At 73.0% G+C, this 113,051-nt stretch carries 102 protein-coding genes, 2 tRNA genes, 1 pseudogene and 1 riboswitch (1 of these 106 cut by a window edge); of the genes and pseudogenes, 40 read left to right on the top strand and 65 right to left on the bottom strand.

All coding sequences use genetic code 11. The annotated features are described in order from the left end of the window. The 7 genes from fxsT to ACIGW4_RS18110 form a co-directional block, all read right to left on the bottom strand. Positions 1-1,076: the start of an FxSxx-COOH system tetratricopeptide repeat protein gene (fxsT, locus tag ACIGW4_RS18140; RefSeq protein ID WP_123455377.1), read on the bottom strand. It extends 1,948 nt beyond the left edge of the window; 1,076 of the gene's 3,024 nt are visible here — the first part of the coding sequence; the start codon lies at positions 1,074-1,076; its stop codon lies off the left edge, out of view. A gap of 59 nt (positions 1,077-1,135) precedes the next feature. Beyond that, positions 1,136-2,431 carry an HEXXH motif domain-containing protein gene (locus ACIGW4_RS18135; protein ID WP_398707414.1) on the bottom strand — a complete coding sequence of 432 codons (1,296 nt, stop codon included), beginning with the start codon at positions 2,429-2,431 and terminating at the stop codon, positions 1,136-1,138. Between the two features lie 237 nt (positions 2,432-2,668). After that, complete coding sequence (locus ACIGW4_RS18130; RefSeq protein WP_123455375.1) at positions 2,669-2,869, bottom strand: hypothetical protein; 201 nt, start codon at positions 2,867-2,869, stop codon at positions 2,669-2,671. Positions 2,870-2,959: 90 nt separating this feature from the next. Further along, positions 2,960-6,166, bottom strand: a complete 3,207-nt coding sequence (locus ACIGW4_RS18125) for an SAV_2336 N-terminal domain-related protein (protein ID WP_399581450.1) — start codon at positions 6,164-6,166, stop codon at positions 2,960-2,962. Between the two features lie 7 nt (positions 6,167-6,173). Beyond that, positions 6,174-7,190, bottom strand: coding sequence for an AAA family ATPase (locus ACIGW4_RS18120; protein ID WP_399581640.1), 1,017 nt, complete (start codon positions 7,188-7,190; stop codon positions 6,174-6,176). 304 nt (positions 7,191-7,494) lie between these two features. Further along, positions 7,495-9,513 (bottom strand): trypsin-like peptidase domain-containing protein, encoded by a 2,019-nt coding sequence (locus ACIGW4_RS18115; RefSeq protein WP_399581447.1) that lies wholly within the window; start codon positions 9,511-9,513, stop codon positions 7,495-7,497. Continuing rightward, a complete protein-coding gene (locus ACIGW4_RS18110; RefSeq protein WP_399581444.1) occupies positions 9,510-9,950 on the bottom strand; it encodes a CU044_2847 family protein in 441 nt (146 codons plus the stop codon). The genes ACIGW4_RS18115 and ACIGW4_RS18110 overlap by 4 nt, the downstream gene beginning before the upstream one ends. 99 nt (positions 9,951-10,049) lie before the next feature. On the opposite strand from ACIGW4_RS18110, the gene ACIGW4_RS18105 reads away from it, so the two are divergent. Further along, positions 10,050-10,235: a DUF6104 family protein gene (locus ACIGW4_RS18105; RefSeq protein ID WP_018102711.1), complete on the top strand. Its 186-nt coding sequence runs from the start codon at positions 10,050-10,052 to the stop codon at positions 10,233-10,235. 273 nt (positions 10,236-10,508) lie between these two features. On the opposite strand, the gene ACIGW4_RS18100 is transcribed toward ACIGW4_RS18105, so the two are convergent. After that, entirely contained in the window at positions 10,509-11,324 is an 816-nt protein-coding gene (locus ACIGW4_RS18100; RefSeq protein ID WP_399581439.1) for a hypothetical protein, read from the bottom strand. 160 nt (positions 11,325-11,484) lie between these two features. Here ACIGW4_RS18100 and ACIGW4_RS18095 point away from each other — a divergent pair. Together ACIGW4_RS18095 and ACIGW4_RS18090 are read left to right on the top strand one after the other, a co-directional pair. Then, positions 11,485-12,359 (top strand): annotated as a pseudogene (locus ACIGW4_RS18095) (DUF4097 family beta strand repeat-containing protein). 1 nt (position 12,360) lies between these two features. Then, on the top strand, positions 12,361-13,260 hold the full coding sequence (locus ACIGW4_RS18090; RefSeq protein WP_398707404.1) for a helix-turn-helix transcriptional regulator: 900 nt from the start codon (positions 12,361-12,363) through the stop codon (positions 13,258-13,260). Between the two features lie 163 nt (positions 13,261-13,423). Here the strand turns inward: ACIGW4_RS18090 and ACIGW4_RS18085 are convergent, their stop codons facing one another. From ACIGW4_RS18085 to ACIGW4_RS18075, 3 genes are all read right to left on the bottom strand, one after another. Then, on the bottom strand, positions 13,424-14,809 hold the full coding sequence (locus ACIGW4_RS18085; RefSeq protein ID WP_399581435.1) for a cellulase family glycosylhydrolase: 1,386 nt from the start codon (positions 14,807-14,809) through the stop codon (positions 13,424-13,426). Positions 14,810-14,899: 90 nt separating this feature from the next. Beyond that, entirely contained in the window at positions 14,900-15,865 is a 966-nt protein-coding gene (locus tag ACIGW4_RS18080; RefSeq protein ID WP_399581432.1) for a zinc-binding dehydrogenase, read from the bottom strand. Between the two features lie 194 nt (positions 15,866-16,059). Next, positions 16,060-17,268 carry an NADP-dependent malic enzyme gene (locus ACIGW4_RS18075; RefSeq protein ID WP_359588214.1) on the bottom strand — a complete coding sequence of 403 codons (1,209 nt, stop codon included), beginning with the start codon at positions 17,266-17,268 and terminating at the stop codon, positions 16,060-16,062. 536 nt (positions 17,269-17,804) lie between these two features. Between ACIGW4_RS18075 and ACIGW4_RS18070 the strand changes: the two genes are divergently transcribed. From ACIGW4_RS18070 to ACIGW4_RS18060, 3 genes are read left to right on the top strand one after another with little or no spacing between them, the layout of a single operon-like run. After that, entirely contained in the window at positions 17,805-18,770 is a 966-nt protein-coding gene (locus tag ACIGW4_RS18070; RefSeq protein WP_123455367.1) for an ABC transporter substrate-binding protein, read from the top strand. Between the two features lie 31 nt (positions 18,771-18,801). Then, positions 18,802-19,752: an amino acid ABC transporter permease gene (locus ACIGW4_RS18065; protein ID WP_123455366.1), complete on the top strand. Its 951-nt coding sequence runs from the start codon at positions 18,802-18,804 to the stop codon at positions 19,750-19,752. Then, on the top strand, positions 19,749-20,516 hold the full coding sequence (locus ACIGW4_RS18060; protein WP_123455365.1) for an amino acid ABC transporter ATP-binding protein: 768 nt from the start codon (positions 19,749-19,751) through the stop codon (positions 20,514-20,516). Before ACIGW4_RS18065 ends, ACIGW4_RS18060 begins: the two co-directional genes overlap by 4 nt. Before the next feature lie 103 nt (positions 20,517-20,619). On the opposite strand, the gene ACIGW4_RS18055 is transcribed toward ACIGW4_RS18060, so the two are convergent. Further along, complete coding sequence (locus ACIGW4_RS18055; RefSeq protein WP_123455364.1) at positions 20,620-21,369, bottom strand: trans-aconitate 2-methyltransferase; 750 nt, start codon at positions 21,367-21,369, stop codon at positions 20,620-20,622. Between the two features lie 94 nt (positions 21,370-21,463). Between ACIGW4_RS18055 and ACIGW4_RS18050 the strand changes: the two genes are divergently transcribed. Beyond that, positions 21,464-22,084: a CGNR zinc finger domain-containing protein gene (locus tag ACIGW4_RS18050; protein ID WP_123455363.1), complete on the top strand. Its 621-nt coding sequence runs from the start codon at positions 21,464-21,466 to the stop codon at positions 22,082-22,084. On the opposite strand, the gene sodX is transcribed toward ACIGW4_RS18050, so the two are convergent. Beyond that, positions 21,997-22,422 (bottom strand): nickel-type superoxide dismutase maturation protease, encoded by a 426-nt coding sequence (gene sodX / locus ACIGW4_RS18045; protein ID WP_123455362.1) that lies wholly within the window; start codon positions 22,420-22,422, stop codon positions 21,997-21,999. The two genes, ACIGW4_RS18050 and sodX, sit on opposite strands and share 88 nt — an antisense overlap. 161 nt (positions 22,423-22,583) lie before the next feature. On the opposite strand from sodX, the gene sodN reads away from it, so the two are divergent. Then, entirely contained in the window at positions 22,584-22,979 is a 396-nt protein-coding gene (sodN, locus tag ACIGW4_RS18040) for a superoxide dismutase, Ni (protein WP_030688769.1), read from the top strand. An 87-nt stretch (positions 22,980-23,066) separates the two neighbouring features. Here sodN and ACIGW4_RS18035 read toward each other — a convergent pair whose 3' ends face one another. Further along, positions 23,067-23,537 carry a GNAT family N-acetyltransferase gene (locus ACIGW4_RS18035; RefSeq protein ID WP_399581427.1) on the bottom strand — a complete coding sequence of 157 codons (471 nt, stop codon included), beginning with the start codon at positions 23,535-23,537 and terminating at the stop codon, positions 23,067-23,069. Next, complete coding sequence (locus ACIGW4_RS18030; protein ID WP_185094629.1) at positions 23,534-24,502, bottom strand: LysR family transcriptional regulator; 969 nt, start codon at positions 24,500-24,502, stop codon at positions 23,534-23,536. Before ACIGW4_RS18030 ends, ACIGW4_RS18035 begins: the two co-directional genes overlap by 4 nt. Before the next feature lie 186 nt (positions 24,503-24,688). Between ACIGW4_RS18030 and snpA the strand changes: the two genes are divergently transcribed. After that, a complete protein-coding gene (snpA, locus tag ACIGW4_RS18025) occupies positions 24,689-25,351 on the top strand; it encodes a snapalysin (RefSeq protein ID WP_123455360.1) in 663 nt (220 codons plus the stop codon). Positions 25,352-25,409: 58 nt separating this feature from the next. Here the strand turns inward: snpA and ACIGW4_RS18020 are convergent, their stop codons facing one another. From ACIGW4_RS18020 to ACIGW4_RS18010, 3 genes are read right to left on the bottom strand one after another with little or no spacing between them, the layout of a single operon-like run. Continuing rightward, positions 25,410-25,829, bottom strand: a complete 420-nt coding sequence (locus ACIGW4_RS18020; RefSeq protein WP_123455359.1) for a DUF6304 family protein — start codon at positions 25,827-25,829, stop codon at positions 25,410-25,412. A gap of 42 nt (positions 25,830-25,871) precedes the next feature. Then, a complete protein-coding gene (locus ACIGW4_RS18015; RefSeq protein ID WP_123455358.1) occupies positions 25,872-26,111 on the bottom strand; it encodes a hypothetical protein in 240 nt (79 codons plus the stop codon). A gap of 54 nt (positions 26,112-26,165) precedes the next feature. Continuing rightward, positions 26,166-26,747: a dihydrofolate reductase family protein gene (locus ACIGW4_RS18010; RefSeq protein ID WP_123455357.1), complete on the bottom strand. Its 582-nt coding sequence runs from the start codon at positions 26,745-26,747 to the stop codon at positions 26,166-26,168. A gap of 105 nt (positions 26,748-26,852) precedes the next feature. On the opposite strand from ACIGW4_RS18010, the gene ACIGW4_RS18005 reads away from it, so the two are divergent. Further along, positions 26,853-27,428, top strand: a complete 576-nt coding sequence (locus ACIGW4_RS18005) for a TetR/AcrR family transcriptional regulator (protein WP_123455356.1) — start codon at positions 26,853-26,855, stop codon at positions 27,426-27,428. Between the two features lie 15 nt (positions 27,429-27,443). On the opposite strand, the gene ACIGW4_RS18000 is transcribed toward ACIGW4_RS18005, so the two are convergent. Further along, positions 27,444-28,487, bottom strand: a complete 1,044-nt coding sequence (locus ACIGW4_RS18000) for a family 2 encapsulin nanocompartment cargo protein polyprenyl transferase (protein ID WP_185094784.1) — start codon at positions 28,485-28,487, stop codon at positions 27,444-27,446. A 119-nt stretch (positions 28,488-28,606) separates the two neighbouring features. Further along, positions 28,607-30,022 (bottom strand): family 2B encapsulin nanocompartment shell protein, encoded by a 1,416-nt coding sequence (locus ACIGW4_RS17995; protein ID WP_123455354.1) that lies wholly within the window; start codon positions 30,020-30,022, stop codon positions 28,607-28,609. A 253-nt stretch (positions 30,023-30,275) separates the two neighbouring features. Here ACIGW4_RS17995 and ACIGW4_RS17990 point away from each other — a divergent pair, with 253 nt between their 5' ends. Both ACIGW4_RS17990 and ACIGW4_RS17985 read left to right on the top strand, forming a co-directional pair. After that, positions 30,276-30,866, top strand: coding sequence for an N-acetylmuramoyl-L-alanine amidase (locus ACIGW4_RS17990; RefSeq protein ID WP_123455353.1), 591 nt, complete (start codon positions 30,276-30,278; stop codon positions 30,864-30,866). A 52-nt stretch (positions 30,867-30,918) separates the two neighbouring features. After that, positions 30,919-31,815 carry a 1-aminocyclopropane-1-carboxylate deaminase/D-cysteine desulfhydrase gene (locus tag ACIGW4_RS17985; protein ID WP_398707389.1) on the top strand — a complete coding sequence of 299 codons (897 nt, stop codon included), beginning with the start codon at positions 30,919-30,921 and terminating at the stop codon, positions 31,813-31,815. Positions 31,816-31,883: 68 nt separating this feature from the next. Here the strand turns inward: ACIGW4_RS17985 and ACIGW4_RS17980 are convergent, their stop codons facing one another. Continuing rightward, on the bottom strand, positions 31,884-33,479 hold the full coding sequence (locus ACIGW4_RS17980; RefSeq protein WP_359588206.1) for a Na+/H+ antiporter: 1,596 nt from the start codon (positions 33,477-33,479) through the stop codon (positions 31,884-31,886). Between the two features lie 40 nt (positions 33,480-33,519). Here ACIGW4_RS17980 and ACIGW4_RS17975 point away from each other — a divergent pair, with 40 nt between their 5' ends. From ACIGW4_RS17975 to ACIGW4_RS17965, 3 genes are all read left to right on the top strand, one after another. Beyond that, positions 33,520-33,780: a UBP-type zinc finger domain-containing protein gene (locus tag ACIGW4_RS17975; RefSeq protein ID WP_123457482.1), complete on the top strand. Its 261-nt coding sequence runs from the start codon at positions 33,520-33,522 to the stop codon at positions 33,778-33,780. Between the two features lie 260 nt (positions 33,781-34,040). Further along, positions 34,041-34,454 carry an anti-sigma regulatory factor gene (locus ACIGW4_RS17970; RefSeq protein WP_123457481.1) on the top strand — a complete coding sequence of 138 codons (414 nt, stop codon included), beginning with the start codon at positions 34,041-34,043 and terminating at the stop codon, positions 34,452-34,454. Further along, a complete protein-coding gene (locus tag ACIGW4_RS17965) occupies positions 34,451-35,488 on the top strand; it encodes an RNA polymerase sigma factor SigF (protein ID WP_398707387.1) in 1,038 nt (345 codons plus the stop codon). The genes ACIGW4_RS17970 and ACIGW4_RS17965 overlap by 4 nt, the downstream gene beginning before the upstream one ends. A 6-nt stretch (positions 35,489-35,494) precedes the next feature. Here ACIGW4_RS17965 and ACIGW4_RS17960 read toward each other — a convergent pair whose 3' ends face one another. Beyond that, positions 35,495-35,917, bottom strand: a complete 423-nt coding sequence (locus tag ACIGW4_RS17960; protein ID WP_123455349.1) for a hypothetical protein — start codon at positions 35,915-35,917, stop codon at positions 35,495-35,497. A gap of 201 nt (positions 35,918-36,118) precedes the next feature. Between ACIGW4_RS17960 and ACIGW4_RS17955 the strand changes: the two genes are divergently transcribed. Then, the gene (locus ACIGW4_RS17955; protein ID WP_123455348.1) at positions 36,119-37,087 is read left to right on the top strand and encodes a diacylglycerol kinase family protein; all 969 of its coding nucleotides are present in this window, start codon (positions 36,119-36,121) and stop codon (positions 37,085-37,087) included. Between the two features lie 318 nt (positions 37,088-37,405). Next, on the top strand, positions 37,406-37,663 hold the full coding sequence (locus ACIGW4_RS17950) for a WhiB family transcriptional regulator (protein ID WP_003953983.1): 258 nt from the start codon (positions 37,406-37,408) through the stop codon (positions 37,661-37,663). Positions 37,664-37,812: 149 nt separating this feature from the next. On the opposite strand, the gene ACIGW4_RS17945 is transcribed toward ACIGW4_RS17950, so the two are convergent. Next, positions 37,813-39,279 carry a PAS domain-containing sensor histidine kinase gene (locus tag ACIGW4_RS17945; protein WP_123455347.1) on the bottom strand — a complete coding sequence of 489 codons (1,467 nt, stop codon included), beginning with the start codon at positions 39,277-39,279 and terminating at the stop codon, positions 37,813-37,815. Positions 39,280-39,825: 546 nt separating this feature from the next. Between ACIGW4_RS17945 and nagB the strand changes: the two genes are divergently transcribed. After that, on the top strand, positions 39,826-40,611 hold the full coding sequence (gene nagB, locus ACIGW4_RS17940; RefSeq protein WP_123455346.1) for a glucosamine-6-phosphate deaminase: 786 nt from the start codon (positions 39,826-39,828) through the stop codon (positions 40,609-40,611). Between the two features lie 66 nt (positions 40,612-40,677). Here nagB and ACIGW4_RS17935 read toward each other — a convergent pair whose 3' ends face one another. From ACIGW4_RS17935 to ACIGW4_RS17920, 4 genes are all read right to left on the bottom strand, one after another. After that, a complete protein-coding gene (locus tag ACIGW4_RS17935) occupies positions 40,678-42,201 on the bottom strand; it encodes a glycoside hydrolase family 3 protein (protein WP_399581418.1) in 1,524 nt (507 codons plus the stop codon). Positions 42,202-42,210: 9 nt separating this feature from the next. Beyond that, positions 42,211-43,047 (bottom strand): carbohydrate ABC transporter permease, encoded by an 837-nt coding sequence (locus ACIGW4_RS17930; RefSeq protein ID WP_123457480.1) that lies wholly within the window; start codon positions 43,045-43,047, stop codon positions 42,211-42,213. 29 nt (positions 43,048-43,076) lie between these two features. Beyond that, complete coding sequence (locus ACIGW4_RS17925) at positions 43,077-44,096, bottom strand: sugar ABC transporter permease (protein ID WP_359588204.1); 1,020 nt, start codon at positions 44,094-44,096, stop codon at positions 43,077-43,079. A 307-nt stretch (positions 44,097-44,403) separates the two neighbouring features. Then, complete coding sequence (locus tag ACIGW4_RS17920; protein WP_123455343.1) at positions 44,404-45,696, bottom strand: extracellular solute-binding protein; 1,293 nt, start codon at positions 45,694-45,696, stop codon at positions 44,404-44,406. A 285-nt stretch (positions 45,697-45,981) separates the two neighbouring features. On the opposite strand from ACIGW4_RS17920, the gene ACIGW4_RS17915 reads away from it, so the two are divergent. From ACIGW4_RS17915 to ACIGW4_RS17890, 6 genes are all read left to right on the top strand, one after another. After that, positions 45,982-46,746, top strand: coding sequence for a GntR family transcriptional regulator (locus ACIGW4_RS17915; protein ID WP_123455342.1), 765 nt, complete (start codon positions 45,982-45,984; stop codon positions 46,744-46,746). Positions 46,747-46,853: 107 nt separating this feature from the next. Then, entirely contained in the window at positions 46,854-47,108 is a 255-nt protein-coding gene (locus ACIGW4_RS17910; RefSeq protein WP_123455341.1) for a DUF3311 domain-containing protein, read from the top strand. Then, complete coding sequence (mctP, locus tag ACIGW4_RS17905) at positions 47,105-48,733, top strand: monocarboxylate uptake permease MctP (RefSeq protein WP_399581414.1); 1,629 nt, start codon at positions 47,105-47,107, stop codon at positions 48,731-48,733. Before ACIGW4_RS17910 ends, mctP begins: the two co-directional genes overlap by 4 nt. A 77-nt stretch (positions 48,734-48,810) precedes the next feature. Next, complete coding sequence (locus ACIGW4_RS17900) at positions 48,811-49,311, top strand: GNAT family N-acetyltransferase (protein ID WP_399581411.1); 501 nt, start codon at positions 48,811-48,813, stop codon at positions 49,309-49,311. A gap of 80 nt (positions 49,312-49,391) precedes the next feature. After that, a riboswitch (cobalamin riboswitch) is annotated at positions 49,392-49,468 on the top strand. A gap of 151 nt (positions 49,469-49,619) precedes the next feature. Continuing rightward, positions 49,620-51,983: a ribonucleoside-diphosphate reductase subunit alpha gene (locus ACIGW4_RS17895; protein WP_123455338.1), complete on the top strand. Its 2,364-nt coding sequence runs from the start codon at positions 49,620-49,622 to the stop codon at positions 51,981-51,983. Further along, the gene (locus tag ACIGW4_RS17890) at positions 51,983-52,996 is read left to right on the top strand and encodes a ribonucleotide-diphosphate reductase subunit beta (RefSeq protein ID WP_123455337.1); all 1,014 of its coding nucleotides are present in this window, start codon (positions 51,983-51,985) and stop codon (positions 52,994-52,996) included. Before ACIGW4_RS17895 ends, ACIGW4_RS17890 begins: the two co-directional genes overlap by 1 nt. Before the next feature lie 63 nt (positions 52,997-53,059). On the opposite strand, the gene def is transcribed toward ACIGW4_RS17890, so the two are convergent. From def to ACIGW4_RS17850, 8 genes are all read right to left on the bottom strand, one after another. Next, on the bottom strand, positions 53,060-53,692 hold the full coding sequence (gene def, locus ACIGW4_RS17885; protein WP_123455336.1) for a peptide deformylase: 633 nt from the start codon (positions 53,690-53,692) through the stop codon (positions 53,060-53,062). A 67-nt stretch (positions 53,693-53,759) separates the two neighbouring features. Then, the gene (locus ACIGW4_RS17880) at positions 53,760-54,740 is read right to left on the bottom strand and encodes a tetratricopeptide repeat protein (RefSeq protein ID WP_399581407.1); all 981 of its coding nucleotides are present in this window, start codon (positions 54,738-54,740) and stop codon (positions 53,760-53,762) included. Between the two features lie 79 nt (positions 54,741-54,819). Continuing rightward, positions 54,820-56,133: an HD domain-containing protein gene (locus ACIGW4_RS17875; RefSeq protein ID WP_359591715.1), complete on the bottom strand. Its 1,314-nt coding sequence runs from the start codon at positions 56,131-56,133 to the stop codon at positions 54,820-54,822. Next, positions 56,130-57,530 carry an HD-GYP domain-containing protein gene (locus ACIGW4_RS17870; protein ID WP_123457479.1) on the bottom strand — a complete coding sequence of 467 codons (1,401 nt, stop codon included), beginning with the start codon at positions 57,528-57,530 and terminating at the stop codon, positions 56,130-56,132. Before ACIGW4_RS17870 ends, ACIGW4_RS17875 begins: the two co-directional genes overlap by 4 nt. Positions 57,531-57,678: 148 nt before the next feature. After that, the gene (rsrA, locus tag ACIGW4_RS17865) at positions 57,679-57,996 is read right to left on the bottom strand and encodes a mycothiol system anti-sigma-R factor (RefSeq protein ID WP_123455334.1); all 318 of its coding nucleotides are present in this window, start codon (positions 57,994-57,996) and stop codon (positions 57,679-57,681) included. Continuing rightward, positions 57,993-58,649, bottom strand: coding sequence for a sigma-70 family RNA polymerase sigma factor (locus tag ACIGW4_RS17860; RefSeq protein ID WP_030207302.1), 657 nt, complete (start codon positions 58,647-58,649; stop codon positions 57,993-57,995). The genes rsrA and ACIGW4_RS17860 overlap by 4 nt, the downstream gene beginning before the upstream one ends. A gap of 242 nt (positions 58,650-58,891) precedes the next feature. Next, positions 58,892-59,524: an alpha/beta family hydrolase gene (locus ACIGW4_RS17855; RefSeq protein ID WP_123455333.1), complete on the bottom strand. Its 633-nt coding sequence runs from the start codon at positions 59,522-59,524 to the stop codon at positions 58,892-58,894. A 31-nt stretch (positions 59,525-59,555) separates the two neighbouring features. Next, positions 59,556-60,371: an SOS response-associated peptidase gene (locus ACIGW4_RS17850; protein ID WP_123455332.1), complete on the bottom strand. Its 816-nt coding sequence runs from the start codon at positions 60,369-60,371 to the stop codon at positions 59,556-59,558. A gap of 50 nt (positions 60,372-60,421) precedes the next feature. Between ACIGW4_RS17850 and ACIGW4_RS17845 the strand changes: the two genes are divergently transcribed. The 4 genes from ACIGW4_RS17845 (at position 60,422) to ACIGW4_RS17830 (ending at position 63,912) form a co-directional block, all read left to right on the top strand. Beyond that, the gene (locus ACIGW4_RS17845) at positions 60,422-61,108 is read left to right on the top strand and encodes a M50 family metallopeptidase (protein ID WP_123455331.1); all 687 of its coding nucleotides are present in this window, start codon (positions 60,422-60,424) and stop codon (positions 61,106-61,108) included. Positions 61,109-61,128: 20 nt separating this feature from the next. After that, entirely contained in the window at positions 61,129-62,463 is a 1,335-nt protein-coding gene (gene aroA / locus ACIGW4_RS17840) for a 3-phosphoshikimate 1-carboxyvinyltransferase (protein WP_359591713.1), read from the top strand. Between the two features lie 3 nt (positions 62,464-62,466). After that, positions 62,467-63,480: a ribosome small subunit-dependent GTPase A gene (rsgA, locus tag ACIGW4_RS17835; protein ID WP_123455329.1), complete on the top strand. Its 1,014-nt coding sequence runs from the start codon at positions 62,467-62,469 to the stop codon at positions 63,478-63,480. Positions 63,481-63,588: 108 nt separating this feature from the next. Next, positions 63,589-63,912, top strand: a complete 324-nt coding sequence (locus tag ACIGW4_RS17830) for a multidrug efflux SMR transporter (RefSeq protein WP_123455328.1) — start codon at positions 63,589-63,591, stop codon at positions 63,910-63,912. On the opposite strand, the gene ACIGW4_RS17825 is transcribed toward ACIGW4_RS17830, so the two are convergent. After that, positions 63,804-64,439 (bottom strand): TetR/AcrR family transcriptional regulator, encoded by a 636-nt coding sequence (locus tag ACIGW4_RS17825; protein ID WP_123455327.1) that lies wholly within the window; start codon positions 64,437-64,439, stop codon positions 63,804-63,806. The genes ACIGW4_RS17830 and ACIGW4_RS17825 overlap by 109 nt on opposite strands. A 116-nt stretch (positions 64,440-64,555) precedes the next feature. On the opposite strand from ACIGW4_RS17825, the gene hisN reads away from it, so the two are divergent. Together hisN and ACIGW4_RS17815 are read left to right on the top strand one after the other, a co-directional pair. Then, a complete protein-coding gene (gene hisN, locus ACIGW4_RS17820) occupies positions 64,556-65,365 on the top strand; it encodes a histidinol-phosphatase (protein ID WP_123455326.1) in 810 nt (269 codons plus the stop codon). Between the two features lie 161 nt (positions 65,366-65,526). After that, entirely contained in the window at positions 65,527-65,919 is a 393-nt protein-coding gene (locus tag ACIGW4_RS17815; RefSeq protein ID WP_123455325.1) for a cyclic nucleotide-binding/CBS domain-containing protein, read from the top strand. Positions 65,920-65,984: 65 nt separating this feature from the next. Here the strand turns inward: ACIGW4_RS17815 and ACIGW4_RS17810 are convergent, their stop codons facing one another. Continuing rightward, the gene (locus ACIGW4_RS17810) at positions 65,985-66,113 is read right to left on the bottom strand and encodes a hypothetical protein (RefSeq protein ID WP_399581647.1); all 129 of its coding nucleotides are present in this window, start codon (positions 66,111-66,113) and stop codon (positions 65,985-65,987) included. A gap of 97 nt (positions 66,114-66,210) precedes the next feature. Between ACIGW4_RS17810 and ACIGW4_RS17805 the strand changes: the two genes are divergently transcribed. Beyond that, positions 66,211-66,630 carry a Fur family transcriptional regulator gene (locus ACIGW4_RS17805; RefSeq protein WP_123455323.1) on the top strand — a complete coding sequence of 140 codons (420 nt, stop codon included), beginning with the start codon at positions 66,211-66,213 and terminating at the stop codon, positions 66,628-66,630. Positions 66,631-66,753: 123 nt separating this feature from the next. On the opposite strand, the gene ACIGW4_RS17800 is transcribed toward ACIGW4_RS17805, so the two are convergent. From ACIGW4_RS17800 to ACIGW4_RS17785, 4 genes are all read right to left on the bottom strand, one after another. Then, positions 66,754-66,827: transfer RNA gene (locus tag ACIGW4_RS17800), tRNA-Met, on the bottom strand. Between the two features lie 54 nt (positions 66,828-66,881). Beyond that, positions 66,882-68,849 carry a tetratricopeptide repeat protein gene (locus ACIGW4_RS17795; RefSeq protein ID WP_359591711.1) on the bottom strand — a complete coding sequence of 656 codons (1,968 nt, stop codon included), beginning with the start codon at positions 68,847-68,849 and terminating at the stop codon, positions 66,882-66,884. A 204-nt stretch (positions 68,850-69,053) separates the two neighbouring features. Further along, positions 69,054-69,127: transfer RNA gene (locus ACIGW4_RS17790), tRNA-Met, on the bottom strand. Between the two features lie 45 nt (positions 69,128-69,172). Continuing rightward, entirely contained in the window at positions 69,173-72,076 is a 2,904-nt protein-coding gene (locus tag ACIGW4_RS17785) for a UPF0182 family protein (protein WP_359591710.1), read from the bottom strand. Positions 72,077-72,249: 173 nt separating this feature from the next. Between ACIGW4_RS17785 and ACIGW4_RS17780 the strand changes: the two genes are divergently transcribed. Next, complete coding sequence (locus ACIGW4_RS17780; RefSeq protein ID WP_123455320.1) at positions 72,250-72,801, top strand: PPA1309 family protein; 552 nt, start codon at positions 72,250-72,252, stop codon at positions 72,799-72,801. Between the two features lie 67 nt (positions 72,802-72,868). On the opposite strand, the gene ACIGW4_RS17775 is transcribed toward ACIGW4_RS17780, so the two are convergent. The 4 genes from ACIGW4_RS17775 to ACIGW4_RS17760 all read right to left on the bottom strand — a co-directional run bounded on the left by ACIGW4_RS17775 (position 72,869) and on the right by ACIGW4_RS17760 (position 76,060). After that, positions 72,869-73,957, bottom strand: coding sequence for a PDZ domain-containing protein (locus tag ACIGW4_RS17775; RefSeq protein WP_123455319.1), 1,089 nt, complete (start codon positions 73,955-73,957; stop codon positions 72,869-72,871). A gap of 66 nt (positions 73,958-74,023) precedes the next feature. Further along, the gene (locus tag ACIGW4_RS17770) at positions 74,024-74,158 is read right to left on the bottom strand and encodes a hypothetical protein (RefSeq protein ID WP_260174488.1); all 135 of its coding nucleotides are present in this window, start codon (positions 74,156-74,158) and stop codon (positions 74,024-74,026) included. Between the two features lie 224 nt (positions 74,159-74,382). Beyond that, entirely contained in the window at positions 74,383-74,844 is a 462-nt protein-coding gene (locus tag ACIGW4_RS17765; protein ID WP_123455317.1) for a molybdenum cofactor biosynthesis protein MoaE, read from the bottom strand. A gap of 106 nt (positions 74,845-74,950) precedes the next feature. After that, positions 74,951-76,060, bottom strand: coding sequence for an SDR family oxidoreductase (locus ACIGW4_RS17760; RefSeq protein WP_123455316.1), 1,110 nt, complete (start codon positions 76,058-76,060; stop codon positions 74,951-74,953). Between the two features lie 213 nt (positions 76,061-76,273). Here ACIGW4_RS17760 and ACIGW4_RS17755 point away from each other — a divergent pair, with 213 nt between their 5' ends. Further along, complete coding sequence (locus ACIGW4_RS17755; RefSeq protein WP_123455315.1) at positions 76,274-77,695, top strand: zinc-dependent metalloprotease; 1,422 nt, start codon at positions 76,274-76,276, stop codon at positions 77,693-77,695. Continuing rightward, positions 77,692-78,216 (top strand): NUDIX hydrolase, encoded by a 525-nt coding sequence (locus ACIGW4_RS17750; protein ID WP_399581396.1) that lies wholly within the window; start codon positions 77,692-77,694, stop codon positions 78,214-78,216. The genes ACIGW4_RS17755 and ACIGW4_RS17750 overlap by 4 nt, the downstream gene beginning before the upstream one ends. A gap of 51 nt (positions 78,217-78,267) precedes the next feature. On the opposite strand, the gene ACIGW4_RS17745 is transcribed toward ACIGW4_RS17750, so the two are convergent. From ACIGW4_RS17745 to ACIGW4_RS17730, 4 genes are all read right to left on the bottom strand, one after another. Next, on the bottom strand, positions 78,268-79,023 hold the full coding sequence (locus tag ACIGW4_RS17745) for an AIM24 family protein (protein ID WP_123455313.1): 756 nt from the start codon (positions 79,021-79,023) through the stop codon (positions 78,268-78,270). A 19-nt stretch (positions 79,024-79,042) separates the two neighbouring features. Beyond that, positions 79,043-79,723, bottom strand: a complete 681-nt coding sequence (locus ACIGW4_RS17740) for an AIM24 family protein (protein WP_041131144.1) — start codon at positions 79,721-79,723, stop codon at positions 79,043-79,045. Between the two features lie 11 nt (positions 79,724-79,734). Further along, positions 79,735-81,402 carry a TerD family protein gene (locus tag ACIGW4_RS17735; RefSeq protein ID WP_398707371.1) on the bottom strand — a complete coding sequence of 556 codons (1,668 nt, stop codon included), beginning with the start codon at positions 81,400-81,402 and terminating at the stop codon, positions 79,735-79,737. A 133-nt stretch (positions 81,403-81,535) separates the two neighbouring features. After that, positions 81,536-82,111, bottom strand: coding sequence for a M48 family metallopeptidase (locus tag ACIGW4_RS17730; protein WP_123455311.1), 576 nt, complete (start codon positions 82,109-82,111; stop codon positions 81,536-81,538). Between the two features lie 244 nt (positions 82,112-82,355). Here ACIGW4_RS17730 and ACIGW4_RS17725 point away from each other — a divergent pair, with 244 nt between their 5' ends. Together ACIGW4_RS17725 and ACIGW4_RS17720 are read left to right on the top strand one after the other, a co-directional pair. Then, positions 82,356-83,606 carry a TOMM precursor leader peptide-binding protein gene (locus ACIGW4_RS17725; RefSeq protein ID WP_399581392.1) on the top strand — a complete coding sequence of 417 codons (1,251 nt, stop codon included), beginning with the start codon at positions 82,356-82,358 and terminating at the stop codon, positions 83,604-83,606. A 41-nt stretch (positions 83,607-83,647) separates the two neighbouring features. After that, positions 83,648-84,994 (top strand): ABC1 kinase family protein, encoded by a 1,347-nt coding sequence (locus tag ACIGW4_RS17720; RefSeq protein ID WP_399581390.1) that lies wholly within the window; start codon positions 83,648-83,650, stop codon positions 84,992-84,994. Positions 84,995-85,015: 21 nt separating this feature from the next. Here ACIGW4_RS17720 and ACIGW4_RS17715 read toward each other — a convergent pair whose 3' ends face one another. From ACIGW4_RS17715 to ACIGW4_RS17695, 5 genes are all read right to left on the bottom strand, one after another. Continuing rightward, the gene (locus ACIGW4_RS17715; RefSeq protein WP_123455308.1) at positions 85,016-85,198 is read right to left on the bottom strand and encodes a hypothetical protein; all 183 of its coding nucleotides are present in this window, start codon (positions 85,196-85,198) and stop codon (positions 85,016-85,018) included. 99 nt (positions 85,199-85,297) lie between these two features. Then, on the bottom strand, positions 85,298-85,621 hold the full coding sequence (locus ACIGW4_RS17710) for a hypothetical protein (RefSeq protein ID WP_123455307.1): 324 nt from the start codon (positions 85,619-85,621) through the stop codon (positions 85,298-85,300). Further along, complete coding sequence (locus tag ACIGW4_RS17705; RefSeq protein ID WP_123455306.1) at positions 85,618-85,986, bottom strand: WhiB family transcriptional regulator; 369 nt, start codon at positions 85,984-85,986, stop codon at positions 85,618-85,620. Before ACIGW4_RS17705 ends, ACIGW4_RS17710 begins: the two co-directional genes overlap by 4 nt. Before the next feature lie 173 nt (positions 85,987-86,159). Continuing rightward, positions 86,160-86,516 (bottom strand): hypothetical protein, encoded by a 357-nt coding sequence (locus ACIGW4_RS17700; RefSeq protein ID WP_123455305.1) that lies wholly within the window; start codon positions 86,514-86,516, stop codon positions 86,160-86,162. 172 nt (positions 86,517-86,688) lie between these two features. Next, complete coding sequence (locus tag ACIGW4_RS17695) at positions 86,689-88,869, bottom strand: ATP-dependent DNA helicase UvrD2 (RefSeq protein ID WP_399581388.1); 2,181 nt, start codon at positions 88,867-88,869, stop codon at positions 86,689-86,691. A gap of 146 nt (positions 88,870-89,015) precedes the next feature. On the opposite strand from ACIGW4_RS17695, the gene ACIGW4_RS17690 reads away from it, so the two are divergent. After that, complete coding sequence (locus tag ACIGW4_RS17690; protein WP_030688646.1) at positions 89,016-89,258, top strand: mycoredoxin; 243 nt, start codon at positions 89,016-89,018, stop codon at positions 89,256-89,258. Positions 89,259-89,648: 390 nt separating this feature from the next. After that, entirely contained in the window at positions 89,649-90,755 is a 1,107-nt protein-coding gene (locus tag ACIGW4_RS17685) for an acyltransferase family protein (RefSeq protein WP_399581386.1), read from the top strand. Positions 90,756-90,865: 110 nt separating this feature from the next. On the opposite strand, the gene nudC is transcribed toward ACIGW4_RS17685, so the two are convergent. The 6 genes from nudC to ACIGW4_RS17655 all read right to left on the bottom strand — a co-directional run bounded on the left by nudC (position 90,866) and on the right by ACIGW4_RS17655 (position 101,828). Further along, positions 90,866-91,834: an NAD(+) diphosphatase gene (gene nudC, locus ACIGW4_RS17680; RefSeq protein WP_398707361.1), complete on the bottom strand. Its 969-nt coding sequence runs from the start codon at positions 91,832-91,834 to the stop codon at positions 90,866-90,868. 34 nt (positions 91,835-91,868) lie between these two features. After that, positions 91,869-93,287 (bottom strand): dipeptidase, encoded by a 1,419-nt coding sequence (locus tag ACIGW4_RS17675; RefSeq protein WP_398707359.1) that lies wholly within the window; start codon positions 93,285-93,287, stop codon positions 91,869-91,871. Between the two features lie 9 nt (positions 93,288-93,296). Continuing rightward, positions 93,297-96,761, bottom strand: a complete 3,465-nt coding sequence (locus ACIGW4_RS17670) for a UvrD-helicase domain-containing protein (RefSeq protein ID WP_399581381.1) — start codon at positions 96,759-96,761, stop codon at positions 93,297-93,299. 133 nt (positions 96,762-96,894) lie between these two features. Continuing rightward, positions 96,895-97,707 (bottom strand): hypothetical protein, encoded by an 813-nt coding sequence (locus ACIGW4_RS17665; protein WP_399581379.1) that lies wholly within the window; start codon positions 97,705-97,707, stop codon positions 96,895-96,897. Between the two features lie 120 nt (positions 97,708-97,827). After that, positions 97,828-101,286 carry an ATP-dependent helicase gene (locus tag ACIGW4_RS17660; protein WP_398707354.1) on the bottom strand — a complete coding sequence of 1,153 codons (3,459 nt, stop codon included), beginning with the start codon at positions 101,284-101,286 and terminating at the stop codon, positions 97,828-97,830. Between the two features lie 176 nt (positions 101,287-101,462). Beyond that, on the bottom strand, positions 101,463-101,828 hold the full coding sequence (locus ACIGW4_RS17655; RefSeq protein WP_123455298.1) for an MGMT family protein: 366 nt from the start codon (positions 101,826-101,828) through the stop codon (positions 101,463-101,465). 171 nt (positions 101,829-101,999) lie between these two features. Between ACIGW4_RS17655 and ACIGW4_RS17650 the strand changes: the two genes are divergently transcribed. Together ACIGW4_RS17650 and ACIGW4_RS17645 are read left to right on the top strand one after the other, a co-directional pair. Continuing rightward, entirely contained in the window at positions 102,000-104,645 is a 2,646-nt protein-coding gene (locus ACIGW4_RS17650) for a lysylphosphatidylglycerol synthase transmembrane domain-containing protein (RefSeq protein ID WP_123455297.1), read from the top strand. Positions 104,646-104,737: 92 nt separating this feature from the next. Continuing rightward, the gene (locus ACIGW4_RS17645) at positions 104,738-106,318 is read left to right on the top strand and encodes an alpha/beta hydrolase (RefSeq protein ID WP_123455296.1); all 1,581 of its coding nucleotides are present in this window, start codon (positions 104,738-104,740) and stop codon (positions 106,316-106,318) included. Positions 106,319-106,399: 81 nt separating this feature from the next. On the opposite strand, the gene moeZ is transcribed toward ACIGW4_RS17645, so the two are convergent. From moeZ to ACIGW4_RS17620, 5 genes are all read right to left on the bottom strand, one after another. After that, a complete protein-coding gene (moeZ, locus tag ACIGW4_RS17640) occupies positions 106,400-107,578 on the bottom strand; it encodes an adenylyltransferase/sulfurtransferase MoeZ (protein WP_123455295.1) in 1,179 nt (392 codons plus the stop codon). Between the two features lie 63 nt (positions 107,579-107,641). Continuing rightward, positions 107,642-108,388, bottom strand: coding sequence for a spherulation-specific family 4 protein (locus ACIGW4_RS17635; protein ID WP_123455294.1), 747 nt, complete (start codon positions 108,386-108,388; stop codon positions 107,642-107,644). Next, positions 108,376-109,347: an NAD(P)-dependent oxidoreductase gene (locus tag ACIGW4_RS17630; RefSeq protein WP_093874194.1), complete on the bottom strand. Its 972-nt coding sequence runs from the start codon at positions 109,345-109,347 to the stop codon at positions 108,376-108,378. Before ACIGW4_RS17630 ends, ACIGW4_RS17635 begins: the two co-directional genes overlap by 13 nt. A gap of 189 nt (positions 109,348-109,536) precedes the next feature. Further along, positions 109,537-110,625, bottom strand: a complete 1,089-nt coding sequence (locus tag ACIGW4_RS17625) for a hypothetical protein (RefSeq protein WP_399581632.1) — start codon at positions 110,623-110,625, stop codon at positions 109,537-109,539. A gap of 583 nt (positions 110,626-111,208) precedes the next feature. Then, complete coding sequence (locus ACIGW4_RS17620; RefSeq protein ID WP_399581372.1) at positions 111,209-112,870, bottom strand: glycosyltransferase; 1,662 nt, start codon at positions 112,868-112,870, stop codon at positions 111,209-111,211. Positions 112,871-113,051 lie beyond the last annotated feature (181 nt).

Genomic DNA, 113,051 nt, shown 5'->3' with positions numbered 1-113,051 from the left:
AACTCGGCGGCGACCTCGTCGGCCTCGGGCGCGGTGATGTGCGGGGCGCGGCGCATCAGGTAGGCGGTGGACTCGGCGCGGTCGAAGCCGGGGACCTCGACGATCTCGGTGTGGTCGCCCCAGCCGCGGTTGCGGGAGGTGACGAGGACGTGTCCGGGGCCCTGGGGCAGGATCACGTCGGCGCCGTCGGTGTCGTCCCAGCCGTCGAAGACGACGAGCCAGCGGGAGTGCGGGTCGCCGCGGCGCAGGGCCTCGCGGACGGCGCGGATGCGTTCGCCGGGCTCGTTGCCGGTGCTGAGGCCGAGCTGGACGGCGAGTTCGCCGAAGCGGTCGCGCTGGACGTTGCGGTCGTCGGAGCTGACCCACCAGACGATGTCGTAGTCGGAGCTGAAGCGGTGGGCGTACTCGGCGGCGAGCTGGGTCTTGCCGATGCCGGACATGCCGAGCAGGGTGCACGCGGCGTTGCCGCGCTCGGCGTCCATGAGCCGTTCCTGGAGGTCGGTGAGGAGGTCGTCGCGGCCGGTGAAGCGCGGGTTGCGGCGCGGGACCTCGCCCCAGATCTCGGGCGGGGTGTCCGGGAAGCGGACGAGGGCCCCGGCGGGGAGCCGGCGGCCGGTGGCGCGGCGCGGGTCGATGCCGAGCCGGCTGAACAGCCGGGCCTCGGCCTCCTCCTCGCCGACGCCCCACAGGCTGACGGGTTCGAGGACGGCGGTGGCCGGGAGCAGGGTCCGGTTGGTGAGGTTGACCGCGGCGAACCGGTCGGCGTGGGCGGCGACGAAGCCGCGCAGGACGTCGTTCCACTCGCCGGCGGCGCGCGGGCCGAGCTGGAAGAACCAGTCGTCCAGCACGAGCAGCACCTGTCCGCGGGCGAGCAGCAGGTCGCCGAGCGAGTCCTCCAGCGGCACCTCGCGCGGCGGGTCCCAGCGCTGCAGGGTGGCGCGCACGCCGTGGGCGTCGAGCCGCTGGTTGATCCAGTTCGCCCATGGGCGGTGGTAGCCGGGGAAGACCACGAGGACGTGCTGCGGCGCATTCCTGGCTCCGTGGTCCGCCGCACCGCCCGACCGCTGTTCCGCCATCTGTCGTGTCTCCCGTCCCGCTCCCGCGCAACGCAGTGTCATGTGCCGTGGGCACAGTGTTACCCAGCGGCGAGGGGAGCCGCGCCCAGGCTCGCATGATGCAGCCGCATTTGATGCGTGAACTCCCTTCCCTCAGAAGTCAGTTCATCGGATTCAAGCAGGATCTCCAGCGCTTCACCCACCTGATCGTGGATGTCGTCGAACTGCTGCCCGGCACCGGACCGCCAGGTCCTCGGCACCCCGTCGGCGGTGACCGCGCGCCGCCACAGGTCGGCCAGGGCCAGATGGGCGTAGGCGCCGTGCAGGACGCCCGCGATGGGCCGCGGGTCCGGCCGCCAGCCGACCCGGTGCACGGCGTCCCGCCCGGGGCCGTACAGCGGCACGAGTTCGTGGAGCGTGGCCAGCTTGCTGTGGTGGAGCTCGTGCACGAGCGTCTCGGCCATGCCCTCGCCCCCGGCGGGCAGCGAGGTCAGGATGGCTCCGGGGGCGGCGCTGAGGGTGGCGCCGAGGTGCCGCGGCCCGCGCGGGACGAGCGGAACGACCGCGCGGACCCCGCGGGCGACCTCGGCCGCCCGGCCGGGGTCGGTGCGCAGCAGCAGGTCCTGGGCGGCCCGCCAGCGGGCGGACCAGGCGGTGTGGTCGGTGTCGGCGTGATCGGCCGCGGTCACCGCCGTGGCACCGCCCGGCACCCGGTACGGGTCGAGGTCGTCCAGGCGCGCGGCGCCGCCCGGCAGCGGGCGCACCGCGCTCCAGCCGGGGCCGTGGCCGGCGAGGAGGCGGCGGTGCCGGTCGACGAGCGTGAGACCGGCGGCCAGGGCCCGGCGGGCGCCGTCCGGGTGGAACCGCACGGTCCGGTCGCCGGCGCTGATCCGCACCCGTGCCGCGGCCACCCGCAGCCGGCCCACGCCGGGCAGCGGCAGCAGACCGTCCGGCGTCTCCACGGTCAGGTCGAGCGGGCCGCCGCACCGCAGGGCGGCGGTGGCCGCGAGGCCGTCCAGGTGGCCGAGCATCCGGTCGAAGCCCGGTCCCGCGGGCTCGGCGAGCGCCCCGGCGAGCCACGCCCCGGTCATCGGATAGTCCAGGACGTCCCGGACCACGGCGGGATGGCGCCGCTCGACCCGTTCGAGCAGCTCCCAGGAGCGCTCGAACCTGCCGAGCGCGCCCTGTCCGACGGATTCGCGGTGGCGGCCGACCCGGATCAGGAGGGCCTTGAGGAGCAGCAGTCGTCGGGTGTGCAGGGCGGACCGGAGCACGGTGAGTCCGGCCGGAGCGGGGCTGACCCGGGCCAACTGGGCGAAGGCGGGCGCGGGCAGGGGGACGCCGTTCACTCCCGCCGCCCCGGGGTGCCGGCTCACTCCCGCCTCCCGGGGCTGTCGGTCCGATTCCGCCTTCGAGGGCCGTCGGTTCGGTCCCGCCTCCCGGGGTTGTCAGTCCGCTCCGGCCTCCCCGGGGCATCGATTCGGTCCCGTCCCCCCGGGCCGTCGGCCCGGTCCCGCCTCCCCGGGGCATCGGTTCGGTCCCGCCTCCCAGGGCTGCCTGCGGGTGGCCCGTATCTGACCGAAAAGCGCCGGTCGGTGCGGCCGCTCCGGAGGTCAGTCGTGGACCGTGTCCCCCTCGTACCAGGAAGCCCCCAGCTCCTGCGGCTGTTCGAGCACCCGCTCGACGGCGGCCACCAGCTCGGGATCGTCCGTGAAGCGCAGGGTCCGCAGGTCCACGCCGTCGAGATCGGGCAGGTGTCGGGGCCGCTCGCCGGCCCGGTCGACGCCTGAGACCCGCTTCGTGTGCTGCAACACCCTCTGCTCCTCCTCACCAGCCCTTGTCCCCCACGGTCGTAGCGGCGCAGCGGTTCTTCCCGACCCCCCAGAGGCGGAAACCCGTTCGACTCAACTGCGCCCATGCGCGCCCCCGTTATCAAGCCGTTCCGCGTCCTCTTCGCGCCACGGCCACCAGGGCGGCGCGATCCGGCGCCGTTCCTCGCGGGAGAAGCGGTCCGGCCGCGGGCGGGGGTCGGCGCGGACCTCGGCGAGCAGGGCCCGGGTCCGCTCCACGTCCGCCCAGTCCACCGCCACCAGCATGCCGTCGAGGCGCCGCCACTGCTCGGCGGCCTCCTCCAGGACCGTCGCGGCCTGGCCGACGCGGTCCATCAGGTACAGCACCGCGCCCTGGGCGTGGAGCGCCCGGGCCAGGGTGACCGTGCCGGGGGCGTCGCCGCGAGGGGCACGGGTGTCTTCGGCGGCACGGGCGTCCTCGGCGGCACGGGCATCGGCGGCGGCGCGGGCGTCCTCGGCGGCCCGCCGGAAGGCGGTGAGGGCGCCGACCAGCTGCCCGTCCCTCGCCGCCTCGCTCAGCTGCAGCTGCACCCAGCCCAGTTGCAGCCCGATCTCGGCCCGGACCGCCGGGCCGCGGGCGGTGCGGAGGGCCTCGTCGAGGAGGTGGCGGCTCTCGTACAGGTCCGGCAGGAACCCGGCGCGGTCGAAGCGCAGGGCGAGCACGCTGCCGATGAGGATCCGGGCCCGCTCGCGGGCGGCGGCGCCCGCGGGGAGACAGGTGAGGGCCTCGCGCAGCACGGACTCCGCGCGGTCGACCGGCCGGGTCCCGGTGCCGGCGGCGGCGCGGCGCAGCAGGGACTCGCCCCAGGTGAGCAGGAGCCGGCCGCGCTGTTCGCCCTCGGCGGGGGTGAGCAGGGTGGCCCGCTCGTAGGCCGCGTCGGCGGCCGGTCCGTCGCCGGCGGTCTCGTGCAGCCGGGCGAGCGCCACGGCGTGCCGCAGCCGCAGCGCCCGGCCGTCGCCGAGGAGGGCTTCGGCGCGGTCGAGGACGGGGCCGACGCGTTCGGGGCCCGCCTCGGCGAGGTGCAGGGCGTCGGCGAGGTCGAGCAGGGCCGCGGCGCTCTCCCCGAAGGCGAGGGCCGCGGTGAGCTCCTCGGCCGCCGCGGCTCCGTCGCCGCGCGCCAGGAGCAGCCGTCCCCGGCGCAGGCGCAGGGTGGGCCGGACGGCCGGGGGCCACCGGTCCGCGTCCTCGGCGAGCGCGGCGAGGGCGGCGTCGAGCTGCCGGCGGTCCCCGGTCTCCTGCCACAGGGCGTGCTGGACGACAGCCCGTTCGAGGCGGGCCTCGGCCCAGTGGTCGTCTCCGGGCCGGGCCAGCTCCGCGGCGTGGGCGAGGGTGTCGGCGGCCAGGGCGAGGAGCTCGCCGCGTCGTCCCGCCCGCCGGACGGCCCCCGTGCCCGCCTCCGCGTACAGGGCGCGGCCGAGGACGACCCGGGCCTCGACGGGCGCGGCAGGGAGCGCCTCCTCGGCGCGCTCGCGGGCGGCGGAGAGGAGGGCGGGGTCGGACTGGGCACGTCCCTGTTCGAGGAGGCGGCGGGCTTCGGTGAGGGGGTCGGGGGTGACGAGGTCGGGGTGGTAGAAGCGGAGCACGCGCGCGGGGATGCGGGCGAACAGTTCCGCCTCGGCGCCCTCGCTCCCGGTGGGTTCGTCGGTCTCGTCGGACGCCGGGACGGGGCCGGAACCGCCCTCGGCGCCGGTGGCGGGGCCGTGGCCGGCGAGCCGGGCGGCGGCGAGCGCCGGGAAGTTCCGCGTTCCTTGGCCGAAGTTGCGCTCCACGTAGGCGGAGCAGTGTTTGAGGACGAGGGCGGCGGCGCCGGGGTCGAGCGAGGAGAGCAGGAGCTGCTGGACGCCGGGCGGATAGCTGAAGCAGGGGTACGGGGTGGGGCCGGGCAGTCGTCGCAGGAGCCCGCTGAGCAGGACCTCGGCCAGCTCCATCGGCCCGGTGTCGGGCAGCATCGCGCGCTGGACGAGCTGCATGACGGGGAGGGTGAGCGGGGCCGCCGCGAGATGGACGGCGAGCCGGAGCGCTCCCGGGGAGGCGCCCGCCCGGAAGGCGCGCAGGAGTTCCTCGTCGCCGCGCGGCACGCCCGGTGTCCGGGGCGCGGGCGGTCGCGTCGGCCCGGGGGTGAGCCAGGCGGCCCAGCCCCGGACGGTGTCGCCGCCGTGGCCGGTGTGGAGCCGGGCCCAGGAGGCGAAGGCCTCGGGGGTGGGGGTGAGCACGGGAACGGCCTGTCTGGCCGGGTCGGGAAGCGCCCAGGGTTCGTCGTCGGAGCGGAAGACGGCGGGGCCCCCTGGGCTCGTGGAGCGCTGGAAGGCGCCCGGTTCGGCGGGGAGCGCGGTGCGCGGCCAGAGGCGCGGCGGCAGCGGCTGGACGAGGGCGAGCGGGGAGTGGCGGGGCCACTGGCGCAGGAAGCGCTGGGCGGCGCCGCGCTGCCAGAGGGGTCCGACGCAGTCGCTGACGACGAGGGTGAAGCGGCGTCCGGTGGGGTCGTGGAGCTGGTCGACGGGGCGGAGCCGGGGGCGGCCGTCGGCGCCGGAGGTGGTGGTGACGAGCGGGGGGCCTTCGCCGGTGTCGTACAGGCGGTGCACCTGGACGTCGCGGAAGGCGCCGGACTGCTGGCAGGCCTGGCGGAGCTCCTCGACCATGCGGTCCCAGACAACCATGGCGGGGCCGGTGTCCATGAGGAGCTGGATGTCGGGGCGGCGGCCGGCGGCGGGGCGCAGGACGGGCGTCAGGATGCCCGCGGCAGCGCTGCGTTCGGCGGTGGCCTCCTCGTCGAGGGTGCCCTCGCCGGGGCGGGGCGGGGCGGGCGCGTACTCCCGCAGCGGGCGCAGGGCCTTCTGCAGGCCGAGGAGTCCGGGCAGGGCGTTGGCGCCGGGGGCTCGTACGGGCAGGGCGGCGCTCCGTCGTGTCCCCCCGCCCGCGCCGCCGCGCGCTCCGTCCGCCGGGGCGGCTCCGGAGCGCATGTGGAGGGCGACGGACTCGCGGCTTCCGCCGGTCCGGGGCGGGCGCGCGGACGTACCCGTGGGCGTCTCCTCCGGATTGGCCGGATCTCGCCCCTCGTCGGCGGGCCGGGCGGTCTCCGTGCTCCCGTCGTCCGCGCGGGACGGCTCCGGACCGGGGGCCTCCGGATCGGGATCCTCCGGTTCCGGTAGCCACTGGGACAGCCAGAGCGCGTCCGCGACCGCCTCGGCGGACGGGTCCGCCCCGCCCGCCCGCAGTCTGCGGGTCAGCTCTTCCAGAGGCATCCGGTGCGTCCGGTGCATCCGGTCATCACCTCGGCTGATCGAGTGGCTGCATAAGCATGTCCGCGATGCGTTCCCTGGTCACCCGCTCGGCGCGGGAGGCGTGCTGGGTGAGGTAGAGCGCGTTGAGCAGCTGGTCGGTGGCGATGACCTCGCCCGGCTCGCGGTTCAGGAACCGCTGGACGAGGCCCTGTTCGCCGTCGCCGGAGACCGCGTCGGCCCCGAGGTGGGCCTCGATCATCGCGCCGAGCTGCTCCTCGCCGGGCGGTTCGAGCTCCAGGCGGATGCAGCGGCGCAACAGGGCGGCGGGGAAGTCCCGTTCGCCGTTGGAGGTGAGCACGATGAAGGGGAAGGTGGTGCAGCGGACCCGGCCGCCGTACACCGGCACCTTGCGGCCGTCGTCGCTGAGCACCTCGACGACGGGCTCCCGGTCGGCGAGCCGCTCCAGCTCGGGGATGGCGAACTCGCCCTCCTCCAGCGCGTTCAGGAGGTCGTTGGGCAGGTCGAGGTCGCTCTTGTCGAGCTCGTCGATGAGCAGTACGCGGGGCTGCTCAGAGGGGAGCAGCGCGGTGCCGAGCGGTCCGAGCCGGATGTACGAGCCGATGCCGGCCGGGGCCGCGGCCGAGGAGCCGGGCGCCTCCGTCCGGGCGCGCTCCAGCTGGACGTCCTGGAGGCGGCCGATGGCGTCGTACCGGTAGAGGCCGTCCTGGAGGGTGGAGCGGCTGACGATGGGCCAGCGCAGCACGCGGCCGAGGCGCAGCTCGTGGGCGACGGCGTGCGCGAGGGTGGACTTGCCGGTGCCGGGGTTGCCGGTGACGAGGAGCGGGCGCCGCAGGTACAGGGCGGCGTTGACCGCGTCGGTCTCGGCGGGCCGGGGGTGGTGGTTCTGGACGAGCCGGCGCTTGACGCCGAGCCGCCGGTCGGAGCCGGCGAGGGTGTCGTCGGCGCCGCCCGTCGAGAAGTCACGCCAGGGCGGCGGGGCGGGCAGGCGCCGTATCTCGTCGTGCGGATGCCCGGCCCCACGGTAGATCCGCCAATCGTTCACCATGAACTCCTTCTGGCTGTGGTGTGCCGGCCGAGCCCCCCGAACGTACTGCCCGGAACCCGCCCCTGCCGACCCCCAAACCGGTCGTCCGGAACGGACCCCGGAACCACCGGATCCGCGGGGCGGCCGGGGCGGGGACGCGCTCCGCGGGACGTGCGGGGCGGACCGGGGCGGGGGCGCACTCCGCGGGACTCGCGGGACGACCCGGGGCGGGGGGCAGGAGCCGATCTCGCGCGGCGCCCGGGGGCGGGGGCGGGGGCCGGGCTCGCGGGGCGCCCCGGGCCGGGGGCGCGCTCCGCCCGGCTCACGGGTCCTCGCCGAGCAGCGGCGGGGCCTCCAGGCGGCCGGCGGCCGGCGGGCGGTCGGGCGGGTCGTACAGGACGGCGATGGACTCGGCCCAGGCGAGGTCGGCCCGCTCCGGCACCAGGGCGCGCAGGGAGCGGACGGGCTCGCCGAGCCCTTGGGCCGTACGCGCGTCCGCGAGCATCCAGTCCGCCTCCACGTGGAAGGCCGCGCAGTCGGTGTGGTCGTGGGCGCCGGTCCGCCAGAGGGCCAGCGGGTGGCCGGCGGCCAGGGCCGCGTTCATCGCCATGAGCCCGTCGCCGCTGCCCACGGGGCCGCAGTAGACCGGCACGGTGCCCCCCTGGGCCTCGCGGAGCCGCTCGTACGTCTTCGCCCAGCTCTCCTTCCGTATGCGCGGGGTGTGGGCGTCCGGGCCCGCGCCGGGCACCTCGGCGCGCAGCGGGACCGCGCGCAACGGCCCTCGCTCGCCGGCCGCCCAGCGCTCCCGCCACTCGGGCGACGGCGGTCTGCCGTGGCGCCGGGCGTCCCTGATGACCACGACGCGGCGCTGTCCGAGGGTGGCGGTCCCCCACTCCTCGTCGGGGTCCTGCGGGGGTTCGAGCCGCCAGGTGTCGAGCGGCTCGTCGAAGAGCTCGCGCGGCAGCACCGCCTCCACGGAGGCCAGGTACGGCCCGTTGTCGCCGAGCCGGAGGGCCTCGGCGAGCGGCCCGCGCAGGGTGCTCCTGAGCTCGGCCCGCTCGACGCCGCGGTCGTCGCCGTGGAGCGGGGTGACCATGTGGCCGTCGCGGAGCAGCTTCACCCGCCAGGGGTAGCGCCGGTCCCAGCGGGGGGTGTCGATCTCCAGGAGCACGTCCGCGCGTGCGCGGCGCTCGCGGACGTCGGCGACGCTGGAGCCGATCAGGTCGTCGATCTCCCGGCGGAGGAACGGGCCCGCGTCGGCGGCCAGATAGACGAGCCAGTCCCGGAAGGCGGTCGCGTCGCCCAGTCCGCCGGGGCGCCCGGAGACGCGCCGGAGGACATGGGCCGCGTACAGGAGCACGGCGTCGAGGCCGGGGTCGCCCGGCTCGCTGCGGCCGGGCGCGCGCAGCCCGTACAGCAGGGCCGCGCCCTCGCTCCACGTGCGCGGGTCGTCCTCGAACGCGTCCGGGGCCGTGGTGTTCCTGATCCAGGCCTTGACCCGGTCGACCACGTCCATGATCTCGCCGGGGTTGATCGGCGGCGGCAGGGCGGCGAGCTGTCCCCGCAGCCGGGTGCGCAGGCTCGGGCTCAACGGCTGCGGGCCGCCGAGCGTCTTCTGCGCGCGCGTCCAGTCGGACCCGTCCTCCAGCGACTTCAGGTAGTGGTCGAGGTGATGACGGTCGTGGTCGCGCAGGGCCTCGGCCCAGAGCCGGCCCCCGGGCGCGTCGTGCAGGCGGCGCAGGGCGGTGAGGGGGACGAGGGCTCCGTGGTCGGACCAGCGTCCCTTGTTGAAGCCGATCACGGCGCCCTGGAGGTCGTCGACGACGGGGCCGCCGGAGCAGCCCTCGACGGGCAGCACCCCCTCCGTCACGAGGGCCCGGGCGTCGACGCCGCTGAGCCGGCCGTGGACCTGGCGGATGCCCAGCTCCCCGGTCTCCCGTGACCAGCCGTGCAGGCCGACCTCGGTGGTCCGGGCGGGAGGCTGCTCGGAGAGCAGGACGCAGGAGGCCTTGTCGGTGCCGGGCACGCGCACGAGCGCGACGTCGGGGAAGCCCCAGGGCTCGGGGCGCGTGTCGGGGTCCTCGGGCCGGGGCAGGGCGAGCACCACCGTGCCGATGGACCGGCGCGTCCTCCTGCCGTCCTGCCAGGTGATGCCGACGGCCGGCTCTTTCCTCCACACCTCGCCACCCCCCTCGGCCACGACATGGGCGCACGTCAGCACCCAGCCGGGGGCGATGAAGAAGCCGGTGCCCCAGAACTGGTCGCCGTGCGGGTCATACCCGCTGTCGGGAGCGCCGATGCGTACGAGTGCGGGGCGCACGAGAGCGTCGAAGGCGCTCATGCGGTGCCATCGGCCGCCGGGCGCCGCTGCGGGACGATGCCCGGCCGTCGTTCCGCGGGCTCCGCCTCGGCGGAGCCGGGCGCGGACTCCGTCGCGCGCCCGGTCGTCGGGCCCGGTTCGGTCCAGGTGAGGGAGACGTTCACGGAGGCCTTGCCCGCGCCGTCCGCGAGGACGCCGATCACCTTGCCGGACTGCGCCGACAGTTCGATGCCGAAGCTGACGGCGACCTCCACCGGCCCCTGGGGGTCGAGGCCGGCGCGCAGGGACCCGACGACCCCGCGCACCACGTCCGTGAGCCCGCCGGCCATCGAGACGACCCGGTCCCTGACCCCGGTGTCCTGGAAACCGCCGCCCCGGCCGAGTTGCTCCACGTCGCCGACCCGTGCCCACACGGGCGTGCCGTCGTCCAGTCGAATCCGAGCGATCCCGTGTGCCACAGCGGCCCCCGCTCCCCGAAGCGATGTTGGATCCAGCAGGCTAATCGGTGGGGCTGACGGGCGACAGGGGATGTGAGGGGTACGGCCTATCCTGATCGCATGTACTTCACCGACCGTGGCATCGAGGAACTGGAGAAGCGGCGCGGCGAGGAGGAGGTCACCTTCGAGTGGCTCGCCGAGCAGCTGCGGACGTTCGTCGACCTCAACCCCGACTTCGAGGTGCCGGTCGAGCGCCTCGCGACCTGGCTGGCCCGTCTGGACGACGACGAGGACGAGGACGAGTAGGAGACGCACCCGGCTGCGGGACCGACGACCCGGTCACCGCTCCCGCAGCCGGCCGTGAGTTCACCGCCCCGCAGCCGGTCGTGGGCTCACCGCTCCTGTGGCCGGACGCAGGCCCACCGCTTCCGCACCCGGTCGTGAGCTCACCGCCCTTGTGGCCGGACGCAGGCTCACCGCTCCAGCGACCGGTCGTGAGTTCACCGTCCCGCGGCGGGTCGTGGGCTCGCCGCCCCGCAGCCGATCGTGGGCTCACCGCTCCCGCAGCCGGTCATGGGCTCACCGCTCCCGCAGCCGGTCGTAGGCGAGCCCGAGCGCGCCGTGCGCGACGAGCAGCGCGCCGGCCGTCGCCCAGCCGCCGCTGCGCCGGCCGGCCCCCCAGAGCAGCAGCGGCACCCCCGCGACGAGCTGTGCCCCGCCCAGGACGCGCGCCTTGGGGCCGCGCAGGTACGGGCCGACGGGACCGCTCTCCGCCACCTCCAGCTCCGCCCTCACGGCGTCGCGCCAACCGTGCCCTTCGAGCTGCTCGGCGCCCTGGTCGAGGGCGGCGGAGCGGAGCCGGTCGGCGCCGTCGCCGGGGACGAGTCCGGCGGGCAGGGCGAGTCCGGCGCGGGCGAGGACGGCGACGACTCCGACGAGACGGGTGTGGGCGTCGGCGTCCGGGTCGGGCTCGGTGAGCGGTTCGAGTGCCTGCACGTCCAGGACGGGGTCGAGGGCGAGCCGGGCGGCGAAGGTGCGCATGGCCTCGTCCTCGCCGACGGGGGTGCCGTCCGCGAGCCAGGTGTAGCCGACCGTGCGGCGGAAGCCGGCGGCGAGCGTGAGGCCGGCGCGATCGCGGTCCCACCAGAGCGCGACGACGGGCCGGCCGCCGGCCGGGACGGCGAGGGCGGTGGCCCAGCCGGTGACGACCTGCTCGACGGACTCCCCGCCGTGCAGCCAGGGCTTCCCCTCCGGTACGAGCACGGTCCACTCGGCGCCCGCGGGGGCGAGGAGCAGCCGTTCCCGGAGGAGCCGGGCCGGCGGCCGGACCTCCGACGGCTCGCCGCGGCAGAGCAGCAGGGCTCCGGCGGAATGTGGTCCGGATGTCGCGTTCATGGCCCCACGCTAGGGCAATTCGTCCGCATATGACGGTCATCATCCCTCCCCTGTCAGGGGCGAATGAGGGATGAGTCAGGGTTGACTCCGCGAGGCCGCGATATATCGTGTTTTCCGAGAGACGCGATATGTTGCGTTGCCGATACGGGAGGTCAGCACCATGACAGAGTGGTCCGTCACCGAGCCGACGAAGCTGGCTCCGGTCGACCCCGTGACGCTGCTGCAGGTCCGCATCGTCAATGGCACGGTGAACGTGGTGGGGACGGACGAGAGTTCCGCCCGCGTGGAGATCTCCGAGATCGAGGGCCCGCCCCTGATCGTGACGCAGGACGGCTCCACGCTGACCGTGACCTACGAGGACCTGCAGTGGAAGAGCATCCTCAAGTGGTTCGAGCGCAAGGAGTACCGGCGCCGGGCCGTCGTCTCCGTCGCCGTCCCCGCGGGTGTCGACGTCGAGGTGGGCGCGGTCGGCGCCGAGACGGTCGTCACGGGGATCAGAGGGCGTACGGAGGTGCGCGGCGTCACGGGCGACACCACCCTCCTCGGACTCTCGGGCCCGGTCCGGGCCGAGACCGTATCGGGGAGCCTGGAGGCCCAGTCGGTCACCGGCGCGCTGCGCGTCAACTCCGTGACCGGTGACGTGACGGTGATCGAGGGCTCGGGCTCGTCCGTGAAGGCCGACACCGTCAGCGGCGACATGGTCATCGACCTCGACCCGGCCCGGCTCGACGGACCGCCCGCCGACATCCGGCTCACCAGCGTCTCCGGCGAGGTGGCCATCCGGCTCCCGCACCCGGCCGACGCCCGGGTCGAGGCGAGCACCACGAGCGGCGCCGTGTCGAACGCCTTCGAGGACCTGCGGGTGGGGGCCAGTGGGGCGCCAAGTCCATCACCGGCACCCTCGGTTCGGGCCGGGGGACGCTCAAGGCGACCACCGTCTCCGGCTCCATCGCCCTGCTCCGCCGCCCCGAGCCCGAGGAGGACGGCGACACCGCCCCCTCGTCCACCCCCTCCGCGACCGGAAAGGTGCTCTGACATGCCGCCCGTCTTCGCCCACGGACGCCTCCGCCTCTACCTCCTCAAGCTGCTCGACGAGGCCCCGCGCCACGGGTACGAGGTGATCCGGCTCCTGGAGGAGCGCTTCCAGGGGCTGTACGCCCCCTCGGCGGGCACGGTCTATCCGCGCCTCGCCAAGCTGGAGGCCGAGGGCCTCGTGACCCATGCCAGCGAGGGGGGCCGCAAGGTCTACTCGATCACCGACGCCGGCCGCGCCGAGCTGGCCGGGCGCGGGGCCGAACTGGACGACCTCGAGCGGGAGATCCGCGAGTCGGTCGCGGAGCTGGCGGCGGAGATCCGCGACGACGTGCGGGGCGCGGCCGGGCGGGTGCGCAGCGAGATGCGTGTCGCCGCCGGGCAGAACCGCACGGTGGATCCCCCCTCGTTCGCCGAGGCCAAGGAGGAGATGCGCCGGTTCAAGCAGGAGTGGAAGCGGCAGGCCCGCGAGGCCCGCGAGGAGGCCCGGTCGGCGCGGCGCCAGGCGAAGGAGTTCCAGCGGATCGCCCAGCAGGTGCAGGAGGAGGTCCAGGACCGGTTCTCGCGGGGCGACTGGCCCAAGGGGGTCTGGGAGGGGATCTCGGGCATCACGGCCCAGCTCGGCGACCTGGTGACGGGCACGACCCACCCGAAGGCCGCGTCGCCGGAGCCGTCGTTCACGAAGGCCCCGGCCGACGAGGCACCGGAGTGGGCGCGGGACACGGCGGGTTCGGGCGACCCGGCCCGCGACCTCGACCGTCTCCTCGACCGCTTCCGCGACGAGATCCGCGACGCGGCCCGCGACCACGGTGTGAACGAGTCCCAACTCACCGAGACCCGAGCCCACTTGTCCGAGGCGGCGATCCGCATCACGACCCTGCTCCACCCGGAGAGAAAGGCCTGAGGCCCGACCGGGGCGCCCCGAGGGGCACGCACCGGGCTCGAAACCCCTTCGCCCCGGTCCCGGCCTCGGCCGCAGCCCCTCAGCCCCGGCCGGGGCCCGACCCCACCCCCGGACCCGGCCCCGGCCCCGGCGTCGGCCTCTCGGCCCCTCGGTCTCTCCTCCCTCAGCCCCGGGTGACCGTGACCGTCACCCGGGCGCCGGGGGCCGCGAGGATCGAGGCCCTGCCGCGGTCCTCGCGGAGCACCAGTGCGGCGCCGTGGGCGGTGATCCGCCAGTCGCCGGGCGGGAGGGAGAGCTCGGTGACGCGGGAGCCGCGCCGGCCGGCCGCGTCGTAGGACAGGCGGTAGACCCCGGACCCGGAGTCGTACGCGGCGGAGCGGACCGTGCCCGCGACCGCCTCCGCGTACGGCTCGGCGGTCAGCTCCTTGTTCGTGCGGAAGGCTCCGGTGCCGTCCACCGCGCAGTAGCCGCCGCCGTAGCACCACACGTAACCCGCCCAGCCGGAGGTGTAGCGCCCGAGGGAGGCCATGGCCTCGCGGTAGAAGCGGTTCATGTTCGGCAGGGAGTTGTTGAGCGGTCCCCACTCCCCCACCACCACGGGGACCTTGTACTCCTTGGGGTACAGGGTGACGGCCTGCTCGTAGCTCTCGATCCAGCCGGCGGCGGGGTCGTAGTCGGCGCCGGCCTCCATGCCGGTGTTGTAGAAGTGCGGGGCGTAGACGACCTTCGGGTCGTCGATCCTGCCCAGTCCGGTGGGCACGCCCTCGCCGACGATCGGGGTCGGCTCGACGAAGACCCAGGCGTCCCGGTCGGCCGAACGGACCGCGTCCGCGAGGCGGTTGTACATCGGGGTGAGCTGGTCCCGTTCGATGCGCCGGGCCGCCGTCGGCAGGTCCTCGCCCTCCCGCAGCTCGCCCATCGGCTCGTTGATGAGGTCGTAGCCGAGCACGGCCGGGTGGTCCTCGAAGCGGTCGGCGAGCACCCGCCACATGCGGGCCTGGGCGCGCCTCAGGTCCTCGTCCTCGTACAGGTGGGTGAAGGCCCGCTGGACGGCGGGCTCGAAGTACTCGGAGAACCAGTCGTCCGGGTGCGGGGTGAAGGGCAGCCCGTCGGTCCTGGTCGCCCAGGCCGGCACGCCCCGGTGGCCGAAGGCGGGGCCGAAGACGTCCTGGTGGGCGTCGATGAGGACCTTGACGTCGTACTTCCGGGCCCAGTCCAGGATGCGTTCGATCTTCCGCAGATAGGTCTGACTGTACCGGCCCGGGCGGGGTTCGAGGTCGTCCCAGAAGACGAGCAGGCGGGCGAAGCCGAAGCCCTTGGCCCGCAGGTCGCGGAAGTGCTTCTCGGTGATCGCGGAGAGGGCGGCGTCGCCTCGGTTGGCCTTGTCCTCGACGTTCCAGCCGCGCAGGGTGAGCGTGCGGCCGTGCTCGTCGGTGAGGGCCGGTATCGCGTCCCCTGCGGTCTCCGCCGGCTCCGCGCGGGCGGCCGTCGGGGCGAGCAGGGCGGCGACGACGAGGGTCGCCGCGAGGGTGGTTCGCGTTCTCAGCAAGGAAGACCTCCGGCACGAGGAAGTGAGAGATGTTCACGTTTCGCGTGCCGGAGATCCCATCAGCAGTACTGACGAGTCATCAAGAGGTCGTCACGAGGTCTTCAGGACGATCTTTCCGAAGAGCTCGCCGGAGGCCATCTTCTCGAAGCCCTCCCGCGCCCGGTCGAGCGGCAGCACCTCGTCGATCACCGGCCGGACGCCCGTGGCCGCGCAGAAGGCCAGGAGGTCCTCCAGCTCGTCCTTGGAGCCCATCGTCGATCCGACGACCTTCAGCTCCAGGAAGAAGATCCGGGTCAGCTCGGCGTGCGAGGGGCGGTCGCCGCTCGTGGCGCCCGAGATGACGAGCGTGCCGCCGGGCCGCAGCGACTTGACCGAGTGCGACCAGGTGGCGGCGCCGACGGTCTCGATGACGGCGTCCACGCGCTGCGGGAGCCGCGCACCGGGCTCGTACGCCTCGACGGCGCCGAGTTCGACGGCCCGCTTCCGCTTGGCCTCGTCGCGACTGGTGGCGAAGACCCGCAGGCCGGCCGCCTTGCCGAGGGCGATCGCGGCGGTGGCGACGCCGCCGCCCGCGCCCTGCACGAGCACGGAGTCGCCGGGGCGCACGCCGGCGTTGGTGAAGAGCATGCGGTAGGCGGTCAGCCAGGCGGTGGGGAGGCAGGCGGCCTCCTCGAAGGACAGCTCCTTCGGCTTGCGCAGGACGTTCCAGCTGGGGACGGTGACCCGCTCGGCGAAGGTGCCCTGGTAGCGCTCGGTGAGGATGGACCGGGGCTCGTCGGGACCGACGCCGTGGCCCGTCTGGCCGATGACGGAGTGCAGGACGACCTCGTTGCCGTCCTCGTCGATTCCGGCGGCGTCGCAGCCGAGGATCATCGGCAGCTTCTCCTCGGGCAGTCCGACCCCGCGCAGCGACCACAGGTCGTGGTGGTTGAGCGAGGCGGCCTTGACGGTGACGGTCGTCCACCCGGGCCGTACCTCGGGTTCGGGGCGTTCGCCCAATTCGAGGCCGTTCAGGGGCTGGTCGCGGTCGATTCGGGCAGCGTAGGCAGCGAACATGGCCTCGACCCTAGGCCGCCGCCGGTGGGCGGCGGAACCACGCACCCGTGTGACCCGTGTCGCCTGGACAGTGCGCGCCGGCACCCCACCTTCCGTACGCCCCGCACGCCGAAGGGCCCCGTTCCGGCGGTCGGAACGGGGCCCTTCGGGATGCCCGGGGCGCGCCGGCGACGGGCGCGCGGCGGGTGGGCGCGTCAGCGGCGGGCGACGCCCTCGGCGCGGGCGGCGGCGGCGACCGCGGCCGCGACGGCCGGGGCGACCCGCTCGTCGAACGGCGACGGGATCACGCAGTCGGCGGCGAGCTGGTCGCCGACCACGTCCGCGATGGCGTTGGCCGCGGCGATCTTCATGCCCTCGGTGATCCGGGAGGCCCGGACCTGGAGCGCGCCGGCGAAGATGCCGGGGAACGCGAGGACGTTGTTGATCTGGTTCGGGTAGTCCGAACGGCCGGTCGCCACGACGGCCGCGTACTTGTGCGCGACGTCGGGGTGGACCTCGGGGTTCGGGTTGGCCATGGCGAACACGAAGGCGTTCGGCGCCATGGCGGCGACGGCCGCCTCGGGGACCGTACCGCCGGAGACGCCGATGAAGACGTCCGCGCCGGCCAGGGCGCTCTCCAGGGAGCCGGTGAGGCCCGCCTTGTTCGTCAGCTCGGCGATCTCGCGCTTGACGTCCGTGAGGTCCTCGCGGTCGCGGCTGACGATGCCCTTGCGGTCGGCGACGCAGACGTCGCCGAGGCCGGCCTCCAGGAGGAACTTCGCGATGGCCACACCGGCCGCACCGGCACCGGAGATGACACCACGCAGGTCGCCGAGGGTCCGGCCGGTCAGCTTCGCCGCGTTGCGCAGGGCGGCGAGGGTGACGATGGCGGTGCCGTGCTGGTCGTCGTGGAAGACCGGGATGTCGAGGCGCTCCTGGAGCTTGCGCTCGATCTCGAAGCACCGCGGGGCCGAGATGTCCTCCAGGTTCACGCCGCCGAAGGACGGGGCGAGCCGGACGACGGTCTCGACGATCTCGTCGGTGTCGGTGGTGGCCAGGGCGATCGGGACCGCGTCCACGCCGCCGAACTGCTTGAAGAGGATGGCCTTCCCCTCCATGACCGGGAGGGAGGCCTCCGGGCCGATGTCGCCGAGGCCGAGCACGGCCGTGCCGTCGGTCACGACGGCGACGACCTGGGACTTCCAGGTGTAGTCGTTGACCAGCTCGGGCTGCTCGGCGATCGCGGTGCACACCTTGGCGACGCCGGGCGTGTACGCGAGGGACAGGTCGTCCTTGTTCCGGACGGGGACGGTGGCCTGCACGGCCATCTTGCCGCCCCGGTGGAGGGCGAAGACGGGGTCGAAGGGCTCCTCGGGAGCATCCGTACCACTGTCGTTGCGAGGATTGACGATTTCCGCTGCCATTGGGTTGACCCCTTGAGTCTGCTTCATTTGAGGGTTGGCCGCTCCTGGTGTGGAGCGGTGGGCGGGTCCCGCGGCCGCCGTGTCTGGCAGCCGCGCGGGCGCGCCGCACAACGCGCCCTGAGCCCCGGATGAGGGGTGTAAGGATCCTTCTTACCGGACAGACGGCACCGCAGACGAGTTCATATCCGTTCGGTGACGCGACTCATACCGAGTGCGTCCGGACGCGGATGGAGGATGACACGTCACCCGATGTCCCGATAGATGATCTCCGCACCCGATTGGCGGTCTTCCGCTCGTCCGAATGGCGAGATGAACCGCAGATTTTCCGGTGAAGGGGAAGGGATCCCGCAGAAGATCCGGCCCTGATGTACCGGCCTGTCGGGATTTCGGGGTCACCTGTTACCCGATTTTGACATCCGAGGCCGTCGGTTTGTGGCAGTCCGAATGGCAAGATGCCGTAATCACACGAGGTCGCGACACTCGAAGGTGTGTACGCGACCACCTGGCAGCACTTCACACGCCGGAGGAACCCGACCATGACCGCACGCTCCACGCGCTGTACGACCGCCAAGACCCGCACGTCCCGTCTTGCCGCGGTCGCCGCCATCGCGGTCGCCGGCTCGATGCTGCTGACCGCCTGCGGCGACCAGACCGAGAGCGGCTCGACCAAGGAGGGCGGCTCCTCCTCCGCCGCCGCGAGCAAGGCCCCGCTCTTCTCGAAGCTGCCCGCCGACATCCAGAAGGCGGGTGTCATCAAGGTCGGCACGGACGCCTCGTACGCCCCGATGGAGTTCACCGACGGCGGCAAGATCGTCGGTGTCGACCCGGACCTCGGCGCGGCCCTCAGCAAGCAGCTCGGCGTCAAGCTCGAGTTCGTCTCGGGCACCTTCGACGGCCTGATCACCTCGATCTACACCGGCCGCCAGCAGCTGATCATGTCCTCGATGACGGACAACAAGAAGCGCCAGGAGGGCCTGGACGACAACGGGAAGAAGATCGGCAAGGGCATCGACTTCGTCGACTACTTCAGCTCCGGCGTCTCCCTGCTGGTCAAGAAGGGCAACCCGCAGAACGTCAACTCCCTCGACGACCTCTGCGGCAAGACCGTCGCCGTCCAGCGCGGCACGATCTACGAGGACACCTTCAAGGCGCAGGCCACCAAGTGCGGCGACAAGAAGCTGACCATCCAGGCCTTCGACACCGACGCCGAGGCCCAGACCCGCGTGAAGGCGGGCGGCGCGGTCGCCGACCTGAACGACTACCCGGTCGCCTCGTACATCGCGAAGACCTCGGGCGGCGGCAACGACTTCGAGGTCACCGGCAACCAGAGCGACGTCGGCCTCTTCGGCATCGGCGTCTCCAAGGACAACACCCAGCTGCGCGACGCCGTCAAGGAAGCGCTCGACGCGATCATCAAGGACGGCTCCTACGCCGAGGTCCTGAAGAAGTGGGACGTCGAGGGCAGCGCGGTCAAGTCGGCCACGATCAACGCCGGCAAGTGACCTCTCCTCGTACCACTGAAGGGCAGTCGTCATGACTGACAAGATCAGCAAGGACCCGGCCGCCGCTCCGGCCGGGCCCACCCCCTCGGGCGTCCCCTACGAGGCGATCAAGGCCATCCCCGTGCGGCACTACGGCCGCTGGGTCAGTGCCGTCGTGGTCGTCGTCCTCCTCGGGTGGCTCGTCTACGCCTTCTCCCAGGGCGACGTCGTCTGGGCCACGGTGTGGGACAAGGTGTTCGACCCCTCCGTCATCGACGGCATGTGGAACACCATCATCATCAGCATCGCGTCCATGGCGCTGGGCCTCGTCCTCGGCATCGTCTTCGCCGTGATGCGGCTCTCCAAGAACCCGGTGACCGGCGCGGTCGCCTGGCTCTACATCTGGTTCTTCCGCGGCACCCCGGTCTACGTCCAGCTGCTCGTCTGGTTCAACCTGTCGCTGATCTTCCACTACATCAACCTCGGGCCGATCTACAAGAACGAGACCGTGGACGTCATGACGCCGTTCATGGTCGCCCTGCTGGGCCTCGGCCTGAACGAGGGCGCCTACATGGCGGAGATCGTCCGCGCCGGCATCCAGTCGGTCGACGAGGGCCAGACCGAGGCGGCGCACGCGCTGGGCATGTCCTCGACGAAGACCATGGGCCGCATCGTGCTCCCGCAGGCCATGCGCGTGATCGTGCCGCCGACGGGCAACGAGTTCATCAACATGCTGAAGACCTCGTCCCTGGTCTCGGCCGTGCAGTACACCGAACTGCTCCGCGCCTCGTCGAACATCGGCAACACGGCCGGCGCCGTGATGGAGATGCTGTTCGTCGCCTCCATCTGGTACCTCGCGCTGACCAGCGTGTTCAGCGTCGGCCAGTACTACCTGGAGCGTCGTTTCGCCCGCGGTTCGACGCGCAACCTGCCGCCCACCCCGTGGCAGCGGGTCAAGGCGAACCTCACCACGTTCAAGCGTTCCCCGGAGGCGACCCGATGACCGGCCAGCCCATGGTCAAGGCCGAAGGCGTCCACAAGTCCTACGGCGCGGCCCACATCCTCCGAGGCATCGACCTCGAAGTGCAGAACGGCGAGGTCTTCTGCCTCGTCGGCCCCTCCGGCTCCGGAAAGTCGACCTTCCTGCGCTGCATCAACCACCTGGAGCGCATCGACGGCGGCCGGCTGTCCGTCGACGGCGAGCTGGTCGGCTACAAGCAGAAGGGCGACAAGCTCTACGAGCTGAAGGACAGCGAGGTCGCGGTCCAGCGCCGTGACATCGGCATGGTCTTCCAGCGCTTCAACCTCTTCCCGCACATGACGGCCCTGGCCAACGTCATGGAGGCGCCCGTCCAGGTGAAGGGCGAGTCCAAGGCGGTGGCGCGCGAGCGTGCCGAGCGCCTGCTCGACCGGGTCGGCCTGCGGGACAAGATGGGGAACTACCCGTCCCAGCTCTCCGGCGGCCAGCAGCAGCGCGTGGCCATCGCCCGCGCGCTGGCGATGGAACCGAAGCTGATGCTCTTCGACGAGCCGACCTCGGCGCTCGACCCGGAGCTCGTGGGCGACGTCCTCGACGTCATGCGGGACCTGGCCGAGTCGGGCATGACGATGATCGTCGTCACGCACGAGATGGGCTTCGCCCGGGAGGTCGGCGACTCGCTGGTCTTCATGGACGGCGGCGTGGTGGTCGAGGCGGGCAACCCGCGGGACGTCCTGACGAACCCGCAGCAGGACCGGACGAAGGCGTTCCTTTCGAAGGTGCTGTAAGACGCACGGTGCCGTAAGAGCACGGCACCGCAAGGCGCACGGAAAGGGGCGGTACGGGCAGAAGCCCGTACCGCCCCTTTCGCGCACCGCGGCTACTTCACGGCTACTTCACGGCGAGGACGAGGCTGTCGCAGGGCGAGGCCCAGACCGTCCGGGCCTCGCCGAAGCCGGCGGCGCGGAGGGTGTCGGCGTGCCAGGCGGCGGAGGGGGCGTCGCCGTCGGCGTGCTCGCCGTAGATCTCGAAGCGGCGGGCGGTGGGCTCGGCGAGGACCGGGTCCTTGGCGGCGACGGCCCACCAGTCGGCCCAGTCGAGGACTCCGTCGGCCTTCTCCCGGTCCATGCGGGCGTGCCGCAGGGCGCGCTCGGCGGCGTTGATGCGGGGCGTGGCCTCGTCGATCATGTGGTCGGCGTTCATGAAGACCCCGCCGTCGCGGACGAGGCCGGCGAGCTGCCCGTAGAGGGCCGTCAGGGGCTCGCTGTGGAGCCAGTGGAGGGCGGTGGCGGTGAGGACGGCGTCGTACGAGCCGTACGGCAGGCTCGCGGCCCAGGAGGGGTCCTTGAGGTCGGCGGTGACGAAGGTGACGCGCTCGTCGCCGGCGAAGGAGCCTTCGGCGATGGCGAGGAGGGCCGGGTCGAGGTCGACGCCGACGCTGGTCGCGTCGGGGAACCTCCGGAGCAGCCGGCTCGTGATACTTCCCGTACCGCAGGCGAGGTCGAGGACGCGGGGCTTCGGCCCCACCAGCGCCTCGACCATGTCGAGCATCACGCGGAACCGCTCCTCCCGGTCCGGCATGTACCACTCCTGCTGACGGTCCCAGCTCTGCTGCCAGGCTGCCCAGTCGGTTCCGGTCATGGTGGTTCCTCCCCGCCTTCGTAATACCCTCGAAGGGGAAACAGGCGTTACCCCTTTCGACCGAGACACTAGCCCGCCGAAGTAAGGACTACAAGTGGAACTGGCCCATTACTCGGATTTCGCCGTACGCCTGGTCAACACCGAGGAGCCGGCCCGCAACAAGGACGCGCTGACCTCCGTCGAGGTGCTCCGGGAGCTCTTCGGCCCCGCCACCCAGATGGCCCGGCGGGTCACGGAGGCGGACCTGCCGCGCTTCCGCACGGTGCGGGCACGCCTGCGGGCGGTCTTCGCGGCGGCGGACGAGGGCGACCACACGGGGGCGGTCGACCTCCTCAACTCCCTCCTCCTGGAGTTCCCGGTCAGCCCGCAGATCTCCGGCCACGACACCCTCGACGAGGAGGGCCGGCCCCGGTGGCACATGCACCTCGCCGACCACTCCTCGAACGCGACCACGGGCTACGCCGCGATCTCCGCGATGGGCCTCGCCTTCCACCTGACGGAGTTCGGCGCGGACCGGCTCGGCCTCTGCCAGGCGCCGCCCTGCCGCAACGCCTACCTGGACACCTCCACCAACCGCTCCCGCCGCTACTGCTCGGACCGCTGCGCGACCCGCGCCAACGTGGCCGCCTACCGGGCCCGCAAACGCCTGGAGGCCGAGCGCACGGGCCTCACGGAGGACACCAGCCAGGAGAGCATCACGCCCGGCGAACGCTGACGCCCCGGCGTCACCGGCCGGTACCGCGCCCACACCCGCCCGAGAACCAGTTCGGGCGGTACGGCTCCGAAGACCCGGCTGTCCCCCTCGGCGTCCGGGTTGTCCCCGAGCACCCACCAGCCGCCGTCACGTCGCTCGATCAGCCGCTTCACGATGAGCAGATCCTGCTGGAGCGGATGCCGCAGCACGGCCACACACCCGGCCCGCAGCCGCGCCCCGTACCGTACGAGCAGCTGATCGCCGTGCAGCAGCGTGGGCACCATCGACACCCCCGTCACCTCGGCGATCCCGAAGGGCGCACCGGCCTCGGCCACCCTCTCCCGCCCCGATTCCCTCATCCGGCACCTCCCGGCCACGTCTGCCCAGCCTCGTCCACTCGTACACGAGTCCCATGGTGACCCTGGACTTTTGACCTAAGCCCCAGGGGGCGCCCGCGAAAACGCCCTTCTCACCGAGTAATGTCCCACCTGAGAAGACGATCACGAGGAAGGACGGCTCAATGCTCTCCCGCCTGTTTGCCCCCAAGGTGAAGGTCAGCGCCCACTGCGACCTCCCGTGCGGCGTGTACGACCCGGCCCAGGCCCGCATCGAGGCCGAGTCCGTCAAGGCTGTCCAGGAGAAGTACCTGGCCAACGACGACCCGCACTTCCGCGCGCGCGCCACGGTCATCAAGGAGCAGCGCGCCGAGCTCGCCAAGCACCACGTCTCGGTGCTCTGGAGCGACTACTTCAAGGCCCCGCACTTCGAGAAGTACCCCGAGCTCAACCAGCTGGTCAACGACACCCTGAAGGCCCTCTCGGCCGCCAAGGCGTCGACGGACCCGAAGACGGGCGAGAAGGCGCTGGAGCTCATCGCCGAGATCGACCGCATCTTCTGGGAGACGAAGAAGGCCTGACCTTCTGATTCCCACCCGGAGGGGTACGGCCGCCCGGCGGCCGTGCCCCTCCGCGCGTTTCCACGGTCCGGGCGCCTCCGGGTGCTCCTACGCCCCCGTCGGCAGGGAGTAGCGGCGCTTCTCCCTGGAGGTCGCTCCCAGGCGGTCGTAGAAGCGGATCGCGTCCTCGTTCCAGGCGGGGGTCTGCCACTGGACCTCCGGGAGGCCCAGGGTGCGGGCCTCGGTGCGGATCGCCGCCATCAGGAGGGGACCGAGGCCGTGGCCCCGGGAGGTTTCGGTGAGGTAGAGGCAGTCCATGTGGAGGTACTCCGTGCCGTCCCAGGTGGAGAGCTCCGGGGCGCAGGTGGCGTAGCCCGCGAGGGTGCCGTCGGGGAGGGCGGCGACGAAGCAGCGGAGGCGGGGCGGTTCGGGGCCGAAGAGGAGGGCGGCGAGGCGGTCCGCGAGGCCGGGGGCCGGGGGCGCGGCCTTCTCGTACGCCGCGTGCTCGGTGATCAGCTCGACGACCCGGGGCAGGTCCTCGGGGTGTGCGTGTCGTACCACGGCCTCGCGTTCGCTCATACGGCCATCATGCACGGTCCCACCGACAGCGTGGCCGTCGTTCCCTGGCGGTGGAGCCACTCGCGGTACGGGGCCGCCCGCAGGGCCACCTCCCGGTAGGCCGCGGCGAGTTCGGCGTACAGGACGTCCAGGGGCGCGTCCGGGCGCGCGTACAGCAGGAGCCGGACGCCCAGCGGGTCGCCGCGCAGGGGGCGGATGGCCATGTCCTCGCGCGGGACCGAGGTGGGCTGGCAGGGGGCGACGGCCTCGCCGAGGACGATGAGCGAGGCGGCCGTGTGGTAGTCGCCGTGCAGCAGGGGCGGGTCGATGCCGGCGGCGTCGAGGACCCGTCGGAGGCCGTCCCATTCGCCGTCGACGGTCGGGTCGACCATCCAGTGGTCGGCGGCGAGGTCGGCGAGGTCCACGACGGTCCCGGCGGCGGCCGGGTGGTCGGGGGCCATGGAGACGAACTGCGGTTCGCGGGCGACCAGGACCCGGCCCGTGAGGCCTTCGGGGACCCGCAGCGGGCAGCCCTCCACCTCGTGCACGAAGGCCACGTCGAGTTGCCCGGTGGCGACCGTGCGCAGCAGCGCGTTGGCGGAGACGTCCACCCGGAGGCCGACGTCCGTGCCGGGCAGCCGTTGCCGGAGCCGGCGCAGCCAGCCCGGGAGCGCCCGGCTGGCGGTGGAGCCGACGCGGAGTCCGGGCCCGTCGGCGCGGGCGGCGGCGGCCCGGGTCTCGGTGACGAGCGCGGCCATGTCGGCGACCAGGGGGCGGGCCCTGCTGAGCAGGGAGCGGCCGAGGGGGGTGGGGCGGCAGCCGGTGCGGCCGCGGGAGAAGAGTTCGGCGCCGAGGGAGTTCTCGATGCGGCGCAGCTGGGTGGTCAACGAGGGCTGGCTCATGCCCAGTTGCCGGGCGGCCTTGTGCAGGCTGCCCGTGTCCGCGATGGCGCAGAGCGCGCGCAGATGTCTCACCTCCAGCTCCATGCCCCCGAGGGTAGGGCGGGCTCCCCGCGTCACACCAGACGCCGGGGAAGCATCAATCTCCTTTGATTCAGAGGGAGTTGATGCTGCTCACCCCTGTGATGCGGTGAGGCTATCGGCGGTTGGCATCATCCCCGGACGGGTCGGCTCCCCCGAGACTCTCCCCGACACCAACAGGAGGAGCCCCCCATGCGTCACCCCAAGGTCCTCACTTCCGTGCTGACCGCCGCCCTCGGTCTCGGTCTCGCCGCTTCCTTCGGTACGGCCCCGGCGGCAGCGGTCGGCACGGGCACCACCAGCGCCTTCGGCGCCTCCGGCAACGCCGCCGTGGCGTACGCCGGTTCGGCCGAGGAGGCCAAGGCCAACAAGGCCTTCTTCGACGCCGTCATGAGGTCGGTGGCGAAGAAGCGGGCCGCCACGCCCGGCGCGACCGCCGTCACCGTCGTCTACAGCGCCGCCAACGCGCCGAGCTTCCGCACCCAGATCGCCCGATCCGCCCAGATATGGAACAGCTCGGTGGTGAACGTCCGGCTCGTCGAGGGCAGCAACCCGGACTTCGCCTACTACGAGGGCAACGACTCCCGTGGCTCGTACGCCAGCACCGACGGCCACGGCAGCGGCTACATCTTCCTCGACTACCGGCAGAACCAGCAGTACAACTCGACCCGGGTCACGGCCCACGAGACCGGGCACGTCCTCGGGCTGCCGGACCACTACAGCGGCCCGTGCAGCGAGTTGATGTCGGGCGGCGGTCCCGGCACGTCCTGCCAGAACGCCCAGCCGAACGCGCAGGAGCGCTCCCGCGTCGACCAGCTGTGGCGTTACGGTCTCGCCTCCGCCTTCAAGGGCTGACCGGGAGTCGAGCCGGGTACGACGGTGGCGCCCCCTCCCCGGGGCGCCATCCGTGCGTTCAGGCCGTCTGGAGGAGCCTGCGGCCGAAGTCCGCGCCGGGCGGCAGCTGGCTCCGCACCCGCTCCAGGGCCTCCTCGAAGTCGCCCCCCGCGACGCACGCCTCGAAGGCGGCGCCGCCGTAGTGCAGCGTCAGGCTGAGGTCGGCGCGCTCGCCGAGCGTCAGCAGGCAGGCCAGGGTGGCCTGCTGGGCGGCGCCGTCCACGACGACGGGAAGCGGCAGGTCCCATTCCAGGACGCAGCCGGTGAGGGCCCGCCCGCCCTCGTCGGCGGCGCCGAGCGCGGCGAAGCTCTCGCCCGTGTACTCGATGCCCCTGATCCGGGTGGCGACGCGCCGCCCGTCGGCCGTGATGACGATCGCTTCCGCGCCGCTGCGGTCCCGGTACCAGCCGGTCCAGACTTCTGTCGACTCCGATGACATGCGCGGACTGTAGCCGCATGACGGGCTTCGCCGCGCGTCCGGTCACCCGGGGGCCGGACTTCTCCCGATCTCGCCGTTCTTGCCGGTCACGTGCGTGGTAGCGGCTTCCGCCCCCTCGTAGAGCGGGCAGTCGGGATTGCGGCAGGGCTGCACCTCCCACTCCGGCACCCAGGCCCCGAGGACCTTGTGCCGGGTGGCCAGCACGGCGAGCGGTCCGCCGCAGGCCGGACAGTGGCGCTCCGCCAGGGGGTCCCGCGTGGTGCGGGGCGTCTCCTCACCCATGCATCCAGGGTAGGTCGCCCCGCGCGACGCCGCCCGCCGCCGGGGAGGGGGCCGCTACCGCTTCCTGGTGTACGTACGGACGAGCACGCCGTTCCCGAAGGCGCGGACGTCGCCGAGTTCGAAGTCCCGGGGCTCGAAGCCGGCGCCGAACATCGGCATGCCGGTGCCGTAGACCTGCGGGTACGTCTTGATGACCAGCTCGTCGATCTCCTCGATGAGCTCGCCGGCGATGGTGGAGCCGCCGCAGAGGTAGATGCCCAGCGGGCCGTCCTCGGCCTTGAGCTCGCGGACCCGGCCCACCAGGTCGTCGGCGATCAGCTCGACGTTCGGGTGGGGCGACTCGGCGAGCGAGCGGGTGGCGACGAACTCGCGCAGGTGGTTGTACGGGCTGGTGATGCCGATGTCGAGGGCGAGCTGGTAGGAGCGCCTGCCCTGGACGAGGGTGTCGAAGTGCCTGTTCTCGGCGTCGATCCCGAACATCTCGCGCCCATGCGTCGGGACGGTCTCGGGGTACTCGGCGTTCATGGCCGCCATGTACTCGCCGTTCGTGAACTTGAACATCGAGGTGGCGTCGCCCTCGGGGTCGCCGATGAAGCCGTCGATGGTGCAGGCGATGTAGTACGTGAGCTTGCGCAAACCGGTCCTCTTCGTGTCGGGAGTGCGGCTGCGTCCGCAACCACGACAGTTATAGTGCTTCACCTGTAGTGGTTGCGCAAGACATTTCTTCGAGGGAGTCCGAACATGGCGAGAAACCCGGAGCGCCGCACGAACCTGCTCGACGCCGCGATCGAGGTCCTGGCGGACGAAGGCGCCCGCGGGCTGACCTTCCGGGCGGTCGACGCCCGGGCGGGGGTCCCCACGGGCACCTCGTCCAACTACTTCAGCGACCGGGACCAGCTGCTCTCCCAGGTCGGCGACCGGATCTTCGTCCGGCTCACCCCGGACCCGGAGGCCGCGGCGGCCGCCATGCGGCCGGCTCCCAGCCGGGAGCTCGTGCTCGACCTGATGCGCTGGATCGCCCGCAGGCTCGCGGCCGAGCGCACCTGCTACCTCGGGCTCTTCGAGCTCCGCCTCGAAGCCGTCCGCCGCCCCGAGCTGAGGACCCAGCTCACCAAGGTGCTCCGTTCCGACCTGGACGCGAACGTCCAGGGGCACCTCGCCGCCGGGATGCCCGGGGACGCGGACACGGTCCGCCTGCTGTACTTCGCCCTCACCGGGCTGCTCCTCGACCACTTCACGGTCCCGGGGATCCTCGGCGACCGGGACCTGGACGACATGATCGAGACCGTGGTCACCCGGATCGTCCCCGAGGCGTGAGCCGTCGCGGCCGGGTCAGCGCGTGCGCCGCGTGACGAACTCCGCGAGGGCGAGCAGGTCCTCCGCCGCCGCCAGGTCCGGCACCGCCTGGGCCAGGTGCTCGACGGCGCGGCCCATGCGCTCGGCCGCCTGGGCCTGCGCCCAGTCCCGGCCGCCGGCCCGCTCGACGGCGTCCGCCGCCGCCCGTACCGCCGCCGCGTCGAGGGTGGGCCGGGAGTACAGCTCGGCCAGCTCCTCCCCCGCGGGGGTGCCGGAGGTGAGCGCCGCCACCACCGGGAGCGACTTCTTGTGGGCGACGAGGTCGGCACCGGCCGGCTTGCCCGTGCGCTCCGGGTCGCCCCAGATGCCGATGAGGTCGTCGATCAGCTGGAAGGCGAGACCGGCCTCCCGGCCGAAGGCGTCCATCGCCGCGACCTCCTCCTCCCCCGCGCCCGCGTAGAGCGCGCCGAGGGCGCAGGAACAGCCGAGCAGGGCACCGGTCTTGGCGGTGGCCATGGCCAGGCACTCGTCGAGGGAGACCTCGCGCGGGTCGCGCCGCTCGAAGGCGCAGTCGGCCTGCTGGCCGGCGCAGAGCTCGATGATGCAGGCGGCGAGGCGCGCGGAGGCCGCGGCGGACGCCGGGTGCGGATCCTCGGCGAGCAGGCGCAGGGCCAGTGCGCTCATCGCGTCGCCGGCCATGAGGGCGTCGGGGATGCCGAAGACGGTCCAGGCGGTGGGCCGGTGCCGGCGGGTCGGGTCCTCGTCGACGATGTCGTCGTGGAGCAGGGTGAAGTTGTGCGCGAGCTCCACCGCCGCCGCGGCCTTCACGGCCCGGGTCTCGTCGGCGCCGAGGGCACGGGCCGCCGCGAGGACCAGGGCGGGCCTGATCGCCTTGCCCGGCTGTCCCGCGTCCGGGGTGCCGTCGGCGCGCTCCCAGCCGAAGTGGTACATCGCCACCCGCCGCATGGAGTCCGGCAGGGAGTCGACGGTCGAGCGCAGTTGGGGGTTGACGGCGGTGCGCGTCCGGTCGAGGAGCGCCACGGCCCCCTGACCGTCGGCGACGGCGTCCGTGCTGGTCATGGTCACGGTCTTTTCCTTCGCATCCTTCGCGGCGGTCCCGCACGGCGGTTCTTCGCCGTGCGGGGCCGGGTGCTCCCGGGGGCGGGCGGGTCCGCTCCCCGCCCCCGGGTGCCGCCGGCTCAGCGCCAGCGGCTGACCTCGACGTTCTCCAGGACGCCGAGGGCGTCCGGGACGAGGATCGCCGCCGAGTAGTAGGCCGTGACCAGGTAGGAGATGATCGCCTGCTCGTCGATGCCCATGAAGCGGACGGAGAGGCTGGGCTCGATCTCGTCGGGGAGGCCGGTCTGGTGCAGACCGATGACGCCCTGCTCGGCCTCGCCGGTACGCATGCAGATGATCGAGGTGGTCCGGGCGTCCGAGACCGGGATCTTGTTGCACGGGTAGATCGGCACACCGCGCCAGGTCGGGATGCGGTTGCCCGCGATCTCGATGGTCTCGGGCACGAGTCCGCGCTTGTTGAGCTCGCGGCCGAAGGCGGCGATGGCGCGGGGGTGGGCGAGGAACATCTTGGAGCCCCGGCGGCGGGAGAGCAGCTCGTCCATGTCGTCCGGGCTGGGGACGCCGTCGTGCGGCTGGAGCCGCTGACCGTAGTCGCAGTTGGAGAGGAGGCCGAACTCCTTGTTGTTGACGAGCTCGTGCTCCTGGCGCTCGCGGAGCGCCTCGACCGTGAGCCGCAACTGCTGCTCGGTCTGGTTCATCGGCTGGTTGTAGAGGTCGGCGACGCGGCTGTGGACCTTCAGCACGGTCTGGGCGACGCTCAGCTCGTACTCACGGGGCGAGGCGTCGTAGTCGACGTAGGTGTGCGGGACGACCGCCTCGCCGACGTGGCCGGCGGAGAGGTCGATGGCCGCCTCGCCGTACGTGTTGGTGCGCTGCTCGGGCATCGACGCCACGCCCGCGAGGTGGGCGGCGAGCGAGCCGGCGCGCTCCGCGAGGTTCCGTACGTCGGCACGGGTGAGCTCCAGGACCGTGCAGGCGGTGGCGGCCCGGGCGGTCCAGTCCCAGGTGGCGTCCTCCCGGACCAGGGCGTCCTCGCCGAGGTAGGCGCCGTCGGCGAGGACGCCGAGCACGGCCTCGTCGCCGTAGGGCCCCTCGCCGATCTGCTCGATGCGGCCGTGCGCGAGGAGGTACACCCGGTCGGTGGGCGCGCCCGCGACGGCGATGGTCTCGCCCGCCGCGTACTCCCGCTGGGTGCAGCGGGCCGCGAGCTCGGTCAGCGCGGTCTCGTCCTCGTAGCCGCGCAGGGCGGGGAGTTCGCCGAGTTCGGCGGGGATCACCGCGACGCGCTCTCCGGTCTGGACGAAGGTCACGCGGCCGTCGCCCACGGAGTAGCTGAGCCTCCGGTTCACCCGGTACGTGCCACCCTGCACCTGGACCCACGGCAGCGTCCGCAGCAGCCACCGGGAGGTGATCTCCTGCATCTGCGGGGCCGACTTGGTGGTCGTGGCGAGGTTCCGCGCGGCGGCGGTCCCGAGACTCTGCTGCGGGGCCTGCTGCTCCGCGCGGACCTCGCCGTCAACCGAACCAACGGACATGGAACTCCCTCTCGTATGACTGAGTTGCGAGAGAAGCCTTTCAGCACGGAGCGTGTCGCCGCCATTACACATTCGGGTGGGACTGTTCGACGATCTTCGGGGCATGTCACGTGATTTCCATCCGAACAGCGCAGCCCCACCCGTCTCCTGACGTTCTGTCCGGATCGGCTCGCACACGGTCCGAACGGATGGCGGCGGAGTGGCGGACTCCGGTACTCCGGAAGTTCACCCCGTCCTCCGGAAGGAGTCGGTCATGGCCTCACCCATGTCCGCGAACCGGTTCCTCGGCGCGCTGCGCGACGAGGGCCTCGCGGTCGTCCAGGTCGGCGACTGGTCCACCCACAACCGCAACCACAAGGGCCCCTGGGGCCCGGTGCACGGCGTGATGATCCACCACACCGTGACCCGCGGCACCGCCCGCACCGTCCAGATCTGCCGGGACGGTTACGAGTCCCTCCCGGGGCCCCTCTGCCACGGCGTGATCGCCAAGGACGGCACGGTCCACCTCGTCGGCTACGGGCGCGCCAACCACGCGGGGCTCGGCGACGACGAGGTCCTCCGGGCGGTCATCGCCGAGCGGCGGCTGCCGCCGGACGACGAGGCCACCACGGACGGCAACCGGCACTTCTACGGCTTCGAGTGCGAGAACCTCGGCGACGGCGAGGACCCGTGGCCGAAGGTCCAGCTGGAGGCCATCGCGAAGGCAGCGGCCGCCGTCTGCCGGGTGCACGGCTGGACGCACCGCTCGGTCATCGGGCACCGGGAGTGGCAGCCGGGCAAGGTGGACCCGCGCGGGTTCACCATGGCGTCGATGCGCGAGCGGATCGCCGACCAGCTGCGCTGACCCGGAGCCGACCTGCCGCGCCGGCCCCCGAGGGGGCGGCGAGAATGGCCGGGTGAACGTGCTCGACCTGTCCCGTCTGCGGCCCCGCCTCCCGTCGCCCCTGGAGGCGGTGGAGGACGAGCGCTTCGCCCGGCGCGGCCTCACGCTGCTGCTGAAGCGCGAGGACCTCATCCACCCCGACCTGCCGGGCAACAAGTGGCGCAAGCTCGCGCTCAACCTGCGCGAGGCGGCCGGCCGGCCCGTGCTGACCTTCGGCGGCGCGTACTCCAACCACCTGCGGGCGACGGCCGCCGCCGGCCGGCTGCTCGGCTTCCCCACGGTCGGGGTGGTGCGGGGCGACGAGCTGGCCGGGCGGCCGCTCAACCCCTCGCTCGCGCGGTGCGCGGCGGACGGGATGCGCCTGGAGTTCGTGGACCGGGCCACGTACCGGGCGAAGAACGACCCGGCCGTGCTCGCGGCGCTCCTGGAGCGGGCGGCCCCCGCGGGCGCGTACGTGGTGCCGGAGGGCGGCAGCAACGCGCCGGCCGTCCACGGGTGCGTGGAGCTGGGCCGCGAGCTCGCCGGGGCGGCGGACACGGTCGCGGTCGCCTGCGGCACGGGCGGCACCCTGGCGGGGCTCGCGGCCGGACTCTCCCCGGGGCAGCGGGCGCTGGGCGTCCCGGTGCTCAGGGGCGGCTTCCTCGGCGGGGAGGTCCGCGCCCTCCAGGAGGCGGCCTTCGGGGGGCCGCGCGGGGAATGGAGCCTGGACGAGCGCTTCCACGGCGGGGGCTACGCGCGCGTGCCCCCCGCCCTGGAGGCGTTCGCACAGGACTTCGAGGAACGGCATGGACTCGCCATCGAGCGGCTGTATGTCGCCAAAATGCTGTACGGCCTGACGGTCCTCGCGGAGGAGGACGCCTTCCCGCCGGGCACCCGGCTCGCGGCGGTGATCACGGGCGGGCCGGACTAGGGGGTGTCCGACCGTTCCCGTCGGATCGGGCCGGGCTCGCGGGGCCCGATCCGACGGGCAGGCCCTCGTCAGTCGTCGATCTCCCGGTAGGCCGCCGCCTCCTCCAGGTCCAGGCGGCGGAGCAGGGTGCGCATCATCTCGTCGTCGATCCGGCGGGCGTCGCGCAGCTGGACGAAGACCTCGCGCTCGGCGTCGATCACCTCGCGCGAGAGGCGGCGGTAGGTGTCGTCCGCGGTCTCCCCCGTGATCTCGTTGACCGCGCCGAGCCGTTCCCACACGGCGTTGCGGCGCCGCTCCAGGACCGTGCGCAGCCGGTCGGCGAGGGGTTTCGGCAGGGCGTTGCGCTCGTCGGCGAGGAGGGCGTCCAGGCGCTCCTCGGCAGCCCGCGAGGCCTCGCTCTGGGCCTGCGCCTCGGCCAGGGTCTCGGCGTACCGGTCGCGTCCGGGGAGCTTCAGGAGCCGGATCAGGGGCGGCAGGGTGAGGCCCTGCACCACGAGGGTGCCGATCACGGTGGTGAAGGTGAGGAAGAGGACGAGGTTGCGGGCCGGGAACTCCTCGCCGTCGGTGGCGACGGGGATGGAGAAGGCGATGGCCAGGGAGACCACGCCGCGCATGCCGGCCCAGCCGACGACGAGCGGCGCCCGCCAGTCCACCTCGGGCTCCCGCTCCCGGATGCGCGGGGACGCCCAGCGGGGCAGGAAGGTCGCCGGGTAGACCCAGAGGAACCGGACGACGACCACGGCGACGAAGACCCCGGCCGCGTACCAGGCCGCCTCGCCCATGCCGTACCGGCCGAGTCCCCGGACGACGTACGGCAGCTGGAGGCCGATCAGGGCGAAGACGGAGGACTCCAGGACGAAGGCGACCATCTTCCAGACGGCCTCCTCCTGGAGCCGGGTCGCGAAGTCGACCTTCCAGTTCTTGTGGCCGAGGAAGAGGCCGACCACGACGACCGCGAGCACGCCGGAGGCGCCGACCTCCTCGGCCGCGGCGTACGCGATGAACGGGATGAGCAGGGAGAGGGTGTTCTGGAGGAGGGCCTCGCGCAGATGCGTGCGGAGCCAGTGGATCGGGACCATCAGGACCAGGCCGACGCCGATGCCGCCGATCGCGGCGAGCGCGAACTCCCCCAGGCCGCCGGCCCAGCTGACGCCCTCGCCGACGGCGGCCGCGAGGGCGACCTTGTACGCGGTGATCGCGGTGGCGTCGTTCACGAGGGACTCGCCCTGGAGGATCGTGGTGATCCGGTTCGGCAGACCGAGCCTGCGGGCGATGGCGGTGGCGGCGACCGCGTCCGGCGGGGCGATCACGGCGCCGAGCACCAGGGCGGCGGTGAGCGGCAGGTCGGGCACGAGGACGTAGGCGAGCCAGCCCACGGCCACGGTGGCGAAGAGGACGTAGCCGACGGAGAGCAGGGCGACGGGCCGGATGTTGGCCCGCAGGTCGAGGTACGAGGATTCGACGGCGGCCGTGTAGAGGAGCGGGGGCAGGATCAGCGGGAGCACGATGTGCGGGTCGAGGGTGTAGTCGGGGACCCCCGGGAGGTACGAGGCGGCGAGGCCGACCGCGACGAGCAGCAGCGGGGCGGGCACCGGGGTCCTGCGGGCGAACCCGGCCACGGCGGCGCTCGCCGCCACCAGTGCCACCAGCTGTAGTGCGTCCATGTCCGACCCCGTTCCCCTGCCGCAACGTAACCTGGCCATCATGAGCGAGTGCCCTCACCTGGCCGAAATGCCGCGCCCCGAGCCGGCGCCGCTGGCCGAGACGTGTCCCGAGTGCCTGGCGGACGGCACGCATCCGGTCCAGTTGCGGCTCTGTCTGAGCTGCGGGCACGTGGGCTGCTGCGACTCCTCGGCGGGGCGGCACGCGACGGGGCACTTCTCCTCCACCGGGCATCCGGTGATGCGGACCTTCGAGCCGGGCGAGTCCTGGCGGTGGTGCTTCGTCGACGGTTCGATCGTCTGACGGCCGGGGCGCCGCCCCGCGGCCGGTGCGGTCACGGACGGTTCGACGGCCCGGACGCTGGGTACGTCACCCCTCCGCGGGTTCTCCGCGGCTGCCGGCGCGGGGGGCGGGGAGACCGCCGGTCTCCAGGGCTCACGGCGACACGGCAGGATGGATCGCGATAGCGTCACGGCGGACCGCGCAGGCTCCCTGCGTACCCGCCCGGTCCGGGGGCCTCTCCCCCGGGCCCCGAATGAGCTTGTGCCACCTTGGAGGTGAGGGTGTCCCAGATCGCAGGCGAGCCCGGGACCCAGGACTTCGTGGAAGTCCGGCTGCCCGCTGCGGGTGCCTATCTGTCCGTGCTGCGTACGGCCACGGCCGGTCTCGCGGCGCGCTTGGACTTCACCCTCGACGAGATCGAGGACTTGCGGATCGCGGTCGACGAGGCCTGCGCCATCCTGCTCCAGCAGGCCGTGCCGGGGTCCGTCCTCAGCTGTGTCTTCCGGTTGATCGACGACTCGCTCGACGTGACGGTCTCCGCCCCGACGACGGACGGCAGGGCGCCCGAGCGGGACACCTTCGCGTGGACCGTGCTGTCGGCGCTGGCCGGGAAGGTGGAGTCGTCGGTGGCCGAGGACCGTACGGTCTCGATCAGCCTGTACAAACAGCGCGGCGCGGGGCCAGGCCCGGCGTGAGGAGCGGGGACGCGACGGCCGGCATCCCTGAGCAGCAGGCGCGGCCGAACAGGGTCGCTACGGAGCAGGCGGACCAGATGAGCGAGCACGAGCAGCACCCCGAGGTTCCCGAGACACCGGAAGCCTCCGAGGCTCCCGCGCGTCCCGGGGCGCCGACCCCCGACGGGGCCGGGGCGGGCGGGGCGGTCGAGGCGGCTTCGGCGGCGGCTTCGACGGCGGAGAAGACCGGGGACGGCGACGAGGACGACGAGGGGCCGGACGCCCACGCCGTCCCGGACCCGCACGACCGGAGCGGCGCCCGCGCCCTCTTCGTCCGGCTGCGCGAGCTGCCCGAGGGCTCCCCGGAGAAGGCGGAGCTGCGCAACCGGCTGGTACGCATGCACCTGCCGCTGGTGGAGCACCTGGCCCGGCGCTTCCGCAACCGCGGCGAGCCGCTGGACGACCTGACGCAGGTGGCGACGATCGGTCTGATCAAGTCGGTCGACCGGTTCGACCCGGAGCGCGGGGTGGAGTTCTCCACGTACGCGACGCCGACGGTGGTCGGCGAGATCAAGCGCCACTTCCGTGACAAGGGGTGGGCGGTCCGGGTGCCGCGCCGGCTCCAGGAGCTGCGGCTCTCGCTGACCACGGCGACGGCGGAGCTCTCGCAGCAGCACGGCCGCTCGCCGACGGTGCACGAGCTGGCGGAGCGGCTCGGGATCTCCGAGGAGGAGGTCCTGGAGGGGCTGGAGTCGGCCAACGCCTACTCGACGCTCTCCCTGGACGTCCCGGACACGGACGACGAGTCGCCGGCGGTGGCGGACACGCTGGGCGCGGAGGACGAGGCCCTGGAGGGGGTCGAGTACCGGGAGTCGCTCAAGCCGCTCCTGGAGGACCTGCCGCCCCGGGAGAAGCGGATCCTGCTGCTTCGTTTCTTCGGGAACATGACCCAGTCGCAGATCGCGCAGGAGGTGGGCATCTCGCAGATGCACGTCTCCCGGCTGCTCGCCCGGACGCTCGCCCAGCTGCGGGAGAAGCTCCTCGTCGAGGAGTGATCCCCGTCAGGCCTCCTGGCCGGGGCGCCGGATGCCGAGCGCCTCGGTCGTGGCCGGGTTGAGGAGGAGGACGAGGCCGGTCACGGCGAGGACGGCGACGACGATCCCGTAGGGGATCACGCCGTCGGTCCGGAGCATCTGCCAGGCGACCGGCAGGGCGAGGATCTGGGTGATCACGGCCGGTCCGCGGCTCCAGGAGCGCATTCGCCACAGGCCGCGGGCGGCGGCGAGCGGGATCAGGCCGAGTGCGATCACGGTCACACCGCCGGTCACCCCGCTGGTGAGGTCCCCGCCGCCGGAGCCCCCGTCGAGGAGGGCCCGCACCAGCATGTAGACGCCTCCGGCGAGGAGCCCGAGGGCCTCGACGAGGGCCACGCCCGCGGCGGCGGCCAGGCGGGTGGGGCGGGGGGTCTGCTCCGTACTGCTCATGAAGGGCAGCGTAACGGGGGCGGCCGGAGAACCGGGTCCGGGACCCCGGCCGGGGAGGCGGCGGACCGGCCGGGAGCCGGCCGGGAGCCGGCCGGGATTCCCGGCGGAGGCGCCCGGCGGACCGGCCGGGGTCTCCGGCGGAGGTGTCCGGGGATCGGGCTGGAGTGGGCCCGATACCGCCGGGTAGGTACGCTGGCGCTCATGCGCGCACTTCTCGTGGTCAACCCGGCAGCCACCACCACCAGTGCCCGCACCCGCGACGTGCTGATCCACGCGCTGGCCAGCGAGATGAAGCTGGAGGCGGTCACCACCGAGTACCGGGGGCACGCGCGCGACCTGGGCCGGCGGGCCGCGGAGGCCGGGAACATCGACCTGGTCGTGGCCCTCGGCGGGGACGGCACCGTGAACGAGGTCGTCAACGGTCTGCTGCACGAGGGGCCCGATCCGGAGCGGCTGCCGGGCCTCGCGGTCGTCCCCGGCGGCTCGACCAACGTCTTCGCCCGCGCCCTGGGACTGCCGAACGACGCGGTCGAGGCGACCGGCGCCCTGCTCGACGCGCTGCGTGAGCGGCGGACACGGACGGTGAGCCTCGGGCTGGCGTCCGGGGCGCCGGGCACCGAGGACGAGGCGGTGCCGGAGCGCTGGTTCACGTTCTGTGCCGGACTCGGTTTCGACGCGAGCGTCATCGGCCGGGTCGAACAGCAGCGCGAGCGCGGGAAGAGGTCGACGCACGCCCTCTATCTGCGGCAGGTGGTGCGCCAGTTCCTCGGGGAACCGAACCGCCGGCACGGCACGATCACCCTGGAGCGCCCCGGCGCGGAGCCGGTCGAGGACCTGGTCCTCTCCATAATCTGCAACACCTCCCCCTGGACCTACCTGGGCAATCGCCCGGTGTACGCGTCCCCGGAGGCGTCCTTCGAGACCGCGCTGGACGTGCTCGGACTGCGCCGGCTCTCCACCCCGGCGGTGGCCCGTTACGGCGCCCAGCTGCTCACTTCGACCCCGGAGCGGGGTCCGCGCGGCAAGCATGCCGTGTCTCTGCACGACCTGACCGACTTCACCTTGCATTCGAAGGTTCCCCTCCCTCTGCAGATGGACGGAGACCACCTCGGACTGCGTACGAGCGTGAAGTTCACAGGCGTACGCCGTGCACTGCGTGTGATTGTGTGAGTGGAAGGGCCCAAAGTCCTTTCACTCGAACGTTTAGGCGCGCATCCACCCCTTAGAAGTACGGCTGTGACCTAGCCGACACCGAGGAATCAAAAAAAACTTTCCGGAAGGGGTTGTATCCGCCCCTGGGGTTTGGGAGTCTCTTCTTGGCGATCGGGACGGCCCGCAACACCGGCCTCCACTGAGAGCCAGAACCCCTCCTCAGCACAAGGACCACACCAGTTCACCTGGCAGTCGGCCCTTCCCTTGCGGAGGGATTCGTGAAAGCGTTCACATTCACAAGCAACTCGCACGTAACACCTGAGAGAGGTAGCAGCCATGGACTGGCGTCACAACGCCGTTTGTCGTGAGGAAGACCCCGAGCTGTTCTTCCCCATCGGCAACACCGGTCCTGCGCTGCTGCAGATCGAGGAAGCCAAGGCCGTCTGCCGCCGCTGCCCCGTCATGGAGCAGTGCCTGCAGTGGGCGCTCGAGTCCGGCCAGGACTCCGGCGTCTGGGGTGGCCTCAGCGAGGACGAGCGCCGCGCGATGAAGCGCCGTGCCGCTCGCAACCGGGCGCGTAACGCCAGCGCCTGAGCCACCTGCACAGCCTGAGGCACGCGGCGCGTACACCGCGTACGCAATCACCGCCCCCGAGCCGCAGCGCGCAGAGCAACCCACAGCATTCGAGCCCCGGACCGATTCCCTTCGGTCCGGGGCTCGCTGCTGTGCACCCGCCCGTACGGCTACTTCTGCGATCGCACGGGGATGTCGAGGACCACCTTCGTGCCGCGCTCGGCGCCCGGCAGCATGTCGAAGGAGCCTCCCAACTCCCCTTCCACCAGGGTCCGTACGATCTGCAGGCCGAGGTTGCCGGCCCGCTGCGGGTCGAAGCCCTCGGGCAGGCCGCAGCCGTCGTCCTGGACCGTGATCAGGAGCCGGGCGTCCGCCCGGGCCTCGCCCCGGACCGCGCTGACCTCGACCGTGCCCTGCTCCCCCTGCGCGAAGGCGTGTTCGAGCGCGTTCTGCAGGATCTCGGTGAGGACCATGGAGAGCGGGGTGGCGACCTCGGCGTCGAGGATGCCGAAGCGGCCGTTGCGCCGGCAGGTGACCTTGCCCGGGGAGATCTCGGCGACCATCGCGATGACCCGGTCGGCGATCTCGTCGAACTGCACCCGCTCGTCCAGGTTCTGGGACAGCGTCTCATGGACGATGGCGATCGAACCGACGCGCCGCACGGCCTCGTTGAGGGCCTCGCGGCCCCGGACGGAGTCCATCCGGCGGGCCTGGAGGCGGAGCAGGGCGGCCACCGTCTGGAGGTTGTTCTTCACCCGGTGGTGGATCTCCCGGATGGTGGCGTCCTTGGTGATCAACTCGCGCTCCCGGCGACGCAGTTCGGTGACGTCCCGGAGCAGGACGAGCGAACCGATCCTGGTGCCCTTGGGCTTGAGCGGGATCGCCCGCAGCTGGATCACGCCGCCGTTGCCCTCGACCTCGAACTCCCGGGGCGCGTAGCCGGAGGCCAGCTTGACCAGGGCTTCGTCCACCGGGCCCCGGGAGGGGGCGAGTTCGGCGGTGATCTGGCCGAGGTCCTGACCGACCAGGTCGGCGGCGAGGCCGAGACGGTGGTACGCGGAGAGGGCGTTCGGCGAGGCGTACTGGACGACGCCCTCGGCGTCGAGGCGGACGAGCCCGTCCCCGGCGCGCGGCGAGGAGTCCATGTCGACCTGCTCGCCGGCGAAGGGGAACGTTCCGGCGGCGATCATCTGGGCGAGGTCGGAGGCCGACTGGAGGTAGGTGAGCTCCAGCCGGGAGGGGGTGCGGACGGTCAGCAGGTTGGTGTTGCGGGCGATGACGCCGAGGACCCGGCCCTCGCGGCGCACGGGGATGGACTCGACCCGCACCGGGACCTCCTCGCGCCACTCCGGGTCGCCCTCGCGGACGATCCGGCCCTCGTCGAGGGCGGCGTCGAGCAGCGGGCGGCGGCCGCGCGGGACCAGGTGGCCGACCATGTCGTCCTGGTAGGAGGTCGGGCCGGTGTTGGGCCGCATCTGGGCGACGGAGACGTACCGTGTGCCGTCGAGGGTCGGGACCCAGAGGACGAGGTCGGCGAAGGAGAGGTCGGAGAGCAGCTGCCACTCCGACACCAGCAGATGGAGCCACTCGAGGTCGGAGTCGCTCAGGGCGGTGTGCTGGCGGACGAGGTCGTTCATGGAGGGCACGATGCGAGCGTACCTGCGGAATTACAGGGGCCGTGAACCTGGATCTCCGGGGCCCGGTGTTGGAGGATGGGCCGGGAAGGACCGTGTTCCCGTGGATGGACAGACAAGAATGGTCTAGTCCACAATGAAAAATACAGAGCCTCCATCCTCCCCGCACAGGAGGATGGAACGAGGTACCCGGCGCTCTCTGCCCTGACTGCGCCGAGACCTCCCACACGGCCGAGGGACCGCACACCCCCGGTCGGGCAACTCCGGGCTGCGGTGCCGGGCGGGCTGAGGGTCCCGCCGGGCGCCGCGGCCCGCGGGTTTTCCGGGACCCTTTCCGCACCCGCTCCCGGGGCCTCCTCCGCACCCCTCCCGGGGGCTTCTCCGCGCCCCCTCCGGTCCCTCCGAGTGGCTGGTGCGACAGGTGCGGCCGACGATGGAGACGGTGCCGTCCGCAGGGCGGAACGACGTGAGGAGACGGCCCTCCCCCTGCTAAATTTGGGCTTAGATTGGTCTACACCACCGGCCCCTCACCAGATCGGCAGGCACAGCGTGGAAGTTGTCATCGTCAAGGACGCCAAGGCCGGCGGCGAGCTCATCGCGGACGGCATCGCCGACCTCCTGCGCCGCAAGCCCGACGCGCTGCTCGGCGTGGCCACGGGCTCGACTCCGATCCCGATCTACGACGCCCTCGTCGACCGGGTCTCCGCCGGCACCGTGGACGCCTCCCGGGCGCGGATCGCCCAGCTGGACGAGTACGTCGGCCTGCCCGCGGGGCACCCGGAGTCGTACCGCTCCACCGTGCTCCGCCAGGTCGTCGAGCCGCTCGGGCTCTCCCCGGAGGCCTTCATGGGTCCCGACGGCTCCGCCGAGGACGTCCTGGCGGCCTGCGAGGCCTACGACCGGGCGCTGGCCGAGGCCGGCGGCGTGGATCTGCAGATCCTCGGCATCGGCACCGACGGGCACATCGGCTTCAACGAGCCGTGCTCCTCGCTCGCCTCCCGCACCCGCATCAAGACGCTCACCGAGCAGACCCGCGTGGACAACGCCCGCTTCTTCGACGACGACATCGAGCAGGTGCCGCACCACGTCATCACCCAGGGCATCGGCACCATCCTGGAGGCCCGTCACCTGGTGCTGCTCGCCACCGGCGAGGGCAAGGCCGAGGCCGTGGCGCAGTCCGTCGAGGGCCCCGTGTCGGCGTTCGTGCCGGCCTCCGCGCTGCAGCTGCACCCGCACGCCACGGTCGTCGTGGACGAGGCCGCCGCCTCCAAGCTGAAGCTCGCCGACTACTTCCGCCACACCTTCGCGAACAAGCCCGCCTGGCAGGGCATCTGAGGCGTGCGTACGAAAGGGGCCCGGCACCTGATCCAGGTGCCGGGCCCCTTTCGTACGTCCGCTCCGTCAGGCGCCGGTCCCGACGACGGCCTCCGCGGCGGCGCGGCCGCAGACCCGGGCGGCGCCGTGGGTGGCGATGTGCAGGGCCCCGCGGGGCTCCGCCTCGTCGAGGCCCATCTCGACCACGACGGTGTCGGGGCGGGCCGCGAGGAGGCCGTCCAGGGCCCGGGTCATCCACGGGTGCCGGTGAGCGTCCCGTACGACCGCGACGATCCGCCGCTCCCCCGCGGCGGCCAGGACGGCGTCCACGGACGACTCGCCGTACGAGCCGCTCTCCGTGCCGGGCAGCAGGCGCTCCAGCTCGGCCGCGACGCCCCAGGGCGTCTCGTCGCCGACCGCGAAGTTGGCGACCGGGGTGAAGGAGGCCACGTAGGGAGCACCGGTCATCGGCGTGTACGGCCGCTCCCCCCGGGTGACCTTCAGGGCCCGGCGGGCGGCGACGAGTCCGATGTCGGTGCCGGGCGCGGTCCCCTCCTGTGATGCCACGCCCGGCACCGCCACAGCCCCCCTGGCCCGGTGCGCCTGGGTCCAGGCCGCCAGGGCGCGCACGCGCGCCGCGGCGTCGGCCAGCCGCTCCTCGGGCAGTTCACCGGTCCGTACCGCGTCGACGAGGGCGTCCCGCAGCCGCAGCACGGTGTCCTCGTCGCACAGCCCGCCGCCGACGCAGATGGCGTCGGCGCCCGCGGCGATGGCGAGGACGGATCCGCGCTCGATGCCGTACGTCGCCGAGACGGCCCGCATCTCCATGCCGTCGGTGACGATCAGCCCCTCGAAGCCCAGTTCCTGGCGCAGCAGACCGGTGAGGATCTGCGGGCTCAGGGTGGCCGGGCGGTGGGGGTCGAGCGCGGAGAGCAGGATATGCGCGCTCATGACCGCTTTGGTACCCGCGGCGACGGCCGCGCGGAAAGGTACCAGCTCACGGGCGTGCAGTGTGGCGAGGTCCACATCGATCCGGGGCAGCGCGTCGTGCGAATCGACGCTGGTGTCGCCGTGTCCGGGGAAGTGCTTCGTGCAGGCCGCGACCCCGACGCCCTGGAGGCCGTCGACGTACGCCACGGTGTGCCGGGCGACCAGGTCCGGGTCCGCTCCGAAGGAGCGGACGCCGATGACCGGGTTCTCGGCGTTGGAGTTGACGTCCGCCGAGGGCGCCCAGTTCAGGTCGACGCCGCACTCGACGAGCCGGCGGCCCAGCTCGCGGGCGACGGCCCGGGTGAGCTCGACGTCGTCGACGCTGCCGAGCGCGTAGTTGCCGGGGAAGGACGAGCCCTGCTTGACCTCCAGGCGGGTGACGTCCCCGCCCTCCTCGTCGATGGCGACGAGGACGTCGTCCCGCTCGGCGCGCAGCCGCGCGGTGAGGGCGGCGAGCTGCCCGGGGTCGGCGATGTTCCGGCCGAAGAGACCGACCGAGGAGAGGCCCTCGCCGATGCGGCGGAGCAGCCAGTCGGGGGCGGTGGTGCCGGCGAAGCCGGGCTGGAGGACCGTGAGCGCGTCACGGGTCAGGGTGTCCGAGCCGTGTACCAGTGTGGTCATGGGGAGCCGTTATCCCTTCACCGCGCCGGCGGTCATCCCGCCGACGGCCTTGCGCTGGAGGAAGAGGAAGACGATGAGCACGGGGAGGGCGAAGAGCGTGGAGGCGGCCATGGTGGCGCCCCAGTCGCTGCCGAAGGCGGTCTGGAACTGGGTCAGCCAGAGCGTCAGGGTCTGCGACTCCTTCTCCTTGTTCAGCATGAGGATCATGGCGAACTCGTTCCAGGCGGTGATGAAGCCGAAGAGCGAGGTCGACATCAGACCGGGCGCGAGCAGCGGGAAGATCACCTTGCGGAAGGCCTGGCCGCGGGTGCAGCCGTCGATCTGCGCGGCCTCCTCCAGTTCGACCGGGACGGCGGCGATGAAGCCGCGCAGGGTCCAGATCGTGAAGGGGAGGACCATCACGAAGTAGATGAGCGTGAGCATCGGGATGCTGTTCAGCAGGTCGTTCTCGCGGGAGATCATGTACATCGCGATGACCATGACCTCCCAGGGCGCCATCTGGGCCATCATCACGACGAGGACGATGCCCTTGCGTCCCCTGAACCTGAGGCGGGCGATCGCGAAGCTCGCGGCCAGGGCGACGACCAGGGCGAGCAGGACGGCGCCGAGGGTGACCGTGAGGCTGTTGGTGACGTACGTCCAGAACAGGTCGACGCCGGTCGCGGTCCCGTAGTTCTGGAACGTCGGCGTGAAGACGAAGACCGGGTCCTTGGTCATGATCTCGTGCTGCGGCTTCAGCGAGGACGAGAACATCCAGTAGACCGGGAAGACGAACACGGCCGCGAGCACGAGGGCGCCGAGGTTCTTGGCGACCGCGGCGACGGTGAGCGGCTTCCTGGTGCGCAGCTTCTGCGGAGTCGGGGTGACGGCGGCGCTCACAGCTCCTCCTCCTTCAGGATCAGGCGGAAGTAGAAGGACAGGACCGCGATGAGCATCACGATCGTCAGGACGGAGATGGCGGCGGCGACGCCGTAGTGGAACTGGCCGACGCCCTCGATGTAGGCGAAGACCGGGAGCGTCTCCGAACCGCGGTCGGGGCCGCCCAGGTTCATGGCGTAGACCTGCGCGAACGCCTTGAAGATCCAGATGATCTCCAGGAACGTGGTGATCATGAAGAAGGACCGGAGGTTCGGGAAGACCACGGCCCAGAAGGTGCGCCAGCCGCTCGCGCCGTCCATCTTCGCGGCCTCGTACAGCTCGGAGCCGATGGTGGTCAGGCCGGCGTACATGTTGAGGGCGACGAACGGGACGGAGCCCCAGACGAGCAGGATCAGGACGATGACCAGGGTGGAGAAGCCGGTCTCGAACCAGTTGTGCTGGTCGTAGCCGGCGAAGCCCAGCGTGCGCATCAGCCAGTTCACGACGCCGAACTGCTCGTCGAAGAGCCAGCGGAAGACCGTGACGGAGGCGACGATCGGCATGGCCCAGGCGAACATCAGGGCCAGCGAGAGGACCAGCCGCATCTTCTTGCCGAGGCGGTTGAGGAGCAGGCCGATGCCCGTGCCGATCGCCATGATGAGGGCGACGTTGACGGCGGTGAAGACGACGCTGCGGACGACGACGGTCCAGAAGTCCCCGTCGCCGAGGAGCTCGGTGTAGTTGTCGAAGCCGGTCCAGACCGTCTCGCGGGTGATGAACTCCTTCCGGTTGAGCTGCTGGAAGGAGAGGATCACATTGCGGATCAGCGGGTAGAGCAGCAGCACCGCCATGGACAGCAGGGCCGGCGCGACGAGCAGGTAGGGCAGCACCCCGCTGGGCAGGGAGCGTCTGCCGCGTGGAGGCTGAAGGACTTCCTTCGGGCCCGAAGAGGGTGGCGGAGTCTGCGACTTCCCTGCCGCCCTCCCGGGCGCGTCCTGGGGACCGGCGGTCGCCGTCCCCTGGGAGTCCACGGTCATGGTCTCATTCCTCGCGGTTCTGGGGCTCCCGCGCCCACCGGGGCACGGCCCGGGGGAGCGGGCCGCTGATCACTGCATCGCTGCGACGCGCCGGCGGTGGGGGGGGGGGGGGGGGGGGGCGGCCCCCGCCGGCGCGGGGGCGGGGGGGGGGGTGGGGGGGGGGGGGGGGGGCCGCGGGGGGGGGGGGGGGGCGGGGCCCCCCGCGCCCCCCCCCCCCCCGCGGGCGCCCCCCCCCCCCCCCCCCCCCCCCCCCCCCCCCCCGCGGGGGCGCCCGCCCCCCCCCCCCCCCCACCACCGGGGCTGTGGATTACTGCTGGTTGATGCGCTCGTCGATGACCTTGTCGGCCTCTTCGCCGGCCTTCTTGGCGTCCTCGCCCTTCAGGACCTTGGTCATGTAGTCCTTGATCGGGTTCGGGGCGGTCTCGACGTTGGCCCAGCCCGGGGTGACCGGGGTGACCTTGCCGGAGACGGAGGAGGCGGCCATGGCCTCGGCGAAGGAGCCCGCGGCGGGCTTGAACTGCGCGGAGTCGGTGTTGGGAAGCAGCGCGCCCTCGGTGGCGGCGGCGTACTTCGTCATGAACTCCTTGCCGGCGGCGAGGGCCAGCCACTCCTTCGCGAGGTCCTTGTTCTTGGAGCGCTCGGCGACGGCGAGGTTGGAGCCGCCGAGGAAGACGGAGCCCGGCTTGTCGGCGGTCTTGCCCGGGATCGGGAAGTAGCCGAAGTCGGCGGTCTTGCCGGCCTTCTTCATGGCGTCGATCGCGCCGCCGGCCTCCCAGCCGAGGCCGATCCAGGACGCCACGCCGCCCTTGGGGACGATGTCGGTGGACTGCTGCGGGGTCGCCTCGTCCTTGTCCTTCGGAGCGGTCGAGTAGGACGCCAGCTCCTTGTAGAAGTTCATGGCGCTGACGGCCTCGGGGGAGGACAGGTTGCCCTTCCACTTGTCGCCGTCCTTGACCGCCAGGTCGCTGCCCTCGTCCCAGATGAGGCCGGCGAGGACGTACCAGGACTGGCCCGGCAGGTAGATGGCCTGCGACTTGGGGTCGGACGCCTTGAGCTTCTTCAGGCCGTCGATCCACTCGGCGCGGGTCTTCGGCGGGGTGACGCCGGCCTTCTTGAAGGCGGCCTTGTCGTAGACGACGACGCGGTTGGCGGCGTACCAGGGGGCGGAGTAGAGCTTGCCGTCCAGCTCGTTGGAGGCGACCATGCCCTTGTTCCAGGCGTCGTAGCCGAGCTTGGCCTTGTCGCCGGAGAGGTCGGCGAGGCCGCCGGTGACGGCGTAGCCGGCGGTCTGCGTGTTGCCGAGCTCCAGGACGTCCGGCGGGGTGTCCTCGGAGAGGGCGGTGGTGACCTTCTCCTGGATGCCGTTCCAGATCTGCTTCTCGACCTTGACCTTGACGCCCGGGTGCTTGGCCTCGAAGGCCTTGTTCACCTCGGCCATCCAGGCGTCCGGCGCGGACCCGTCCATGACCCAGACGGTCAGGGTCTTGTCGCCCCCGGCGGCCTTGCCGCCGTCCTTGCCTGTGTCGCTGTCCGAACCACACGCCGCGATGGAGACCATCATGCCCGCGACGCCGATCGCCGCGATGAGCTTGCGCTTCACGCCACCCTCCTCAGGGATGCCTGCAACCCCTGCCCACCGCGCGAAGACATACGTCAGGTAGTGCTCGTGGGGCTGGGACCTGGTCTTTAATGGTTTAGACCAGTACCGGGAGCTTGGCCTAGACCTTTAGGGGTGTCAAGGGTGTATAAGAAGGGCAGTCGCGTCCGTTATCGGACCGACACCTGAGGGAGGGCGACGACCCGTGACCGGTCCGTGCCACCATGTGAGCCGCGACAGACGGAGGAGCCGGTGACGGCAGCAGCACAGGACTCGGGAAGGCAGGCCATGGCCACGGACGCGGGCAGTACGGAGACAGAGAGCGGGACGCCGACCCGCACCGCGCGCGTGCCCAAGTACTACCGGCTGAAGCGACACCTGCTCGACATGACGGAGACCCTGCCGCCCGGCACGCCGGTCCCGCCGGAGCGGACGCTCGCCGCCGAGTTCGACACCTCGCGCACCACCGTGCGCCAGGCGCTCCAGGAGCTGGTCGTCGAGGGCCGTCTGGAGCGCATCCAGGGCAAGGGCACCTTCGTGGCCAAGCCCAAGGTCTCGCAGGCCCTGCAACTCACCTCCTACACGGAGGACATGCGGGCCCAGGGCCTGGAGCCCACCTCGCAGCTCCTCGACATCGGGTACGTCACGGCCGACGACACCCTCGCCGGACTGCTCGACATCTCGGCCGGCGGCCGGGTGCTCCGCATCGAGCGCCTGCGCCTCGCGAGCGGCGAGCCGATGGCGATCGAGACCACCCACCTGTCGGCGAAGCGCTTCCCCGCGCTGCGCCGCTCGCTGGTGAAGTACACCTCGCTCTACACGGCGCTCGCCGAGGTCTACGACGTGCACCTCGCCGAGGCCGAGGAGACCATCGAGACCTCCCTCGCCACCCCGCGCGAGGCCGGGCTGCTCGGCACCGACGTGGGCCTCCCGATGCTGATGCTCTCCCGTCACTCGCTGGACGCCCAGGGCGAACCGGTGGAATGGGTGCGCTCCGTCTACCGCGGCGACCGGTACAAGTTCGTGGCGCGCCTCCAGCGCCCCAACGGCTGATGCCCCGACACAGCTGATCCGTTATACGGACAGGGGTTCCTAACGACGAGACCGTCCCCTAGATTTCCTCGGCATTACGAGGTGATCAGTGAGGGGACGGTTTCGCCATGTCAGAAGCGACACAAGGGAAACAACCGGTCATCACGCCGCTGAGGGTGGTGATCGCGCTCTGCCTGTTCGCCCCGTTCGTGGCGATGCTGTGGGTGAGCTCCTACGCGAAGGTGGATCCGGCCCTCGCCGGCATCCCCTTCTTCTACTGGTACCAGATGCTCTGGGTCGTGATCTCCACGGCGCTCACCATGATCGCGTACAAGCTGTGGCAGCTGGACCAGCGCGCCCGCAAGGGAGGTGACGCGCGATGAAGGACGTGTCCGGCGTGAACGGCGTGGCGCTCGGCGTCTTCGTCTTCTTCTTCCTGGCCGTCACGGTCATGGGCTTCCTGGCCGCGCGCTGGCGCAAGGCCGAGAACGAGCACAGCCTCGACGAATGGGGCCTGGGCGGCCGGTCGTTCGGTACCTGGGTCACCTGGTTCCTGCTCGGCGGCGACCTCTACACGGCGTACACCTTCGTCGCCGTCCCCGCGGCCATCTACGCGGCGGGCGCGGCCGGCTTCTTCGCCGTCCCGTACACGATCCTGGTGTACCCGCTGATCTTCACCTTCCTGCCGCGCCTGTGGTCGGTCTCGCACAAGCACGGATACGTCACCACCTCCGACTTCGTGCGCGGCCGTTTCGGTTCCAAGGGCCTGTCGCTCGCGGTGGCGGTCACCGGCATCCTCGCCACCATGCCGTACATCGCGCTCCAGCTCGTCGGCATCCAGGCCGTCCTGGACGTGATGGGCGTCGGCGGCGGCGAGACCACGCACTGGTTCGTCAAGGACCTGCCGCTGCTCATCGCCTTCGGCGTCCTCGCGGCGTACACGTACTCCTCCGGCCTGCGCGCCCCGGCGCTCATCGCCTTCGTCAAGGACACGCTGATCTACATCGTCATCGCGGTGGCGATCATCTACATCCCGATCAAGCTCGGCGGCTTCGACGAGATCTTCGCCAAGGCGGGCGAGGCGTTCGCGCAGACCAACCCGGCGACCGGCAAGCCGCGCGGCGCGCTCGCCCCCGGCGAGGCGGGCCAGTGGACGTACGCGACGCTCGCGCTCGGCTCGGCCCTCGCGCTCTTCATGTACCCGCACTCCATCACGGCGACGCTGTCGTCCCGGAGCCGGAACGTCATCCGCCGCAACACCACGATCCTGCCGCTGTACTCGCTGATGCTGGGCCTGCTCGCGCTGCTCGGCTTCATGGCGATCGCCGCCGGCATCAAGGTCAAGAACGGCCAGCTCGCCATCCCGCAGCTCTTCGAGACCATGTTCCCGGACTGGTTCGCGGGCGTCGCGTTCGCCGCGATCGGCATCGGCGCGCTCGTCCCGGCCGCGATCATGTCGATCGCCGCGGCCAACCTCTTCACCCGCAACATCTACAAGGACTTCATCAAGAAGGACGCCACTCCGGCCCAGGAGACCAAGGTCTCCAAGCTGGTCTCCCTCCTGGTGAAGGTCGGCGCGCTCGTCTTCGTCCTCACCATGGACAAGACCGTCGCCATCAACTTCCAGCTGCTCGGCGGCATCTGGATCCTGCAGACCTTCCCGGCGCTCGTCGGCGGCCTGTTCACCCGCTGGTTCCACCGCTGGGCGCTGCTCGCCGGCTGGGCCGTCGGCATGGTCTACGGCACGGCCGCCGCCTACGGCGTCGCCAGCCCGACCCAGAAGCACTTCGGCGGCTCGGCCGCCGAGATCCCCGGCATCGGCGAGATCGGCTACATCGGCCTCACCGCCTTCGTGCTCAACGTCCTCGTCACGGTCGTCCTGACCTTCGTCCTCAAGGCCGTCAAGGCCCCCGAGGGCATCGACGAGACCTCCCCCGAGGACTACACGGCCGACGCCGGCGACCCGGGCGTCAAGGACCTCCCGACGGTCGGCGCCGGAGCGCACTGACCCGCGGACGCGTGACGGAGGGGGCCCGGGAGATCCCGGGCCCCCTTCGCGTGCCCCGGGGGGAGAGACTGGGGCCCATGGACTTCACGATCAGGGCGGTACGGCCCGAGGAGTACGAGGAGCTCGGTGACCTCACCGGGCTGACCTATCTGAACGACGGACTGCTGCTGTACGGCGAGGACGACTCCTACCTGGACGTGCTGAGGGACACCGCCCGGCGGGCCCGCGAGAGCGAGGTGCTCGTCGCCGCCGACGCGGACGACACCGTCATCGGCGGGGTGACCCTCGCGGAGGGCGGCACCGCCTGGGCGGACATCGCCGTCCCCGGCGAGGCCGAGTTCCGGATGCTCGTCGTCGCGCCGGCGGCCCGCGGCAGGGGAGTCGGAGAAGCCCTCGTACGCGCCTGCGTGGACCGGGCGCGGGTCCTGACCGGGTGCGCGCGGCTCGTGCTCTCCACGGACGCCTCGATGGTCTCGGCGCACCGGATCTACGAGCGGATGGGCTTCGCCCGCACCCCCGGACGGGACTGGGAACCGGTCCCGGGCCATCAGCTGCGGACGTACGCCCTGGAGTTGTAGCCCCGGGGGCCGACACAACATGTGGGGGGTGCCACGAGGGGCGCCCCCCACATGTATGCTCATCCTCGCTGTCGACGCAGGGGAATCCGGCGCGAATCCGGAACTGTCCCGCAACGGTGTGCTTCGTGCGGTTTCGTACGCGGTGAGTCCGAAGACCTTCCGGCAGCGCGCCCGGTCCGTCCGTTCCGGGTGTCACAGACGTCCGGGCCTCGCGGAGTGGGCCGGTGGACGCGGCGCCGCCGTGCGTACGGCCCGCCCGTTCCCCGCCCCCCGCCCTGGCCCCGAGCCGAGCGAGGGAGAGCCCCCACGTGACCATCGCGCCCGCCGATCCGGCCGCAGCGATCGAGAACGACGGACCCGGGACCGTACTCCTGCGGACCCTGACCGATCTCACCGCCGACCTCCCGGACACGGACCCCGGCAAGGTCGCCGCCGCCGCCCTCCGCGGCCGCAGCGCCACGTCGGACGAGGCGGAGCTGCGCGAGCTGGCCACCGAGGCGGCCGCCGGCCTGATCGCCGATGACCCGGCGTACTCCCGGCTCGCCGCCCGGCTCCTCACCCTCACCATCACCGACGAGGCGGCCGGCCAGGGCGCCGTCTCCTTCTCGGCCTCCGTCGCCGTCGGCCACCGCGAGGGCCTCATCGCCGACCGCACCGCCGAGTTCGTCGCCCGGCACGCCGAGCGGCTCGACGCGACGATCGACGCGGCCGGCGACGACCGCTTCGGCTACTTCGGTCTGCGCACCCTCTACTCGCGCTACCTGCTGCGCCACCCGATCACCCGCAAGGTGATCGAGACCCCGCAGCACTTCATGCTGCGCGTCGCCTGCGGCCTGGCCGAGGACGACAGCGTCCGCGCCCTCGACGAGGTGGCCGCGCTGTACGGCCTGATGAGCCGTCTGGACTACCTGCCGTCCTCCCCCACGCTCTTCAACTCCGGCACCCGCCACCCGCAGATGTCCTCCTGCTACCTGCTGGACTCCCCGCAGGACGAGCTGGACTCCATCTACGACCGCTACCACCAGGTCGCGCGCCTCTCGAAGCACGCGGGCGGCATCGGCCTGTCGTACTCCCGCATCCGCGCCCGCGGTTCGCTGATCCGCGGCACCAACGGGCACTCCAACGGCATCGTGCCGTTCCTGAAGACGCTCGACGCCTCCGTCGCCGCCGTGAACCAGGGCGGCCGCCGCAAGGGCGCCGCCGCGGTCTACCTGGAGACCTGGCACGCGGACATCGAGGAGTTCCTGGAGCTCCGCGACAACACGGGCGAGGACCAGCGCCGCACGCACAACCTGAACCTGGCGCACTGGATCCCGGACGAGTTCATGCGCCGGGTCAACGCCGACGCCGAGTGGTCGCTGTTCTCCCCGGCGGACGTGCCCGAGCTCGTCGACCTGTACGGCGAGGAGTTCGACGCCGCCTACCGCAAGGCCGAGGAGGCGGGCCTGGCCCGCAAGACGATGCCGGCCCGCGACCTGTACGGCCGGATGATGCGGACCCTGGCCCAGACCGGCAACGGCTGGATGACCTTCAAGGACGCCTCGAACCGCACCGCGAACCAGACCGCCCTGCCCGGCCGCGTGGTGCACTCCTCGAACCTGTGCACCGAGATCATCGAGGTCACCAACGACGACGAGACCGCGGTGTGCAACCTCGGCTCGGTCAACCTGGGTGCGTTCGTCACCGGCGGCGACATCGACTGGGAGCGGCTGGACGAGACCGTCCGCACGGCCGTCACCTTCCTCGACCGGGTCGTCGACATCAACTTCTACCCGACCGAGCAGGCGGGCCGCTCCAACGGCAAGTGGCGCCCGGTCGGCCTCGGCGCCATGGGTCTCCAGGACGTCTTCTTCCAGCTGAAGCTGCCGTTCGACTCCCCCGAGGCGCGGGCCCTGTCCACCCGGATCGCCGAGCGGATCATGCTCGCCGCGTACGAGGCGTCCGCCGACCTCGCCGAGCGCAGCGGCCCGCTCCCCGCCTGGGCCGAGACCCGCACCGCCCAGGGCGTGCTGCACCCGGACCACTACGACGTGGAGCTCAACTGGCCGGAGCGCTGGGCCGCGCTGCGCGAGCGGATCGCCACCGTCGGCATGCGCAACAGCCTGCTCCTCGCCATCGCGCCGACGGCGACCATCGCCTCGATCGCGGGCGTCTACGAGTGCATCGAGCCGCAGGTCTCCAACCTGTTCAAGCGCGAGACGCTGTCCGGCGAGTTCCTCCAGGTCAACTCGTACCTCGTCGACGAGCTGAAGAAGCTCGGCGTGTGGGACGCGCAGACCCGCGAGGCGCTGCGCGACTCCAACGGCTCGGTGGCCGGCTTCACCTGGGTCCCCGCCGAGGTCCGCGAGCTGTACCGCACGGCCTGGGAGATCCCGCAGCGCGGCCTGATCGACATGGCCGCCGCCCGCACCCCGTTCCTGGACCAGTCGCAGTCGCTGAACCTGTTCATGGAGACGCCGACGATCGGCAAGCTGTCGTCGATGTACGCGTACGCCTGGAAGCAGGGTCTGAAGACGACGTACTACCTGCGCTCCCGCCCGGCCACCCGGATCGCCCGCGCGGCCCAGGCCGCGACGACCGCCGCTCCGATCCCCGTCCAGCAGGCGGCCCCCGACGCGGACGCGATCGCCTGCTCCCTTGAGAACCCCGAGTCCTGCGAGGCCTGCCAGTAATGAGTACCGAGAAGAAGAACCTGCTGGACCCGGGCTTCGAACTGACCCTGCGTCCGATGCGCTACCCGGACTTCTACGAGCGCTACCGGGACGCCATCAAGAACACCTGGACCGTGGAGGAGGTCGACCTCCACTCGGACGTCGCCGACCTCGCCAAGCTCACCCCCGGTGAGCAGCACATGATCGGCCGGCTGGTCGCGTTCTTCGCGACGGGCGACTCGATCGTGGCGAACAACCTGGTCCTGACGCTCTACAAGCACATCAACTCCCCCGAGGCCCGGCTCTACCTGAGCCGTCAGCTGTTCGAGGAGGCCGTGCACGTCCAGTTCTACCTGACGCTGCTCGACACCTACCTGCCCGACCCGGACGACCGCGCCGCCGCGTTCGCCGCCGTCGAGAACATCCCCTCCATCCGCGAGAAGGCGCAGTTCTGCTTCAAGTGGATGGACTCGGTCGAGAAGATCGAGAAGCTGGAGACGGCCGCCGACCGCCGCCGCTTCCTGCTGAACCTGATCTGCTTCGCGGCCTGCATCGAGGGCCTGTTCTTCTACGGCGCCTTCGCGTACGTCTACTGGTTCCGGTCCCGCGGTCTGCTGCACGGTCTGGCGACGGGCACCAACTGGGTGTTCCGCGACGAGACGATGCACATGAACTTCGCCTTCGAGGTCGTGGACACCGTCCGCAAGGAGGAGCCGGAGCTCTTCGACGACGCGCTCCAGCAGCAGGTCACGGACATGCTGAAGGAGGCCGTGGAGGCGGAGCTGCAGTTCGGCCGCGACCTGTGCGGCGACGGCCTGCCGGGCATGAACACCGAGTCGATGCGCGAGTACCTCCAGTGCGTCGCCGACCAGCGCCTCCAGCGCCTCGGCTTCCCGCCGGTGTACGGCTCGGAGAACCCGTTCGCGTTCATGGAGCTCCAGGGCGTCCAGGAGCTGACCAACTTCTTCGAGCGCCGCCCGTCCGCCTACCAGGTGGCGGTCGAGGGCTCGGTGGACCTCGACGAGGACTTCTAGACGGTACGGCGAAGGGCCCCGCACTCCGAGGAGTGCGGGGCCCTTCGCCGTGCGTACGAGGGGTCAGTCGTTCGGGACGACCGGGTAGCGCGGGGTGCCCTCGGCCATCTGGCGCAGGGCGTCCTTGCGGTCGCGCTTCGACAGCTTGTCGATGTACAGGAAGCCGTACAGGTGGTCCGTCTCGTGCTGGAGGCAGCGGGCGAAGTAGCCGGTGCCGCGCACCTTGATCGGGTTGCCCTGGGAGTCCTGGCCGTGCACCACGGCGTAGTCCGGGCGGGCCAGCTCGGCGTAGGCGGTCGGCACCGAGAGGCAGCCCTCGTTGGACTCGTCGAGGACGCGCTGGTCGGCCGGCAGCTCCTGGAGGACCGGGTTGACCACGTGGCCGACGTGCCGGACGCCCTCGTCGTCCATGCAGTCGTAGACGAAGACCTTCAGGTCCACGCCGATCTGGTTCGCGGCCAGGCCGACGCCCTCGGCGGTGCGCTGGCTGGCGAACATGTCGTCGATCAGCTGCGCGAGTTCCTCGTCGAACTCGGTGACGTCCTTGCACTCCCGGTGGAGCACGGGGTTGCCGACGACCGTGATGGGCCGGGACGTGCCGCGCTCGCGGTGGGCACGCTCGCGCTCCTCGCAGTCCTCCGTGTCCACGACGAAGCCGTCGTTGATCGTCTGCTCGTCCGTCTCCTGCTGCGCCATGTCCGGCCGCGCCCTTCTGAAAACCCGATTCCGTCGGAGGACAGCCTACGGGGCCGCGCTCCGACGCTCAGCAGACCTCTTCGAGATCACGCCACTCGCGGCTGTCCGGACTGTCCGCGACCCAGCCGTCGAGGAGCCCCCGCACCAGGCCCGCCGGGGCCGCGATGCCGCACTCGCGCTCGGGCACCCACAGCTCGCCGGGCGAGCGGTGGCCGAGCGGGCCCGGGTGGCCCGGCTCGCTGTGGTCGTGCGGGTCGGAGTGCTCGCCCTCGCCCTCGGCGCTCGGCATGGTCGACTCCGAGCAGGCACGGCAGAGCAGCCGCACGGAGGACGACCAGTCCTCGGCGGCGAAACCGGCTTCGGCGGCGAGCTGTTCCAGGGCGTCCCGGTCGGACTCGGTGGCCGCCTCCAGGAGCACCACCCAGGTGGGGACGGGCGAGGGCGCCCACAGCTCGATCTCGTCGAAGACGGGGTAGGAGGGGCCGGCGGTGGTGGTCCGCTCGCCGTTCGGCACGCCGTCGTGGAGGACGACCTCGCCCCAGCGGCGCCCGGAGGAGGGCAGCGGGATGGAGAGGACCTCGATGCGGGCCGGGTCGAGCCGGCGGCCCCACACGACCTCCGCCTCGCCCTCGGGCGAGAGCCGGACGGCGGCGCTGCCCAGCTCCATGCCGGCGGGCTCGCCGGTGCCCGCGGCGGCGCCGGGCACCTTCAGTCCGTAGGCCTGCCAGGCCCGGCGGGCCAGCGGCCAGTCCTGGAGCGCGGTGGCGGCGATGCCGACGTTCCACCAGTCGGGGGCGCCGCTCTCCTTGTCGAGCAGTGCGACCGCGCGCAGCCCGGCGGCCCGGGCCTGCTCCCAGTCGTGCCGGAACTTGTGCAGCAGCGCCAGATTGAACCAGGACTCCGAGAGCCAGGGCTCCAGATCCGCCGCGCGCGTGAGCAGTGCGCCCGCGTCCTCGTACCGGCCGTCGCCGATCAGCGTGAACGCGCGGTCGGTGGCCTGCCGCCACGAGGCGGAGGGCCGATGCCGTACCTTCCCGAAGATCTTCACGATTCCCGCCTGCCGGTCGCTTCACCCTCTTGTTCGCATCCAACCATGCCCGGTCGGACGCGCGCTCATTACCCATGGGTTACCCAGGGACCGCGGAGGTCACCCCAGCGGCTCCGCCCCGTGCCAGGACCCTGGCCAGGCATTCGACGACATCCGGGTGATAGTCGCGGGCGGTGCCGAGCCTGAGCCGCTCCAGGGCCCCGAGCGCGGCGGCCGCGCCCTCGCCCGTCCCGGGGCCCGTGAGGTCGTCGTAGGCGTTCACGGCGCGGACGATCCGGGCGGGGAGCGGCTGCTCGCGGTACGGGTCGGCCTGCCGCTCCACGACGACGGCGACGGCCTCGGGGACCCCGGTCCTGCGGACGACCTCGCCGCCCAGGAGGGCGATCCGGCGCTGCTCCTCGGCCGGGAGGAGGGCGGTGGCGCCGCCCGCGACGGGGTCGACGAGGGAGAGCTGGCCGATGTCGTGCATGAGCGCCGCGTGCTCCAGGACGGCCAGCTCGGCCCCGGAGAGGCCGAGCTCGCGTCCGACGGCCGCACTGAGGGCGGCGACCCGGCGGGCGTGCCCGGGCGGGGTGCAGCCGGCGATCTCGGTGGCGCGGGCGAGGGAGGCGATGGTCTGCCGGTTGACGGTCCGCACGGCCGCGTACCGCCGGAAGGAGACCTGGGTGAGCAGGAGCGGGACGGCGAGCACGGGCAGCGCCCAGAGTCCGGCGGCGGCGACGGCGAGTGCCATGACGGTGCCGGTGGCGCAGACGGCGGAGCCGATGCCGAGGAAGGCGCGGAGTTCGTCGCGCAGGAGGGGGCCGTACGGGAATCCGGTGCGGGCGCGGAGCAGGAGGGCGGCGAGCACGGCGTCGCACAGGGCGGTCAGGACGAGCAGGAGGACCAGGAAGAGGGCGTACGCGGGACCCTGGCCGAGGTGTTCGGTGACGGCGCCCGCGTTGTAGAGGGGCTGGAAGCAGAGGGCGGCGAAGCCGACGGTGAGGACGCGGCGGGCGAGGTGGTCGAGTCCGGGGCCCCGGCCGCGGGCGATGTGCGGGACGATTCCGGCGAGGCCCGCGGCGACGACGACGGCGACGGTCTGCGGGACGCCGTGGGTGGTGGGGGCGCCGGCGCTGGTCCCGAGCAGGGCGTACGCGAGGGCTCCGGCGGCGGCGAGGGGCGCGGGTTCGCTCGCCGGTGGTTCTTCGGCGGCGCCCGGCGCGCCCGTGCCGGGCGCGGCGCCCCAGCGGGCGAGCTCGCCGAGGGCGACGAGGGTGCCGAAGGCGAGGGCGTTGCCGGGTTCGTCGAGGCCGTGCCAGAGGGTGCTGCCGAAGGCGGCGAGGCCGAGGAGGAGCGCGGCGCCGCGCACGGCGCCGACGGTGACGGCCCCGGGGCGCGGGCGGGGCCTCACGCGCGCTCCCTGGGTCTGTCGGCCGGCTCCGGGGTCGCTTCGCGCGGTGGCGGCACGTTTCCCCCGGGGGGTGTTCCGGGCGGGTTCGGCCGGGCCTCGTCGGCGGTGACGGCGGGCTGCCAGCCGTGCCGGTCGAGGGCCTGGGCGAGGGCGGCGACCATCCGGGGGTCGAACTGGGTGCCGGCGCAGCGCTCCAGTTCGGCGAGGGCGGTGGGCACCGGGCGGGCCCGGCTGTAGGAGCGGGTGGAGGTCATGGCGTCGAAGGCGTCGGCGACGGCCACGACCCGGGCGAACTCGGGGATCTGTTCCCCGTGGAGCCCGTACGGATAGCCGCTGCCGTCCATGCGTTCGTGGTGGTGGAGGATCGCGGCCCGCGCCTCGCCGAGGAAGCCGATGCCGCGGACCATCTCGTGGCCGTACTCGGGGTGCAGTTCGATGACCCGGCGTTCCTCGGGGGTGAGGGGCCCGTCCTTGGTGAGCACCCGGGTGGGCACGCCGAGCTTGCCCACGTCGTGCAGGATGCCGGCGAAGCGGACGACGTCGAGGCGGTCCTCGGCCATGCCGAGCTCACGGGCGATCAGGACGGAGGCCTGGCCGACGCGTTCGCTGTGGCCGCGGGTGTACCGGTCCTTGATGTCGACGGCCTGGACGAGGGCGCGGACGGTGGCCTGGTGGGCGGCGCGCTCGCGGTGGTACTGGGCGAAGACCCAGGAGGAGATGTACATGGGGAGGAGCACGAAGAGCGCCGCGACGGGGCCGTAGGTGCTGCGCCAGAGGACGGCCATCATCAGTCCGGCGAGGCCGTGGACGGTGTGCGGGACGAGGGAGCGGCCGAGGAGGCCGCGCCAGGCGGCGCGGGGCGGGATTCCGCCGGCGGTGGCCCGGATGCCGCCGTCGAGGGCGGTGAGGGCCAGGCAGAAGACGAGGGCGGCGGCGCCGGCGGGGAGCAGGGCGTACGGCAGGTCGGGGGCGTCCGGGCCCCGGCCGAGGGCGGTGGCGGCGCCGAGGGCGTCGGCGGTCAGGGCGGCGGCTCCGACGGCGAGGGCCGCGGCGGCGGCCCGCCAGGCGCGGCGGGGGGCGGCGGGGGGTTCCTCGACGCGGGCGAGGAGGCTGCCGGGGAGGGCGGTGAGCGCGGCGGCGGCGGGCGGCAGGAGCAGGGCGGCGGCGAGGAGGACGGGGAAGAAGGAGCCGGTGCCCACGGGGAGGGAGCGGCCGAGCGCGCGGTCGATGAGCCGGCAGCGGGCGGGCAGCTCGCAGAGCGCGTACAGGGCGGCGAGGAGTGCGACCGTGCCCCAGGGGACGGCCGCGCCGGGGCGCAGGGCGGGCAGGACGCACGCTCCCGCGCCGAGCAGGGCGCAGCCGATGTACGCGCGGGCCGCTCGTGGAATGACCTTCACGCCCATCACGCCCGTCACGCTAGCGAGTCGGGCGGACGGCGACGGCGCGCTCGGAGTGATTCGCACCATCGGGTGATACAAGCTGATATATGCGCGAGGCCGCCGCGAGCGGTGCGCGACGGCCTCGGTTCCCGGTACGGGAGGGGTGCTACTCCTGCGGGGCCGGCGTCGTCGGGGCGCTCGCCGTGATGTCCTGCTCGGGCACCAGGTGTCCGGAGCGGATCAGGTCGATCCGGCCCATGACCTTGGCGCGCAGGTCGGTGGGGACGTCGTCACTCCCGCAGCAGCGCTTGACGAGCTTCTTCACCGCCTGCTCCAGGCCGTACTTCTCCAGGCACGGGGAGCACTCCTCGAAGTGCACCTCGAACTTGGTGCAGTCGCTGTCGGGCATCTCATGGTCGAGGAACTCGTAGAGATGATCCAGGACCTCTGAGCAATCCGTCTCGTGCGGCTCTCCGCAGCTCATGAGCCCGAGCCTTTCAGATCGTTCGACGACTCTCCGGCGCCCGCGGGTACCAGCCCGCGGTCGCGGGCGTAGTCCTCGAGCATGCCGCGCAGCTGGCGGCGGCCCCGGTGCAGTCGGGACATCACCGTACCGATGGGTGTCCCCATGATGTCCGCGATCTCCTTGTACGCAAAGCCCTCGACATCGGCGAGATAGACGGCGATGCGGAACTCCTCGGGAATCGCCTGGAGCGCTTCCTTCACGTCGGAGTCCGGGAGGTGGTCGAGTGCCTGGGACTCGGCGGAGCGCAGACCGGTCGACATGTGCGACTCGGCGCGGGCGAGCTGCCAGTCCTCGATCTCCTCGGCGGCGCTGCGCTGGGGCTCGCGCTGCTTCTTGCGGTACGAGTTGATGAAGGTGTTCGTGAGGATGCGGTACAGCCACGCCTTGAGGTTCGTGCCCTCGCGGAACTGGTGGAACGATCCGTACGCCTTGGCGTAGGTCTCCTGCACCAGGTCCTCCGCGTCCGCGGGGTTGCGCGTCATGCGCAGCGCGGCCGAGTACATCTGGTCGAGGTAGCCGAGGGCGTCCCGTTCGAAGCGCGCGTTGCGCTCCTCGGTCGTCTCCTCGGGGCCGTCGTCGGTCCCTGTGTCGGTCCCAGTGACCGGACCCACCTCCTCCAGCGCGGCGGCGAGCCCGAGGGCGGACCCGCTCGTTTCGGAGGATAGACGAGGAACCGCTCCGCCCGCCGCCCGAATCGGGGCGGTCCTGGGCGCGGGCAGCACTGTCCAGTCGAGGTCAGCGGCCTGCGCACGCTCTGGGCAGATGGTCGAACCCATGCGACGGACTCCCTCTTCCTTGCTCTCACACCGACGCCCTCCACAACAGCGGTCCCCCGCTCGGCATTCCCGGGGCGTCAACGGAGGGTGGAGATCCACTTCCGGACCCCGTCCACGAGCCGCGCCATGGCCTCGTCCTGGGTCAGCGGGGCGCGCTTGGGGATCGCGAAGCCGTGGTCCCCGTGGGGGATCTCCACGAGCCCGTACGGGCCTTCCGGGTACTCCTCGGGCCGCCCGAAGGGGTCGTTGCCGCCCTGGACGACGAGGGTGGGGAGGCCGGTGGAGAGGAGCTCCTCGGCGCGGGACCGCTCGGGCCTCCCCGGCGGGTGGAGGGGGAAGCTCAGGGCGAGGACGGCCGACGCGCCGAGCTCGCGCCCGGTCCGGCAGGCGACCCGGGCGCCGGCGCTGCGGCCGCCCGCGATCACGGGGAGGCCGGGCTTCGCGAGGGACGGCCAGAGGCCGCGCCAGCCGGTGTCGAGGGTCTTCGGCGCGGGCGCGACCTTCTTCCCGGCGACCCGCCAGGGCTGCTCGACGAGGGCGACGGTCACGCCGTGCGCGGGCAGCGCCCCGGCCAGGGCCTGGAGGTCGCGGGCCTCGACGCCGCCGCCGGCGCCGTGCCCGAGGGCGAGGACGGTCCGGGGCTCCGTCCCGGCGTACCACGTGATGCGTGCCTCACCGGCGTCGGTGGGGACGGTCTCGTACTGTGTCACGTCCCCATCCTGCCGTGCGGCCCGGTCCGCGTCAGAACAGCGTGCCGACCTCCGGCCCGGCCAACTCCTCCAGGAGTTCGGGGCCGTTGTTGCGGACGTTGCTGACGGCGGTCGCGACCGGGTAGGCCCGCATCAGGCCCTCCGGCGGCGGGGCGAGGAGTCCGCGCAGCTGCTCGGGGTCGGTGCGCGCCGGGTCGAGCCAGGCGTCCCAGCGGTCCTCCGTCAGCATCAGCGGCATCCGGGGGTGGATGTCGTGGAGCGAGCGCGGGCCCTCGGCGGGGGCGACGCCCAGCGGTCCGGTCTCGGCCTCGGTGGTGATCACCGAGCAGGTCACCCACCAGGCGGCGGGGTCCCCGTCGGGCAGGGTGCGGTCCCGCCAGAACTCGTAGAGCCCGGCCATCGCGAAGACGGAGCCGTCCGCCGGGGTCACGAAGTACGGCTGCTTCCGGGGCCGCTTCTTCTTGCCCTCGACCTCCAGCTCGCGCTCGGCGGTCCCGGTCACCCATTCGTAGTAGCCGTCGGCGGGCAGGATGCACCGGCGGGACTGGAAGGCGCGCTTGAAGGAGGGCTTCTCGTCCACGGTCTCCGCGCGCGCGTTGATCATGCGGGCGGCGCCCTCCGGCGACTTCGCCCAGGCCGGCACGAGGCCCCACTTCAGCGCGCGCAGCTGGCGAACCGGACGCGGGGATCCGGCGTCCTTCACAGGACGCTCCAGAACGGCCCAGACCTCTTTGGTGGGCGCCACGTTCCAGTCGGGGGCCAGGGTCTCCTCCGGCTCCCACTTCTCGACCTCGAAGATCTCGACGAGATCCTCGGGCCGCCGACTCGATGCAAACCGTCCGCACATACGTGCCACACTGCCACGATCCCGACCGCGAGCGAGGAGCAGTCCGCCAAATGACCGAGATCCTCGGCACCCAGCCCGCTCCCGACACGTGGATCGTCTACCTCACCGCCGCCTGCGCGCTGGGCCTGGTCGCCTTCCGCCGTCTCTGGCTCCCGGCCCGGAACGCGATCACCATCGCCCACGAGGGCGGTCACGGACTCGTCGCCCTCGCCACCGGCCGCCGGCTGCAGTCGATCCGGCTGCACTCGGACACCAGCGGGCTGACCGTCTCCCGGGGCCGCCCGACCGGCCTCGGCGTCGTCCTCACCCTCGCCGCCGGCTATCCGGCGGCGCCGCTGCTCGGGCTCGGGGGCGCCGCCCTGCTCGGCACCCGCCACGTCACCCTGCTGCTCTGGATCGCGACCGCCCTGCTGCTCGCGATGCTGGTGATGGTCCGCAACGCGTACGGGGTCCTCACCGTCGTCCTGACGGGTGCCGCCTTCCTCCTCGTCTCCTGGCTGACCGGGCCGAACGTGCAGTCGGCCTTCGCGTACGCGGCGGTCTGGTTCCTGCTGCTCGGCGGGGTCCGGCCGGCCTTCGAGCTCCAGGCGAAGCGGCGCCACGGCGGCGCCCCCGACTCGGACGCGGACCAGCTGTCGCGGCTCACCCAGGTGCCCGCGGGCGTGTGGCTGTTCTTCTTCCACGCCGTCGCGATCTCCGCCCTGATCGGCGGCGGGCGCTGGCTCCTGGGCATCTGACTCCCCCGTACAGTGAGTCCATGACCGCAGCAGCTTCCGCGACGCACTCCGACCCGCCCACCGACCTCTGGCCCGCCCCGTACGCCCGCGGCGCCGTCGACGCGACCGTCACCGTGCCCGGATCGAAGTCGGTCACCAACCGCGCCCTGGTCCTCGCCGCGCTCGCCGCCGAGCCGGGCTGGCTGCGCCGCCCGCTGCGCTCCCGCGACACCCTCCTGATGGCCGAGGCGCTCCGTACCCTCGGCGTGAGGATCGAGGAGGGGGTGGGCCCCGACGGTTCCGGCGAGGCCTGGCGGATCATCCCCTCCCCGCTGCGCGGCCCCGCCACGGTCGACGTCGGCAACGCGGGCACGGTCATGCGCTTCCTGCCCCCGGTCGCGGCCCTCGCCGACGGCCCGGTGCGCTTCGACGGCGACCCCCGCTCCCACGAGCGCCCGCTGCACGGCGTGATCGACGCGCTGCGCGCGCTCGGCGCCCGGATCGACGACGACGGCCGGGGCGCGCTCCCGATGACCGTGCACGGCGCCGGCGGCCTGGACGGCGGCACCGTCGAGATCGACGCCTCCTCGTCCTCCCAGTTCGTCAGCGCCCTGCTGCTCTCCGCGCCCCGCTTCAACCAGGGCGTCGAGGTGCGGCACGTCGGCAGCCGGCTCCCCTCGCTCCCCCACATCCGGATGACGGTCGACATGCTGCGCGCGGTCGGCGCCCAGGTCGACGAGCCGGAGCACGGCGGCGCCCCGAACGTGTGGCGGGTGACGCCCACCGGGCTGCGCGGCCGGGACCTCGTCGTCGAGCCCGACCTGTCGAACGCGCAGCCGTTCCTGGCGGCGGCCCTGGTGACCGGCGGCCGGGTGACGATCCCCGACTGGCCGGCGCGGACCACCCAGCCGGGGGACGAGCTGCGTCGGATCTTCACCGAGATGGGTGGCTCCTGCGAGCTCACCGACGCGGGCCTGACCTTCACCGGCACGGGCCGGATCCACGGCATCGACGTGGACCTCGGCGAGGTCGGCGAGCTGACCCCCGGGATCGCGGCGGTCGCGGCGCTCGCCGACTCCCCGTCGACCCTGCGCGGGGTGGCCCATCTGCGGCTGCACGAGACGGACCGGCTCGCGGCGCTCACCAAGGAGATCAACGAGCTCGGCGGCGACGTGACGGAGACCGAGGACGGCCTCCACATCCGGCCGCGCCCGCTGCACGGCGGCGTCTTCCACACGTACCACGACCACCGCATGGCGACGGCGGGCGCGATCATCGGCCTCGCGGTCGAGGGCGTGGAGATCGAGGACGTGGCGACGACGGCCAAGACCTTGCCGGACTTCCCGACGATGTGGACCGAAATGCTCGGGGTCTGAACCATGCGGCGCTACGGCAAGCACACCGACGAGGACGACATCCGCCAGCGGCCCAACCGCAAGGGCACCCGTCCCCGCACCAGCATCCGCCCGAAGCACGAGGACGCCGTCGAGGGCATGGTCCTCACCGTCGACCGGGGCCGGCTCACCTGTCTGGTGGACGACCGGACCGTGACGGCGATGAAGGCGCGCGAGCTGGGCCGCAAGGCCGCCGTCGTCGGCGACCGCGTCTCCCTGGTCGGCGACCTCTCCGGCGAGAAGGACACGCTGGCCCGGATCGTGCGGATCGGCGAGCGCAGCTCGGTGCTCCGGCGCACGGCCGACGACGACGACCCGTACGAGCGGGTGGTCGTCGCCAACGCCGACCAGCTGGCGATCGTCACCGCGCTCGCCGACCCGGAGCCGCGCCCCCGGCTGATCGACCGCTGTCTGGTGGCGGCGTACGACGGGGGGCTCTCCCCGCTGCTCGTCCTGACCAAGTCGGACCTGGCGCCGCCGGACGCGCTCCTGGAGATGTACGGCGCGCTGGGCGTCCCCCATGTGGTGACCACCCGCGACGAGTTCGTCGACGGGGTCGCCGCGGAGCGGGTCCGCGAGCACCTCAAGGGCCGGACCACCGCGTTCGTCGGCCACTCCGGCGTCGGCAAGACGACCCTGGTGAACGCCCTGGTGCCGGAGGACCGCCGCCGGGTCACGGGACACGTCAACGCGGTCACGGGCCGCGGCCGGCACACCACCACCTCGGCCCTCGCGCTGCCGCTCGACGACAAGGAGGGCGGCTGGGTCATCGACACCCCGGGCGTGCGCTCCTTCGGTCTGCACCACGTCGACCCGGCCCGGGTCATCCACGCCTTCCCCGACCTGGAGCCGGGCACGGAGAACTGCCCGCGCGCGTGCAGCCACGACGAGCCGGACTGCGGGCTCGACGCGTACGTGGCGGAGGGGCACGCCGATCCGGCGCGGCTGGTCTCGCTGCGGCGGCTGCTCGCGACCCGGGAGCGCCGCGAGGGCGACTGAGCCGTCGGTGTTCACGGCCGTCGGTGTTTACGCCCCGTCGCTGTCGGTAAGTGCATAATCGCACCAAGTGCGACGAAGCGGTCACCGACGGCGTGGGAGGCACTGACGATGGCGTGGCTGCTGGTGGTGATCGCGGGGCTCCTGGAGACGGGCTTCGCGGTCTGTCTGAAGCTCTCGCACGGCTTCACCCGACTGTGGCCGACGATCGCCTTCGCCTCCTTCGCCCTGGGCAGCTTCGGCCTCCTCACGCTGGCGCTGCGGAAGCTCGACGTCGGCCCGGCGTACGCGGTGTGGACGGGGATCGGCGCCGCCGGGACGGCGATCTACGGGATGGTCTTCCTCGGCGACGTGGTCTCCACGCTCAAGATCGTCTCGATCACCCTGGTCATCGCGGGGGTCATCGGGCTCCAGCTCTCCGGGTCCGCGCACTGAGGGGTCGTCGGCAGGGCCGGCGCGACGACGTGGCTGAGGGCGATCCGTACGGCGAGTTCGCAGCCGGCCGCCCACCGCTCCCCCGCGCAGGCGGCGGTCTCCGCCACCAGTTCGGCGGGCGCGGGCGGTCCGGCGTCGGCGCGCCGCTGGGCGGGGACGGGGGCGGGCCGGGCGCCGGGGCGGGCCGGCCGGGGCTGGGGCAGCCGTTCGTTCCAGGCGCCGGTGAGCAGGGCCCGGAGCACCGGGCGGACGGCGGCGCGGGCGACGATCCACTCGGCGACGGCGACGAGGTTCCGCTCGGGCGGGGCGGGGGCGGCGAGCAGGTGCCGGACGCCCTGGAGGTAGGAGTCGGCCTCCCTGCGGACGAGGGCGCGGGCGAGCCCCTCCTTGCTGCCGAACTCGTTGTAGAGGGTCTGCCGGGAGACCCGGGCGGCGGTGGCGAGGTCGGCCATGCGCACGGCGGACCAGGGGCGGTGCGCGAGCGCGGCGAGCGCGGCGTCGAGCAGGGCCTCGCGGGCGTTCGCCATCCTCACCTCCGGAGGGAACGGTTCTCCGCTCAGCGTCGGCAGGCGCCCACTCCCTGTCAAGGGGCCGCGGTGGACGGTTCGCCGCGTGTCCGCACGTCGGGGATAGAGTGCCGACCATGGCCGATTACCACGATGATCTGCGTCTCGCCCACGTCCTCGCGGATGCCGCCGACGCGGCCACCATGGACCGTTTCCAGGCGCTCGACCTCCGGGTCGAGACGAAGCCGGACATGACTCCGGTGAGCGAGGCCGACAAGGCGGCGGAGGAGCTGATCCGGGGACAGCTCCAGCGCGCCAGGCCGCGCGACGCGATCCTCGGCGAGGAGTACGGCGTGGAGGGCTCGGGCCCGCGCCGCTGGGTGATCGACCCGATCGACGGCACCAAGAACTACGTGCGCGGGGTGCCGGTCTGGGCGACCCTGATCGCGCTGATGGAGGCCGGGGAGACCGGCTTCCAGCCGGTGGTGGGCGTGGTCTCCGCCCCGGCGCTCGGCCGGCGCTGGTGGGCGGCGAAGGGGCTCGGCGCGTACACGGGCCGCAGCCTGTCCTCGGCGACCCGGCTGGGCGTCTCGAAGGTCGCCTCCCTGTCGGACGCCTCCTTCGCGTACTCCTCGCTGAGCGGCTGGGAGGAGCAGGGCCGCCTCGACGGCTTCCTCGACCTCACGCGCGCGTGCTGGCGGACCCGGGCGTACGGCGACTTCTGGCCGTACATGATGGTCGCGGAGGGTTCCGTGGACATCTGCGCGGAGCCGGAGCTGTCGCTGTGGGACATGGCCGCGGTCGCGATCGTGGTCCAGGAGGCCGGCGGCACGTACACGGGCCTGGACGGCCGGCACGGACCGCACAGCGGGAACGCGGCGGCGTCGAACGGCCTGCTCCACGGCGAGCTGCTGAGCTATCTGAACCAGGAGAGCACCCGGGGCTGACGGCCCGCCGCCCCGAAGGGCGAGCGCTCCCGACACTCCCCGGGGACGCCTCGCGCGCCCCCTTTACGACCCACCCCGCCGGTGCGACTCTGAGAGTCCCCCCGCTTGTGAACTTGTGAATTCTTTCTCGTGGGGGTCTCACCAAGGAGGTGGCTCCGTCCATGCTCGTCCGTGACGCCATGAGCACCGTGGTCCTCACCATCGGCCCCGCCCACACCCTCCGACAGGCGGCCCGGCTGATGTCGGCGCGCCACGTCGGCGCGGCGATCGTCCTCGACACCGACGCCGGCGGGCTCGGCATCCTCACCGAGCGCGACATCCTCAACTCCCTCGCCCGGGACCAGGACCCCGACCGGGAGACCGCCGGCTCCCACACCACCCGTGACGTGGTCTTCGCCGCACCCACCTGGACGCTGGCGGAGGCGGCCGAGGCCATGACGCGCGGCGGCTTCCGCCACCTCGTCGTCCTCGACGACCGGGGCCCCGTCGGCATCGTCTCCGTGCGCGACATCATCCGCTGCTGGATCCCGGTGCACAGCGTCGCCACCGGCTGAGCATGCGGGGGCGGGCCGGACCCCGTGAGGAGATCCGGCCCGCCCCCTCCCGGCGGCAGGCGTCCTCAGCCGCGCAGGGCCCGGACCGCGACCTCCAGCCGCTTGCCGAAGTCACCGTCCGCCTCGCGGAAGTCGTCGATCGCCCCCGAGCCCTGCCCCTCGACCAGAGCCCCCTCGACCGGAGTCTCAGTCAATCTTGGCTCTGATCCCACAATGGACAATGTCCAAGTCGAGTAGGCATCCAAAGTCACACCCGTTCGGGATCTTGCTCCCGGCTGTTAGGCTGGCCCCATGAGTGACCTGTTGGAACGACTGCGCGGACGCGGCTGGCGGATGACCGCGCAGCGCCGCGTCGTGGCCGAAGTCCTCGACGGGGATCACGTGCATCTGACCGCCGACGAGGTCCACGCCCGCGCGGTGTCGAAGCTGCCCGAGATCTCGCGCGCGACCGTGTACAACACGCTGGGCGAGATGGTCACCCTCGGCGAGGTCATCGAGGTCGCGACCGACGGCCGCGCCAAGCGGTACGACCCCAACGCCCACCGGCCCCACCAGCACCTGGTCTGCGGCCGCTGCGGCGCGATCCGCGACGTGCACCCGGCCGGCGACCCGCTGGCGGACCTCCCGGACGCCGAACGCTTCGGCTTCACCATCTCGAACGTCGAGGTCACCTACCGGGGCATCTGCCCGAGCTGTGCCACGACGGCCTGACGACGCGCCCAGGAAGCCCCCGCCCCGGCGGGGGCTTCTTCGTGTCCTCCTCCGGACCCGAGCCCCCGGACACGACGAAGGCCCGGATCCAGTGACTGGATCCGGGCCTTCGTCGCTACTGAGTAGCGGGGACAGGATTTGAACCTGCGACCTCTGGGTTATGAGCCCAGCGAGCTACCGAGCTGCTCCACCCCGCGTCGGTGAACCCAACCTTACGGGACCCCCGTCACCAGCGCAAATCCGTTAACGCCTCACGCGGTGAGCTCCTGGTGCAGCGCCTCGCTCAGCCTGGCCGCCCGCTCGGCGACCTCCGCCGGGCCCAGCTCCACCGCGCGGTCGCACCAGCGACGCCCCTCGGCGAGCTCGCCCCGGCGCGCCGCGAGCAGCGCGAGCCGGAGCGCGGCGCGGCCGTGCCCGGCCCGGGCCGCCCGGGTCCACCAGAGCGCGGCCTCCCGCTCGCTGCCCTCGCGGGCGAGGAGCAGCCCGAGGTTGAAGGCGCCGTTGCGGCTGCCCGCCTCGGCGGCCTCGCGGTACCAGCGGTCGGCCTCGGCCAGGTCGCCGCGCCCGGCGGCGAGCATCCCGACCCGCACCTGGGCGCGCCGGTGGCCCTGCTGGGCGGCCCGCTCGTACCACTCCTCGCACTCGGACTTCTCCTCGCGGGACGCGCCGAGCACGGCGGGGCCGGGCTCGGGGCGACGCGCGTCGAGCACCGAGGCGAGCCGGAAGGCTGCCTCGGCGCTGCCGCCGCCGGCCGCGCACCGCAGGTGCCGCTCGGCGGTCTGCTCGTCGCCGTCCCGCAGGGCGGCGATGCCGACCTGGAGGGCGGCCTCGGTGTGCCCGGCGGCGGCGGCCCGCTCGTACCAGACCAGCGCCGTGCGGTCGTCGCCCCGGCCGGCGTGGAGGATGCCCAGGTTGAAGGCGGCGTCCACGCTGCCGGCCTCGGCGGCCTTGGAGAACCAGGGCTCGGCGCCGTTGGCGTCGCCGGCCTGGAGGAGCAGGACGGCGAGCGCGTTGGCGGCCTCGCGGTGACCCGCGTAGGCGGCGCGCCGGTACCACTGCTCGGCCTGCGGGATGCGGTCCTGGGCGGCGCAGAGCAGCCCGAGGTTGTAGGCGCCGTTGACGTCGCCGGCGTCCATGGCGGCCCGGTACCAGCGCTCGGCGGTCTGCTGCTCGCCCCGGGCGGCGTGCAGGGCGCCCAGCGCGTTGGCGGCGTTGCCGTCGCCGTCCTGGGCGGCGCGCAGCCACCACACGGCGGCGCTCTCCTCGTCGCCCGCGTCGCGGAGCAGGAAGCCGAGGGCGCAGGCGGCCTTCGCCTCGCCCTCCTTGGCGGAGCTGAGGTACCAGCGGCCGGCCTCCTTGAGCTCTCCGCGGTGCTCCAGGATGGCGCCCAGGTGGAGCGCGGCCCGCCGGTGGCCGCGTGCGGCGGCCTGCCGGAACCACTGCTCGGCCTCGGCGGCCTCTCCCGCGCCCTCGCCGGTCGGCTGCCCGGGGACGGCGGTCACGGTGCCGGTCGCGGCCGCGCCGGAGGGCACGACCGCCCTGGCCCCCGGGGCGCGGAGCCGGGTGCCGGTCTCGTGCGGCCCGCGGGTGGTCTCGGTGGCCCGGCGCTCCAGGGCGAGGGCGAGGCGGTAGGCGGCCTCGCGGTGGCCCTGCTCGGCGGCGGCGCGCAGCCAGCGCTCGGCGCCGACGTCGCTGCGGTGCTCCAGGAGGTCGGCGAGGGCGTACGCGCCGAGGGCGTGGCCCTGCTCGGCGGCCTGGCGGAGCCAGTACTCGGCGGCCGGCTCGTCGCCGCGCTCGCGGTGGTGGCGGCCGAGGGCGTGGGCGGCGGGGGCCGAGCCGGCGACGGCGGCGACCCGCCACCAGCCGGCCGCCTCGTCGGGGTATCCGCGCTGGTGGAGCAGGACACCCAGGTTGTTGGCGGCGGCCCGGTCCCCCTCCGCGGTGGCCCTCCGCAGGTACGGCTCGGCGCCGTCGAGGTCGCCGCGGCGCAGCAGCAGTGCGCCGAGGGCGCTCATCGAGGCGAGGTCACCGCGCTCGGCGGCCCGCCGGTGCCTGGCCTCGGTCTCGGTCTCGTTCTCGGCGTCGGTCTCGGTGGTGGTGTCGACGGCCGCATCGACGGCCCCCACTGCCTCGATGATCTCGTCTGCGGCGTTTCTGGCGTGCCGCTGCACAAACCGCCCTGTCTCCAACAGAGTTGCCCTGTCCCCCATAAATACCATCGTCGCACCACCCGCAACCCGAGCACACCTGGTATACCGCAGCCAGTGAGGTCACTCAGCGTTTTGTCGACATGCCCACAGAGAGACAAGTCAAACACGACTTACGCCAACTCGCCCCTTCCCTACCGCTCTTCGGCACCCCCCGGCACGTCGACACACGACAAGGGCCCGGATCCTTATGGATCCGGGCCCTTGCCCTCTGAGTAGCGGGGACAGGATTTGAACCTGCGACCTCTGGGTTATGAGCCCAGCGAGCTACCGAGCTGCTCCACCCCGCGTCGGTGAAACCACAGTATCACGACGCGGGAACGGAAAACCTCAGGTCAGCCGCCTGACCCGGGCGTCTTGAGCTTCGCTCCGGCCTCCGCGGCCCGCTGGAGCGCCTTCTGGAGGTCCTCCTGGGCCTTGCCGTACGCGTTCCAGTCGCTCTTCTGCAGAGCGGCCTGGCCCTCGTCGTACGCCTTCTGGGCGTCGGCGATGGCCTGCTTCAGGGCGGCGTCGTTCGAAGCCGGCGGCTGGGTCGTGCCGGGCGGCTGCGTGGTGCCCGGCGGGGTCGGCGGCTGGCTGGGCGCCTCCACCCCGAAGACCGCGTTGAGCGCCTCGGTCAGGGTGTCCTCGAACACCGTGGTGTCCTTGGTCGTGTCACCGTCCGGCTGGTCCGCGTCCACGTACGACACCGCGACCTTCTTCAGGAGCGGGTAGAGCGCGTTGCGTCCCTGGGCGTAGACCGGCTCCACGTACAGGAACCCGCCGTCGAGCGGCACGGTCAGCAGGTTGCCGTACTGGATGTCCGAGTCGGCGCCCTTCATGTCCCGGACGAAGGTGGCCACGGAGGGCAGGCCGTTGAGCTTGCTCTGCACCTGGGCCGGGCCCGGCACGTCCGAGGTGACCCGCAGCAGTCTCAGCCGGCCGTACTCCTTGCTGGTGGCGTCGGCGTCGACCGCCATGAAGGCGCCCAGGTTGGGTCGCCCGTTCGGCGTGAACGTCGTCGTCAGCGAGAAGCGCTGCGCCGTGTCCCCGGGCATCTTCATGCTCAGGTAGTACGGCGGGACCGCGTTGCCGTCCTTGTTGGTCGGGTCGTCCGGCACCTGCCAGGCGTCCGAACCGCTGTAGAACTGCGCGGGGTCGGTGACGTGGTAGCGGGTCAGCAGCTCGCGCTGCACCTTGAACATGTCCTGCGGGTAGCGCAGGTGCGCGAGCAGGTCGCCCTTGATCTCGGACTTCGGCTTCACGGTGTCCGGGAAGGCCTTCATCCAGGTCTTCAGGACCGGGTCCTGGGTGTCCCACTCGTAGAGCTTCACCGTGCCGTCGTAGGCGTCGACGGTGGCCTTGACCGAGTTGCGGATGTAGTTGACCTGGTTCTGCTGGGCGACGACCGTGCGCTGCTGGTTGCCGACGGTCAGGGAGTCGGCCGTGGTGTCGCCGAGCGTGGTGCGCGAGGCGTAGGGATAGCCGTTGGTCGTGGTGTAGGCGTCGACGATCCACTGGATCCGGCCGTCGACGACCGCCGGGTAGGCGTCGCCGTCGATGGTCAGCCAGGGCGCGACGGCCTCGACGCGCTCCTTGGGCGTGCGGTTGTAGAGGATCCGCGAGCCCTCGCCGATGGCTCCCGAGTAGAGGATCTGCGGCTCGCTGAAGGCCACCGCGTACGCGGCGCGGTTGAAGGTGCTGGAGAGGCTGACGCCGCTCTTCTCCTTGTAGCTGGTGGTCTTCTCGCCGTTCTCCTCGTAGTCCAGCTCCTTCTGGGGGCCGCCCACGATCGAGTACTGGTCGGTCTTCTCGCCGTAGTAGATCCGCTGCTGGTACGTGGGCAGCGAGCCGGTCGTCGGCAGTCCGGACTCGGTGAAGACCGGGGAGCCGTTGGCGTCCGTCTGCGTGCCCGAGGCCAGGATCGCGCCGTAGCCGTGGGTGTAGGTGAAGTGGTCGTTGATCCAGTTCCGCTTCGGGATGCCCCGGATGTTCAGCTCGCGCAGGCCGACGACGGTGTCCTTGCCGGCGTAGCGGTCCACGTCCAGGGTGGTCGGGAACTGGTAGTACTTCCGCTTCTGCTCCAGCTGCTGGAACGTGGGCGACACGATGTTCGGGTCGAGCAGGCGGTAGCTGGCCGCCGTGTCGGCGTCCGTCCGCAGCTTGTCCTTGGCCTTGACCGTCGACTTCCCCGAGTAGTTCTCGGCCTTCGTGCCGTCGATCGCGTACGCCTTGCGGGTGGCGTCGATGTTCTTCTGGATGTACGGCGCCTCCTTGGCCTGCTCGTTCGGCTGGACCTGGAACTTCTGCACGATGGCCGGGTACAGGCCGCCGATCAGGATCGCGGAGAGGACCATCAGACCGAAGCCGATCACCGGCAGCTGCCAGGTGCGGCGCCAGAGCGTCGCGAAGAACAGCAGCGCGCAGATGACGGCGATGCAGAACAGGATGGTCTTCGCCGGCAGGTACGCGTTGGCGTCGACGTACCGCAGGCCCGTCCAGTTGCCCGTCGCCTTGAAGTCGCTCGACTTCACCGCCAGGCCGTACCGGTCGAGCCAGTACGCCACGGCCTTGAGCGCGACGAAGAGGCCGAGCAGCACCGAGAGGTGGCCGGTGGCGGCGGCGGTGGCGCGCGCGCCCGGACTGGTGATCCGCAGCCCGCCGTACAGGTAGTGCGTGAGCGCGGCGGCGACCAGCGACAGGACGGCGGCGGCGAAGCCGAACCCGAGGAGGAAGCGGTACCAGGGCAGGTCGAAGGCGTAGAACGACACGTCGAGCCCGAACTGCGGGTCCTTCTGGCCGAACTTCACGCCGTTGACCCACATGAGCCAGGTGCGCCACTGGCCGGACGCGGAGGCGCCGGCGATCAGGGCCACCAGGGCGGTGACCGCGAGCAGCACCCACTTCTTGAAGGGGGCCAGACCCATCCGGTACCGGTCGAGGCTCTGCTGCTCCAGCGACATCGCACTGAGCGGCGGCCGCAGCCGGTACGCCAGCCAGACGTTGAAGCCGACGGCGATGCCCATCAGCAGGCCGAAGACCAGGAAGAGACCGATCTTGGTCCACAGGGTGGTGGTGAACACGGACGAGTACTCGACCGAGCGGTACCAGAGCCAGTCCGTCCAGAACCCGGCGAACATCACGAACGCCATGGCCAGAACGGCCAGCACCCCGAGTGTCATGAGCAGGGTGCGGGCCCGCCGGGACGGCCGGCCGACTCTCATCCTCGGCCCGGACGGACCTTGGCCACGGTCCGGCATCTGGAAAGCCAACGTGCGCCCCTCGATGTTGATGCGTCTGTTTGATGCGTCTGTTTGATGCGTCTGTTGATGCGTCTGAAAGCAGGCCCCGCGATCGTAGAGCCCACTGATGCAACTTACTGAGGCTTTACCTAGTTCCCGCCTTCCGGGGAAGAGGAGGCAGGATATTGGTCATGTCCAACCTTTCCCCCTCCGGCCCGGCCATGGCCGCGAGCCCCCTCACCCGCGCGGTGCTCGAGATCGACGAGTACGCGTCGGGCCTCGGCTGGGACCAGCCCGCCCGCCTGTTCGCCCTGGTCGACACCGCACGGCTGCGCGCCCAGGAGCCCAAGCTCGCCTCCCAGCTCGGCCTGGGCGACGACGCCACCTCCTACACCCCCATCGAGCAGGACAAGCTGCCGCGCGGCAAGGCCCTCGACGAGTTCCTCGGCACCATCGCCTGGCCCGACGCCGTGGCCGGCTGCGCCCTGACCGTGGAGCGGCTCATGCTGCCCCCGTCGGCCGAGGCCCAGGTCCCGCAGGGCCTGAGCGAGAAGCAGCTCGCCAAGTGGGTCGCCGGGCACCCGGACCGCCAGGAGGTCCGGATGACCGTGGCCGTGCTGCGGGACGGCGCCCGCGAGGCGGCGATCCGGCTGCGCGAGAAGGACACCCCGACCGAGGTGCTGACCGGCCCCGACCTGGTGCCGGGCCTCGCCGAGGCGCTGGCGGCGACCTTCGAGGGCTGAGAGCCCGTACGCACGGAAGGGGCGCCGGTCGACAGGACCCGGCGCCCCTTCGGCGTACTGCGTGCCGTCAGCTCTTCGAGCAGCTCGGCAGCGACTTCGTGTCGCCCTTGCGGAGCTTCTCCAGCGACTTCGTGGCGTCGTCGATGGTGTCGACCTTGATCAGAGTGAGCCCGTCGGGCGTGTCGGCGGCGGCCGCCTCGCAGTTGTCCGCCGGGGTGAGGAAGTACTCGGCGCCCGCGTTCCGCGCGCCGACCAGCTTCATCTCGATGCCGCCGATCGGGCCGACCTCGCCCTTGTCGTCGATGGTGCCGGTGCCGGCGATGAACCGGCCCTCGGTGAGGCTCTCCGGGGTGAGCTTGTCGACGATGCCGAGGGCGAACATCAGACCGGCGCTGGGGCCGCCGACGTCGGCCAGGTTGATGTCGATCGTGAACGGGAAGACGTGGTCGGTGCCGGCCTGGATGCCGACGACGGCCCGGTCGCCCTCCTCGGACGTGGTGGTCGTGATGACCACCTTCCGGGTGACGGTGGGCTCCTTGTGGGCCTTCTCGGCGGCGGCCGCCTCCTTGGCGGGGACGATCGTGAACTCGACGTCCTGGCCGGGCTTCCGCTTCGTCACCTGCTTGGCGACGTCACCCTGCTCCTTGACCGGCACGCCGTCGACGGCCCTGATGACGTCCCCGGCGTGCAGCTTGCCCTCGGCCGGGGCGCCCTTGACGACGGTCGCGACGACGACCCGGGAGACCACCGGGATGCCCAGCTCCTTGAGGGCCGCCACCTTGGCGCTCTCCTGGGACTGGGTGAACTCCTCGGCGTTCTCCTGGCTCGACTCCTCCTCGGTCTTGCCGTCCGGGTAGAGGGTGTCGTGCGGCACCACCACGTTGTCGTGGGCCAGCCATCCGTAGACGGCCTCGACGGCGTTCATCTTGTAGTCCGCGCTGGTGACGCGGACCGTCGTCATGTTGAGGTGACCGTCGGTCGGGTAGGTCTTGCGTCCGGAGATCTGCAGTACCGGTTCGCCCCTGGCCTCGCCGAGGGTGTTGACCGTGGGGCCCGGGCTCATCTCCGCGTACGGCACCGGGATCAGGACGCCCGCGATGAGCAGACAGATCAGGACCAGGGTGGAGGCGAGCATCGTCGCGGTGCGGCGTGGCATGGAACGACAGTACGGGACTCGCCTGTGGGTGCACCCGTGGGGCGGTCCGTACGGGGCGGCCCCGCGTCAGCTGGACGGCGACGTGGTGACGGCGGAGGCCGTCGTGGCCGGTTCGCGCTCCGGACGGGCGGGATCGGCGGTCACGGCGTGGGACCGCTCCATGGCGTCCCGGAAACGGGCGTAGCCGGCGAGTTCCGCCACGTCGCCTATCGTCTTGTTCCTCGAAGCCCAGCTTCCCCATATCGCCGCGCCGACGACTGCGAAAAGCGGAATCAGCAACCAGGCCAGCGCTGCCATCCCGACCTCCCATCCCCAGTGAGTTGATCAGCAGACTGTCTCATCTGTGGGATCAACGCTCGCCCTCGGGGGCCGGTTACGCAAATCGGGCGTTCGACTACGCCCTGTCGGCGCGCCGCCTTGCCGGGTCAGCAGGCCCCCACCCACTCCTCGGTGCCGTCCGAGAACTTCTGGTGCTTCCAGATGGGGACTTCGTGCTTGAGGTCGTCGATGAGCTTCCGACAGGCCTCGAAGGCCTCGCCGCGGTGGGGGCAGGAGACGGCCACGACGACCGCGAGGTCGCCGACGCGCAGGTCGCCGACGCGGTGGACGGCGGCCAGGGCGCGGACCGGATAGTTCGCGACGACCTTCTCGGCGACGCGGCGCAGCTCCGCCTCGGCGGTCGGGTGACAGGAGTACCCCAGCGCGTCGACGTCCGCGCCGCCGTCGTGGTTGCGCACGGTGCCGACGAAGAGGGTGGTGCCGCCGGCGGCGTCGTCTCCGACGGCCCGGAAGACCTCGTCGACCGAGAGCGGGGTGTCACGGATCGCGAGCAGCTTGATCGGGTCGTCCGCGGCCTGCTCGCCGGGGTGGTCGTGCGTCTGCGCCATGAGGCCATGGTGCCGCACGGCTCCGACATCCCGTAAGGGACCTTTCGACCTGTGGACGGGGCCCTCCGTAGGAGGGTCCTACAAGTCCGTCCCCACGAGCCCGTCGCTACAGCCCGCGGCGCTTCCGCATCTGGCGCACCAGCGCCGCCGTGCCGAGCAGCGCCACCGTCGCTCCGGCCGCTCCGGCCGCCGTCGCGTCCTTGCGGCCCAGGCGGCGGCCGGCGACCGTGTGACGGCCCTCGACCTCCTCCAGGAGCGCGGCGAGGACCTCCTCGTTCGTCCATCTGGGGCGCCAGCCGGCGTCGTGCAGGCGTCCGACGCTCACCACCCAGGGGTGCATGGTGTAGGCGAGGTCGCCCGCCGGCGACGGGGTGAGGCCGATCCGGTGGAGGCGGGCCGCCGTGCCCAGGGCGACCGCGGAGGGCAGCTCCATGCGCCGGATGCCGGAGAGCTCCTCGACCTCCTCCTGTTCGAGCCAGCCCTCGCAGCCGACCGCGAACTCCCCGTCGACCTTCTCCAGGGCCGCGTACTCCAGGGCGCTCACCAGGTCCTCGACGTGGCAGAACTGCCAGGTCGGCCGGGAGCCGGCGACGACGAGCAGACGGGGCGACTCGAAGTAGCGGGTCAGCGCCGTGTCCGTACCGCCCACGAGGACGGCCGGACGGACGACGGTGACGTTCAGGCCGGGGTGCGCGCGGGGGGCGCGGCGGCCGAGGCGCTCGATCTCCAGCATGTCGCCGACGCCGGTGGCCTCCGCCGTCGCCCTGAGCTCGGCGTCCTCGGAGAGCGGGATGTCGTTGTCGGGCAGGGCGCCGTAGACCATGGCGGAGGTGCAGAGCACCACCCGGTGGACACCGGCCGCAGCGGCGGCGGTGAGCACGGTCTGCGTGCCGCGCACGTTGTAGGCCGTCCGGGCGGCGGGGTCGGTCTCCAGGTCGAGGTCGACGGCGAGGTGCACGACGACGTCCGCGCCGCGCAGCTTCTCGGCGATGGCCGGATCGCGCACGTCGAGGATGTGCCACTGCGCCTCCTCGACCTCGCCGCGGCGCTCGTCGATGGCGACGACCCGCTTGATCTCCTCGGAGGCGGCGAGGCGCCTGGTGAGCAGGTCGCCGACACCGGAAGCGGCGCCGGTGACCGCGACGACGGGGCCGCGCACGGCGGACCGGGTTGAGGGGTTTCGCGCTCCGCGAACCTGTGGATCTGGGGAACTCACCGGGCGTCTCCAGCGGTTGTCTTCAGTACGCACGCGCATGACGCGTACGGACCAGGTGGCGTCCATCCTGCCGCAGGGCACGGCCCGGCGGAGCACCGAGCCCATTTCCGGCCCGGATGTCTACGCTGGTGGTGTGCGGGGCCTGTCGGATCAGGCCCTGGTCGGGAGTCGCCGTCGGCAGGAGGCCGGCGGCCCTACGAGCCGAGGAAACCTGTGAGTGACACCCCATTCGGATTCGGCCTTCCGCCGGAGGAGCCGGAGAACGGCGACGAGGGCAAGAAGAAGGACCCCGCCGGAGGTGGCCAGGGGTCCGGCGGCAACCCGTTCGGCGCGAACCCCTTCGGCTTCGGCGGGCTGCCGGGCATGGGCGGCCCCGGCGGCGCGGACAATCCGTTCGCCGCGATGTTCGGCTCCATGAACCCCAACGACCTGGGCGCGGCCTTCCAGCAGCTCGGGCAGATGCTGAGCCACTCGGGCGGTCCCGTGAACTGGGACATGGCCAAGCAGATCGCGCGCCAGGTGGTGGCCCAGGGCACCGCCGACGGCACCAAGGACGCGAGCGTGGGCCCGGCCGAGAAGTCGGCGGTCGAGGAGGCCGTGCGCCTGGCCGACCTCTGGCTGGACCAGGTCACCTCGCTGCCCTCCGGCGCGGGCACGGCCGTGGCGTGGAGCCGTGCCGAGTGGGTCGAGGCGACGCTGCCGGCGTGGCAGCAGCTCGTGGACCCGGTCGCCGAGCGGGTCGGCTCGGCGATGGGCGACGTCCTGCCGGAGGAGATGCAGGCCATGGCCGGCCCGCTGATCGGCATGATGCGCTCCATGGGCGGCGCCATGTTCGGCCAGCAGATCGGGCAGGCCGTGGGCGCGCTCGCCGGTGAGGTCGTCGGCTCGACGGACGTCGGTCTGCCGCTGGGCCCGGCCGGGCGCGCTGCGCTGTTGCCGCTGAACATCGAGGCCTTCGGCAAGGACCTGGGCGTGCCCTCGGACGAGGTGCGGCTCTACCTGGCCCTGCGCGAGGCCGCGCACCAGCGTCTCTTCGCGCACGTGCCGTGGCTGCGGGCGCACCTCTTCGGCGCGGTCGAGGGGTACGCGCGCGGGATCAAGGTCGACACCTCGAAGCTGGAGGAGGCCGTCGGGCAGCTCGACCCGACGCACCCGGAGCAGCTGCAGGAGGCGCTCCAGCAGGGCATGTTCCAGCCGGAGGACACCCCGGAGCAGAAGGCGGCCCTGGCCCGGCTGGAGACGGCGCTCGCGCTGGTCGAGGGCTGGGTGGACGCGGTGGTCCACGAGGCCGCCAAGTCCCGGCTGACCTCGGCGGACGCGCTGCGCGAGACGCTGCGCCGGCGCCGGGCCTCGGGCGGTCCCGCCGAGCAGACCTTCGCGACCCTGATCGGTCTGGAGCTGCGTCCGCGGCGGCTGCGGGACGCGGCGCGCCTGTGGGCCTCGCTCACGGACGCGCGCGGGGTCGACGGCCGGGACGGGCTGTGGGAGCACCCGGACATGCTGCCGACGGCGACGGACCTGGACGACCCCGACGGCTTCGTGCACCGCGAGCACCTGGACTTCTCCGAGCTGGACAAGATGCTCGGCGAGGCGGCCCGGGGCGAGGCGCCGGAAGACGGGGACGGCAAGGAGTGACCCTGCACGACGACGCGGTCCTCGTGCTGAAGGGCTACGAGGACCAGCCGGAGCTGCGCGATGTCTACCTGGACCATCTCGCCCGGCACGAGGACGGCATGTACAAGCCCTGCGAGGCGGGGCACCTGACCTCCAGCGCGCTGGTGATCGACCCTTCGCGGGGGCGGGTCCTGCTGACCCTGCACAAGAAGCTGGGCATGTGGCTCCAGATGGGCGGCCACTGCGAGCCGGGCGACCCGACGGTGGAGGCGGCGGCGCTGCGCGAGGCGGCCGAGGAGTCCGGCATCGCGGGTCTGACCCTGCTGCCGGGCGGTCCGGTGCGGCTCGACCGGCATCCGATCCCGGCGCCCTGCCACTGGCACCTGGACGTGCAGTACGCGGCGCTCGCCCCGGCGGACGCGGTGGCGGAGATCAGCGACGAGTCGCTGGACCTGCGCTGGTTCGCGCACGACGAGGTGGCCTCGGTGGCCGACGCGTCGGTGGTGGAGCTGCTGAAGGGCACGCTGGCGCGGCTGGCGTGAGCATGACCGAGGGGCGGTCTCCGGTGGAGACCGCCCCTCGGCCGTGCGTGCTCAGTTCCAGACGTTGTTCTGGTTCTGGGCGTGGGAGCCGTGCTGGCCGGCGCCGAACTGGGCGGCGATGCCCTGTCCGATGGCGGCGTTCTGCGGGGGCATGACCTCGCTCGGCTGGACGAGCGCGAAGCCCTGGCCGAGGAAGCTGAGCTCCCAGCCCTCGCCCGTGTTCCCACGGCGGCGCATCACGCTGGAGTTGGTGGTCTGCGCCTGCATCTGGACGCGCAGCCCGGTGGACCAGGCGACGATCGCGTCCGCGTCGACGCTGACGTACTTCTCGGGCGTGACCTGCATCATCAGCGGCTGCCCGGAGGTCATGAGGGCGACCTTGCCGCGGCCGGAGATGTTGAGCTGGTACTTGCCGGAGCCGGAGACGCCGTACTGGCTGTCGACGGCGATGACCTCGGTGTGGAGGGTCGAGTCGAGCGCCAGGACGTAGGCGCTGTCGACGGTCAGGCCGTCCTGCTCGACCTCCACGATGTGGACGTGCTGGGCGAGGTTGGCGAAGTAGACCGTGCCCTGGCCGGAGCAGCGCATCAGGTCGAGGCCCTCGCCGGTGCGGGCCTGGGCCCGGCGCTGGCCGGGGGTCTTGTACTCGCCGTCGAAGTCGACGAGTCCCTGGTACGCGACCATGGCGCCCTTGCGGGCGAGGACGTCGTCCTGCCCGGTGAGGCTGACCCGCAGGAGCTGCGGGTTCTGGATGACGTACCGCTCCTGGCTCTGCTGTTCGCCGTGGTTGAAAAGCGGGCTCTGCATGGTGTGTTCTCGCTCCCCCTCAGCCCCGGACCCGCAGGCGGTCGGTGCTGTCCTCGCTCGGCTGTACGACGACGATGCCCTGGCCCGAGAAGGCCATCTGGTATGCCTCGCCGCTGCCCCGCCCGATGAGGGAGGACGCCTTGAAGCTGCGCTTGCCCTTGACCTTGAGCGCGGGCGACCAGGCGACGAGCGCGTCGGGGTCGACGTACGTCTCGTCCTCGCCGCGGCCGCAGTCGACGACGATCGGCGTGCCGCGCGAGGTGAGCGCGACCCAGCCGGTGCCGGCGATCTCCACGTTGAAGAGGCCCTGGCCGGCGAACTTGGCGAGGCCCTTGACCCGCTCGACACCCCACTGGAGGTGGGCGTCGAAGGCGAGCACGTTGGTGCCGTTGACCGAGATCGAGTCGTTCTGGAGGTTGATGACGACGACGTCGGCGCCGTAGTCGGCGAGGTAGAGCAGTCCGTCGCCGGAGCACTTCATGATCGGCGCGCCCTCGCCGGTGGCCCACTGCTGGGCGACCTGGCGGACGGCGGGCGGGTTGGGCTCGTAGCTGATGAAGCCCTCGTAGGCGACCATCGAGCCGGTCCGGGCGTACAGGTCCTGGCCGGAGGCCATGGCCACCTTGAGCATGGTGCGGCCGTGGTTCTCCATCCGGGCCGCGACGGGGGTCGGGGCGTAGCCCGCGAGTTGCTGGTTCATGACGGGCTCCCTCAGACCTCGTAGGGCTGGACGACGATGAAGTTGCCGGGGGCTCCCCGGAACTGGAGGTTCACGGTCTCCCCGCTGTGGCCCGGGTAGGCGTTGCGGCGGAGCCGCACCTGGCTGGAGAGGATGACCTGGGACGCGGACGACCAGGCGACGACGGCGTTGCAGTCGGCGAAGGTGGTCGGCGTGACGGGCAGGACGACGGGGACGCCGTGCGTCTTCACGACGACGGTGCCGGTGCCCTGGAACTGCATGGTGAACAGGGCGCCGCCGGGGATGCCGTGGCCCTCGATGCGGCGGACCTCGTACTGCAGGGACTCGTCGAACGCGAGGACGTTCTCGGCGGAGACGCAGATGCCGTCGCCCTGGAGCTCGATCGGGTGCAGGTGGGCGCCGTTCTCGGCGAGGAAGACCTGGCCGCGGCCGGTGCAGCGCATGAGCTGCATCTCCTGGCCGGTGGCGTTGCCGACGATCCGGCCGGCGAAGCCGGCGCCCTTGTAGCCGAAGTCGACCTTGCCCTGGTACATGACCATGGAGCCCTGCCGGGCGAGGACGGGCACGCCGCCCATGGCGAGGTCGACCCGCATGAGCTGCTGGTTCTGCGGGGTCCAGCGGGCGCCGGTGGCGGTCTCCTTGTACGGCGCGAGCGCGGCGGCGAGCCCCGCTCCGGTCGCCGGCGCGCCCTGCGGGACGCCGGGCTGCTGCCCGTACGCCGGCGGCTGCTGCCCGTACGGGGCGGGCGCGGGCTGTCCGTAGGGGGCCTGCGGGGGCTGGCCCTGACCGGGGTACTGGCCGCTGGGGTACTGGCCGGGCGCCTGGCCCGGGACCTGCCCGGGGTAGGGGCCGGGGGGCTGTCCCGGGACCTGGCCGTACTGCGGCTGCTGCGGGGGCTGCCCGTACGGGGCGGGGGCCGGGGCGGGCGGCGGCACGGGGGCCGGGGCCAGGGGCGCGACCATCGTCGGCTGCGTGTGGACCGGCGGCGCGGGCGGGACGGGCGCGGGCGGGGCCGGCGGCGCGCCGAACGCGGGGGCCGGGGCGGGCGCGGGCGCGGCGGGGGCGCCGAAGGCCGGGGGCGCGGCGGCCTGCGGCGGCGGGGCGAAGCCGGGGGCCGCGGCCTGCTGCTGCGGGGCGGCGGCCGGCTCGTCCTCGGCGACCTCGCCGCCGAAGTTCCGCAGGAGCGCCTCCAGGCCTCCGTCGAAGCCCTGGCCGACGGCGGCGAACCGCCACACGTCCTTGAGGTAGAAGTCGCCGAGCATCACCGCGCGCTCGGTGGAGAACTCCGCGCCCGTGAACGCGTAGCGCGCGACCTCCTCGCCGCCCGCCACGATCCGCAGGTGGCCGGGGCCGATCTGGGACATCTGGCCGGCGCCGTCGATCGTCGCGGTGAACGACAGCTTGTGGATGTGCGCGGGGATGCGGTCGAGGGTGACGCGGAAGGACTCGGTGTCGCCGGACTGCGCGCCGAGCAGCTGGATGGACTCCTCGGGCGACTTCGGCTGGTTGAAGAAGACGAAGTAGCGGTCGTCGGAGAGCCGTTCGTCCGCGTCGAGTCCGAAGCAGCTGATGTCGAAAGTCAGCCCGGGGGCCGCGATCTGCACACCGACGTACAGATCGGTCCCCGCGGTCAGATCACTGATCTTGGCCTTGTGGCCGCGTTGGAATTCCCTGGCCATGCGTAACGACCGTCCCCCATCCCGAATGGCGAATGCTCGCGCCAGGCTAACCGCTGGGCACGACATTGAGACAGGCCAGGCCCTCTTCGGTACGAAATCGGGAATACCCGCGCACGCGCGCGTGGCGGCGCCGTCACTCCTCGCGAGCGTCCTGAAGGTGCGGCAGCCGCCCGGCGGCGACCACGCCCTCCAGATAGCCGCGCGCCCGCTCGGTGCGGGGGTACGCCTCCAGGAGCCGCCAGAACCGCGGCCCGTGCCCGGGGACGAGGAGGTGCGCCAGCTCGTGCAGGAGGACGTAGTCGACGACGTACTCGGGCATGCCCTGGAGCCGGTGGGAGAGGCGGATGCTGCCCTCGGAGGGGGTGCAGGAGCCCCAGCGGGTGTTCTGGTTGGTCACCCAGCGGACGGAGCCGGGGCGGGCCCGGCCGTCGAAGTACTGCTCCGAGAGGCGCAGCGCCCGCTCCGTGAGTTCGCGGTCGCCGAGGACGCTCCGGCTCTCCCGGGCGGCGAGCTTGTCCAGCATGACGCCCACCCAGCGGCGCTCCTCCGCCTCCGACATGCGGGCCGGGATGAGCACGACGGTCCGGTCGCCCTCGCGGTAGGCCGAGACGGTCCTCCTCCGCCGCGGGCTCCTGCGGATCTCGACCGCGCTCGTCACCGCCCCGCGGGGCGGTTCGCTGGTCACGCTGTGCTGGGGGTCGGCGGGCACGGCCCCGACGTTACCCGCTGCCGGCGGGGGAAGTCCCTCCTTCGGGAGTGGTTCGGGAACGATCCGACCCGCCGCACACCATTTGAATGACTAATCCCCCTGACCTGTGGACAACTTTCGGCGCCCGTCCCGGCGGCGGGGCATTCTCGCTTCGGGACGACGGAATGCCGCCAACGATCATGAATGCGGTCACGGGCGGGGACGGACATAGAGGACGGACATGGGGACGAACGGGGGCGGGGAAATGCATCCGATGGTGAAACCGGCGCTGCGGCGGGCTTGGCGGAGTCTGCAGTGCGTGCAGTTCGGCGTCGCCCCGGCGCACGCGGTGGTGCTCGACCCGGTCGACCAGGTGACGGGAGCGGTGCTCGGGCTGCTCGACGGCACCCGCGGGACCGCGCTGCTGCGGGCCGAGGCGCGGGCGCTCGGTCTGCCGGACGGCCGCCTGGAGGCGCTCCTGGGCCGGTTGGAGTCGGCCGGGCTCCTCACGGACGCCGCGACCGGGCGGCCCGGGAAGGCGGGCCCGGCCGCCGGCGCGGTGGACGTGGCCCTCGATCCGCTCCGCGCCGACCTGGCCTCCCTCTCCGTGGTGCACCCCGGGCCGGAGCGGGCGGCGGGGACCCTGGCGGCCCGGCGGGCCCTGCGCGTCCAGGTGCGGGGCGCGGGCCGGGTGGGGACGACGGTGGCGTCCCTGCTCGCCGCCGCGGGCGTCGGCTCGGTCGAGGTCCTCGACTCGGGACGGGTGGAGCCCTGGGAGACGGCCCCGGGCGGGCTCCCCGCCGAGTCCGTCGGCGAGCGCCGTGCGACGGCGGCCCGCCGGCTGGTCACCCGCTGGACACGGGACCCGGGGCGCGGGACACGGCCCCCGGGGCGCGGGGCGAGAGCGGGAGGGACCGGGCCGGACGGGCGGGGCGGACCGGTCGGGGCCGGCAGGGCCGGGGGGTCGCGGGACCGGGGCGGGCGTGGCGGGGCGGGTGAAGCCGTGGGGGAGCCCGGGCTGTCACTCGTCGTGGTGACGCCGAGGGACGGGCTCGGCGCGTACGTCCCCGATCCGCTCCCCGCCGAGCCGTGGATCTCCACCGGCACCCCTCATCTGTACGCGGGCGTTCTGGAGGCGACGGGGACGGTCGGACCGCTGGTGCTGCCCGGCGGCACGGCCTGCGCGCGGTGCCTCCAGGAGGAGCTGACGGACCGGGACCCGGTGACGCCCCGGCTGCTCGCCCAGTGGCGCTCCGGCGCCCCGCATCCGCTGCCCGCCTGCGACCTGGGTCTGGCCACGGCGGTCGCCGGGCTGGCCGCCGCGCACGCGCTGGCCTTCCTGGACGGGGACCTCCCGGCGAGCACCGGCACCCGCTGGGAGGCGTCGCTGCCGCTGCTGGAGTGGCGGGCGGAGCGGCTGAGGCCGCACCCGGCCTGCCCCTGCGGGGCGGCGCGCGGAGCAGAAGGGGAACGCGCCTCGGCGGCCGGGGAGGCACACGACACAATGGCGGGGTAACGGCCCTGCGCGGCACGGCAGTCTGGGTTTTGGAGGGGCGCATGTCTGATCTTCCCCGGAAGGCGGTCACCCGGACCGCCAAGTTGGCCGCGTTGCCTCTGGGCTTCGCGGGCCGGGCCACCTGGGGCCTGGGCAAGCGGATCGGCGGCAGATCCGCGGAGCTGGTCGCCCGCGAGCTCCAGCAGCGCACGGCCGAGCAGCTGTTCAAGGTCCTGGGCGAGCTGAAGGGCGGGGCCATGAAGTTCGGGCAGGCCCTGTCCGTCTTCGAGTCGGCCCTCCCCGAGGAGGTCGCCGGGCCGTACCGGGCGGCGCTGACGAAGCTTCAGGACGCGGCGCCGCCGATGCCGACGCGCACGGTGCACACGGTCCTGGAGGAGCGACTGGGGGCCGAGTGGCGGGAGTTGTTCCTCGAGTTCGAGGACAAGCCTGCGGCGGCGGCCTCGATCGGGCAGGTGCACCGGGCCGTGTGGCACGACGGCCGCGAGGTCGCGGTGAAGGTGCAGTACCCGGGCGCCGGGGAGGCGCTGCTCTCGGACCTGACGCAGTTGAGCCGCTTCGCCCGGCTGCTCGGCCCGCTGATCCCGGGCATGGACATCAAGCCGCTGATCGCCGAGATGCGGGACCGGGTCTCGGAGGAGCTGGACTACGCCCTGGAGGCGGAGGCGCAGCGGATCCACGCGGAGGAGTTCGCGGACGATCCCGATGTGGTGGTGCCCACGGTGGTGCACCAGTCGGAGCAGATCCTCGTGACCGAGTGGATGGACGGGGTGCCGCTCGCCGAGGTGATCGCGGACGGCACGGAGGAGCAGCGGGACCGGGCGGGTCAGCTCCTCGCCCGTTTCCTCTTCTCCGGCCCCGCGCGCACGGGCCTGTTGCACGCCGATCCCCACCCGGGGAACTTCCGGCTGTTGCCCGGAGGCGAGGACGAGGGGCCGGAGGGCTGGCGGCTCGGCGTCCTCGACTTCGGCACGGTGGACCGGCTGCCGGGCGGGCTTCCGGAGACGATCGGCACCTGTCTGCGGATGACGGTGGCGGGCGAGGCCGAGACCGTCTACGAGCTGCTGTGCGCGGAGGGCTTCGTCAAGGAGTCCGTCGCGCTCGACCCGGACGCGGTCCTGGAGTACCTGCTGCCGATCATCGAGCCGGCCGAGGTGGAGGCCTTCGCCTTCACCCGTGGCTGGATGCGCACCCAGGCGGCCCGGATCGCCGACCCCCGCTCCCCCGCACACCAGTTGGGCAAGCAGTTGAACCTGCCGCCCTCGTACCTGCTGATACACCGTGTGACGTTGAGCACCATCGGGGTGCTCTGCCAGCTGAACGCGACGGTGCGGCTGCGGGACGAGCTCGTCGAGTGGCTGCCGGGCTTCGAGGACCCGGCTCCCGCGTAGCGGGCGCCGGGGCGGGGCGGCTCACCACCAGGAGGAGTCGAGGCGGCCCTCGATGGAGCGGATGTTGGCGCGGGCGCACTCCTCGCAGAAGTACTGTCGCCGGCCGTTCTCGACGGAGCAGGTCCAGGTCAGCGGCAGGGTCTCGGTGGTCTTGCCGCAGCGCGCGCAGACGAAGGGTGCCTCGGGGGTACGGGCGTCGTTCACCCTCGTGACGATAACCCGGCGAAGACGCCGCGGTCCGGACAACGCACCGCGGGGGCCGGTCCGTTCGGACCGGCCCCCGCGAGGGCATCACGGAGATGCTCAGTTCATGACGGCCATGGCGAGCGCGCGGCGGGCGCGCAGCGAGACGCGCTCGGCGCGCCGCTGCATGCGCCGGGCGGCGACCAGGCGCACGGCCTGGCGTTCCGCGTCGGCCTCACGCTGTCGCTCATGCATATGGGCACGGGCCAGGGCTTCTGGGGCGAGTTGCATTTCACGGGTCCTGTTCTGACGCGCGGTGTGCGCGGCGGCGGGGGAGAAGACTGGGGTCGCGGAGCCCAGGGGCTCGCTGGTGGAAGAGGTCATCGGGGCCTGCTTCTGGGGATCGTGCGTGAGGGGACGGTCGATGGTTCCGGTGGCGCTCATGCCGCGACCGGGTTCTTGCGCGGGCGGCCGCGGGGCCGCTTGCGGGCGACGACCACGCCCTGGACGAAGAGCTCGCCACCCCAGACGCCCCAGGGCTCGCGGCGCTCCTTGGCGCCGGCGAGGCAGGCGGCCACCAGCGGGCAGGTCCGGCAGAGGGACTTCGCGTACTCGACGTCGGCCGGGGACTCCGCGAAGAAGACCTCGGGGTCGTAGGCGCGACAGGGTACGGGGACGCCGAGGTTCTCGATGGCGTCGTCGAGCGCGGTGAGCGCGGTGAGGGGGGTCAAAGCGGGGTCCTCCGTGGAGCCGGGCAGGGGGATCGATTCGGAATGCGGTACGGACGGGGCGTGCGCTTCGAGTTGCACGGTGGTCTTTCCTCGTCTGGTCGTTCCGGCCTGTTGGCCGGGGTTTCGGCTGGTACCGGGCGGTGTCTTTCCCGAGGCCCCTTCACGCCGTCGTCCCCGTTCGAGGACAAACAGAAGGGCCGCGGATCCCGGATGGGGTTCCGCGGCCCTGAAGGCGCCGGTCTGATCATGGATCAGACTGGATCACTCCAGGGTTCGAGCCCACGGAAGGCCCACATCATGTGGTGGTGCGTCGTCGTCTGCTGCTGGGTTCCGGCACCGGTCGCCGCAAAGCCATAGGCCGTGGCCTTGCCTGCTACTCCTGCTTCCAGTGCCTTGGTCGGTCGCTCATTGCGCGGAGCCACGGCGGCCGCACCGAGACCGGAAAGACCGGTGACGGGCAGGCCGGCGACGGGCAGACCGGTGCCAATGAGGGCCGAGGCGGAGAGGCCGAGCGAGCAGGCGGAGACGACCGAGCGATCGGTCATTTTGGCCGCGCCGATGAAGCCGGCGGTGCTGACGGTGCTGGTCTGGATGGTGTAGCTGATCACTGGAATCGCCTCCTCTCGGCGTCTCGGAGGGCTCGGGTGCGAGCCGGACCCTCATGTTTATTTGGACAAGTACAGCACGAAGACAGGGCTTCCATGAAGCCGCCGTTTCCGTGGTTAAGAACCTATGGGGCTTGACGGGGCGGGCGCAAACTATTTTTCCGACGAGTTTTCCTCAGAGCTCGCCCTCGTCCGTCCCGCCCTCCTCACCTGCGCAGATGGCCAGGACCTCGGCTCCGAAGCGGTCGAGCTTGCGGACGCCGACGCCGGAGATCGAGGCGAGCTCCCCGTCGGTGGCGGGGACCCGCTCGGCGATCGCCATGAGCGTCTTGTCGGTGAACACGCAATAGGCCGGCTGGCCGAGCTGCCTGGCCTGTTCCGACCGCCAGTCCCTCAGCCGCTCGTACAGGCCTTCGTCCATGTCCGAGGGGCAGTCCTCGCAGCGCATCAGCTTCATGGCGCCGGCCTCGGTGAGGGTGGCGCCGCAGACCCGGCACAGGACGGGGCCGCGGGGCCCCCGCCGGCGGAGGCCGCTCCCCCGCTCGACGGAGCCGGAGGCGCCGCCGGAGCCGACGGCGCCGAGGGAGCCGGAGCCGGGCCGCAGGCCCTGGAGGAAGCGGCTGGGGCGCCGGTTGGCCCGGCCCCCCGGGGAGCGGGAGAGCGCCCAGGAGAGCGTGAGGTGGACCCGGGCCCGGGTGACGCCCACGTACAGCAGGCGCCGCTCCTCCTCGATCTGCTCGTCGGTCTTGGCGTAGGTGATCGGCAGCATCCCCTCGGTGAGGCCGACCAGGAAGACGGCGTCCCATTCGAGGCCCTTGGCCGCGTGCAGCGAGGCGAGGGTGACGCCCTGGACGGTCGGGGCGTGCTGGGCGGCGGCCCGCTCGTCGAGCTCGGCGACCAGGTCGGAGAGGGTGGCCCCGGGCTTGGCGCGGGCGAAGTCCTCGGCCAGCCGGACGAGGGCGGCGAGGGACTCCCAGCGGTCGCGGACGGCGCCGGAGCCGGCGGGCGCCTCGCTGGTCCAGCCCTTGGTGGAGAGGACGGCCCTGACCTGGGCGGGGAGGTCCTCTGCGTCGTCGAGGAGCGGGTCGTTGCCCCCGGCGCGGGCGGCGCCGCGCAGGGCGACGCCCGCCTCCCGCACCTCCTGGCGCTCGAAGAAGCGCTCGGCGCCGCGGAGCTGGTAGGGCACTCCGGCGTCGGCGAGGGCCTGCTCGTACACCTCGGACTGGGCGTTGATCCGGTAGAGGACGGCGATCTCGCCGGCCGGGACGCCGGCGGCGATGAGGTCGCGGATGCGGCGGGCGGTGCCCTCGGCCTCGGCGGGCTCGTCGGCGTACTCCGCGTAGACCGGCTCGGGGCCCGGGTCGCGCTGGGAGATCAGCTCCAGGCGGTGCTCGGCGGCCCGGCCGCGGGCCTGGCCGAGCAGCCCGTTCGCCAGGTGGACGACCTGCGGGGTGGAGCGGTAGTCGCGGACCAGCTTGACGACGGTGGCGCCGGGGTGCCGGGTGCGGAAGTTCAGCAGGTGGTCGGGGGTGGCGCCGGTGAAGGAGTAGATCGTCTGGCCGGCGTCGCCGACGACGCAGAGGTTGTCGCGGTCGCCGAGCCACAGGTCGAGCAGCCGCTGCTGGAGCGGGGAGACGTCCTGGTACTCGTCCACCACGAAGTGCTGGTACTGGCGGCGGATCTGGTCGGCGATGTCGTGCCGGTCCTGGAGGATGCCGACGGTGAGCAGCAGCACGTCCTCGAAGTCGATCACCGAGCGGTCGCGCTTCAGCTGCTCGTACATGGCATAGATCTGGCCGATCTCGGCCGGGTCGCGGGGGGCGTCCCTGAGGGACTTGGCGACGGCGGCCGGGTAGTCGGCGGGGACGGTCTGGGTGACCTTCGCCCACTCGATCTCGCCGGTCACGTCCCTGAGCTCGTTCCGGTCGAGCCGGATCCGGCAGCGGGCCGCGGCCTCGGAGACCAGCTGGACCTTGCGCTCCAGAAGACGGGGCAGCTCGCCACCGACTGCTTTCGGCCAGAAGAACTGGAGCTGCCGGAGGGCCGCGGAGTGGAACGTGCGGGCCTGGACGCCGCCCGCGCCGAGCTGCCGGAGCCGGCCGCGCATCTCGCCCGCGGCACGGTTGGTGAACGTGACGGCCAGCACACTGGCGGGCTGCAGGATACCGGCCCGCACCCCGTACGCGATGCGGTGGGTGATGGCCCGGGTCTTGCCCGTGCCGGCTCCCGCGAGGACGCACACCGGCCCGTTCAGGGCAAGGGCGACCTCGCGCTGCTCGGGGTCGAGCCCGTCGAGCACCGCGTCGGCCGTCTCCGGGACCTGAGGGAAGAGAGTGGAGGGCGTTGCTGCTGTCACCCCGCCATGCTGCCAGGTCGGCGGGACCGGTGCGGCGGCCCGTCCACAGGCGCGAGACGCCGGTCATACGAATTCCGGGAATGGCGCCGGGAGGGCGTACGTTCTCCCTCTCGGCACCCGTCCGCGAACAAGAGGAGCGCCTGGCCATGCAGGGCACTGTGACGATGTACAGCACCACGTGGTGCGGCTACTGCCGTCGGCTGAAGAGCCAGATGGACCGCGAGGGCATCGCGTACACGGAGATCAACATCGAGCAGGACCCCGACTCGGCGGCGTTCGTCGAGAAGGCCAACGGCGGCAACCAGACGGTGCCGACGGTGCTCTTCCCGGACGGTTCGACCCTGACGAACCCGAGCCTCGCGCAGGTCAAGCAGAAGATCGGCGTCTGAGCGACCGTGATGTGACGAGACCCCCGGCCGTCCGGCCGGGGGTCTCGTCACATCACGGGGAGGACGCGGCTCCGGGGGCGCGTCCGGGGCTCGCGCGGGCGGAGCGGGCGGAGCGGGTGCCCCGCGGCCGGTCGCGAGGAGATCGGGCGACCGTCGGGTGAAGATCGCGAAACGTTCGCGAGGAGACCCCGAGGAGCGGCGGCTGCACCTCGGTCGGCAGGGGGGCGGCATGGTGCCCTTGTGCAGGGATTTCGCCGGAGCGAACTCCGCCGATCCCCCCTCACTGTGAAGAGCGTCACGCGTCCACGAGCTTTTGTAAGGCTCCCGGAGCCGCACCTATGCTCTCGCCTCGAACAAGATTTGCGACTGCATATCCAGGTGGGATTCTCCTTGCTCGACCAGACAGCTCCTGTCGTTCCGGCACCCCTCGCATCCAGGAGCGTCCCGCGTCTCGCGGCGGACCCCACGGCCGGAGGCCACGGACGCCTCCACGCCCTCGACGGCCTGCGCCTCGCCGCCGCCCTCATGGTGGTCGCCTACCACTACCTGGCCTTCGGGGAAGGCTGGCCGACGCCGGTCGAGGACCTCTTCCCCGCGGCCTTCCCCCTCGCCTCCTACGGCTATCTCGGCGTGGAGTTCTTCTTCCTCATCAGCGGCTTCGTCATCTGCATGAGCGGCTGGGGCCGGCGGGTGAAGGACTTCTTCGTCTCCCGCGTGGTGCGCCTCTACCCCGCGTACTGGTTCGCCGTCGTCGCCACGTCCGTCACCGTCGCCGTGGTGCCCGGCGGGCGACAGCACCTGCCCTGGAACGACATCCTCACCAATCTGACGATGCTCCAGGAGCCGCTGGGGGCGGACCCCGTCGACGGGGTCTACTGGACCCTCTTCGCCGAGCTCCGCTTCTACCTCCTCTTCTCGCTGCTCGCCTGGTGGGGGCTGACGTACCGCAGGGTGCTGCTGTTCTGCTGCGTCTGGGGAGCGGCCACCGTCCTGGTCGCCCCGTCCTCGCCCGGTCCCCTGCGCCTGCTCCTGATCCCCGAGTACAGCTGGTTCTTCATCGCGGGCATGGCGTTCTACCTTATGTACCGGTTCCGCCCGAGCCCGATGCTCTGGGGCGTCGTCGGGTTCTGCTACTGCGCCTCGCTCGCGCCGTCCATCGACAAGTTCAAGGGGCTCGCCTTCCTCGGCGACCGGCCGGCGTGGCCCGTGCTCGTCGTGCTCGCCGTCTTCTTCGGGGTGATGGCGCTGATCGCCACCCGCAGGCTCTCCGGCATCCGGTGGAGGTGGCTGCCGGTCGCCGGGGCGCTGACCTACCCCTTGTACCTGCTGCACGAGGTCATCGGCTGGGAGTTCTTCGCCCGCTTCGCGGGGCGGGTCCCTCCGTGGGCGCTGCTCGTCACCGTGCTGCTCGGGATGTCGGCGCTGTCGTACCTGGTCCACCGCCTCGTCGAGCGGCCGCTCGGCCGGTACCTCAAGCGCCACCTCGTCCGCCTGTGAGCACCGTCCCGTGAGCACCGTCCCGTGAGCGTCGTGAAGAAGTCCCCGCTCCGGCGGTGCCGGAGCGGGGACTTCCCCGTGGGTCGAGGGCGCGGAGGGCGCCGACCGCGTCAGATCACGTCGCCCGGCTTCGGGAGCGGCCGGCCGTACCAGCGCTCGATCAGCCGGGAGGCGATCGAGATGCCGTACGGGGGCAGGACCTCGCCGGACTCGAAGGCGGCGGCCAGGTCCTCGCGGGAGAACCAGCGGGCCTCGTGGATCTCCTCGCCGTCCACGTTGATCTCGGAGGACGTGGCGCGGGCGAAGAAGCCCAGCATCAGGCTGGACGGGAACGGCCAGGGCTGGCTGGCGATGTACTCGACCTCGCCGACCGTGACGCCGGCCTCCTCGAAGACCTCGCGGGCCACCGACGCCTCGATGGACTCGCCCGGCTCCACGAAGCCGGCGAGGGTCGAGAAGCGGCCCTCGGGCCAGTGCACCTGGCGGCCGAGCAGCGCCCGGTCCTGGTCGTCGGTGACCAGCATGATCACCGCGGGGTCGGTGCGCGGGTAGTGCTCGGCGCCGCAGGCCTGGCAGCGGCGGACGTGCCCGGCGGCCGCGATGACCGTGCGCTCGCCGCAGCGCGAGCAGAAGCGGTGGAGGCGCTGCCAGTTCTCCAGGGCCACGGCGTGCACCATGAGGGCCGCGTCGCGGTCGGAGAGCAGCAGGCCGGCCTCGCGCAGCCCGGCGGGGCGCGCGGACTGGTCCATGCGGCCGGGCAGGGAGTCCTTCTGGAGCGCGAAGTAGGAGACGCCGTCGGCGTCGGTGCCCAGGAAGTAGCGGTGGGTCTCGGTGACCGGGGCCTCGAAGGCCGGGGTCATCACGATCTCGGTGGTGCCGTCGGGGCGGTCGTCGATCAGCACCTGGCCGCCGGAGACCACGAAGACCCGGGTCGTGGGGTGGCTCCAGGCCGCCGCCAGCCACGCCTCGTCGAGGCGGTGGTGGGCGGCGCGGTCGATGCCGCTCGGGGCGGTGAGCGAGATCGGGCGGTCCGCGGACGCGTGCGCCGGGCTGCTCGGCGCGTTCTTCAGGGTGCTCACAGGTGCTTCCAACTCCCCCGGTCGGTGTGTGGGTTCAGCGGGCGGCGCTGTGGAAGGCGGCGGGCAGGTCGCCCCACAGGTGCGCGGTCGTCTCGACGCCCTTCATGAGGAGATCGAGCTCGATCTTCTCGTCGGGAGCGTGCCAGCCGTCGGACGGGACGGAGATGCCGAGGAACAGGACGGGCGCTCCCAGGACGTCCTGGAGGTCGGCGGCCGGTCCGGAGCCGCCCTCGCGGGTGTAGCGGACCTTGGCGCCGTCGAAGGCCCGGCTCATGGCCCCGGCCACCGCCTTGAGGGCGGGGTGGTCGAGGGGGGTGAGGCAGGGGCGGGTCGGGGCGCCGAAGACGATCTCGTGCCGGATGCCGGCGGGGACGAGCCCGTCGAGCCAGTCCCGTACCGCGAGCTCGATCTTGGCCGGGTCCTGGCCCGCGACGAGCCGGAACGACAGCTTGAGCATGGCGGAGGCGGGGACGATCGTCTTGCCGCCGGGGCCCTGGTAGCCGCCGCCGATGCCGTTGACCTCGGCGGTGGGACGGGCCCAGACCCGCTCCAGGGTCGTGAAGCCGGCCTCGCCGAGGGTGCCGTGGGACTTGGCCGTCCGCAGCCAGGCCTCCTCGTCGAAGGGCAGCTCGGCGACGAGGGCCCGCTCGGCCTCGGTGAGTTCCGTCACGCCGTCGTAGAAGCCGGGGATCGCGACGCGCTCGTGCTCGTCGTGGAGGGCGGCGACGATCCGGCCGGCGACGGTGGCCGGGTTCGGCACGGCGCCGCCGAAGGAGCCGGAGTGGATGTCCTGGTCGGGGCCGTACAGCTCGATCTCGCAGTCGGCGACCCCGCGCATGCCGGTGCAGACGGTGGGGGTGGTCTCGGACCACATGCCGGTGTCGGAGACGATCACGGCGTCGGCGGCGAGCCGCCCGGCGTGCTCCTCGACGAGCGCGCGGAAGTGCGGGGAGCCGGACTCCTCCTCGCCCTCGACGATCAGCTTGAGGTTGACGGCGGGCGCGGTGCGGCCGGTGGCGGCGAGGTGGGCGCGGACGCCGAGGGTGTGGAAGAACACCTGCCCCTTGTCGTCGGCGGCCCCGCGCGCGTACATCCGGCCGTCGACCACCGTCGGCTCGAACGGGTCCGTGTGCCAGCCGTCCTCGCGGGCCGCGGGCTGCACGTCGTGGTGACCGTAGACGAGGACGGTCGGGGCGTCCGGGTCGCCGGAGGGCCACTCGGCGAAGACGGCGGGCGCTCCGGCGGTCTCCCAGATCTCGACCGTGGTGAAACCGGTCTCCGTCAGCTTGGCGGCGAGCCACTCGGCACTGCGCCGCACGTCTCCGGCCCGCTCCGGCTGGGCCGACACGGAGGGGATGCGCAGCCACTCGGCCAGGTCGCCGAGGAAGGCGGCACGGTGCTGCTCGACGTACGTGCGTACGGTGCGGACGACGCTGTCCGGGGTCTCGCTCATGCCCCGAGCCTATCCGGCACCCGGAGGTGCCCCGCCCAGCAGGATGGCCTCCAGCTCGGCGCGGCCGGGCAGCCGGGTCGGACGGGCGACCTCACCCGTTCGGACGTACACGAAGGCGGCGGCCACCTCCTCGGGCGCGAGGCCGTGCTGCTCGGCCCAGGCGAGCCGGTAGATCGCGAGCTGCAGCGGGTCCGCGGAGCGGTCCCGGCTGGTCTTCCAGTCGACGATCTCGTACGCGCCGGACTCCGGGTCCCGGTAGACGGCGTCGATCCTGCCCCGGACGACCCGGCCCGCGAGGGAGAGGTGCACGGGGACCTCGACGCGGTACGGGGTGCGGTGGGCGTACGGGGTGCGGGCGAAGGCCTCCTTGAGCTCGTCGAGGTCCCGCTCGTCGAGGATCTCGGGCTCGCCCGCGAAGTCCTCGCCGCCGGGGAGGTCCTCCGGGCCGAGGAACGGCAGCGGGAGCTCCTCGAAGCGGGACTCCACCCACGCGTGGAAGCGGGTGCCCCGGCGGGCCGCGGGCTGCGGCGCCTTCGGCATCGGCCGGGCCAGCTCCTGCGCGAAGCCGTCGGGGTCGGCGGCGAGGCGGAGCACCTGGGAGGCGGAGAGGTACGCGGGGAGGAGGACGTCCCGGGTCGTCGCGCGGGCGCGGCGGAGTTCGGCGGTGAGGGCGGTGAGGTCCCTGTCCCAGGAGGCGAGGGTCTTCTTGTCCTCGGGGGTGAGCTCCTCGTACGGCTCCGAGGACCGGGGCTCCTCCCGGGGCGCGGGGATCGCGTCCTTGTGGAGGTCCTCCGGGAGTTCCTCCTCGTCCCAGACGGGCTCCTCCTCGTCCCAGATCGGCTCCTCCTCGTCCGGCCAGAGGTCCTCGGGGTCGGGGCCCGGGAGGTCGGGCGCCGTGCTCGGGGGCTTGTGCCCGCCCTCCCCCGAGCTCTCGGCTTCGCCCGAGCGGGGGTGGCCCCCCTCGCCCTGCGGAACGATCGCCCGCAACCGGGCCCTCACCTGTTCCGCCGCCTCCTTGCGGCGCTTGAACGCCTCCTCGTCCAGCGGCAGCGGCCAGGCCTGGTCCTTCCCCGCCTCTGTCAGCGACGGGTTCTGCGCGTCCTTCTCCGGTTCGTCCGCCCAGGCCTCGATCTCGCCGTGGCCCGCCGCGCAGTGGTCGTACAGCGCGCGGAGGAAGTCCGAGGGGCCGCGGGGCCTCTTCTGGGCCGGGCCCCACCAGTGGGCGGAGCCGAGGAGGAGGGAGCGGGGGCGGGTGAAGGTGACGTAGCCGAGGCGGAGCTCCTCGGTGTGCTGGTGGTCCCGCATCTCGTTCTTGAAGGCCGCGAGGGACTTGGCGTCCCAGGTGTCGATGTCCGGCAGGGTCGCCGCGTCGCCGCGCAGGGCGTGCGGGAGCACCTGGGGCTGCGAGGTCCACGACTCGCGGGCCCGGGCGCTCGGGAACTGGCCCGCGACCAGGCCGGGGACGGCGACGACGTCCCATTCGAGGCCCTTGGACTTGTGGGCGGTGAGGACCTTCACGGTGTTCTCGCCGCCCGGCAGCGCGCTGTCGAGGCCCTTCTCGAACTGGACGGCCGTGCGCAGGAAGCCGAGGAAGGCGAGGAGGCCGGCCTCGCCGTCGAGGGAGGCGAAGCCGGCGGCGACGTCGAGGAACTGGCCGAGGGTCTCGCGGCGGCGGGCCGCGAGCGCGTGCGGGGAGGCGGAGAGCTCGACCTCCAGGCCGGTCGCGGAGAGGACGCGGTGCAGCACGTCCATGAGCGGGTCGGCGAGGGAGGTGCGCAGGGCGCGCAGCTCTGCGGCGAGGCGGGCGAAGCGGACGCGGGCCTCGGCGGAGAAGGCCAGGCCGTCGTCGGTGCCGCCGGAGTCGAGGAAGGTGTCGAGCGCGTCGGCGAGGGAGACGACCTCGGCCGGGTCGACGCCCTCGACGGCGGCGGCGAGCCGCTGCTCGGGGTCCGTCTCCTCGCCGCCCCGGTGGACGAGGAGGCGGGCGCGGCGGCCGAGGAGGGCGAGGTCGCGGGCGCCGATGCGCCAGCGGGGGCCGGTGAGGAGGCGGACCAGGGAGGCGTTGGCCCCCGGGTCCTGGAGGACCTCGCAGACGGCGACGAGGTCGGCGATCTCGGGCAGGTGGAGGAGGCCGGAGAGGCCGACGACCTCGACGGGGACGTCACGGGCGACGAGGGCCGCGTGGATGGCGGGGAAGTCGGTGGCGGTGCGGCACAGGACGGCGATCTCGCCGGGCTCGCGGCCGGTCCGCACGAGGTGGGCGAGGGAGTCGGCGAGCCAGTCGATCTCTTCCGCGTGGGTGGGGAGGAGGGCGATGCGGACGCTGCCGTCGTGCTCGGCGCCCGGGGCGGGACGCAGCGCCTCCACGCCCGCGTGCATGGCCCGCAGGGGGGCGGCGAGCCCGTTGGCGAGGTCGAGGAGGCGGCCGCCGCTGCGCCGGTTCTCGGAGAGGGAGTAGCGGCTCGCGGGGCTGCCGTCCGCGTGCGGGAAGTGCTCGGGGAAGTCGTCGAGGTTGGCGACGGAGGCGCCGCGCCAGCCGTAGATGGCCTGGCAGGGGTCGCCGACGGCGGTCACGGCGTGTCCGGTGCTCCGGCCGGTGGGGCCCTGGCCGAAGAGGCCGGAGAGCATCAGGCGCTGGGCGACGGAGGTGTCCTGGTACTCGTCGAGGAGGACGACCTTGAACTCGTCCCGGAGGATCGCGCCGACCTCGGGCCGGGTGGTGGCGAGCTCGGCGGAGCGGGCGATCTGGTCGCCGAAGTCGAGCAGGTCGCGGGAGCGCTTGGCGGCGCGGTAGCGGACGACGAGGTCGAGGAGTTCGCGGCGGGCGGCGGAGGCCTCGGGGACCTTGCGCAGTTCGGCGTTGCTGAGCTTGGCGCCGGCGAGGGCGGTGAGGAGTTCGGAGTCGTACGCGAGGAGCCGCTCGGGCGGCACGAGGTGCTCGGCGAGCTCGGCGTCGAGGGCGAGCAGGTCGGTGATGAGGGTCGGGAAGGACCGGGTGAGCGCGGGGTACGGGCCGGGGGCCTCGCGCAGCACGCGCGCGGCGAGCTGGTAGCGGGTGGCGTCGGCGAGGAGCCGGGAGGTGGGCTCCAGGCCGATACGGAGGCCGTGGTCGGTCAGGAGCTGCCCGGCGAAGGCGTGGTAGGTGGAGATGCGGGGCTCGCCCGGGGGGTTCTCGGGGTCGATGACGTCGGGGTCGGTGACGCCGGCGCGGACGAGGGCGGTGCGGACGCGCTCGGCGAGCTCGCCCGCCGCCTTGTTGGTGAAGGTGAGACCGAGGACCTGCTCGGGGGCGACCTGGCCCGTGCCGACCAGCCAGACCACCCGGGCGGCCATCACCGTCGTCTTGCCGGAGCCGGCTCCGGCCACGACGACCTGCGGGGCGAGCGGCGCGGTGATGCAGGCCGTCTGCTCCGGAGTGAACGGGATGCCGAGGAGCTCCTTGAGCTGCTCGGGGTCGGTGATGCGTGCGGTCACCGGAAGAGGCTAGCGGGGCCGTCCGACACTCCGGCCCCGCACGGCCCCCACCTGCGCTTCCACGCGCTGTCCACGCGCTGTCCACGCGGACGTGTCCTGGCGGACTTCTCCGCGGACGCGCCCTGGCCGACTTCTACGCGGACGCGCCCTGGCCGAGCTTCGAGAGGTCGACCGTCTCGCCGGGCGGCGGGGTCTTCACGTCGACCGGCTTGTCGTAGTCGGAGAGCACGAGGGTGCCGGGCTCCTTGCCGCCCTTCCTGACCATCTTCAGGATGTACGGTCTGCCCTGCTCCGAGACGGACACGGTGGTCGTCTCGCCGCCGGCCTTCTTCTTCACCAGGGTCGCGACGGGGGTCCCGTCGACCTTGCCGTCCGGCCCCCGGGTCAGTCCCCTGCGCCGTTCCTTGTCCTTGCCCAGGTCGGCGAGGAGCGACTTCAGGTCGCAGACGCCGCCGAGGTCCTGGCTGCCCGCCTGCCCCGGGGCGATCTTCAGCCAGCGGTCCTTGATCAGTTCGAGGGTGGCCGTGATCTGCGCCTCCGGCATGCCCTGGGAGGCCATGGAGGCCCGCCAGAAGGCCTCGTCACCCTTCATGTAGGTGATGCGGTCGACCCGGCGCAGTTCGGCGGTGCCGCCCTTGATCTTCATCAGGCCGGTGCACTCGCCGCTGTCGTTGACGGCGAAGTCGATGTCGAGCGGCTGCCCCTCGCTGACGACCCGGCCGGTCATGCGCAGGGACGTCGCGGACTGGGTGGCGGTCACGGCCCGGTCGCCGATCTCGTCGGCGGTGAGGCCGGAGAAGGGGTCGGGGGACGGCGCGGCCACGGCGGGCACGGCGGCCGGGAGGTCCGTCGCCGCCCAGGCCGCGGCCGGCGCGGGAGCCGTGACGACGGCGACCGCGCAGACGACGGCCGCGGCGCGGAACTTTCGGTGGGACTGGGACGTCATGCGAGCCTCCTCGCTGATTCCCCCGGGCCGTCCCACCAGGGTCGCCCCACGCACGCGTGCCCGCTACCGGGCCGGGGGCGGGGTCCACGCGCGGGCCTGCCGCCCGGCCGGGGGCCGGGCTCAGTCGACGACCTGGCGGCCCTCCGGCTGCGCGCTGCACGAAGCCCGGAAGGAGCAGGTCGCGCAGTGCTGACCGGTGCTCGGGGTGAACCGCTCGTCGAGGACCCGGCCCGCCGCGTTGGCGAGCAGCTCGCCGACCCACTCCCCGGTCAGCGGCTCCTGCGCCTGGACCTTGGGCAGCGCGTCGCCGCCCTCCTTCTTCGGGGCGGCCTGCCGCAGCTGTACGAGCTCCGCGCCGCCAGGCTCCGGGCGGTCGCCGCCGAAGACCTCGTCGAGGGCGCCCTCCCGCACCGCGAGCTGGTAGACGGCCAGCTGCGGGTGGTGGGCGACCTCGTCCTTGGTGGGAGCGGACTTGCCGGTCTTGAAGTCGACGACGTACGCGCGCCCGTGCTCGTCGGTCTCGACGCGGTCCATGGAGCCCCGGATGCGGACCTCGTACTCCCCCGCCGCCAGGGTCACGTCGAAACCGTGCTCGGAGGCGGCGGGGGTGCGGCCGCCGCGGTCCATGACGTGCCAGCTCAGGAAGCGCTCGAGGGCCACGCGCGCGTGCTGCTTCTCCTGGGCCGACTTCCAGGGCGCGTCGAAGGCCAGGGCGTCCCACACGGAGTCCAGCCGGGCCATGAGGACGTCGAGGTCGGCCGGGGTGCGCCCGGAGGCGACCTCGTCGGCGAGGACGTGGACGACGTTCCCGAAGCCCTGGGCGGCGGTGGCCGGGGCCGCCGCCTTGACCTCCCGGCCCAGGAACCACTGGAGGGCGCAGGTGGAGACCAGGTTCTCCAGGGAGCTCGGCGAGAGTGCCACCGGCCGGTCGCGGTCGCGCAGCGGTGCCGCGCTGCGCGTCGGCTCGAACAGGCCCCACCAGCGGTCCGGGTGCGCGGCCGGGACCAGCGGCTGGCCGTCCTCGTCCGTGAGCGCGGCCAGCCGGGCGAGCCGCTCGGCGGCCGCCTCGCGGAGCGCGGGCGAGGCCTCCGGGTCGACGGTGGTGGCGCGGAGCTCGGCGACCAGGGCGGAGACGGCGAGCGGGCGGCGCGGGCGGCCCGGGACGTCCTTCGGCTCGGCGCCGAACTCGGTGAGGAAGCGGGACGGCTGGTCGCCGTCCTCGGCCGCGGCCTTCACGGCGGTCACGACGAGCCGGTCGCGGGCGCGGGTGGTGGCGACGTAGAACAGCCGGCGCTCCTCCGCGAGGAGGGCGCCGGGGCTGAGGGGCTCGGCGAGGCCGTCACGGCCGATGCGGTCCGCCTCCAGGAGGGAGCCCCGGCGGCGGAGGTCCGGCCAGAGGCCCTCCTGCACGCCGGCGACGACGACGAGGCTCCACTCCAGGCCCTTGGAGCGGTGTGCGGTCATCAGGCGGACGGCGTCCGGACGGGTGTGCCGGCGGGTGAGGGTGTCGGCGGCGATGTCCTGGGCGTCGAGCTCCTCCAGGAAGTTGAGGACGCCCCGGCCGCCGACGCGCTCCTCGGCGCGGGCGGCGGTCTCGAAGAGGGCGCAGACGGCGTCGAGGTCGCGGTCGGCGTTGCGCCCGGCGGGGCCGCCGCGGAGGGCGGCGCGCTCCAGGCGGCCGGGCCAGGGGGTGCCCTGCCAGAGCACCCAGAGGGCCTCCTCGGCGGTGCCGCCGGCGTCGAGGAGCGCGCGGGTCTCCTGGAGGAGCCGCCCCAGGCGCTGGGCGCCCTTGGCGTACGCGGGGTCGTGCGCGACGAGGCGCTCCGGCTGCGCGAGTGCCCTTGCGAGGAGGACGTCGGAGGGGGGCGGGACCTTGTTCCCGCCCGCCCGCTCCTCGTCGCGCAGGGCGCGGCCCAGCCTGCGCAGGTCGGCGGGGTCCACTCCCGCGAGGGGGGAGGCGAGCAGTTCGAGTGCGGTCTCGACGGGGAGCCAGGTCGCTTCGGCGACGGGTGCGTCCGGGGTGTCCGCCGCGGCGGGGGCGGGGTCGCCGCCCTGCGCGGGCGTGGCGTCTTGGGACTCGCTGTCCGGGGTCGGTGCGGCGCCGTCGTGGGTTGTGCCCACCCGTTCCGCCCCTGCGGAACGCCTGCCCACAACCCGGGCCGAGGAGGGCGTGCCCACCACCGGGGTCGCGGAGGGCGTGGCGCCCGCCACCGCCCGCAGTGCCAGCAGCAGCGGGGCGACCGCCGGTTCGTGGCGGAGCGGGGTGTCCGCCGCGTCCGTCTCCACGGGGACGCCTGCCGAGGTGAGGGCCCGGCGGAGGGACGGGAGGGAGGCGGCGGCGCGGGTGAGGACGGCCATGTCCTGCCAGGGGACGCCGTCCTCCAGGTGGGCGCGGCGCAGCAGGTCGGCGATGTTCTCGGCCTCCGCCGAGGCCGTGGGGTAGGTGTACGCCTCCGCCCGTCCCCCGTCCCGCGTCGGGGCGAGCTCGCGGTGGGCGCGGACCTGGTCGGCGGGGAGCCGGGGCATCGGCATGCGCCGGGCGAGCTGCCGGGTCGCCCCGAGCAGTTCCGTACCCGAGCGGCGCGAGGTGCGCAGGACGCGGACGTCCGCGCCGGCGAAGGAGGACGGGAAGTCGAGGATGCCGTTCACGTCGGCGCCGCGGAAGGCGTAGATGGACTGGTCGGGGTCGCCGAAGGCGACGACCGTGCTCCGGCCGTCGCCCGCGAGCGCGTGCAGGAGCCGGACCTGTGCCGGGTCGGTGTCCTGGTACTCGTCGACGTAGATCGCGTCGTACGCGGGCGTGCGGGCGTCCCGGGCGAGCGGTACGGCCCGGTGGACGAGCTCCGCGTAGTCGAGGACGCCCTGGAGGTCGAGGACGTCGAGGTACTCGGCGAGGAAGCCGGCCGCTGCCTTCCAGTCGGGGCGGCCGACCCGCTCGGCGAAGCGGGCGAGGGCGTCGGGTCCGAGGCCCAGTTCGCGGGAGCGCGCGAGGACGGCCCGTACCTCGTCGGCGAAGCCCCGGGTGGTGAGGCAGGCGCGGAGTTCGTCGGGCCAGCCGACGCGGCCGAGGCCCGCCTTCTCCAGGTCGATCTGGCCGGCGAGCAGTTCGCGGACGGCGAGGTCCTGCTCGGGTCCGGAGAGCAGCCGGAGGGGTTCGGCGAAGAGCTCGGCGTCCTGGTGGGCGCGGATGAGGGCGTAGCAGTACGAGTGGAAGGTCGTCGCCTGCGGCGGGCGGCGGCCGCCGAGCCGGCCGGCCATGCGGTCGCGGAGTTCGACGGCGGCCTTGCGGCTGAAGGTGAGGACGAGGAGGCGTTCGGGATCGGCGCCGTTCTCCATGCGGGCGGCGACCGCCTCGACCAGCGTGGTCGTCTTGCCGGTGCCGGGTCCGGCGAGGACGAGGAGAGGTCCGTCGGTGTGGTCAACCACTTCCCGCTGGACTGCGTCCAGCTGAGGGGGATCCAGCGGGGCCGGCGTGGTGCGTACCAGTCGGTACGCGCCCGGGGTCCGCTGCCGTCCCGGCCCCGGGTACGGCTGTCCCTGGTGCGGCGGTGTACGCCGGGTGGTGGAGGAGGAGCTCACGTGGTTCGCCGGTCCTGGTGGGTGTGGTGGTGCGGGTGAGGCGGCCGTGTGCCGTGGCCGCCGCCTCGGGAGACGCGAGCGAAGACGTTACGCGAAGCGCGCCGCCGACAAGCCGTACTCCGCACCGCGTCCACCCTCGCGGGCCCGCCCCACCCGGGCCGACCGGGGCCGCTCCCTCAAGTGTGAGTTCCGTCCCAGCGGGCCCGGCGCATGTCGATCCTCGGCACGTGCCCCTCGGCCGCCGGGCCCGCCGCGCGCAGCGGGGTGCCCTCCTCGCGGTAGTGGTCGAGGGCCCGGAGCTCGTGGCCGGGCAGCAGCGTGCCGTCGGCGCGGACCACCCGCCACCAGGGGGCCGTCCCGCCGTACAGGGCCATGACCCGGCCGACCTGGCGCGGCCCGCCCTCGCCGAGCCACTCGGCCACGTCGCCGTAGGTCATGACGCGGCCGGGAGGGATCCCGTCGGCGACGTCGAGCACCCGCTCCGCGTACTCGGGCAGTTCTCCGGTCTCCCCCACGGGCTCCTCCACGCTCATCCGCCCCATCCTGCCTCACCCCACCGACATGGCCCTGATGCCTCCGCGCGGCAGCTCTTCGTGCCACCATCGTGCGGGCGGTGACTGGTGATACGAGATCAAGAGCGACAAGTACAAGAACACGTACCAGAACAAGACGTACCAGAACGAGATCGACAAGACGCGCATGCAGAGACGGACATGGTGATGGGGCAGGACACGCAGCCTCCCGGCGGGGCCCGGCCCGACGTGCCCGAGCGGGTCTCCGGTGACGAGCCGCTGCTCGCCGCCCGCGTCCACCGGCCCTCCGACCTCATGCGGCTGCTCGTCGGCCTGCTCGCCATCGGGCTCGTCATCGCCGTCGCCGCGTTCGCCCACGCCACGACCTCGGGTCTGGAGCAGGACATCAACAAGGGGGCGACCGGCACCCCGGACGTCTTCGTCAAGATCGCCGGTCTCGTCTCGTCCATCGCCGTCCTGCTCGTGCCGGTCGCCTTCGCCATCGAGCGGCTGATCAAACGGGACGGGCTGCGCATCGCGGACGGCGTCCTCGCCGCCGTCCTGGCGCACGGCGTCACCCTCGCCACCGACCTGTGGGTCGCCCAGGCCGCGCCCGGCACGGTCCAGGACGCGCTGACCCAGCCGCAGTCCGGGGGCGGGCTCACGGACCCGGTGCACAACTACCTCGCGCCCGTGATCGCGTACATGACGGCCGTCGGCATGGCCCGCAGGCCCCGCTGGCGGGTGTCGCTCTGGGTGGTGCTGCTGCTCGACGCGTTCACGATGCTGGTGGCCGGCTACACCACCGCCCTCTCGATCATCCTGACCGTCCTGATCGGCTGGACGGTGGCGTACGGCACGCTGTACGCCGTCGGCTCGCCGAACGTCCGGCCCACCGGCCAGACCCTCCTCGCCGGCCTGCGCCGGGTCGGCTTCCGGCCGGTGACCGCGATGCGCGCCGAGGGCGTGCCCGACTCGGCGGACAGCGCCGACCGGGGCCGCCGCTACATCGTGACCCTGGAGGACGGGCCACCGCTCGACGTCACCGTCGTCGACCGGGAGCAGCAGGCGCACGGCTTCTTCTACCGCGCGTGGCGGCGGATCACCCTGCGGACGATCACCACCCGCCGCTCGATCGTCTCGCTGCGCCAGGCCCTGGAGCAGGAGGCGCTCCTCGCGTACGCGGCGATCGCCGCCGGGGCGAACGCGCCCAAGCTGATCGCCACCTCGGAGCTCGGCCCGGACGCGGTGATGCTGGTGTACGAGCACAGCGGCGGCCGGAGCCTGGACTCCCTCGACGACGCCGAGATCACCGACGAGCTGGTCCGCAGCGCCTGGCGGCAGGTCCGGGCGCTGCAGTCACGCCGGATCGCGCACCGCCGGCTCACGGGGGACGCGATCCTGGTGGATCGTTCCGGCAGGGTGATCCTCACCGATCTGCGGGGCGGCGAGATCGCGGCCGGCGACCTCGTCCTGCGGATGGACGTCGCCCAGCTGCTCACCACCCTCGGTCTGCGGGTCGGGGCGGAGCGGGCGGTCGCCGCGGCCGTCGAGGTCCTCGGCCCGGACACCGTCGCCGACTGTCTGCCGCTGCTCCAGCCGATCGCGCTGAGCCGCTCCACCCGCGCGACGCTGCGGAAGCGGGCGCGGGAGCGGTCCGCGCGGGAGCGGGAGGCCGTGCTCGCGGCCTCGGAGGCGGCCAAGCACGAGCGGGAGCTCGCGAAGGCCGAGGCGGCCGCGGACCGGAAGGCCGTACGGGCGGAGACGAAGGCCGAGAAGAAGGCGGACAAGAAGGCCGAGAAGCGGGCCCTCGACACCGCCCTGGACGAGGCCCGCGAGGAGGACCTGCTCGCGCAGATCCGGCAGCAGGTGCTGCTGATCCGCCCGCAGGCCCCGGTGGAGCCGGTCCGGCTGGAGCGGATCAAGCCGCGGACCCTGGTCAGCCTGATCGCGGGCGCGGTCGCCGCGTACTTCCTGCTCTCGCAGATCGCCCGTACGCCGCTGTCGACGATCAGCGAGGCGGACTGGCGGTGGGTGGCGGCGGCGGTGCTGTTCTCGGCGCTCAGCTATGTGGCGGCGGCGATGAGCCTGCTCGGCTTCGTGCCCGAGCGGGTCGGGTTCTGGCGGACGGTGGTGGCGCAGGTCGCCGGCTCCTTCGTGAAGATCGTCGCCCCGGCGGCGGTCGGCGGCGTCGCCCTGAACACCCGCTTCCTCCAGCGCTCGGGGGTGCGCCCGGGGCTCGCGGTGGCGAGCGTCGGCGCCTCGCAGCTCTTCGGCCTCGGGGCGCACATCCTGCTCCTGCTCTCCTTCGGCTATCTGACGGGCACGGAGAAGTCGCAGTCCTTCACCCCGTCGAGGACGGTCATCGCCGGGCTCCTGACGGTCGCGGTGCTCGTCCTGGTGGTGACGGCGATCCCGTTCATGCGCAAGTTCGTGTCGACGCGGCTGCGCTCGCTCTTCGCCGGTGTGGTGCCCCGCATGCTGGACGTGCTCCAGCGGCCGGTGAAGCTGGCGACCGGCATCAGCGGGATGCTGTTCCTGACCTTCGTGTTCGTCCTCTGTCTGGACGCCTCGATCCGGGCCTTCAGCCACGGGAACCAGACGATCAGTTACGCGACCGTGGCCGTCGTCTTCCTCGCGGGCAACGCGCTCGGTTCGGCGGCGCCCACCCCGGGCGGTGTCGGCGCGGTCGAGGGCGCGCTCACCGTCGGCCTGGTCACCGTCGGCGGCCTGCCGATCGAGGTCGCGACCCCGGCGGTGCTCCTCTTCCGTCTGCTGACGCTGTGGATCCCGGTGCTGCCGGGGTGGCTCTGCTTCAACTGGCTGACCAAGCGGGAGGCCCTGTAGGGCCCGTGGCGCGACCGGCGGGCCCTTTCCTCCGCCACCCGCTTGGACCCCCGTCCCGCGCGGCGGCGCGGGCGGCGGCCCACGATGGGCCTATGCCGATCTCCCCCGCCCAGCGCGCCGCTCTGCTCACCGCCGCCACCGTGCTGCTCGCCGCCGGCTGCTCGGACGGGGGAGACGGGGCGGCGAGCCCGGTGAAGGCGTCCGCCAGCGCGAGCGGGCTCGCGGCGCTGAAGGCGCAGAAGCTGTCCTGGGCGCCCTGCCCGGCGCCGTCCGCCGCCGAGGGCGGCGGGCCGTCGCCCTCACCGCTGCCCGGGGGCACCCCCTGGGAGTGCTCCTTCCTCCAGGCGCCGCTCGACTGGTCGGCGCCGGACGGCGAGAGGATCGAACTGGCCCTCATCCGGGCCAGGGCGAAGGACAGCGCCCGGCGGATCGGCTCGCTCGTCTTCAACTTCGGCGGGCCCGGCGGCTCCGGGGTCACCGGCCTGCCCGGTTTCGCCGGCGACTACGAGTCCCTGCGGGGCCGCTACGACCTGGTCTCCTTCGACCCGCGCGGGGTCGGCCGCAGCGACCCCGTCGAGTGCGCCACCGACAAGGAGCTCGACGCCTACTACGCCCTGGACTTCACGCCCGACGACGCCGCCGAGGAGCGGACGCTGTCCGACGCGCAGAAGCGGTACGCGAAGGGCTGCGAGCGGGACGCGGGCGCGGCCCTGCCGCACGTCGGCACGGAGAACGCGGCCCGGGACATGGACCTGATGCGCCAGGTCCTCGGCGACGAGAAGCTGCACTACTTCGGCATCTCGTACGGCACCGAACTCGGCGGCGTCTACGCCCACATGTTCCCCGAGAACGTGGGCCGGGCCGTCTTCGACGGGGTCGTCGACCCGGACGCGGGCGTCGAGGAGGGCGCCCTCGGCCAGACGAAGGGCTTCCAGCTCGCGCTGGACAACTTCGCCCAGGACTGCGTGGACCGCGGCGACGAGTGCGCACTGCCGGGCGGCAGCGTCGCCGAGATCGAGAAGGGGATCACGGACCTCCTCGCGGCCCTCGACAAGAAGCCGATCGCCGGGATCGGCGACCGGAAGCTGACCCAGACGCAGGCCACCAACGGCATCGCGCAGGCCCTGTACTCGAAGGAGTTCTGGCCGTACCTGGAGCAGGGGCTCGACGCGGCCGACGGCGGCGACGGGGGGCTGCTCCTCTCCCTGTCCGACTCGATGAACGGGCGCGGCGAGAACGGCTCGTACAGCAACATCCAGGCCGCCAACACCGCCATCAACTGCGTGGACTTCAAGGAGCGCTACACCCTCGGGCAGGCGAAGGAGCGGCTCGGCCAGTTCCGCGAGGCCTCCCCCGTCTTCGGCGACTTCATGGGCTGGGCGCTGGCGAGCTGCTCGAACTGGCCGGTGCCGGGAGGGTGGGAGCACCCGGACGTCTCCGCGCCGGGCTCGGCGCCGATCCTGGTCGTCGGGAACACCGGCGACCCGGCCACGCCGTACGAGGGCGCCCGGGCCATGGTGAAGGCGCTCGGCAAGGGCGTCGGGGTGGAGCTGACGTACGAGGGCGAGGGCCACGGCGCGTACAACGGCGGCAGCACGTGCGTGAAGAAGACGGTGGACGACTACCTGCTGGCGGGCAAGGTCCCGGCCTCGGGCACGGTCTGCAAGAAGTGACGGCCCTGTGCACGGGAGGGCCGGGGCGCGCGGAAGGCCCCGGGCCCGCAGCTGCGGGCCCGGGGCCTTCCGTGGTGCGTCCTAGTAGACCGGCTTCTCGGGCTCGATCTGGTGGACCCAGCCGATCACGCCGCCGCCGACGTGGACCGCGTCCGCGAAGCCCGCGGACTTGAGCACCGCGAGGACTTCCGCACTGCGGACACCCGTCTTGCAGTGCAGGACGATCCGCCGGTCCTGCGGGAGGTCCTGGAGGGCGTTGCCCATCAGGAACTCGTTCTTCGGGATCAGCCGCGCGCCCGGGATCGAGACGATCTCGTACTCGTTCGGCTCGCGGACGTCGATGATGTCGATCTTCTCGTCCGCGTCGATCCACTCCTTGAGCTGCTTAGGAGTGATCGTCGAGCCGAGCGCCGCCTCCTGGGCCTCCTCGGACACGACGCCGCAGAAGGCCTCGTAGTCGATGAGCTCGGTGACGGTCGGGTTCTCGCCGCAGACCGCGCAGTTGGGGTCCTTGCGGACCTTGACCTGGCGGTACTGCATCTCCAGGGCGTCGTAGATCATCAGCCGGCCGACCAGCGGGTCGCCCACGCCGGCCAGGACCTTGATGGCCTCGGTGACCTGGATGGAGCCGATGGACGCGCAGAGCACGCCCAGGACGCCGCCCTCGGCGCAGGAGGGGACCATGCCCGGCGGCGGGGGCTCCGGGTAGAGGCAGCGGTAGCAGGGGCCGTACTCGGACCAGAAGACGGACGCCTGGCCGTCGAAGCGGTAGATCGAGCCCCAGACGTACGGCTTGTTCAGCAGCACGCAGGCGTCGTTCACCAGGTAACGGGTGGCGAAGTTGTCGGTGCCGTCGACGATCAGGTCGTACTGGCCGAAGATCTCCATCACGTTGTCGGCCTCGAGCCGCTCCTCGTGAAGGATCACGTTCACGTACGGGTTGATGCCGAGCACGCTGTCGCGCGCCGACTCGGCCTTGGAGCGGCCGATGTCGGCCTGGCTGTGGATGATCTGGCGCTGGAGGTTCGACTCGTCGACCTCGTCGAACTCCACGATGCCGAGGGTGCCCACGCCGGCTGCGGCCAGGTACATCAGGGCCGGGGAACCGAGACCGCCGGCGCCCACACAGAGCACCTTGGCGTTCTTCAGCCGCTTCTGTCCGTCCATCCCGACATCCGGGATGATCAGGTGGCGGGAGTACCTGCGGACCTCGTCTACGGTGAGCTCGGAAGCCGGCTCGACCAGGGGTGGCAGCGACACGGAGTCTCCGATGGTCGGTATGTCAGTACGGTTGTTCTCCCCGTAACACTGCCACGCCCCTTCTCATTCCGAGACACCCGTTCCGATCCGCGAGACGATTTCGTCCCAGTAGCCGGGCAGCGATTGGAATGGGGCGCTTTGTCCCGGTCGGCCCGCGCGGTCCGTGAAGAAGATCGTCCCCGCTCCCTGCCAGCGGGCGATCCGCAGGGCCTCGTCCAGGTGGGTGCGCGGCACCCCGTGGACGAGGTGGACGAACTTGGCCTCCGTGTACTCGGCGGTCCACTCCGCCACCTGCGACCAGCGGTAGTCCACCCAGGGGCCGGCGAAGGTCACCAGCTGGTCGGCGGCCTCGGCGTACCCCGGATGGGGGTGGGTGCCGTGGCCGAGGACGAGGTGGGCCTCGCCGCCGAGCACGGCCTCCAGGGCCGCGGTGAGCCGCCTCGTCCCGGCCAGGTCCGCCCGGTCGACGGGGGCCCGGTCCAGGTAGAAACCGTCGACCCGGTACCAGTCGAGGAAGCGGTGGGCGTCCGAGACGAGCTCCCCGAAGGGCCGGGAGCCGCGCGCCAGGTCCAGGTGCCCGAGCACCTTCACCCCGGCGTTCCGCAGCTTTCCGGCCGCGTCCAGGCAGTGCGGGTCGGGGCGGGTCCCGGGGCCCTCCGCCACGTTGAGCACCGCCCAGTGCAGCGGGGTCCCGGGGCGGGTCAGCTCGGCCCACTCGACGGGGGCGAGCAGCGGATGGGCGTAGCCCGGGACGCCGAATCCGAGCGCCTGGACGGCCCCGGTGGCCGTGGTCCCCGTCAGATGCGACACGCCGCCTCCATCCAGATGTCGGCGAGGGACTCCTCCAGGTTGATCCGGGGCCGCCAGCCGAGCCGGTCGCGGGCCGTGCGGACGTCCGCCTGCTGCCAGGGCCCGCAGCCGTCGGGGTACGGGTACGGGGCGGAGGCCAGCTGGTCGGCGATGGTCCCCTCGGTGCGGGGGGCGCCGATCATCGGGCGCTGCGGGATGCCGTGTGGGGCGTCCAGCTCGTGCAGGTTGCCGGAGTAGCCGGCGACCCGGGCGAGGACGGCGGCGGCGTCCCGGAGCTTGACGGCGCGGCCGGTGCCGATGTTGACGACGCCCTGGGCGGCGGAGAGGGAGGCGGCGTGGACGGCCCGCGCCACGTCCCGTACGTCGACGAAGTCCCGCTGCACGCCGAGGCCGCTGAGCTTGAGCTCACCGTCCCCGGCCTGCATGGCGCGGCGCATCGCCTCGGCGAGGCGGCCGAGCGGGGAGCCGGCCGGCGTGCCGGGGCCGACCGGGGAGAAGACCCGCAGGACGACGGCGTCGAGGCCGGAGCCGAGGACGAGTTCCGTCGCGGCGAGCTTGGACACGCCGTACGGGCCGCCGGGGCGCGGGATCGCGTCCTCGGCCGTGGAGGAGCCGGGCTGGCTCGGACCGTACTCCGAGGCGCAGCCGACCTGGACGAGCCGGGCCCCGCAGCCGCTGCGGCGCAGGGCCTCGCAGACGGTGGCGACGGCGACGGTGTTGTGCCGGGTCAGTTCGCGGGCGCCGCCCCGGGTGGCTCCGGCGCAGTTGACGACGACCCCGGGGTGGACGGCGTCCAGGAAGCGGGTGAGCGCGCCGGGGCTGCCGGAGGCGAGGTCGAAGCGCACGTCGGCGTCGTCGCCCCGGCCGAGCGCGGTGAGGTGGACGGCCGGGTCGGCGAGCAGCCGGTCGGCGACGAAGCGTCCGATGAAGCCGTTGGCTCCGAGCAGTAGCACCCTCATCGTGCGGCCCCTACGTGCCGACCGGCCGGTCCTTGGATTCGGGGGGTCATGATCTTCGTTCTCCTTGCGAGGTGATGAGAGAGGTGACGGGGCACGCCCGCGGCGTCGGCTCCGCGGGTGCGAAGAGGTTCTTCACGGAAGGCCCGGCGGGGTGGGGGCGGCTGTGGCCGCCGGCCCGGCGGGGGGCTGTCACGGGGTGGCGTGGGCCGAGGCCCGGGCGAGGGCGCCGGTCGCGTGGGCCAGCAGGCCGAGCGCGGCGGCGCCGCAGACGAGGGTGGGTACGGCCCCGGGGCCCCAGGCCGCGACGAGGGCGCGCACCGGGGCGGCGAGCGCGTCGAAGCCGGGGAGGGGGACGCGGGCGGCGAGGACGCTCGCGAGGGCGAGGACCTCGCCGGCGCAGGCCGCGGCGAGGACGGCGGCGGCCGTCTCGGGGTGGCCGTGGACGGTGTGGAGCCGGGCGAGCAGCAGGAGCGCCCCGAGGGCGAGGGCTCCGGCACTGAAGCCGGTGAGGGCGAGCAGGCCCGCCAGGGCGAGGAGTTGGAGGGTCACGGTGCCGAGGAGCAGCGGCCGGACGGCGGCGGCGAAGTCGGCGAGGCCCCGGCTGTCGGCGATCCGGCGGCGGGCCCGGCCGGCGAAGAGGTGGGCGCCCCAGGCGGCGGGGGCGACGGCGAGGGCGAGGCCCAGGACGGGCGCGGGGGTGATCTCCCAGGGCCCGTCGGGGCCGCCGGTGAGGACCTGGTCCAGGAGTCCGTCGCCGCCGATCGCGTACGCCAGCAGCCAGAGGGTCCAGAGCCGGGCGGCGGGGACGGTCCCGCCGTCCGGGGCGCGGAAGGGACCTTGCCGGACGGCGAGCAGCAGGGCCCCGCCGAGGGTGAGGGCCCCGGCGGCGCCGACGGCGAGCCGGACGGGCCCGTGGCCGTGGGCGAGACCGAGGGCCGCGAGCCCGGCGGCCCCGCCGGGGGCGAGGGCGGCGAGCGCCCAGGGCGCCCGGGCCCGCTCCGGCTCCGCGACGGGCACGGGCCCCTCCTGTCCGCGGGGCACGCGCGCGTACAGCTCCTCGGCGAGCGAGAACACGTCCCGGTGCCGGAACCGCGCGGCGGTCCGGTCGGTGAACCCCTGCGCTTCGAGACCGGCGGCGATCTCCAGCGGATCGACGGCCCGCTCGCAGAGCTCCCGGTGCCGGTGCATGAGCACCTTCACGGGGTCGGCCTGCCCGCGCCGGCTCCGGGGGCGGGCGGAGGCATCCGCGGCGGGGCCGGCGGGTGCGGCCGTGGCCAGGCCGACGGGTGCGGCCGTGGCGGGACTGGTGGGTGCAGCCGCAGCGGGACCAGCCGGTACAGGGCCGGCCGGCGCGGGGCCGGCCGCAGTCGGCGCGGGCCAGGGCTCGGTGGCGTCCGCGGCGGCGGGGTGGTCCTTCGCGCGGGTCTCCTCGTGCGACTCGACCTGCCCGGCCTGACCAGTCGGCCCGACCTGCCCGGCCTGACCGGTCGGCCCGGTGGGCTCCGGGGACGGGTCGGGGCCCTTCGGGCCCGGCCCGGGGTCCGTCGGGACCGGCGCATCCGACAGGGGCGCGGCCCGCCGGCCCGGCGCCGCCGGGTCCGGCCGCTCCCCCGCCGCCGGGTCCGGCATCGGCTCCGGCGCGTCCCAGGCCGTGCCCGGGCACGGGGGCGGCGTGAGGGACGCCTCCGGGGGCGGGGCTATCCCGGCGGGGGCGGGGTCGACGGGGTCGTCGGGGGCGGGGCCGCGCAGGTCGAGGGTGCCGGCCGCGGTGAGGGCGGGGGTGCCGAGGAGGGCTTCGGAGCGGGCGTCCCAGGCTCCGGGGCTCGTCGGGGCGGCGGAGCCGCGCATGGGGGTGCCTCCTTCAGGCATCGGGGGCTCCCGTCCCCGCGGTCACGGTCTTGGGCGCCCAGCTGCCGGGCACGTGGGCCTCGGCCGGGTGGGCGAAGGGGACGCCGTCCCCGGGGCGGTGGCGCACCGGCGCGTGGGAGAGGAGTTCGAGGTAGATGCCGCGGAACGCGGCGAGGTTCTGTTCGACGGTGAAGAGTTCGAGCGCGCGGGCGCGGGCGGCCGCGCCGAGCCGGTGGCGGCGCTCGGGGTCGCGGAGCAGCGCGAGGCAGGCGTCGGCGAGCGCCCGGGGGTTGCGCGGGGGGACGACGAGGCCGGTGCCGCCGATGATCTCGACGACGGCGCCGACGTCGGTGGAGACGGTGGCCCGCGCGCAGAACATCGCCTCGACGAGATTGGCGGGGAAGCCTTCGACGAGGCTGGACATGACGACGAGCGCGCCGGAGGCGTACGTGTCCTCCAGGGTGGGCGCCTCGGGGCCGCCGAGCTCCTCGAAGGTGACGGGGTTCTCGCCGACGGCGTGCGCCCCGGGGGCCTCGTCGGGGAAGAGCTGGGCGGCGAGCCCCTTGCAGTGGATGAGGTAGCCGGCGCCGCACGGCTCGCGCTCGGGCACGGCGACGATCCGCAGCCGGGCGTCCGGCTGGCGGGCCCGGATCTCGGCGAAGGCGTGGAGCAGGCCGACGAGGTCCTTGGCGGGTTCGACGCGGCCGACCCAGACGAGGGTGGCGGGGTCGCCGCTCTCCTCGTCCTCGCCGACCTCGGCGAAGCGTTCGGCGGCCATGCCGGGGTGGACGGTGCGGATGCGGGCCCGGTCGGCGCCGCACTTCTCCTGCCAGCGGCGGGCGTGGGCGTTGCCGGGGGTGAGGAGGGCGGCCTGCCGGTAGACCTCGCCGGCGAGCCGGCCGTGGAGGGCGGCGAGCAGGGCGCGCAGGGGGGCGGAGCGGTCGGCGCCGGCGGCGGAGAGGTAGTGGGCGCGCAGCGGTACGCCGTACTCGGTGACGAGCAGCGGGGTTCCGAAGAAGCGTTTGGCCAGCAGGCCGGGGAGGGCGGTGGTGCCCCCGGCGGCGGCGTGGCAGAGGTCGGCGGCGCCGAGCGCGTCGTCCTCGTACCAGTCGAGGGAGAGGGGGCGCAGGGCCCGCTCCAGGTGCTCGGCGAAGGCGAGGTGGTCGGGGAGTCCGGCGGCGGCCGCGCCCCGGCGTGCGCCGGGCGCGCGGCAGGCGGCCTCCAGAGCGCGGACGGCGTCGTCGGAGCGGAGCGCTCCGGGCAGTCCGCCGCGCTCGCGGGCGAGTTCGGCGAGGGCGTAGAGCCCCTCGGCGAAGGAGGTGCCGCCCTCGCCGTTCCCTTCGCCCTCGTCGTGCTCGGCGCAGAGTCCGGTGGCGAGCCGGTGGTAGGCCTCGGTGAAGCGGCGCCGCTCGTGGCGTCCGTAGGCCCGGCGGGCGGCGCGCGGCGCGCGGAGGCTCCACGCTCCGGAGGCCGCCGGGGCTCCGTCGGGGCCGCCGGGGTCGGCGGTGCGGGCGACGCGGGCGTTGGGCGGCAGGGGTCGCGGGGTGCCGGCGGGGCCGAGGGCGTAGAGGTCGAACCGGTGCTGTCCGAGCCCGCGCACGAGCCGTTCGCACCAGCGTCCGGACTCACCGGTGGCGTACGGGTAGCCACCCTCCGTGAGCAGTCCGATCCGCACGCGTGCACCCCCGATCTCCCTGGACGGCGGTCACCGTCGGCCCGGTGACTCGCAGCGGGAAGAACGTAAGCGGATACACCGGTGGGGGGGGGGGGGGGGGGGGGGGGGGGGGGGGGGGGGGGGGGGGGGGGGGGGGGGGCGGGGGCGGGGGCCGGGGGGGCGGGGGGCGGGGGGGGGGCGC

Source organism: Streptomyces sp. NPDC053513, from assembly GCF_044544765.1.
GTDB lineage: Bacteria > Actinomycetota > Actinomycetes > Streptomycetales > Streptomycetaceae > Streptomyces > Streptomyces litmocidini.
This window is presented reverse-complemented; position numbering and strand designations above follow the sequence as displayed.

Coding starts and splice junctions, on each gene's coding strand:
- ACIGW4_RS18125 (WP_399581450.1), bottom strand. CDS start 6,166: ATGCACCGGACGCACCGGATGCCTCTGGAAGAGCTGACCCGCAGACTG.
- ACIGW4_RS18115 (WP_399581447.1), bottom strand. CDS start 9,513: ATGAGCGCCTTCGACGCTCTCGTGCGCCCCGCACTCGTACGCATCGGC.
- ACIGW4_RS18105 (WP_018102711.1), top strand. CDS start 10,050: ATGTACTTCACCGACCGTGGCATCGAGGAACTGGAGAAGCGGCGCGGC.
- ACIGW4_RS18100 (WP_399581439.1), bottom strand. CDS start 11,324: ATGAACGCGACATCCGGACCACATTCCGCCGGAGCCCTGCTGCTCTGC.
- ACIGW4_RS18090 (WP_398707404.1), top strand. CDS start 12,361: ATGCCGCCCGTCTTCGCCCACGGACGCCTCCGCCTCTACCTCCTCAAG.
- ACIGW4_RS18080 (WP_399581432.1), bottom strand. CDS start 15,865: ATGTTCGCTGCCTACGCTGCCCGAATCGACCGCGACCAGCCCCTGAAC.
- ACIGW4_RS18075 (WP_359588214.1), bottom strand. CDS start 17,268: ATGGCAGCGGAAATCGTCAATCCTCGCAACGACAGTGGTACGGATGCT.
- ACIGW4_RS18070 (WP_123455367.1), top strand. CDS start 17,805: ATGACCGCACGCTCCACGCGCTGTACGACCGCCAAGACCCGCACGTCC.
- ACIGW4_RS18065 (WP_123455366.1), top strand. CDS start 18,802: ATGACTGACAAGATCAGCAAGGACCCGGCCGCCGCTCCGGCCGGGCCC.
- ACIGW4_RS18060 (WP_123455365.1), top strand. CDS start 19,749: ATGACCGGCCAGCCCATGGTCAAGGCCGAAGGCGTCCACAAGTCCTAC.
- ACIGW4_RS18055 (WP_123455364.1), bottom strand. CDS start 21,369: ATGACCGGAACCGACTGGGCAGCCTGGCAGCAGAGCTGGGACCGTCAG.
- sodX (WP_123455362.1), bottom strand. CDS start 22,422: ATGAGGGAATCGGGGCGGGAGAGGGTGGCCGAGGCCGGTGCGCCCTTC.
- sodN (WP_030688769.1), top strand. CDS start 22,584: ATGCTCTCCCGCCTGTTTGCCCCCAAGGTGAAGGTCAGCGCCCACTGC.
- ACIGW4_RS18035 (WP_399581427.1), bottom strand. CDS start 23,537: ATGAGCGAACGCGAGGCCGTGGTACGACACGCACACCCCGAGGACCTG.
- ACIGW4_RS18030 (WP_185094629.1), bottom strand. CDS start 24,502: ATGGAGCTGGAGGTGAGACATCTGCGCGCGCTCTGCGCCATCGCGGAC.
- snpA (WP_123455360.1), top strand. CDS start 24,689: ATGCGTCACCCCAAGGTCCTCACTTCCGTGCTGACCGCCGCCCTCGGT.
- ACIGW4_RS18020 (WP_123455359.1), bottom strand. CDS start 25,829: ATGTCATCGGAGTCGACAGAAGTCTGGACCGGCTGGTACCGGGACCGC.
- ACIGW4_RS18015 (WP_123455358.1), bottom strand. CDS start 26,111: ATGGGTGAGGAGACGCCCCGCACCACGCGGGACCCCCTGGCGGAGCGC.
- ACIGW4_RS18005 (WP_123455356.1), top strand. CDS start 26,853: ATGGCGAGAAACCCGGAGCGCCGCACGAACCTGCTCGACGCCGCGATC.
- ACIGW4_RS18000 (WP_185094784.1), bottom strand. CDS start 28,487: ATGACCAGCACGGACGCCGTCGCCGACGGTCAGGGGGCCGTGGCGCTC.
- ACIGW4_RS17995 (WP_123455354.1), bottom strand. CDS start 30,022: ATGTCCGTTGGTTCGGTTGACGGCGAGGTCCGCGCGGAGCAGCAGGCC.
- ACIGW4_RS17990 (WP_123455353.1), top strand. CDS start 30,276: ATGGCCTCACCCATGTCCGCGAACCGGTTCCTCGGCGCGCTGCGCGAC.
- ACIGW4_RS17980 (WP_359588206.1), bottom strand. CDS start 33,479: ATGGACGCACTACAGCTGGTGGCACTGGTGGCGGCGAGCGCCGCCGTG.
- ACIGW4_RS17975 (WP_123457482.1), top strand. CDS start 33,520: ATGAGCGAGTGCCCTCACCTGGCCGAAATGCCGCGCCCCGAGCCGGCG.
- ACIGW4_RS17960 (WP_123455349.1), bottom strand. CDS start 35,917: ATGAGCAGTACGGAGCAGACCCCCCGCCCCACCCGCCTGGCCGCCGCC.
- ACIGW4_RS17955 (WP_123455348.1), top strand. CDS start 36,119: ATGCGCGCACTTCTCGTGGTCAACCCGGCAGCCACCACCACCAGTGCC.
- ACIGW4_RS17950 (WP_003953983.1), top strand. CDS start 37,406: ATGGACTGGCGTCACAACGCCGTTTGTCGTGAGGAAGACCCCGAGCTG.
- ACIGW4_RS17945 (WP_123455347.1), bottom strand. CDS start 39,279: ATGAACGACCTCGTCCGCCAGCACACCGCCCTGAGCGACTCCGACCTC.
- ACIGW4_RS17935 (WP_399581418.1), bottom strand. CDS start 42,201: ATGACCACACTGGTACACGGCTCGGACACCCTGACCCGTGACGCGCTC.
- ACIGW4_RS17925 (WP_359588204.1), bottom strand. CDS start 44,096: ATGACCGTGGACTCCCAGGGGACGGCGACCGCCGGTCCCCAGGACGCG.
- ACIGW4_RS17915 (WP_123455342.1), top strand. CDS start 45,982: ATGGCCACGGACGCGGGCAGTACGGAGACAGAGAGCGGGACGCCGACC.
- ACIGW4_RS17910 (WP_123455341.1), top strand. CDS start 46,854: ATGTCAGAAGCGACACAAGGGAAACAACCGGTCATCACGCCGCTGAGG.
- mctP (WP_399581414.1), top strand. CDS start 47,105: ATGAAGGACGTGTCCGGCGTGAACGGCGTGGCGCTCGGCGTCTTCGTC.
- ACIGW4_RS17900 (WP_399581411.1), top strand. CDS start 48,811: ATGGACTTCACGATCAGGGCGGTACGGCCCGAGGAGTACGAGGAGCTC.
- ACIGW4_RS17890 (WP_123455337.1), top strand. CDS start 51,983: ATGAGTACCGAGAAGAAGAACCTGCTGGACCCGGGCTTCGAACTGACC.
- def (WP_123455336.1), bottom strand. CDS start 53,692: ATGGCGCAGCAGGAGACGGACGAGCAGACGATCAACGACGGCTTCGTC.
- rsrA (WP_123455334.1), bottom strand. CDS start 57,996: ATGAGCTGCGGAGAGCCGCACGAGACGGATTGCTCAGAGGTCCTGGAT.
- ACIGW4_RS17850 (WP_123455332.1), bottom strand. CDS start 60,371: ATGTGCGGACGGTTTGCATCGAGTCGGCGGCCCGAGGATCTCGTCGAG.
- ACIGW4_RS17845 (WP_123455331.1), top strand. CDS start 60,422: ATGACCGAGATCCTCGGCACCCAGCCCGCTCCCGACACGTGGATCGTC.
- aroA (WP_359591713.1), top strand. CDS start 61,129: ATGACCGCAGCAGCTTCCGCGACGCACTCCGACCCGCCCACCGACCTC.
- rsgA (WP_123455329.1), top strand. CDS start 62,467: ATGCGGCGCTACGGCAAGCACACCGACGAGGACGACATCCGCCAGCGG.
- ACIGW4_RS17830 (WP_123455328.1), top strand. CDS start 63,589: ATGGCGTGGCTGCTGGTGGTGATCGCGGGGCTCCTGGAGACGGGCTTC.
- ACIGW4_RS17825 (WP_123455327.1), bottom strand. CDS start 64,439: ATGGCGAACGCCCGCGAGGCCCTGCTCGACGCCGCGCTCGCCGCGCTC.
- hisN (WP_123455326.1), top strand. CDS start 64,556: ATGGCCGATTACCACGATGATCTGCGTCTCGCCCACGTCCTCGCGGAT.
- ACIGW4_RS17815 (WP_123455325.1), top strand. CDS start 65,527: ATGCTCGTCCGTGACGCCATGAGCACCGTGGTCCTCACCATCGGCCCC.
- ACIGW4_RS17805 (WP_123455323.1), top strand. CDS start 66,211: ATGAGTGACCTGTTGGAACGACTGCGCGGACGCGGCTGGCGGATGACC.
- ACIGW4_RS17795 (WP_359591711.1), bottom strand. CDS start 68,849: ATGGTATTTATGGGGGACAGGGCAACTCTGTTGGAGACAGGGCGGTTT.
- ACIGW4_RS17785 (WP_359591710.1), bottom strand. CDS start 72,076: ATGCCGGACCGTGGCCAAGGTCCGTCCGGGCCGAGGATGAGAGTCGGC.
- ACIGW4_RS17780 (WP_123455320.1), top strand. CDS start 72,250: ATGTCCAACCTTTCCCCCTCCGGCCCGGCCATGGCCGCGAGCCCCCTC.
- ACIGW4_RS17775 (WP_123455319.1), bottom strand. CDS start 73,957: ATGCCACGCCGCACCGCGACGATGCTCGCCTCCACCCTGGTCCTGATC.
- ACIGW4_RS17765 (WP_123455317.1), bottom strand. CDS start 74,844: ATGGCGCAGACGCACGACCACCCCGGCGAGCAGGCCGCGGACGACCCG.
- ACIGW4_RS17745 (WP_123455313.1), bottom strand. CDS start 79,023: ATGCAGAGCCCGCTTTTCAACCACGGCGAACAGCAGAGCCAGGAGCGG.
- ACIGW4_RS17740 (WP_041131144.1), bottom strand. CDS start 79,723: ATGAACCAGCAACTCGCGGGCTACGCCCCGACCCCCGTCGCGGCCCGG.
- ACIGW4_RS17735 (WP_398707371.1), bottom strand. CDS start 81,402: ATGGCCAGGGAATTCCAACGCGGCCACAAGGCCAAGATCAGTGATCTG.
- ACIGW4_RS17725 (WP_399581392.1), top strand. CDS start 82,356: ATGCATCCGATGGTGAAACCGGCGCTGCGGCGGGCTTGGCGGAGTCTG.
- ACIGW4_RS17720 (WP_399581390.1), top strand. CDS start 83,648: ATGTCTGATCTTCCCCGGAAGGCGGTCACCCGGACCGCCAAGTTGGCC.
- ACIGW4_RS17710 (WP_123455307.1), bottom strand. CDS start 85,621: ATGAGCGCCACCGGAACCATCGACCGTCCCCTCACGCACGATCCCCAG.
- ACIGW4_RS17690 (WP_030688646.1), top strand. CDS start 89,016: ATGCAGGGCACTGTGACGATGTACAGCACCACGTGGTGCGGCTACTGC.
- ACIGW4_RS17675 (WP_398707359.1), bottom strand. CDS start 93,287: ATGAGCGAGACCCCGGACAGCGTCGTCCGCACCGTACGCACGTACGTC.
- ACIGW4_RS17665 (WP_399581379.1), bottom strand. CDS start 97,707: ATGACGTCCCAGTCCCACCGAAAGTTCCGCGCCGCGGCCGTCGTCTGC.
- ACIGW4_RS17655 (WP_123455298.1), bottom strand. CDS start 101,828: ATGGGGCGGATGAGCGTGGAGGAGCCCGTGGGGGAGACCGGAGAACTG.
- ACIGW4_RS17650 (WP_123455297.1), top strand. CDS start 102,000: ATGGTGATGGGGCAGGACACGCAGCCTCCCGGCGGGGCCCGGCCCGAC.
- ACIGW4_RS17645 (WP_123455296.1), top strand. CDS start 104,738: ATGCCGATCTCCCCCGCCCAGCGCGCCGCTCTGCTCACCGCCGCCACC.
- ACIGW4_RS17630 (WP_093874194.1), bottom strand. CDS start 109,347: ATGAGGGTGCTACTGCTCGGAGCCAACGGCTTCATCGGACGCTTCGTC.